The sequence below is a fragment of the Streptomyces sp. GS7 genome, from assembly GCF_009834125.1.
Lineage (GTDB): Bacteria > Actinomycetota > Actinomycetes > Streptomycetales > Streptomycetaceae > Streptomyces.
Genome location: NZ_CP047146.1, coordinates 4,351,008 through 4,462,359, shown reverse-complemented (window position 1 = coordinate 4,462,359; position 111,352 = coordinate 4,351,008). Strand labels below are relative to the sequence as shown.

The 111,352-nt window shown below is 68.6% G+C and carries 120 protein-coding genes and 8 pseudogenes (2 of these 128 only partly in view); 71 read left to right on the top strand and 57 right to left on the bottom strand.

Features of this window, described 5'->3' with window-relative positions; all coding sequences use genetic code 11:
• Positions 1–1,348: the 3' portion of an acetolactate synthase large subunit gene (locus tag GR130_RS19790; protein WP_159505956.1), read on the top strand. The gene continues 344 nt to the left of window position 1, outside the view; only the last 1,348 of its 1,692 coding nucleotides appear in the window; its start codon lies off the left edge, out of view; its stop codon occupies positions 1,346–1,348.
• A gap of 808 nt (positions 1,349–2,156) precedes the next feature.
• On the opposite strand, the gene GR130_RS19785 is transcribed toward GR130_RS19790, so the two are convergent.
• Entirely contained in the window at positions 2,157–2,522 is a 366-nt protein-coding gene (locus GR130_RS19785) for a darcynin family protein (protein WP_159505955.1), read from the bottom strand.
• A gap of 74 nt (positions 2,523–2,596) precedes the next feature.
• Positions 2,597–3,490 carry an NAD(P)H-binding protein gene (locus tag GR130_RS19780; protein WP_159505954.1) on the bottom strand — a complete coding sequence of 298 codons (894 nt, stop codon included), beginning with the start codon at positions 3,488–3,490 and terminating at the stop codon, positions 2,597–2,599.
• 104 nt (positions 3,491–3,594) lie between these two features.
• Between GR130_RS19780 and GR130_RS19775 the strand changes: the two genes are divergently transcribed.
• Both GR130_RS19775 and GR130_RS19770 read left to right on the top strand, forming a co-directional pair.
• Positions 3,595–4,548 (top strand): LysR family transcriptional regulator, encoded by a 954-nt coding sequence (locus GR130_RS19775; RefSeq protein WP_443043769.1) that lies wholly within the window; start codon positions 3,595–3,597, stop codon positions 4,546–4,548.
• 226 nt (positions 4,549–4,774) lie between these two features.
• Positions 4,775–5,182, top strand: coding sequence for a hypothetical protein (locus GR130_RS19770; RefSeq protein ID WP_159505952.1), 408 nt, complete (start codon positions 4,775–4,777; stop codon positions 5,180–5,182).
• A 12-nt stretch (positions 5,183–5,194) separates the two neighbouring features.
• Here the strand turns inward: GR130_RS19770 and GR130_RS19765 are convergent, their stop codons facing one another.
• The 3 genes from GR130_RS19765 to GR130_RS19755 all read right to left on the bottom strand — a co-directional run bounded on the left by GR130_RS19765 (position 5,195) and on the right by GR130_RS19755 (position 7,874).
• The gene (locus GR130_RS19765) at positions 5,195–5,464 is read right to left on the bottom strand and encodes a hypothetical protein (RefSeq protein ID WP_159505951.1); all 270 of its coding nucleotides are present in this window, start codon (positions 5,462–5,464) and stop codon (positions 5,195–5,197) included.
• Complete coding sequence (locus GR130_RS19760; protein ID WP_159505950.1) at positions 5,461–6,276, bottom strand: hypothetical protein; 816 nt, start codon at positions 6,274–6,276, stop codon at positions 5,461–5,463. The genes GR130_RS19765 and GR130_RS19760 overlap by 4 nt, the downstream gene beginning before the upstream one ends.
• A gap of 695 nt (positions 6,277–6,971) precedes the next feature.
• Positions 6,972–7,874: a LysR family transcriptional regulator gene (locus tag GR130_RS19755; RefSeq protein WP_159505949.1), complete on the bottom strand. Its 903-nt coding sequence runs from the start codon at positions 7,872–7,874 to the stop codon at positions 6,972–6,974.
• Positions 7,875–8,062: 188 nt separating this feature from the next.
• On the opposite strand from GR130_RS19755, the gene GR130_RS19750 reads away from it, so the two are divergent.
• Positions 8,063–8,356 carry a DUF1330 domain-containing protein gene (locus tag GR130_RS19750; protein ID WP_159505948.1) on the top strand — a complete coding sequence of 98 codons (294 nt, stop codon included), beginning with the start codon at positions 8,063–8,065 and terminating at the stop codon, positions 8,354–8,356.
• Here GR130_RS19750 and GR130_RS19745 read toward each other — a convergent pair.
• Both GR130_RS19745 and GR130_RS19740 read right to left on the bottom strand, forming a co-directional pair.
• Positions 8,337–9,155 carry an RES family NAD+ phosphorylase gene (locus GR130_RS19745; protein WP_236573228.1) on the bottom strand — a complete coding sequence of 273 codons (819 nt, stop codon included), beginning with the start codon at positions 9,153–9,155 and terminating at the stop codon, positions 8,337–8,339. The two genes, GR130_RS19750 and GR130_RS19745, sit on opposite strands and share 20 nt — an antisense overlap.
• A complete protein-coding gene (locus GR130_RS19740) occupies positions 9,155–9,502 on the bottom strand; it encodes a hypothetical protein (protein ID WP_443043630.1) in 348 nt (115 codons plus the stop codon). The genes GR130_RS19745 and GR130_RS19740 overlap by 1 nt, the downstream gene beginning before the upstream one ends.
• A gap of 76 nt (positions 9,503–9,578) precedes the next feature.
• Here GR130_RS19740 and GR130_RS19735 point away from each other — a divergent pair.
• A protein-coding gene (locus GR130_RS19735) for an IS3 family transposase (RefSeq protein ID WP_159505947.1) occupies positions 9,579–10,813 on the top strand; the annotation gives its coding sequence in 2 pieces (ribosomal slippage) (positions 9,579–9,858 and positions 9,858–10,813; 1,236 coding nt in all).
• A gap of 83 nt (positions 10,814–10,896) precedes the next feature.
• Here the strand turns inward: GR130_RS19735 and GR130_RS19730 are convergent.
• The gene (locus tag GR130_RS19730; protein ID WP_159505946.1) at positions 10,897–11,856 is read right to left on the bottom strand and encodes a polysaccharide lyase; all 960 of its coding nucleotides are present in this window, start codon (positions 11,854–11,856) and stop codon (positions 10,897–10,899) included.
• A gap of 711 nt (positions 11,857–12,567) precedes the next feature.
• A complete protein-coding gene (locus GR130_RS19725; protein WP_159505945.1) occupies positions 12,568–13,311 on the bottom strand; it encodes an alpha/beta hydrolase in 744 nt (247 codons plus the stop codon).
• Between the two features lie 83 nt (positions 13,312–13,394).
• Here GR130_RS19725 and GR130_RS19720 point away from each other — a divergent pair, with 83 nt between their 5' ends.
• On the top strand, positions 13,395–14,369 hold the full coding sequence (locus GR130_RS19720; protein WP_159505944.1) for a helix-turn-helix transcriptional regulator: 975 nt from the start codon (positions 13,395–13,397) through the stop codon (positions 14,367–14,369).
• Between the two features lie 298 nt (positions 14,370–14,667).
• Here GR130_RS19720 and GR130_RS19715 read toward each other — a convergent pair whose 3' ends face one another.
• Positions 14,668–15,132 carry a MepB family protein gene (locus GR130_RS19715; RefSeq protein ID WP_159505943.1) on the bottom strand — a complete coding sequence of 155 codons (465 nt, stop codon included), beginning with the start codon at positions 15,130–15,132 and terminating at the stop codon, positions 14,668–14,670.
• 73 nt (positions 15,133–15,205) lie between these two features.
• On the opposite strand from GR130_RS19715, the gene GR130_RS19710 reads away from it, so the two are divergent.
• The gene (locus GR130_RS19710; protein WP_159505942.1) at positions 15,206–15,874 is read left to right on the top strand and encodes a response regulator transcription factor; all 669 of its coding nucleotides are present in this window, start codon (positions 15,206–15,208) and stop codon (positions 15,872–15,874) included.
• Entirely contained in the window at positions 15,871–17,208 is a 1,338-nt protein-coding gene (locus GR130_RS19705; protein ID WP_159505941.1) for a sensor histidine kinase, read from the top strand. The genes GR130_RS19710 and GR130_RS19705 overlap by 4 nt, the downstream gene beginning before the upstream one ends.
• A gap of 324 nt (positions 17,209–17,532) precedes the next feature.
• On the opposite strand, the gene GR130_RS19700 is transcribed toward GR130_RS19705, so the two are convergent.
• A complete protein-coding gene (locus GR130_RS19700; protein ID WP_159505940.1) occupies positions 17,533–18,528 on the bottom strand; it encodes an alpha/beta hydrolase in 996 nt (331 codons plus the stop codon).
• A 227-nt stretch (positions 18,529–18,755) separates the two neighbouring features.
• Between GR130_RS19700 and GR130_RS19695 the strand changes: the two genes are divergently transcribed.
• Positions 18,756–19,172: an amidohydrolase family protein gene (locus tag GR130_RS19695; protein ID WP_201304940.1), complete on the top strand. Its 417-nt coding sequence runs from the start codon at positions 18,756–18,758 to the stop codon at positions 19,170–19,172.
• Positions 19,173–19,175: 3 nt separating this feature from the next.
• A pseudogene (locus GR130_RS40700) lies at positions 19,176–19,334 on the top strand (IS701 family transposase); the annotation flags it as partial.
• An 880-nt stretch (positions 19,335–20,214) separates the two neighbouring features.
• Here the strand turns inward: GR130_RS40700 and GR130_RS39880 are convergent.
• From GR130_RS39880 to GR130_RS39870, 3 genes are all read right to left on the bottom strand, one after another.
• On the bottom strand, positions 20,215–20,508 hold the full coding sequence (locus tag GR130_RS39880) for a hypothetical protein (protein WP_201304939.1): 294 nt from the start codon (positions 20,506–20,508) through the stop codon (positions 20,215–20,217).
• Positions 20,505–21,158 (bottom strand): hypothetical protein, encoded by a 654-nt coding sequence (locus GR130_RS39875; RefSeq protein ID WP_201304938.1) that lies wholly within the window; start codon positions 21,156–21,158, stop codon positions 20,505–20,507. The genes GR130_RS39880 and GR130_RS39875 overlap by 4 nt, the downstream gene beginning before the upstream one ends.
• Positions 21,159–21,395: 237 nt before the next feature.
• Positions 21,396–21,797 carry a hypothetical protein gene (locus GR130_RS39870; RefSeq protein WP_201304937.1) on the bottom strand — a complete coding sequence of 134 codons (402 nt, stop codon included), beginning with the start codon at positions 21,795–21,797 and terminating at the stop codon, positions 21,396–21,398.
• A 66-nt stretch (positions 21,798–21,863) separates the two neighbouring features.
• Between GR130_RS39870 and GR130_RS39865 the strand changes: the two genes are divergently transcribed.
• Together GR130_RS39865 and GR130_RS19680 are read left to right on the top strand one after the other, a co-directional pair.
• Positions 21,864–22,091: a hypothetical protein gene (locus tag GR130_RS39865; RefSeq protein ID WP_201304936.1), complete on the top strand. Its 228-nt coding sequence runs from the start codon at positions 21,864–21,866 to the stop codon at positions 22,089–22,091.
• Between the two features lie 515 nt (positions 22,092–22,606).
• Positions 22,607–24,391: a flavin monoamine oxidase family protein gene (locus GR130_RS19680; protein WP_236573226.1), complete on the top strand. Its 1,785-nt coding sequence runs from the start codon at positions 22,607–22,609 to the stop codon at positions 24,389–24,391.
• Between the two features lie 181 nt (positions 24,392–24,572).
• Here GR130_RS19680 and GR130_RS19675 read toward each other — a convergent pair whose 3' ends face one another.
• Positions 24,573–25,580 carry an ArsR/SmtB family transcription factor gene (locus GR130_RS19675; RefSeq protein WP_159505939.1) on the bottom strand — a complete coding sequence of 336 codons (1,008 nt, stop codon included), beginning with the start codon at positions 25,578–25,580 and terminating at the stop codon, positions 24,573–24,575.
• A 302-nt stretch (positions 25,581–25,882) separates the two neighbouring features.
• Here GR130_RS19675 and GR130_RS19670 point away from each other — a divergent pair, with 302 nt between their 5' ends.
• Entirely contained in the window at positions 25,883–26,254 is a 372-nt protein-coding gene (locus tag GR130_RS19670) for a hypothetical protein (RefSeq protein WP_159505938.1), read from the top strand.
• A gap of 300 nt (positions 26,255–26,554) precedes the next feature.
• On the opposite strand, the gene GR130_RS19665 is transcribed toward GR130_RS19670, so the two are convergent.
• From GR130_RS19665 to GR130_RS19645, 5 genes are all read right to left on the bottom strand, one after another.
• The gene (locus GR130_RS19665; RefSeq protein WP_159510094.1) at positions 26,555–27,220 is read right to left on the bottom strand and encodes a nitroreductase; all 666 of its coding nucleotides are present in this window, start codon (positions 27,218–27,220) and stop codon (positions 26,555–26,557) included.
• Between the two features lie 310 nt (positions 27,221–27,530).
• Entirely contained in the window at positions 27,531–28,259 is a 729-nt protein-coding gene (locus tag GR130_RS19660; RefSeq protein WP_159505937.1) for an SDR family oxidoreductase, read from the bottom strand.
• 169 nt (positions 28,260–28,428) lie between these two features.
• Entirely contained in the window at positions 28,429–28,872 is a 444-nt protein-coding gene (locus GR130_RS19655) for a GlcG/HbpS family heme-binding protein (protein WP_159505936.1), read from the bottom strand.
• Between the two features lie 78 nt (positions 28,873–28,950).
• On the bottom strand, positions 28,951–29,271 hold the full coding sequence (locus tag GR130_RS19650; RefSeq protein WP_159505935.1) for an NIPSNAP family protein: 321 nt from the start codon (positions 29,269–29,271) through the stop codon (positions 28,951–28,953).
• 179 nt (positions 29,272–29,450) lie between these two features.
• On the bottom strand, positions 29,451–30,404 hold the full coding sequence (locus tag GR130_RS19645) for an NADP-dependent oxidoreductase (protein WP_443043768.1): 954 nt from the start codon (positions 30,402–30,404) through the stop codon (positions 29,451–29,453).
• A gap of 159 nt (positions 30,405–30,563) precedes the next feature.
• Between GR130_RS19645 and GR130_RS19640 the strand changes: the two genes are divergently transcribed.
• The 5 genes from GR130_RS19640 (at position 30,564) to GR130_RS19620 (ending at position 36,186) form a co-directional block, all read left to right on the top strand.
• Complete coding sequence (locus GR130_RS19640) at positions 30,564–30,962, top strand: winged helix-turn-helix transcriptional regulator (RefSeq protein WP_159505933.1); 399 nt, start codon at positions 30,564–30,566, stop codon at positions 30,960–30,962.
• Between the two features lie 496 nt (positions 30,963–31,458).
• Positions 31,459–32,895: a molybdopterin-dependent oxidoreductase gene (locus GR130_RS19635; protein WP_236573224.1), complete on the top strand. Its 1,437-nt coding sequence runs from the start codon at positions 31,459–31,461 to the stop codon at positions 32,893–32,895.
• A 2-nt stretch (positions 32,896–32,897) separates the two neighbouring features.
• Positions 32,898–33,401 carry a hypothetical protein gene (locus GR130_RS19630; protein ID WP_159505932.1) on the top strand — a complete coding sequence of 168 codons (504 nt, stop codon included), beginning with the start codon at positions 32,898–32,900 and terminating at the stop codon, positions 33,399–33,401.
• Positions 33,398–34,126, top strand: a complete 729-nt coding sequence (locus GR130_RS19625) for a class I SAM-dependent methyltransferase (RefSeq protein ID WP_201304935.1) — start codon at positions 33,398–33,400, stop codon at positions 34,124–34,126. Before GR130_RS19630 ends, GR130_RS19625 begins: the two co-directional genes overlap by 4 nt.
• A 227-nt stretch (positions 34,127–34,353) precedes the next feature.
• Positions 34,354–36,186 carry a glycoside hydrolase family 15 protein gene (locus GR130_RS19620; RefSeq protein WP_159505931.1) on the top strand — a complete coding sequence of 611 codons (1,833 nt, stop codon included), beginning with the start codon at positions 34,354–34,356 and terminating at the stop codon, positions 36,184–36,186.
• 78 nt (positions 36,187–36,264) lie between these two features.
• Here the strand turns inward: GR130_RS19620 and GR130_RS39860 are convergent, their stop codons facing one another.
• On the bottom strand, positions 36,265–36,528 hold the full coding sequence (locus tag GR130_RS39860; protein WP_201304934.1) for a hypothetical protein: 264 nt from the start codon (positions 36,526–36,528) through the stop codon (positions 36,265–36,267).
• 489 nt (positions 36,529–37,017) lie between these two features.
• On the opposite strand from GR130_RS39860, the gene GR130_RS19605 reads away from it, so the two are divergent.
• Positions 37,018–37,461 (top strand): hypothetical protein, encoded by a 444-nt coding sequence (locus GR130_RS19605; RefSeq protein ID WP_201304933.1) that lies wholly within the window; start codon positions 37,018–37,020, stop codon positions 37,459–37,461.
• Positions 37,462–37,759: 298 nt separating this feature from the next.
• Entirely contained in the window at positions 37,760–38,068 is a 309-nt protein-coding gene (locus tag GR130_RS19600; RefSeq protein WP_159505930.1) for a helix-turn-helix domain-containing protein, read from the top strand.
• Positions 38,069–38,129: 61 nt separating this feature from the next.
• On the opposite strand, the gene GR130_RS19595 is transcribed toward GR130_RS19600, so the two are convergent.
• Complete coding sequence (locus GR130_RS19595) at positions 38,130–38,939, bottom strand: SDR family NAD(P)-dependent oxidoreductase (protein WP_159505929.1); 810 nt, start codon at positions 38,937–38,939, stop codon at positions 38,130–38,132.
• Between the two features lie 120 nt (positions 38,940–39,059).
• On the opposite strand from GR130_RS19595, the gene GR130_RS19590 reads away from it, so the two are divergent.
• Positions 39,060–39,662, top strand: coding sequence for a TetR/AcrR family transcriptional regulator (locus GR130_RS19590; protein ID WP_159505928.1), 603 nt, complete (start codon positions 39,060–39,062; stop codon positions 39,660–39,662).
• A gap of 304 nt (positions 39,663–39,966) precedes the next feature.
• On the opposite strand, the gene GR130_RS19585 is transcribed toward GR130_RS19590, so the two are convergent.
• The 4 genes from GR130_RS19585 to GR130_RS19570 form a co-directional block, all read right to left on the bottom strand.
• Positions 39,967–40,869 carry an endo alpha-1,4 polygalactosaminidase gene (locus GR130_RS19585; RefSeq protein ID WP_159505927.1) on the bottom strand — a complete coding sequence of 301 codons (903 nt, stop codon included), beginning with the start codon at positions 40,867–40,869 and terminating at the stop codon, positions 39,967–39,969.
• A gap of 177 nt (positions 40,870–41,046) precedes the next feature.
• The gene (locus GR130_RS19580) at positions 41,047–41,454 is read right to left on the bottom strand and encodes a DUF3592 domain-containing protein (RefSeq protein ID WP_159505926.1); all 408 of its coding nucleotides are present in this window, start codon (positions 41,452–41,454) and stop codon (positions 41,047–41,049) included.
• Between the two features lie 198 nt (positions 41,455–41,652).
• Positions 41,653–42,507, bottom strand: coding sequence for an NAD(P)H-binding protein (locus tag GR130_RS19575; RefSeq protein ID WP_159505925.1), 855 nt, complete (start codon positions 42,505–42,507; stop codon positions 41,653–41,655).
• The gene (locus GR130_RS19570) at positions 42,507–42,929 is read right to left on the bottom strand and encodes a nuclear transport factor 2 family protein (RefSeq protein WP_159505924.1); all 423 of its coding nucleotides are present in this window, start codon (positions 42,927–42,929) and stop codon (positions 42,507–42,509) included. The genes GR130_RS19575 and GR130_RS19570 overlap by 1 nt, the downstream gene beginning before the upstream one ends.
• Positions 42,930–43,021: 92 nt before the next feature.
• Between GR130_RS19570 and GR130_RS19565 the strand changes: the two genes are divergently transcribed.
• On the top strand, positions 43,022–43,615 hold the full coding sequence (locus GR130_RS19565; RefSeq protein WP_159505923.1) for a TetR/AcrR family transcriptional regulator: 594 nt from the start codon (positions 43,022–43,024) through the stop codon (positions 43,613–43,615).
• An 88-nt stretch (positions 43,616–43,703) separates the two neighbouring features.
• On the opposite strand, the gene GR130_RS19560 is transcribed toward GR130_RS19565, so the two are convergent.
• The gene (locus GR130_RS19560; protein ID WP_236573222.1) at positions 43,704–44,801 is read right to left on the bottom strand and encodes an SDR family NAD(P)-dependent oxidoreductase; all 1,098 of its coding nucleotides are present in this window, start codon (positions 44,799–44,801) and stop codon (positions 43,704–43,706) included.
• Between the two features lie 316 nt (positions 44,802–45,117).
• A complete protein-coding gene (locus tag GR130_RS19555) occupies positions 45,118–46,392 on the bottom strand; it encodes a hypothetical protein (protein WP_159505922.1) in 1,275 nt (424 codons plus the stop codon).
• A gap of 190 nt (positions 46,393–46,582) precedes the next feature.
• Between GR130_RS19555 and GR130_RS19550 the strand changes: the two genes are divergently transcribed.
• Positions 46,583–47,800, top strand: coding sequence for a NucA/NucB deoxyribonuclease domain-containing protein (locus GR130_RS19550; RefSeq protein ID WP_159505921.1), 1,218 nt, complete (start codon positions 46,583–46,585; stop codon positions 47,798–47,800).
• Between the two features lie 576 nt (positions 47,801–48,376).
• On the opposite strand, the gene GR130_RS19545 is transcribed toward GR130_RS19550, so the two are convergent.
• Together GR130_RS19545 and GR130_RS19540 are read right to left on the bottom strand one after the other, a co-directional pair.
• Positions 48,377–48,727, bottom strand: coding sequence for a VOC family protein (locus GR130_RS19545; protein WP_201304932.1), 351 nt, complete (start codon positions 48,725–48,727; stop codon positions 48,377–48,379).
• 398 nt (positions 48,728–49,125) lie between these two features.
• On the bottom strand, positions 49,126–49,281 hold the full coding sequence (locus GR130_RS19540) for a hypothetical protein (protein ID WP_159505919.1): 156 nt from the start codon (positions 49,279–49,281) through the stop codon (positions 49,126–49,128).
• Between the two features lie 502 nt (positions 49,282–49,783).
• Here GR130_RS19540 and GR130_RS19535 point away from each other — a divergent pair.
• The 3 genes and pseudogenes from GR130_RS19535 to GR130_RS19525 all read left to right on the top strand — a co-directional run bounded on the left by GR130_RS19535 (position 49,784) and on the right by GR130_RS19525 (position 50,831).
• Positions 49,784–50,150 (top strand): annotated as a pseudogene (locus GR130_RS19535) (PadR family transcriptional regulator).
• Positions 50,147–50,503, top strand: coding sequence for a hypothetical protein (locus GR130_RS19530; protein ID WP_159505918.1), 357 nt, complete (start codon positions 50,147–50,149; stop codon positions 50,501–50,503). Before GR130_RS19535 ends, GR130_RS19530 begins: the two are co-directional and overlap by 4 nt.
• Positions 50,504–50,663: 160 nt before the next feature.
• A complete protein-coding gene (locus tag GR130_RS19525) occupies positions 50,664–50,831 on the top strand; it encodes a hypothetical protein (protein WP_159505917.1) in 168 nt (55 codons plus the stop codon).
• A gap of 1,100 nt (positions 50,832–51,931) precedes the next feature.
• On the opposite strand, the gene GR130_RS19520 is transcribed toward GR130_RS19525, so the two are convergent.
• Positions 51,932–52,725, bottom strand: a protein-coding gene (locus GR130_RS19520; protein WP_236573995.1) for an IS5 family transposase whose coding sequence is annotated in 2 segments (ribosomal slippage) — positions 51,932–52,390 and positions 52,393–52,725 — 792 coding nt in all. Because the reading frame shifts where the segments join, the coding sequence is not laid out codon by codon here.
• A gap of 527 nt (positions 52,726–53,252) precedes the next feature.
• Between GR130_RS19520 and GR130_RS41915 the strand changes: the two genes are divergently transcribed.
• The 3 genes and pseudogenes from GR130_RS41915 (at position 53,253) to GR130_RS41905 (ending at position 54,182) form a co-directional block, all read left to right on the top strand.
• Positions 53,253–53,657: a Scr1 family TA system antitoxin-like transcriptional regulator gene (locus GR130_RS41915; RefSeq protein ID WP_443043767.1), complete on the top strand. Its 405-nt coding sequence runs from the start codon at positions 53,253–53,255 to the stop codon at positions 53,655–53,657.
• Positions 53,570–53,776 (top strand): annotated as a pseudogene (locus GR130_RS41910) (Scr1 family TA system antitoxin-like transcriptional regulator); the annotation flags it as partial. The gene GR130_RS41915 and the pseudogene GR130_RS41910, both read left to right, overlap by 88 nt.
• Positions 53,777–53,855: 79 nt before the next feature.
• Positions 53,856–54,182, top strand: a complete 327-nt coding sequence (locus GR130_RS41905; RefSeq protein ID WP_443043629.1) for a DUF397 domain-containing protein — start codon at positions 53,856–53,858, stop codon at positions 54,180–54,182.
• Between the two features lie 116 nt (positions 54,183–54,298).
• Here GR130_RS41905 and GR130_RS19510 read toward each other — a convergent pair whose 3' ends face one another.
• Together GR130_RS19510 and GR130_RS19505 are read right to left on the bottom strand one after the other, a co-directional pair.
• Positions 54,299–55,267: a hypothetical protein gene (locus GR130_RS19510; protein WP_159505915.1), complete on the bottom strand. Its 969-nt coding sequence runs from the start codon at positions 55,265–55,267 to the stop codon at positions 54,299–54,301.
• A 191-nt stretch (positions 55,268–55,458) separates the two neighbouring features.
• Positions 55,459–56,710 (bottom strand): annotated as a pseudogene (locus GR130_RS19505) (IS256 family transposase).
• A 435-nt stretch (positions 56,711–57,145) separates the two neighbouring features.
• On the opposite strand from GR130_RS19505, the gene GR130_RS19500 reads away from it, so the two are divergent.
• Positions 57,146–58,228: an aminotransferase class I/II-fold pyridoxal phosphate-dependent enzyme gene (locus GR130_RS19500; protein WP_159505914.1), complete on the top strand. Its 1,083-nt coding sequence runs from the start codon at positions 57,146–57,148 to the stop codon at positions 58,226–58,228.
• Here GR130_RS19500 and GR130_RS19495 read toward each other — a convergent pair.
• Positions 58,218–58,922, bottom strand: coding sequence for a serine hydrolase (locus tag GR130_RS19495; protein WP_268977971.1), 705 nt, complete (start codon positions 58,920–58,922; stop codon positions 58,218–58,220). The genes GR130_RS19500 and GR130_RS19495 overlap by 11 nt on opposite strands.
• Before the next feature lie 160 nt (positions 58,923–59,082).
• Here GR130_RS19495 and GR130_RS19490 point away from each other — a divergent pair, with 160 nt between their 5' ends.
• The gene (locus GR130_RS19490; RefSeq protein ID WP_159505912.1) at positions 59,083–59,628 is read left to right on the top strand and encodes a DUF6886 family protein; all 546 of its coding nucleotides are present in this window, start codon (positions 59,083–59,085) and stop codon (positions 59,626–59,628) included.
• 67 nt (positions 59,629–59,695) lie between these two features.
• Here GR130_RS19490 and GR130_RS19485 read toward each other — a convergent pair.
• A pseudogene (locus GR130_RS19485) lies at positions 59,696–60,177 on the bottom strand (IS5/IS1182 family transposase); the annotation flags it as partial.
• Position 60,178: 1 nt separating this feature from the next.
• On the opposite strand from GR130_RS19485, the pseudogene GR130_RS19480 reads away from it, so the two are divergent.
• Positions 60,179–60,346 (top strand): annotated as a pseudogene (locus GR130_RS19480) (IS256 family transposase); the annotation flags it as partial.
• Complete coding sequence (locus tag GR130_RS19475; RefSeq protein WP_159505910.1) at positions 60,343–60,756, top strand: VOC family protein; 414 nt, start codon at positions 60,343–60,345, stop codon at positions 60,754–60,756. The pseudogene GR130_RS19480 and the gene GR130_RS19475, both read left to right, overlap by 4 nt.
• Here the strand turns inward: GR130_RS19475 and GR130_RS19470 are convergent.
• Genes GR130_RS19470 through GR130_RS19460 form a run of 3 tightly spaced genes read right to left on the bottom strand, consistent with a single transcriptional unit; the run spans position 60,681 to position 62,115 of the window.
• Positions 60,681–61,055 (bottom strand): VOC family protein, encoded by a 375-nt coding sequence (locus GR130_RS19470; RefSeq protein WP_159505909.1) that lies wholly within the window; start codon positions 61,053–61,055, stop codon positions 60,681–60,683. The genes GR130_RS19475 and GR130_RS19470 overlap by 76 nt on opposite strands.
• Positions 61,052–61,354 carry a DUF1905 domain-containing protein gene (locus GR130_RS19465; RefSeq protein ID WP_159505908.1) on the bottom strand — a complete coding sequence of 101 codons (303 nt, stop codon included), beginning with the start codon at positions 61,352–61,354 and terminating at the stop codon, positions 61,052–61,054. Before GR130_RS19465 ends, GR130_RS19470 begins: the two co-directional genes overlap by 4 nt.
• Positions 61,351–62,115: an ArsR/SmtB family transcription factor gene (locus GR130_RS19460; protein ID WP_159505907.1), complete on the bottom strand. Its 765-nt coding sequence runs from the start codon at positions 62,113–62,115 to the stop codon at positions 61,351–61,353. Before GR130_RS19460 ends, GR130_RS19465 begins: the two co-directional genes overlap by 4 nt.
• 835 nt (positions 62,116–62,950) lie before the next feature.
• Here GR130_RS19460 and GR130_RS19455 point away from each other — a divergent pair.
• A complete protein-coding gene (locus tag GR130_RS19455) occupies positions 62,951–63,433 on the top strand; it encodes a hypothetical protein (RefSeq protein WP_159505906.1) in 483 nt (160 codons plus the stop codon).
• Here GR130_RS19455 and GR130_RS19450 read toward each other — a convergent pair.
• Complete coding sequence (locus GR130_RS19450) at positions 63,430–63,573, bottom strand: BPL-N domain-containing protein (protein ID WP_159505905.1); 144 nt, start codon at positions 63,571–63,573, stop codon at positions 63,430–63,432. The genes GR130_RS19455 and GR130_RS19450 overlap by 4 nt on opposite strands.
• Before the next feature lie 440 nt (positions 63,574–64,013).
• On the bottom strand, positions 64,014–64,220 hold the full coding sequence (locus GR130_RS19445; RefSeq protein ID WP_159505904.1) for a hypothetical protein: 207 nt from the start codon (positions 64,218–64,220) through the stop codon (positions 64,014–64,016).
• 140 nt (positions 64,221–64,360) lie between these two features.
• Here GR130_RS19445 and GR130_RS19440 point away from each other — a divergent pair, with 140 nt between their 5' ends.
• Positions 64,361–64,912, top strand: a complete 552-nt coding sequence (locus tag GR130_RS19440; protein WP_201304930.1) for a DUF1003 domain-containing protein — start codon at positions 64,361–64,363, stop codon at positions 64,910–64,912.
• A 380-nt stretch (positions 64,913–65,292) separates the two neighbouring features.
• On the opposite strand, the pseudogene GR130_RS40685 reads toward GR130_RS19440, so the two are convergent.
• The 4 genes and pseudogenes from GR130_RS40685 to GR130_RS19420 all read right to left on the bottom strand — a co-directional run.
• A pseudogene (locus tag GR130_RS40685) lies at positions 65,293–65,415 on the bottom strand (site-specific integrase); the annotation flags it as partial.
• Positions 65,416–65,651: 236 nt separating this feature from the next.
• Positions 65,652–66,764 (bottom strand): hypothetical protein, encoded by a 1,113-nt coding sequence (locus tag GR130_RS19430; RefSeq protein ID WP_159505903.1) that lies wholly within the window; start codon positions 66,762–66,764, stop codon positions 65,652–65,654.
• Between the two features lie 256 nt (positions 66,765–67,020).
• A complete protein-coding gene (locus tag GR130_RS19425; protein WP_236573216.1) occupies positions 67,021–67,575 on the bottom strand; it encodes a lytic transglycosylase domain-containing protein in 555 nt (184 codons plus the stop codon).
• A gap of 859 nt (positions 67,576–68,434) precedes the next feature.
• Entirely contained in the window at positions 68,435–69,544 is a 1,110-nt protein-coding gene (locus tag GR130_RS19420) for an FAD-dependent monooxygenase (protein ID WP_159505902.1), read from the bottom strand.
• Positions 69,545–69,899: 355 nt separating this feature from the next.
• Here GR130_RS19420 and GR130_RS19415 point away from each other — a divergent pair, with 355 nt between their 5' ends.
• Both GR130_RS19415 and GR130_RS19410 read left to right on the top strand, forming a co-directional pair.
• Positions 69,900–70,199: a transposase gene (locus GR130_RS19415; protein WP_159505901.1), complete on the top strand. Its 300-nt coding sequence runs from the start codon at positions 69,900–69,902 to the stop codon at positions 70,197–70,199.
• Entirely contained in the window at positions 70,196–71,086 is an 891-nt protein-coding gene (locus tag GR130_RS19410) for an IS3 family transposase (RefSeq protein ID WP_159505900.1), read from the top strand. Before GR130_RS19415 ends, GR130_RS19410 begins: the two co-directional genes overlap by 4 nt.
• A 183-nt stretch (positions 71,087–71,269) precedes the next feature.
• On the opposite strand, the gene GR130_RS19405 is transcribed toward GR130_RS19410, so the two are convergent.
• Positions 71,270–72,724 (bottom strand): serine hydrolase domain-containing protein, encoded by a 1,455-nt coding sequence (locus GR130_RS19405; RefSeq protein WP_159505899.1) that lies wholly within the window; start codon positions 72,722–72,724, stop codon positions 71,270–71,272.
• A gap of 151 nt (positions 72,725–72,875) precedes the next feature.
• Here GR130_RS19405 and GR130_RS19400 point away from each other — a divergent pair, with 151 nt between their 5' ends.
• Entirely contained in the window at positions 72,876–73,601 is a 726-nt protein-coding gene (locus GR130_RS19400) for a TetR/AcrR family transcriptional regulator (protein WP_159505898.1), read from the top strand.
• 381 nt (positions 73,602–73,982) lie between these two features.
• Here GR130_RS19400 and GR130_RS19395 read toward each other — a convergent pair whose 3' ends face one another.
• The 3 genes from GR130_RS19395 to GR130_RS19385 all read right to left on the bottom strand — a co-directional run bounded on the left by GR130_RS19395 (position 73,983) and on the right by GR130_RS19385 (position 76,092).
• The gene (locus GR130_RS19395) at positions 73,983–75,218 is read right to left on the bottom strand and encodes a serine hydrolase domain-containing protein (protein ID WP_159510089.1); all 1,236 of its coding nucleotides are present in this window, start codon (positions 75,216–75,218) and stop codon (positions 73,983–73,985) included.
• Positions 75,219–75,370: 152 nt separating this feature from the next.
• A complete protein-coding gene (locus GR130_RS19390; RefSeq protein WP_159505897.1) occupies positions 75,371–75,760 on the bottom strand; it encodes a DUF1048 domain-containing protein in 390 nt (129 codons plus the stop codon).
• Between the two features lie 2 nt (positions 75,761–75,762).
• Positions 75,763–76,092 carry a PadR family transcriptional regulator gene (locus GR130_RS19385; RefSeq protein ID WP_159505896.1) on the bottom strand — a complete coding sequence of 110 codons (330 nt, stop codon included), beginning with the start codon at positions 76,090–76,092 and terminating at the stop codon, positions 75,763–75,765.
• A gap of 316 nt (positions 76,093–76,408) precedes the next feature.
• Here GR130_RS19385 and GR130_RS19380 point away from each other — a divergent pair, with 316 nt between their 5' ends.
• Both GR130_RS19380 and GR130_RS40680 read left to right on the top strand, forming a co-directional pair.
• Positions 76,409–77,098: a hypothetical protein gene (locus GR130_RS19380; RefSeq protein WP_159505895.1), complete on the top strand. Its 690-nt coding sequence runs from the start codon at positions 76,409–76,411 to the stop codon at positions 77,096–77,098.
• 182 nt (positions 77,099–77,280) lie between these two features.
• Positions 77,281–77,442 (top strand): hypothetical protein, encoded by a 162-nt coding sequence (locus GR130_RS40680; protein WP_236573214.1) that lies wholly within the window; start codon positions 77,281–77,283, stop codon positions 77,440–77,442.
• A gap of 149 nt (positions 77,443–77,591) precedes the next feature.
• Here the strand turns inward: GR130_RS40680 and GR130_RS19370 are convergent, their stop codons facing one another.
• On the bottom strand, positions 77,592–78,248 hold the full coding sequence (locus GR130_RS19370) for a maltokinase N-terminal cap-like domain-containing protein (RefSeq protein ID WP_159505894.1): 657 nt from the start codon (positions 78,246–78,248) through the stop codon (positions 77,592–77,594).
• 334 nt (positions 78,249–78,582) lie between these two features.
• Between GR130_RS19370 and GR130_RS19360 the strand changes: the two genes are divergently transcribed.
• On the top strand, positions 78,583–78,765 hold the full coding sequence (locus GR130_RS19360) for a hypothetical protein (RefSeq protein WP_159505892.1): 183 nt from the start codon (positions 78,583–78,585) through the stop codon (positions 78,763–78,765).
• A 506-nt stretch (positions 78,766–79,271) separates the two neighbouring features.
• Here GR130_RS19360 and GR130_RS19355 read toward each other — a convergent pair.
• Positions 79,272–79,940: a hypothetical protein gene (locus GR130_RS19355; RefSeq protein WP_201305274.1), complete on the bottom strand. Its 669-nt coding sequence runs from the start codon at positions 79,938–79,940 to the stop codon at positions 79,272–79,274.
• On the opposite strand from GR130_RS19355, the gene GR130_RS40675 reads away from it, so the two are divergent.
• The 3 genes from GR130_RS40675 (at position 79,917) to GR130_RS19345 (ending at position 82,002) form a co-directional block, all read left to right on the top strand.
• Entirely contained in the window at positions 79,917–80,441 is a 525-nt protein-coding gene (locus tag GR130_RS40675; protein ID WP_236573212.1) for a hypothetical protein, read from the top strand. The two genes, GR130_RS19355 and GR130_RS40675, sit on opposite strands and share 24 nt — an antisense overlap.
• The gene (locus GR130_RS19350) at positions 80,438–81,733 is read left to right on the top strand and encodes a hypothetical protein (RefSeq protein ID WP_236573210.1); all 1,296 of its coding nucleotides are present in this window, start codon (positions 80,438–80,440) and stop codon (positions 81,731–81,733) included. The genes GR130_RS40675 and GR130_RS19350 overlap by 4 nt, the downstream gene beginning before the upstream one ends.
• An 80-nt stretch (positions 81,734–81,813) precedes the next feature.
• Entirely contained in the window at positions 81,814–82,002 is a 189-nt protein-coding gene (locus tag GR130_RS19345; RefSeq protein ID WP_159505890.1) for a hypothetical protein, read from the top strand.
• A gap of 216 nt (positions 82,003–82,218) precedes the next feature.
• On the opposite strand, the gene GR130_RS19340 is transcribed toward GR130_RS19345, so the two are convergent.
• Complete coding sequence (locus GR130_RS19340; protein WP_159505889.1) at positions 82,219–82,779, bottom strand: hypothetical protein; 561 nt, start codon at positions 82,777–82,779, stop codon at positions 82,219–82,221.
• Between the two features lie 445 nt (positions 82,780–83,224).
• On the opposite strand from GR130_RS19340, the gene GR130_RS19335 reads away from it, so the two are divergent.
• The 3 genes from GR130_RS19335 (at position 83,225) to GR130_RS19325 (ending at position 84,950) form a co-directional block, all read left to right on the top strand.
• Positions 83,225–83,737 (top strand): DUF6197 family protein, encoded by a 513-nt coding sequence (locus GR130_RS19335; RefSeq protein ID WP_159505888.1) that lies wholly within the window; start codon positions 83,225–83,227, stop codon positions 83,735–83,737.
• 314 nt (positions 83,738–84,051) lie between these two features.
• A complete protein-coding gene (locus GR130_RS19330; protein WP_159505887.1) occupies positions 84,052–84,708 on the top strand; it encodes a hypothetical protein in 657 nt (218 codons plus the stop codon).
• 2 nt (positions 84,709–84,710) lie between these two features.
• On the top strand, positions 84,711–84,950 hold the full coding sequence (locus GR130_RS19325) for a hypothetical protein (protein WP_159505886.1): 240 nt from the start codon (positions 84,711–84,713) through the stop codon (positions 84,948–84,950).
• Positions 84,951–85,420: 470 nt separating this feature from the next.
• On the opposite strand, the gene GR130_RS19320 is transcribed toward GR130_RS19325, so the two are convergent.
• A complete protein-coding gene (locus tag GR130_RS19320; protein ID WP_159505885.1) occupies positions 85,421–86,368 on the bottom strand; it encodes a hypothetical protein in 948 nt (315 codons plus the stop codon).
• 163 nt (positions 86,369–86,531) lie between these two features.
• Positions 86,532–86,999, bottom strand: a complete 468-nt coding sequence (locus tag GR130_RS19315) for a hypothetical protein (protein ID WP_159505884.1) — start codon at positions 86,997–86,999, stop codon at positions 86,532–86,534.
• 436 nt (positions 87,000–87,435) lie between these two features.
• Here GR130_RS19315 and GR130_RS19310 point away from each other — a divergent pair, with 436 nt between their 5' ends.
• From GR130_RS19310 to GR130_RS19300, 3 genes are read left to right on the top strand one after another with little or no spacing between them, the layout of a single operon-like run.
• Positions 87,436–87,831 carry an RRQRL motif-containing zinc-binding protein gene (locus GR130_RS19310; RefSeq protein ID WP_236573994.1) on the top strand — a complete coding sequence of 132 codons (396 nt, stop codon included), beginning with the start codon at positions 87,436–87,438 and terminating at the stop codon, positions 87,829–87,831.
• A 29-nt stretch (positions 87,832–87,860) separates the two neighbouring features.
• Complete coding sequence (locus GR130_RS19305; RefSeq protein ID WP_159505883.1) at positions 87,861–88,415, top strand: hypothetical protein; 555 nt, start codon at positions 87,861–87,863, stop codon at positions 88,413–88,415.
• 4 nt (positions 88,416–88,419) lie between these two features.
• Positions 88,420–88,701, top strand: a complete 282-nt coding sequence (locus GR130_RS19300) for a hypothetical protein (protein ID WP_159505882.1) — start codon at positions 88,420–88,422, stop codon at positions 88,699–88,701.
• Between the two features lie 343 nt (positions 88,702–89,044).
• Here the strand turns inward: GR130_RS19300 and GR130_RS19295 are convergent, their stop codons facing one another.
• Positions 89,045–89,638 (bottom strand): hypothetical protein, encoded by a 594-nt coding sequence (locus tag GR130_RS19295; protein WP_159505881.1) that lies wholly within the window; start codon positions 89,636–89,638, stop codon positions 89,045–89,047.
• Between the two features lie 50 nt (positions 89,639–89,688).
• On the opposite strand from GR130_RS19295, the gene GR130_RS39855 reads away from it, so the two are divergent.
• The 16 genes and pseudogenes from GR130_RS39855 (at position 89,689) to GR130_RS19215 (ending at position 104,886) form a co-directional block, all read left to right on the top strand.
• A complete protein-coding gene (locus GR130_RS39855; protein ID WP_201304929.1) occupies positions 89,689–90,522 on the top strand; it encodes a hypothetical protein in 834 nt (277 codons plus the stop codon).
• Positions 90,519–90,746 carry a hypothetical protein gene (locus tag GR130_RS19285; protein WP_159505880.1) on the top strand — a complete coding sequence of 76 codons (228 nt, stop codon included), beginning with the start codon at positions 90,519–90,521 and terminating at the stop codon, positions 90,744–90,746. The genes GR130_RS39855 and GR130_RS19285 overlap by 4 nt, the downstream gene beginning before the upstream one ends.
• A 90-nt stretch (positions 90,747–90,836) precedes the next feature.
• The gene (locus GR130_RS19280; RefSeq protein ID WP_328707563.1) at positions 90,837–91,688 is read left to right on the top strand and encodes an ATP-binding protein; all 852 of its coding nucleotides are present in this window, start codon (positions 90,837–90,839) and stop codon (positions 91,686–91,688) included.
• Between the two features lie 334 nt (positions 91,689–92,022).
• A complete protein-coding gene (locus GR130_RS19275) occupies positions 92,023–92,328 on the top strand; it encodes a hypothetical protein (protein ID WP_159505879.1) in 306 nt (101 codons plus the stop codon).
• A gap of 1,285 nt (positions 92,329–93,613) precedes the next feature.
• Positions 93,614–93,847, top strand: coding sequence for a hypothetical protein (locus GR130_RS19270; RefSeq protein WP_159505878.1), 234 nt, complete (start codon positions 93,614–93,616; stop codon positions 93,845–93,847).
• 116 nt (positions 93,848–93,963) lie between these two features.
• Complete coding sequence (locus GR130_RS19265) at positions 93,964–94,650, top strand: GGDEF domain-containing protein (protein ID WP_159505877.1); 687 nt, start codon at positions 93,964–93,966, stop codon at positions 94,648–94,650.
• Between the two features lie 273 nt (positions 94,651–94,923).
• Entirely contained in the window at positions 94,924–96,015 is a 1,092-nt protein-coding gene (locus GR130_RS19260; protein WP_201304928.1) for a tyrosine-type recombinase/integrase, read from the top strand.
• A gap of 459 nt (positions 96,016–96,474) precedes the next feature.
• Positions 96,475–97,053 (top strand): hypothetical protein, encoded by a 579-nt coding sequence (locus GR130_RS19255; protein WP_159505876.1) that lies wholly within the window; start codon positions 96,475–96,477, stop codon positions 97,051–97,053.
• A gap of 54 nt (positions 97,054–97,107) precedes the next feature.
• Positions 97,108–97,767, top strand: a complete 660-nt coding sequence (locus GR130_RS19250) for a hypothetical protein (protein WP_159505875.1) — start codon at positions 97,108–97,110, stop codon at positions 97,765–97,767.
• A gap of 39 nt (positions 97,768–97,806) precedes the next feature.
• On the top strand, positions 97,807–98,103 hold the full coding sequence (locus GR130_RS19245; RefSeq protein WP_159505874.1) for a tyrosine-type recombinase/integrase: 297 nt from the start codon (positions 97,807–97,809) through the stop codon (positions 98,101–98,103).
• A gap of 65 nt (positions 98,104–98,168) precedes the next feature.
• The gene (locus GR130_RS19240; protein ID WP_159505873.1) at positions 98,169–99,275 is read left to right on the top strand and encodes a tyrosine-type recombinase/integrase; all 1,107 of its coding nucleotides are present in this window, start codon (positions 98,169–98,171) and stop codon (positions 99,273–99,275) included.
• A gap of 11 nt (positions 99,276–99,286) precedes the next feature.
• Positions 99,287–99,637, top strand: a complete 351-nt coding sequence (locus GR130_RS19235) for a helix-turn-helix domain-containing protein (protein ID WP_159505872.1) — start codon at positions 99,287–99,289, stop codon at positions 99,635–99,637.
• On the top strand, positions 99,634–102,039 hold the full coding sequence (locus GR130_RS19230) for a hypothetical protein (RefSeq protein WP_159505871.1): 2,406 nt from the start codon (positions 99,634–99,636) through the stop codon (positions 102,037–102,039). Before GR130_RS19235 ends, GR130_RS19230 begins: the two co-directional genes overlap by 4 nt.
• Positions 102,040–102,080: 41 nt before the next feature.
• Positions 102,081–102,578: pseudogene (locus GR130_RS19225) on the top strand (tyrosine-type recombinase/integrase); the annotation flags it as partial.
• A complete protein-coding gene (locus GR130_RS19220; protein ID WP_236573208.1) occupies positions 102,575–103,186 on the top strand; it encodes a DUF6262 family protein in 612 nt (203 codons plus the stop codon). The pseudogene GR130_RS19225 and the gene GR130_RS19220, both read left to right, overlap by 4 nt.
• Before the next feature lie 65 nt (positions 103,187–103,251).
• On the top strand, positions 103,252–104,886 hold the full coding sequence (locus tag GR130_RS19215) for an ISL3 family transposase (RefSeq protein ID WP_328707562.1): 1,635 nt from the start codon (positions 103,252–103,254) through the stop codon (positions 104,884–104,886).
• Between the two features lie 173 nt (positions 104,887–105,059).
• Here GR130_RS19215 and GR130_RS19210 read toward each other — a convergent pair whose 3' ends face one another.
• Positions 105,060–106,277, bottom strand: a complete 1,218-nt coding sequence (locus tag GR130_RS19210; protein ID WP_159505868.1) for an MFS transporter — start codon at positions 106,275–106,277, stop codon at positions 105,060–105,062.
• Between the two features lie 99 nt (positions 106,278–106,376).
• Here GR130_RS19210 and GR130_RS19205 point away from each other — a divergent pair, with 99 nt between their 5' ends.
• On the top strand, positions 106,377–106,829 hold the full coding sequence (locus GR130_RS19205; protein ID WP_159505867.1) for a MerR family transcriptional regulator: 453 nt from the start codon (positions 106,377–106,379) through the stop codon (positions 106,827–106,829).
• Positions 106,830–107,091: 262 nt separating this feature from the next.
• On the opposite strand, the gene GR130_RS19200 is transcribed toward GR130_RS19205, so the two are convergent.
• Complete coding sequence (locus GR130_RS19200; RefSeq protein ID WP_236573206.1) at positions 107,092–107,586, bottom strand: MarR family winged helix-turn-helix transcriptional regulator; 495 nt, start codon at positions 107,584–107,586, stop codon at positions 107,092–107,094.
• A gap of 151 nt (positions 107,587–107,737) precedes the next feature.
• On the opposite strand from GR130_RS19200, the gene GR130_RS19195 reads away from it, so the two are divergent.
• Positions 107,738–108,781 (top strand): alpha/beta hydrolase, encoded by a 1,044-nt coding sequence (locus GR130_RS19195; protein WP_159505866.1) that lies wholly within the window; start codon positions 107,738–107,740, stop codon positions 108,779–108,781.
• 92 nt (positions 108,782–108,873) lie between these two features.
• On the opposite strand, the gene GR130_RS19190 is transcribed toward GR130_RS19195, so the two are convergent.
• Positions 108,874–109,038 carry a hypothetical protein gene (locus GR130_RS19190; protein WP_159505865.1) on the bottom strand — a complete coding sequence of 55 codons (165 nt, stop codon included), beginning with the start codon at positions 109,036–109,038 and terminating at the stop codon, positions 108,874–108,876.
• Between the two features lie 297 nt (positions 109,039–109,335).
• On the opposite strand from GR130_RS19190, the gene GR130_RS19185 reads away from it, so the two are divergent.
• From GR130_RS19185 to GR130_RS40665, 3 genes are all read left to right on the top strand, one after another.
• Positions 109,336–110,502 carry an IS30 family transposase gene (locus GR130_RS19185; RefSeq protein WP_159510085.1) on the top strand — a complete coding sequence of 389 codons (1,167 nt, stop codon included), beginning with the start codon at positions 109,336–109,338 and terminating at the stop codon, positions 110,500–110,502.
• A 155-nt stretch (positions 110,503–110,657) separates the two neighbouring features.
• Positions 110,658–111,017 carry a recombinase family protein gene (locus GR130_RS40670; RefSeq protein WP_236573202.1) on the top strand — a complete coding sequence of 120 codons (360 nt, stop codon included), beginning with the start codon at positions 110,658–110,660 and terminating at the stop codon, positions 111,015–111,017.
• A gap of 5 nt (positions 111,018–111,022) precedes the next feature.
• On the top strand, positions 111,023–111,352 hold the 5' portion of the coding sequence (locus GR130_RS40665; RefSeq protein WP_236573200.1) for a hypothetical protein. It continues 231 nt past the right edge of the window; only the first 330 of its 561 coding nucleotides appear in the window; its start codon is at positions 111,023–111,025; its stop codon lies beyond the right edge, outside the window.

Genomic DNA, 111,352 nt, shown 5'->3' with positions numbered 1-111,352 from the left:
GCTGCGGCGTATCCACAAAGAGTCGCACCAGGTCATCGACCTGGTGTCGATGTTCGCTCCTGTCACCCAGTGGGCAGCCCGCGTCGAGTGTCCGGACGCGGTGCCGGAGATGACCCGCAAGGCGTTCAAGACCGCGCAGAGCGAACGCCCCGGTGCCGTGTTTCTGGCGGTGCCGGAGGACATCGAGGCCGAACGTCCCGCAGAGCCCCTGGTACCCCTGCAGATCGACGCGGTGCGCGCCGAAGCACCGTCACCCGCCCAGATCGCACGGGCCGCCGAGGCTCTCACCGCCGCCCGCCACCCCGTCGTGCTGGCAGGCCACGGCGCCGCCAGGGCCCGGGCTTCGGCCGCTCTGTTGCGGTTCGCCGAGCGGCTGAACATCTCGGTCGCGACCACCTTCCACGGCAAGGGTGTTTTCCCCGACGACCATCCGAACGCCCTCGGCGCGGTCGGCTTCATGCGCCACGACTACGGCAACTTCGGCTTCGACACTGCCGACGTGCTGATCTGTGTGGGCTACGAGATCCAGGAGTTCGACCCCGCCAAGATCAACCCGGACGGCGACAAGCGAATCGTTCACGTGCACCGTTTCCCCGCCGAGGTCGACGCCCACTACCCGGTCGCCGTGGGCGTCGAAGGAGACCCCTCGCAGGCACTGGACGCACTCGCGTCCGCACTGCCCGAAGGACTCACCTACGACTCCGGAAGCAGCGCGAAGATCCGCACACTGCTTGACGAAGAGCTCCAGTACGGACGCGACAGCGACGCGTTCCCCGTGGTGCCGCAGCGCGTGGTGCACGATGTCCGCACCGCCCTGGACCGCCACGACATCGTCCTCGCCGACACCGGCGCCGGGAAAATGTGGATGTCCCGCCTCTACCCGACCTACGAACCGGACACCTGCCTGGTCTCCAACGGCCTGTCCACCATGGGTTTCGCACTGCCGGGCGCCATCGCCGCCAAGCTCGCCCAGCCGGACCGACGAGTCCTGGCGATGATGGGCGACGGCTCGTTCCTGATGAACTCCCAGGAACTGGAGACCGCCGTCCGCGAACGCGTCCCCCTGGTCGTCCTCGTCCTGGTGGACGAGGAATACGGCCTGATCACCTGGAAGATGGAACTCGAACTCGGCCGCCACAGCCACACCCGGTTCACCAACCCCGACCTGGTCGCCTACGCCGAGAGCTTCGGCGCACGAGGCTACGCCATCGAGACCGCCGACCAACTCCTGCCCGTACTGCGCCGCGCCCTCGACGACGACATGGTCTCCGTGATCGCCTGCCCCGTCGACTACTCTGAGAACCTGCGCCTGACCGACAGACTGGGCGCCCTCCACGGCCCGTTCTGACACCCAGTTGCGCGGACCTGCCCCAGGTCGATCACGCGCACCTGAGCCGACTGGCCGCCCACATCCTCGCCACGGGTACGGCCCCCTGACCGCCTTCGCACCAATGGCTCTGACAGCCCAACTGGCGTCGGCAGCCCGGCTGCAGCGGCAGGATGGATGTCACCACCCACCTCGGGCTGGCCACCACCACCGTCGTGCTTGTCTGCGGTGCTGTTCGCGTCGGACCAGCCGTGGCCGACGCCGCAGCTGCCGTAGTTGACAAGGTGCAGGTTGCCGTCGAGGGGCACGTTGCCGTAGAAGATGCCGCTACCCCAACATTCGTGGCCGCCGGCCGACATGCCGCTTGACCAGCGCGGGTGTGGCTTCCGGCACCCGTGACTCGCTCGGTGATCAGGCAGTCGTCGGGGTCCAAGTGGATGCCCCTCTCACCTGCTTCACAGACTGCGGAGTAGCCCGTCCTGGATCCCCAGCAGCTCGGCCGGAGCTTCGGCGTGACGGCCGCGATGGCGGCCAGACCTCATTGATCCGCTCCGGCAGCGCGAGGACTTGCTGCGGCATGAGCAGTCCGCGTGCGAGGTACCGGCCCGCGTGGGGTGCCGTCTGCTCCAGGCAGCGGAGCCGATACAGGCCACGGGGCAGGGGTCGGATACGTCCGTTCGATCAGACCCGGCGGTCAGCTGCACGGGAGACTTCGGCATCAGAGCCTGCTGGTGCTCATCGGCTTCGCCATGAGCGTGCTCTGGGCCGTTGTCCTCTGGCCGCTTGTGGCCAGAGGACAACGGCCCGGCCGGGCGGGAAGGGCGGTGTGTCAGGTGGTGAGGGTGGCGACGGGGTCGACGCCGTAGGTGCGGGCGTAGCCGTTCTCGGTGCCGACGAGCAGGTCGACGACCTCGAAGTAGCGATCCCAGAAGGGGGTTTCGCGCAGTGCGTCGACCATGGCCTGGTAGGCGTGGTGGTCGTCTGCTTCCCAGACCCAGATGTCGGTGACGCGTGCGGAGTAGAACTCCGTGTCGTAGAAGCGTGACCGGACGCCGGTGGTCTTGGCCTCGATCGCGGGAACGACCTGGGTGGTGAAGGCGTCCACACGTTCCTGGACGGTCAGGGCAAGCCACTCGGGTGTGGTCTTGACGAGCATGAACGCGGTGACCGGCGGTTCGGTTTCCTCAGCGGGCATGACGAGTGTCTCCGGGGTGGCAGGGGATCTCGGTGTGGTGGGCACCAGGTTTTGCGGCAATGGCTGTTGGGCCTTCACGAGAGGACGGCGGGCTTGAGGGTCTGGGTGCACCATCGCTCGAAGGTGGTGGGGGAGGTGGTGTCCGGGGTGCGGGCGACGCCGGCGTCGAGGCCGTCGTCCTTGGCCCTCTTCATGTCGACGATGCCTTGGACGAACGACTCGTTGAGGCCGTAGCCGACGAGGGTGGTGTGCAGATCGTCCAGCGGCCGGCGTTCGTAGCGGACGGGGCGGCCGAGTTGCTCGGTGATGATGCGGGCCAGGTCGTCGGGGGACAGGTCCTGCGGTCCGAGGACCGGGATGCTGTCGGCGCCGGTCCAGGACCGGTCCAGCAGCAGACCGGCGGCCACGGCGGCGATGTCGGCGACGGCCACGAGGGGGGCCTTGCGGTCGGCGTCGACGGCGTCGGCGAAGACGCCCTTCTCGCGAATCGAGTCGGCCTCCTCCAGGAGGTTCTCGAAGAAGGACGGGTTGGCCAGGGCCCGGTAGGCGACGCCGGTGCCCGCGATCAGGTCGTCCATGGCAAGGGAGGCGGTGACGAGCCCGGCGCGGCCGGCGACCGGTGTGCCGCGGCCGAGCGCGGAGACGCCGACCACGTGGCCGACGCCGTGGGCGGCGAGCGCCTTGGCGGCGGGGCGGGTGAAGCCGCAGTAGGCGTCCTGCGGGGTCAAAGAGGCATCCGGGGGGACGAGCCAGAAGACAGCATCCGCGCCCTCGAAGGCCCGGTCGACGACCTGGGCCTCGCAGTGCGAGCCGGTGACCACCTCGACGCGTTCGCGTACCGCGTCGGGGAGCCGGGCGGGGTCACGCACGACCACGCGCAGTTCCTCGCCGGTGGCGCGGGCGGACTCAAGGAGCAACGGCAGCAGGTGGCGGCCGATGTTCCCGGTGGGGCCAGTGATGACGATCATGAAGACCTCGTGGATGGTGTCGGGTCGGTACTCCCCTCATCCTGCGGAGACCAACGGTGTTGCCACAATGGGAAGTTCAGCATGGAATCATTGCCTGAAACGGAATTACGCTGGTGAACAACCCTGACCCGGTCATCGATGCCCAACTCGCCGTCGCGCTGGACGCTTTGCTGTCCGAGCAGAGCGTCACCCGCGCCGCCGCCCGCCTGCACACCTCCCCCGCCGCCATGAGCCGCACCCTGGCCCGCCTCCGCCGCATCCTCCAAGACCCCCTCCTGGTGCGGGCCGGACAGACCATGGTCCCCACCCCGCGCGCCCAGGCCCTGCGCGACGAAGCCGCCACAGTGGTGCGCCGCCTCGGAGCACTGCTCTCCCCCGGCGCCGGCGTCGACCCGGCCGCCCTGCACACCACCTTCACCCTCCAGGCCGCCGACCTGGTAGGCGCGACACTGGCCCCCGGACTGCTGCAACTGGCCCGGCAGCAGGCTCCAGGGGTCTCCCTGCGGTTCCGGGCTGAGGAGTTGGAGGCCGGACCGGCACTCCGCGACGGCCGCATCGACCTGGAGGTCGGGTCCATCGACCACGTCGACCCCGAAACCCAGGTCGAGGAACTGGTCACCCTTCGCATGGTGGCGGCCGTCCGGGCCGGCCACCCCCTCACCGAAGGAACCCTGACCCCGGCCCGGCTCGCCGCAGCCGAACACGTCGTGGTCAGCCGTCGCGGCCGGTTCACCGGCCCCCTCGACGCCGCCTTGGCCAACCACAACCTCAGCCGGCGAGTCAGTACCGTCCTCCCCAGCCACTTGGCCGCGATGACCCTCGCCGCCCGCAGCGATGCCATCTGCCTCGTCCCCGCCGCGCTCCCCGGCGCCGCCCCCTCGCCCCTCACCGACACCGCCACCACCCTCGGCCTGCACCTCCTCAACATCCCCCTGCCACTGCCGCCCCTGACCATCGGCATGGCCTGGCACCCCCGCCATGCCGCCGACGGAGCCCACCACTGGCTGCGCAACGCCGTCCGCCGGACTGTGCACGCACCCGGGAGCTCGCCCCCCTGACACGGCCAAGGTCCCACCGACCACCATGATCGGTACGGAAACGGCCTTTTGTGCTGCGATGACCGTGAAGGTTCACTAGGTCACGGTTCACAAGAGGGCGGGTGCGCGACGAGACGCACGATCCGCCGAGGAGGCCGCTCAACGGTCTATGAACGCTGCGTCACAGGGCCTCGACAATTGCCTCGGAGGCGCCCTTTACGGCTGCCGTTGTCTGCAGGATGGCCCCGTGGTTGAACCCTTGACGCTGCCCGAGGAATTCGCGCTGCTCTCACTCGCCGAGACCGGCAAGGTGATCGACTCCGGCCAGGCCGAGGTCGGCTGCGCGGTGGTCGAACTCGGCGAGCTGGCGCTGCGCGGCAAGCTGGTGATTCGGACACGCCAGTCCACGGTGTTCGGCCTTGACGTGTATCACCCGTACCGAGCCGAGATCGAACTGGTCGACACCGGCTCCACCAGCCTGGCCTGGGCCGATGAACTGCTGGCTGAACTGGCGCACGCGGGCGAGGCGGGTGGTGCCCTACCAAGTGGAGTCCCAGCCCCCGTCGCTGCGAGCCACCAGCGCCGTGCTCGCCGCATTGGTGCCCAAGCGGTCGCGCGACTAAAGCGGGTCATCGCGCGTGGTCACGGTCGGTAATGACTCCACGGGCTACCGGCTGCTATCCATGGGCGGGGGTGCGAGGATCGTCTGCCGGACGATGCGGGCCACCTGACGAGCACCCCCGTGACCGAGTTCCCGCAGGCGGGGCGAGAGGCCGTCCGGCGCGGCGGTGCACGTCGCGAGAGCACGGAACCGCTCCATCAGCACGGACCGCACCGCCAGGTCGCCGGAGTGTTCGGTGATCTGCCGGTAGATGTATCCCAGTACGGCGTCCTCACCAGCTGGCCGCAGTTCGTCGACCAGGGCGCGGTCGATCACCGACCTGGCCAGGCGATGACGCTTCCGCCCGGTACGCCGAAGATTTCGGCGTTGAGGATCTGGCTGAGGTTCTGCGGTGGCAGCAAGGCGGTCGGCAGGTCCACCGAGGCCGCCTGAAGGATCGTTGTGCTGCCGGGTGAGGTGAATAGTGCGTCCGCCTGCAGCAGGGCCGCCTCGAACTCATACGCGGAGGACGGCCCGACGCGAACGGATCCGGGCAGCGTGGCGGCCAGTTCGGTGTGTGCCCACGCTGGCAGGTTGCCGCAGACGGCCGCGATCTGATGCCCGGCACAGATCAGCGCATCGACCAGTGGGATCACGACCGCGCGCAGGTAGGCGTCGGAAGCGCCGCCGACCAGGTGGCTGTGCAGCCCGCCGACGCTGAGCACCACTCCGGCGCCGCCGCGCCTGCGACGGGGCGGTGGCACGATCGGCTCCACCCAGTGCACGTTGGCCCACTGACGCAGAGGGCTGGTCGGCGGCAGCGCACCCGCAGGGCTGTGCTGGGCGCAGTACATCGTTGCCGCAGCCGGTACCTCCAAGTCGGTGGTCCACAGATAGGGCAGGCTGTCGACGTAGACCACCGGCGTGCCGGAGCGGGCGATCCTGTCGGCGGCCACGGGGTCGTTGATAACCAGGGCGGCAGCCGGCGCGCCGGGGCTGTGAGCGAACCGGTGCCGTCCGTCAATGACCTGCGCGGCGAGCTTGGCTGTGTTCGACGCGTTGTCCATCAGGATGTCGAGGCCGTCGAGTTCGTCCAGGATCAGCCGCAACTTCCCGATGCTTCCCCAGCCGAAGTCGGTGGTCGACACCAACAGAGTGCCAGTCGAGTGCACGGTGATGGACCCCGTTCCTGGAAGACGTCGGGTTCAGTTGCTACGCGAAGTCTCTTTCCAGATAGAGACTGGACGGAACCCGCAAGCGAGCGAGGCCAACGCCTGAACGTCATGGCGGCCAAGGAATGGCGCTGCCTGCGTGGCAACGCTGCCTCGTCCTCGTATCTGACGACGCCACTGATAAGGGGGGCGAGACTGGTAGACGCGCATGTTGAGGTGTCGCGTATTCCTGATGGGTGGCGGTGGCGGTGTCACCGGGTGTGGTCGCCGGAGGCGTATCGGCTCCAGGTGCCGCCAGCCTCGGTGACGAGCCGGGTAGCGGTTTTGTCGTGGTTCGGCCTCGGGGAGCAAGGGAACAGTGGTTGGCGTTAAGCATTGACCGACGTCATGGACGCCGTTGACGGCGGGCGTTCCCGCCGGTTACCCGTGCTTGTCCGGTTCGGCGTCGGCGAAGGCGCGGTATCCGCCGAGGTCTCGGGCTGGGCGAGGACGTCGCCGCGGTGTACGACTCGGACCGGACCTGGGGCCATCATCGGATGCTGATCCGCCGGCGTAGCGAGGTCGTGTCGGACATTCAGCAAGACCGCCGTCGTCATCACCGCGAAGTCCGCCGGGCGCAGGGTCTTCGGCCTCGCCACCGCAGGCGTACATCTCGCTTGACCTCTTGCGCGTCAGTCCGGCAGCCAGTGCAGCTCGTGCGCCAGGGTTTTGGCGACGGCACGGATGCGGCGGTGTAGTGGCGACTGCTCGCGTGGGAGGACCAGGTGGATCGTCAGGCTGGGCGCGCCCCGCAGCGGTCGCCAGGTGAGACCGGCGGGTTGTGCCGTGGCCGCGGCTTCTCCGGCCGGGGCGAGGGTGAGCCCGTCGCGCAGGTCGCGCTGAGACATGTCGAAAGAGACTGCGGGCGTGTGGAATCGGGGGTGTGGTCGGGTGTCTCGGAACAGTGCGGACAGCTGATCGTGGATCACGGGGTTGGCCGCACGGTCCGGGAGTCGCAGCGGATACGCGGCCGCGTCGGCGATCTCGATCTCCGGGTGTTCGGCCAGCGGATGGTGCTGCGCCAGCTGGACCCCGATGCGCGCACGCCGCAGCAGGAACCGGCGCACGCCACGGCCCGGTTGTTCACCGCGGGTGATCCCGGCATCGATGCGGCCGTCGGCGACCGCGGGGGAGATCTCCGGTGTCGCCATCGGGACCGCACCGACCTCGAGTCCGCTGTTGCCGCGAATCAGCCTGTCCACCAGGGCCGGTGCCGTCTCGGCCCCGGCGCTGAGGCTGTATCCGATGCGCAGCGTGCCCAGTTCACCGGCCGCCGCGCTCCGGGCGGTGTCCCATGCCCGGTCCAGCGCCGCCAGGGCGGGCGGCGCGGACTCCGCCAAAGCCGCACCGGCCGTGGTCAATACGACGCTACGCGTGTTGCGGACCAGCAGGGCCGTACCGAGTTCCGCCTCCAATCGGCGCATCCGGGCGCTGAGTGCGGGCTGTGCGATACCGACCCGTGCGGCCGCGCGGGTGAAGTTCAACTCCTGCGCCAGCACCAGGAAGTACCGCAGGCTCACCGTATCCGGCGCCACGTGCCCTCCCTGCCGATTGATAACGATCCGTTCTGAGTCTATCCCGTACCGGTCTTTCCCTCGGCCGCACATCAAGCCCTAACCTGCGCATATGGCGATTCAACTGATCGCAGTACCCGTCGCCGGGATCGATCGATCCGAGTGTCAATTCGAAGTCGGACGTGTCCGGCCGAACACAGGGGGTTTCCATGGCTAAGGGCTACTGGGTCAGTGTCTACCCCGCCATTTCCGACCCTGAGAGGCTGACTGCCTACGAGAAGCTGGCCGGTCCGGCTGTCCGGGCTGGGGGCGGGCGCCTCCTGTCCCGTGGCGGTCGAGTCGTCGCCCACGAGGCCGGAATCACGCAACGCGTCGTTCTGATCGAGTTCGACGGCTTTGAACAGGCCGTCGCGGCATACGAGAGCGAGGCATACCAGAAGGCGCTGGTGGCCCTCCCCGACGGCGTCGAGCGCGACTTCCGCATCATCGAAGGCATCGACTGACCGGCGGGCCCAGCCATCGCTGAGCATCCGTCACCTGATACGCACACGGTGCTGAACGACGACTCACGAGACGAGTTCGAAGCCATGCCCCGCGTCCCAGTTCGTCGTCGACGTCCTCGACGGCCTGATCCCAGGGGTTGAGACTGGTAGGCCCGCATGTTGAGGATACTGGTTCGCCCGGTCGATCCCCGCGTCGGAGTCGAGTTCCGCGATCCCCGAGTCGGCCACCACGTCCAGCGGTTTGCCGTCGCAGTGCGGGAACCGGTCGTGGAACAGCACCAGGGCACACTGCGGCCGGTTGTGCCGGGACTGCCAGATCAGCCCCCATGACGTCGGAGGCCTGCGCCCGGATCTCACTCGCCCAGCGCCGGGCGGACACATAGTTGCGCTCGTCCTCCAGGAGCGTCGACTCCTGGCAGACCGCGGCGAGGTCCTTGGCCTCGATCAACGAGACCAGGGTCAGGTCGCACCGGGTGCGCAGCACGCTCAGCGAGCGGCGCACGACCGTGGCGTACGGGATGCGCCGCCGTCCGGCGGGCTGTTCGAAGCGGCGGGAGCGCAGCACGCTCTCCGCGAGGGCCGTGGTCGCGGTGTCCGCCAGGTAGAGGCAGTGGTACGGATCGAGCGGGGTGCCGTCGAAGCGGTTGCCATCCGTGAACTCGAACGGGTCCGCCAGGTTCGGGTTGAACTCGTGCGGCGCGTATCGCGTGTTGTGCACCCGCCACAGCTCCGCACCAGCCGGGATCACGTGTCGGACGGGCCGCAGTTCCAGCGACGTCATGGGAAAGAGGCCGGTCATCAGTCCCCCTCCACCAGTGCGGCGGCCGCTACCACCAGTTCCTGGTCGGGCCGTCGGCCCAGGAGCGCCGCGGGTGTCCCGCCCAGCCAGGTGTTTCCGCTGAGCCACCAGGCCGCGGCTCCCCAGGGGTCAATGTCGACGAGGAGCAGCCGGTTGATCCGCAGCACGATCTCGTACGGGGTTCCGCAGCCGGTGGGGAACTGGAACTCCGGGTAGCGATCGCCGCCTTGAGGGTCGGCAAGTCTGATCAGTTCGGGCGGCGGTGCCGCTCCCCCGCACCGTGCGTGCGCCTCGTCCACGGAGAGGGCCGGTGCCCAGAGGATGTCGTCCGAGGTGCCATCCCACATGCTCGGTGCCGGTGCGGCATCAGGTGAATCGCCCCGGGTTTGATGGAGATCATCAAGACCCGGAAGGATGCCGATCATGGCTGCTCCCCGTAAGTACCCCGACGAACTGCGCGAGCGTGCGACGCGTCTGGCGGTCGAGGCCCGTAAGGACCCGGTCGGCCGGGCCGGTGCGATCAAGCGGATCGCCGATCAGCTGGACGTGCATCCCGAGGCTTTGCGGGGGTGGGTAAAGCGGGCCGAGATCGACGATGGTGTCGTGCCGGGGACGACCAGTGGGGAGGCCGCGCGGATCGCGGAGTTGGAGCGGGAGGTGAAGGAACTGCGGCGGGCGAACGCGATATTGAAGTCCGCCTCGGCTTTCTTCGCCGCGGAGCTGGACCGTCCACTGCGATGAAGGTCACCTGCATCGACCAGTACAAGGAGACGTTCGGCGTCCAGCAGATCTGCGACGTCCTGTCCGAGACGGACGCGCCGATCGCGTCGAGCACCTACTACGCCGCCCACAGCCGTCCGCGCTCGGCCCGCAGCCTGCGCGACGAGCACCTCACCGAGGAGATACGCCGGATCCACGCTGACAACTACGGTGTCTACGGGGCCCGCAAGGTCCATGCCACCCTGGTCCGCGAGTACTTCACGGTGGCCCGCTGCACGGTCGAACGGCTCATGCGTCAGGCCGGACTTCGCGGGGTGATCCGGGCCAAGAGTCCGCGCACCACCCGGCCCGCGCCCGAGACCAGCCGTCCCGCCGACCTGGTCGAGCGCCAGTTCACCGCAACTGCCCCGAACCAGCTGTGGGTTGCTGACATCACCTATATCAGGACCTTCTCCGGCTGGGTCTACGCGGCCTTCGTCATCGACGTGTTCTCGCGCATGGTCGTCGGCTGGCAGGTCGCCACCAGTCTCTACACCGACCTCGCGCTGGACGCGCTGGAGATGGCGATCTGGCGTCGCCGGCACACCGGCGTCGACCTGGCCGGTCTCACGGATCACTCGGACCGCGGCGTTCAATACCGTGCTATTCGCTACACCGAACGCCTCGAACAGGAGGCGGCCGTGGCCTCGGTCGGCTCCAAGGGCGACTCGTATGACAACGCCCTCGCCGAGGCGTTCAACAGCCTGTTCAAGGCCGAGTTGATCCGCCACAAGGGCCCCTGGGCGTCCATCAACGACGTCGAGATCGCCGTCGCCGAGTACGTCGACTGGTTCAACCAGAGACGCCTGCATGGCGAGCTCGGCCACGACACTCCTGCCGAACACGAGGCCGCCTACTACGCGGCCGAACCCCCTGCGTCACTCCAGAAAACCAGCTAACTCACTCTCCACGAAACCCGGGGCTTGACATACCTCTGCTTGATCTACGGCTGGCTGTTGGTCCGATGCACAGGTTCTGGAGGTCAGTGGGGGGCGACGTCCTTGTAGCTCGCCGCGCCTTGCGCGGTGCGGATGGCGTCGTCGTAGACGGTGATCGGCTTGGTAGCGGCGGTGTCCTGGCGGTACTTGGCTGCGTTGAACGACTTCCATTCTGGGTGATAGATGCCGATCTTGAAGTAGGGGCCCTGCTTGTTGTTGTACTCGTCCGGACCGGTGTAGTTGACCTTCTCGTGCCCGTCCTGCCACAGCTGCACCAGCCCGTCACTGTTGTGGGACCACTTGGCGTGCAGCACGAAGTTGACCCACACGCCCTTCTTGATGGACCCCAGGTTGAAGGTCCGTGTGCCCTTACCAGCCCCCTTGAAGTCTGGGCCCTGCGTGTTCCAGTGCATCTTCAGCCGCCACTGGTTTCCTTGGACGGACAAAGCGACAGGTGGCTGGCCCGTTCCGTCACCTGCGGTCCTTGCGGTGTCGACGATGGCGTGCCATTGGGCGAGGATGTTGCCTTGTGGGTCGTTCTGCCAGGTGGGGGGCAGGTAGATGCTGAAGCCGTACCAGTCCTCCGAGCCCATCGGCACGGGCGGTCGGGCGACCTCCGAGCGGAAGCTGCCCAGTTGATGGGGGACCGTGGCCTGCAGTGCGTAGTGGCCGTCCCGGGTCGGCGAGGAGACGCGCTGGAGCAACCCGCCCGGCTGCTGTTCCATCTGCGTCAGGGACAGCTTGCGTCGGCTGTCGGTGCTGTCGTTGACGGCGGTCTTCCAACCGTTGTCAGCTTGCTGCTCGAACCCGTCGTAGAAGACCCCCGAACCTTGCGTCGAGCCCTTCGAACCGCCTTCCGCCGGGGTGCCTGCGGCCGTGGCGGAGGAGGAAGTGTTGGCATGGGCGCCGGAGCCGGCGTCCTTCCCCGTGCACGCCGACGCGGTCAACCCCACGGTCAGGGCCAGGGTCACCGACCAGACGCGGCTCTTCGTCGAGATCATCATTCGCCTTCCTGTCATTGATTTCATTGGGTGCCTCCCATGCGGGCCTGCTGCTTCACGGCGCGTATTCGCGGGGCCGACGCGAGGGCGATCACCGGCGACGCGCACTTGTCAGGTCGGCGGCCATCGCGGCTGAAGGAGACCCAGCTGATGCCTCCGGCACGTCGGCGGGAGGGTGAGACCAGGCTGTGGATTCAAGGCGCCTGGCTGAATGCGGCGCACGGCCATGGTCGCCGACGGCGGTGATAGGCCGGTCGTACACGTCATGGATGCAGTGTTCCGGCGGAAACCTGAACGTACCCTGACCAGCCGACCGGGCCCGCCCCCGCGGGGGCTTGCGGAAAACCTTGGTGAATACTCTGCGTGAGAACTCTCCTGCGCCTAGCAAGGTCGCGGACCGCCGCTGAGGGCGGTCCCCGACAGGGGAGCGGTGGTTCCGTGACGTACTGGGAATCAGGTCGCGTGAAGCACGACCGTGGGATGGAGACGGGAAGCCCGGACCGCCGGATGGACCGCGTCCGCGCGCTCACACGTGCCTGTGTCGCCCGGCTGCGCGTGTGAGGGGCCCGCCCGCACGGTCCCGGTGCGTGCCCACCTCGACGCGCATGCTCCGGCCAGGCGTTGATGGGTTGGATGCATGCCATGGAGATCGCGGCAAGGCGGATGCGGTGCAGAACACCGCGCAGTGCCTGCGCACGAGCGCGAATTTGCCTGTCAGCATGCGGAAGAGACGACTTCGTCGAGGGTGCCGGCGAGTTCGACGGGCCTGGACAACATGGGCCAGTGCCCCGTGGGCAGATGGAAGTGCCGCCACGGTGATTGGTTGAGGAAGGCCAGCGTCGGCACCGCGGCATCCAGCAGAGCCTTGGCATCGTTGCAGGCGACCACCACGCGGTCCAGGTCGGGACCGAACTCAGCAGGATTGGCGAGCCGCTGCTCGAAGGTGCGGAACGGCTGGGGCGTGGCACGGGTGCGCAGGAGGTCGCGCTGAGCCTGGTCGAGCCCTTCGATGCTGCTCAACGCGCCGAGAAGCTCGAACGGCGGCAACGGGAGCCGCCATCCGCCTCCGTGCTCGGCAACCTGCTCGCACAGCTGGTCCACGACATCTTCCGGCATGACATCGAGCAGGCGCATGCCCTCGGCGAAGGGAGCGCTGTCGAGATAGACCAGGCGCTCCAGCCGCGGCCCGAGGCGGCCCGCAGCGCCCGTGACGGGGACCGCCGCGTAGCTGTGCGCCACGAGGGTGACGTCCCACAGGTCCTGTTCCATGACGAACGCGGTGATGTCGTTGATGTGAGTGTCCAGGCTCACCTCCGGGGTGGCGTCGCCGGATCGTTCGCCCAGGCCGGTCAGCGTCACCGGCAGCGCCGCGTGGCCTCGCTCGCTCAGCGCACGAGCGGTTTCCTCCCATGCCCAGGCTCCGAGCCAGGCGCCGGGGACGAGTACGAAGGTAGACATGCGGATTCTCCTTGGATTTCATTGGTTGAGGCGAGGGTAGAGTCCATACAGGACAGTTTCCGCCCTGAAACCATGAGTGATCCATGTCACACCCCTTGACGCGTGTACTGGCCCTGCTGGAGCTCCTCCAGACACATCCAGGACTGACCGGCACGCAACTGGCCGACCGTCTGGGAACCGACGTCCGCACCGTGCGGCGCTACGCGGCGCGCCTGCGCGATCTGGGCATCCCCGTGGAGTCCGTCCGAGGCCGCTTCGGCGGGTACCGACTGGCCCGCGGCTACCGGATGCCACCTTTGATGCTCACCAACGAAGAAGCCCTCGTGGTCATGCTGGGCCTACTGGCCGGCGAGCGTCTGGGCATGAGCACCACCGCCCCAGCCAGCGCCGGCGCCCTCGCCAAGATCGAACGAGTGCTCCCCGACGCCCTGCGCGAACCGCTCGCCGCCATGCGGAACACCGTGGACTTCACCGCCAACACCGTGCTCGCACAGGCCCCTCAGACAGGCATCCTGCTGACCCTGGCGCAGGCATGCCGCTCCGCTCATACCGTCGGCCTGCACTACCGGTCCTGGTACCAGGAACACACAGAGCGCGACGTCGATCCCTACGGCGTGATCTTCCACGCCGGCTGCTGGTACCTCGTCGGTCACGACCACCTCCGTGACAGCCTGCGCACCTTTCGCATGGACCGGATCGAATCCGCCACGCCCAGCGCCAGCACCTTCACCGTCCCCGACGACTTCGACCCGGTTACCTACCTCGCCGCATCCCTGGCCCGGACCCCCTCCCTATGGCAGGTCGAGGTGCTCATCGATGGCCCTATCGATGACATCTCGCGTCGGCTGCCGCGCACGATCGCAACCCTCACCGCCACACCCACCGGGGTACTGCTGCGCGCGCAGGTCGAACGGCTGGAGTCCATGGCCCACCTGCTCGCCTCCATCGAATGGCGCTTCACCGTCCGCCGTCCCGATCAACTGCGCCAGTCCCTCAAAGACTTGGCCCAACAGCTCACGGCCGCCGCCGAACGGCCACCCGAGGACACACCGGAGTAGATTGCGGGTCTACCGCGACACTCCGCCGACCACCCACGCTGACCACCCGTCAATACCAACTACGGCCTGCGGAAGCGTGGACGAGTGTTCCTTCCAGATGCGTCAGCGGTCGCTGACGGGGCCCAGTAGTACTCGCGGAAAGACAACGGATCACCCCTGGCCTTCGGCGATACGAGTCTTGAGGGCGGTGTCGTGTCCGGATCGCGCGAAGATCTCACTGGCCGGTGTGGCGGGTGACGCCATCCAGCTGGGGCCCTGGGCGAGGCGGCAAGCAGCCATTGCGGACCGAAGCGCGGACCTACGAGTGGTAGAGGGCGCGGGCACGCGCCGGATCAACCGGCCCGTCCTCGTCGATGTGCAGGAAGTAGTTCACCTGCCACGCTTGGGTGCTGCGTGCCTGAAGATTGGCCGTGGTCACCCACGGCGGGTAGCCACGGAACCCTCGCTTCCCGGCGGAGCCGTTCCGGGACATGATCCCGCGCTCGCACAGCACCTCGCGCGGGAACACGAACTGTCCGAAGTGGCCGCTGTCGCGACTGCTGATGACGACGAGGTCAACCCCGTCGTCGGCATCGAAGGGCCGGATCGGCCCCTCCGGGGACCGCTGCCACACCGTGACGAACTGGCCGACCTTCGTCGGGGTGGATTTGGCCGCGCGGAATCTGACCGAGCGCCCGTCGAGCGTGAACTCGTCAGCCGCGTACTCGGCGCTCTCCGGTTCGGGCACCGGCTGTGGGCAGGCAAAACCACCCGGGTCGTACACCCATGCCTTCGCTGCCAGGAGATCGCAGTGAAGCGCGTATCGGCTTCACAGGCAGCCGGGTGATACTGCGGGTATGACCGAACCGACGGTGCTGGTCGTCGAGGACGACCATGGGCTGCGCGAGGTGCTGGCCCGGGGGCTGCGCGAGGAGTCCTTCGCGGTGCGTACCGCAGCCAACGGCGCCATGGCGCTGCGCAGCATCGATCCGGGTGTGGACGCGGTGGTGCTGGACGTGGGGCTGCCGGATGCGGATGGCCGCGATGTGTGTCAGGCCATGCGCGCCGCGGGGGTGACCGCTCCTGTGGTATTCCTCACGGCCCACGACGTCATTACCGACCGGCTGGCGGGTTTCTCAGCCGGCGGTGACGACTATCTGGGCAAGCCCTGCCACGTGGCCGAGCTCGCCGCGCGCCTGCGCGCCGCATTGCAGCGCACCGGCCGCGGCGCCCAGCCGCAGACGCCGGCGCTGAAGCTGGACCCGGTCACCCACGCCCTGTGCCCCGCGGAGGGGGCGCAGGTACCGTTGACGCCGACGGAGTTCCGGCTACTGGCCTGCCTGATGTCTGCTCCGGGTGCCGCCGTGCGCAGACGGGTTCTGGTGCGCGCGGGCTGGCCCGAAGGCGCGTACGTGAGCGACAACACGCTCGATCAATACCTGCTGCGGCTGCGCCGCAAGCTGCGCCGGGCGTGCGGCACGCACGGCATCGACACCGTACGCGGTGTGGGCTACCGCTTCACATGAACGCATCCCGCCTTCACCGGCCATCGACGCTGCGCGGCCGTCTTGCGCTGCTCGCACTGGCCATCGCCGCGATCTTGATAGCGGTTCCCATCGCCACCTTCAACCTGGTCCTCCACGGCCAGCTGGGCCACCAGATCGAGCAGCAGCTGCGCACGCGAGCCACCGCCGTTGCCTCGACTGTGACCGCGCATGCAGACGGGACCATCACCGTGCGGCAGACCCCGAACGACGCCGTCGCGGACCGCACCGGGTGGATTTACCAGGGCACCACCAACATCGAACGCCCCCATGCCACCGCGGCGCTCCAACGTGCCGCCGACTCCATGGCCGGTGCCGGCAGACGATACGAGAACGTCGCAGGCTCACGTCTGTTCGCGCTGCCGCTGAATCACGGCGGGCGCCAGGTCGGCACCGTGGTCACCCAAGTGAGCCTGGACTCCTACACCTTCACCACCCGCGCCGTCCTGGCCGGCTCGATATCGCTCGCGCTGCTGCTCCCCGCCTGCGTCTACTGGCTCGCACGCATGATCGTCGGACGAGCTCTGCGCCCGGTCACCGCGATGAGCGCCAGCGCCGCCCGGCACAGCGAAGACGGCATCACAAAACGCTTTGGCACCCACGGCCGCCCGGCAGAACTGGCGGAAGTGGGTGGCCACCTCGACACGCTCCTGGAGAGACAGGCCGCAGTCCTGCGCCACGAGAAGCAACTGACCGCCGAACTCTCCCACGAACTGCGCACCCCCCTCGCGCGCATCTGCGCCGAAGCCGAATGGCTCACCGCCCGCCCCCGCAGCGACGCCGAGCAGCAAGCCTCCCACCAGGCGATCGCCGACGCGGCAGAGCGCATGCGGCAGATCTGCCGAACCCTGCTGACCGAGGCCCGCTCCAGCACCGTAGGGCCCGGCCAGTGCCAAGCCCGGGAAGTCCTCGAAGCCCTCGCACAGCGCGCCCGCAGCGAACACCCCGACGCACCCCCGATCACGGTTCACGGCGCGGCCATGACGGTGGGGGTTCCGGCCCCGCTGCTGGAACGCATCCTGACACCGCTGCTGGACAACGCCCGCCGCTACGCCACGACCCAGGTGACACTCGAATACACGGCTGGGGAGAACGGGGTCGAGATCACGGTCGCCGACGATGGACCCGGCGTCTCCCACGCCGTGTCGTCGCAGGTCTTCGAACCCGGTTACCGCGCCGATCCAGAAGACGGCCACGACGGCGCGGGCCTGGGACTCCCCCTCGCTCGCCGCCTGGCCCGCACCGCCGGCGGCGACCTCACCCTCGACGCCACCACGACCGGCGCGCGCTTCGTGATCCGCCTCCCCGCCAAGTGAATACCAGGCTTCGGGTACACCCGGGCCACATCGGACACGCACCAGACATCACGCCACGACGCCCGCCCGGACTCGCTGCGCGTGGACATATCCGTGGCTCTGGGACGCCTTTCGCTTCCGCCTGGTTCAACGAGGCTGACGCGAAGCGGTAGTACCGCAGATTGGGCTATTTCCATCCTCAACCCACGCCAGGCCCGCTACCTGTGACTCCAGGATGGAAATAGCTCAGTGGTGCTCAGGTGACCGACAAGGCGACCTGCTGCCGCGATCAGCGAGACCGGGCCCGGCTCTCACGAAGCCGGACCCGGGTCGCCGTTCGTCCGATCACCATCGGATCGTGGCAGCTGACCACCCGTGCAACGCGTCGCGCAGGGTGTCACCGGCCAGCTTGAGCGCGACGTTGTTGGCGGCGGTGTCGCGCAGGCTGTCCAGCATCATGAAGTCGTGGACCACGCCCAGCACACGCACCGCCGTGACCGGGATCCCCGCCTCGCGCAGCCTGGCCGCGTACGCCTCGCCCTCGTCGCGCAGCACGTCGGCCTCGTCGGTGATGACCAGGGTCGGGGGCATGCTCCTGAGCTGGTCCAGTGAGGCGCGCAGCGGTGAGGCGTGGGGGTCGGCGCGCTGAGCGGGGTCGGCGGTGTACTGGTCCCAGAACCACTTCATGCCTTCGAGAGTGAGGTAATAGCCCTCGGAGAACTGCTGGTAGGAGGGTGTGTCGAAGTTCGCGTCGGTGACCGGGTACAGCAGCACCTGGCACTTGAGGCTCAGTCCGCCGCGCTCGGCGTTCATCATGGCGAAGACGGTCGACATGTTTCCGCCGACCGAGTCGCCGCACACCGCCACCGTGCCGGGGTCCAGCTTCATCGCGGGACCCTGGTCCTTGAGCCACTGGCCGACCGCGTAGTTCTGCTCGATCTGGGTGGGGTACCTGGCCTCCGGCGCCCGGGTGTAGACGGGGAACAGCACGGCGGCGTTCGCGCGCACCGCCAGCTCGCGCACCAGGCGGTCGTGGGTGTTCTCGTCGCCGAACACCGAGCCGGCGCCATGGATGTACATGATGACCGGCAGCGTGCCGGTAGCGCCCTCGGGACGGACGATGCGCACCCGGAGCCTGCCGTACCGGCCGGCATCGGCCTCGGCCCACTGCCCGTCGATCGCGGGTTTGCCCACCCCCTCACCGGTCTGCAGGCCCGCCAGCGCGTCGCGACCCTCGGGCGGGTCGAGTTCGTAGATCCGCGGATGCGGGTCAGTGGCCCGGGCCAGCTCGCTGGCCGCAGGCTCCAGAACAGGGGCAGGTGAAGGCACGAGCGTGGCCATGAAGGCCCTCCTCGGTCGGCTGGACACGGCGATCCCGTCACGGTCACCACTCACCATCGATATCGCTCGGGTCTGCTGGGACCACCGGGAAAGAGACCGAATAGGTGAACCCGCATGCTCAGCCGCCAGGGGATGGCTGATGCCGTCGCAGCCAGCGTCGACGGCCTCGAGCATGCCTCCTTCTTCACCGAGGACGGTGTCGAGCCCGACTGGAAACCGTTGGGGCCGTGGTGGAGGCAGGCATCTTCATCGGCGCCACCGAAGCATGGCTGCCGACAGGCTCGATGGTCGCACCACACATGGCCGAGCGCGTGGAGCAACGAAGTGCGAATTTCGCACGGATGCACCGCGAAGGAGCGCGGCTGGTCTGCTGCTCCGACGCCGGTGCCAGCCCCCGCAAACCCCACGGCGTGCTCACGTACGGGATCCTCCACTTCGGCTCTCTCGGCCTCACCAACACCGAAGCCTTGGCTTCGGCCACCTCCCTTGCCGCACAGGCATGCGGGCTGGCCGAGCGCAAAGGAAGGATCGCCGTCGGCTACGACGCCGCCCTCATCGCGGTAGTCGGCAATCCGCTGCAGCATCTGGAGACTCTGCTCGACATCCGGGCCGTGATCCGAGCTGGAACGATATTCCAGGGCTGATCCCCGGTCACCTGCAACGAGATCCAGCGCCTGTTCACGATGCTCATCGCCCAGCCCGTGCATGACGTGGCCCACTGGCTCGATGGGTCCGCCTGGCGACGCCGCCACCAAGCCCGCGCCCAGGCCAGCCATTACCGTCGACAAGCCACGGATCAGACATGAAGATCACGATCTATGGTCGAGTACTAAGTGCCCCAGCGGGTGCGACGGAATTTCTCGCCAGCGGCGAAAACGCACGTCCCACATGGCCGGCGTCCACGCCCGCATGACCGCGCACGGGCATTCCGTGTCGGCCACGAATGAACCGTAGGGCCGACCACTGGCAACGGGGGTCGATACGGCGGGCCACCGGACTGCCCAAGGCAGCGTCAAGGAAGGAATTCGGCAGGTGAGGCTGCAGATGCATCTGGATTCTGCGATGGTGCCGGCTCCTGTCCAGCAGCCTCTTCCGAACGAAATTCCCAGTCTGCTCCGGAACCGTTGACGTGCCCATTGATATTCGACAGCTGCGACACCGCATGGCTGTCATCCCAGTCACGTCATTGAACGTCGGCGTTTATGCCGAGGCTCGGTGCGACGGAGCGCGCTCCGTGGCCTCGGGGACATCCGAGCCCGTGAAGGCCACGGCCTTCGTCTGCTGCGTAACGTCCCCCGCCCTCTGCTGCACTTCGGTCACCGCACCCGCATCCTCACCGCCGCCCTCCCTACGCCGTCGAGAACGGCGAGCCGGAGCACAGCAAGACCGCGTCGAACACCACGCACCAGGGCCATCCCCGAACGCAGAAACCCCCGCCGGAGCCAGCCGACGGGGGTCCCTCACCTCTCACCTGCTATCACACGCGTCTCACCAACAGCGTCGACGCACCTGGACCACAAGGACCTGACCTGCGAAAACGCTCCTGATCTAGATCACCTGGACGGCACAAGACGCTTCCGGCAACCTGTGCCATGTAGTACCGCGGGAAGCTCCCTGCTGGCATCACATACCAAGATCCGGACCAGGTGCGGACCAACTCGGCTTCGCATCGGGCGATTCCGCCCGTTACCGCAGGCCAGAAGCGGGTGAGGACGAGCTGCGGCAGCGGGGCAGGCGCCGGCGCACCGGCCGCCGGGGAACGGTGAAGCCACCGCTGCCGTCGTGGGATCCGGCGACCGGGCCCTTGGCATCACCGGCGCCGAAGAACACGCCGTCGTTGATCCACTGGGACTGGACGAACTCGAACTGCCGCCCCAGGTGGGCTCCGACGAAGGCAATCATCAGGCCGCGGTCGGCTCCGTCGTCCTCCAGAACACCGTCGGACAGCGGCGGGCCGTAGACGGCGCCGCGTCTGATCATGCGGTGCAGACGCACCGCCCCCGCCACCGAGGCGTCCCGGGGGGGGTTGGTCCGGCGGATGTGGCAACCACCGGGGGGAAGAATCCGGTCGCGTCCTCCCGCGCGTACAGGAAGGTGTTGCGCCGGTCAAGGTCCGCGCCGAGGGCGGGGTCGTCGTGCTGCGGGCCGAGGGCGAGCGGAGCTCCGCTGCGCCAGCGGCCCATGATCTTGGCGGCCAGCAGTTCCTCGTCCTGCGGGCCGGTCGCGGCCTGGCGCAGGTAGCGGCGGAACGCGGCGACGTCCTGGTGGAGTTTGCGGAAGACCGCGTAGCTGCCGTTGCGTCCCAGTGCCTCCGGCTGCGGCATCTGGAGGCCGCCGATCCCGTCCCGGTAACCGAGCGCGAACTCGCCTGCCTGCAACGGCGTTTCCAGCCGGTTGGGCCCTGAGATGCCGCTGCCTTCGACGGCCGGGTGGCTGACGCCGTCGCGGTAGCCGAAGTGCTCGGTCTCGGTGGGCAGCGCGTGACAGTCCTGCCGCCAGGTCGCGGTCACCCCGGTGAGCTGGTCGTAGGCGGGACGGGCCCGGTCGATGGCCGCCGCCAACTGCCCGACGTCGGGGGCGACCGCCGTGAGCACCACATGGTCGTCCGGCGTGCCCAGCGGCGCACCCACGACTCCCCCAGCGGGCTGACCGGGTCGGCGACCGACGTCACCACCGCGCTCGCGCGCCGCATCAACTCCCGTCCGTGCGCTCGGTCATCGACGCGGAAGGCCAGGCAGGTCGCCGCGTAAGGGGTCGGCCGGGGACTGAGCACGCCGCGCTGAATGTCGTCGAGTTCCAGTGGTGCGACCGGCGTTTCGCTCACGGACATCACCTCCTTGCCCCGCACTCCGAGCCGGCCTGCGGCGCTACTTGGTGACGAGGTTCCGCCAGAAGTTGCGCAGGCTCTCGTCGCCGCCGAACAGGGAGCTGAAGATCGTGGAGTCCGCGAGCAGGATGTCGCCGGCCCGCTCGCCGTCGGGAGGCATCCACAGGAACATGTTGAACGCCGTGTTGCCGGCTTCGGTGAACGGATGCGGTCTGGAGGTGTCGATCGGCTGCCTGGCCAGGACGCGCACCGTGTCCGGCTCGTCCGTCGTCACGGCGTAGTGCAGCAGGTGCAGGTGGAAGTTGAAGTTGGTCACCCTTTCCAGCCATCCCTTGGCATCCAGGTCCCTGAACGCCACGAACGGGGCGATCTTGTCCTGCTCCCGCACGGCGGGCCGCAGCCCGTAGCGGTTCTCCACCGGGACGCCGAGCGCGCGCATCACGCCCCGGAGGTAGCCGGCGAAGCGCTGCTGCCGGGACCCAGGGGATCGCCGTGATGGTGGTACTCGATGTCCCGCACCGCCAACTCGTCCGACGCCCCCCACGCCGTGGTGGGGACCGAGAACCACGCAGGCGTCCGGTCTGCCGAGGAACGCCCGCAGCGCCTCGACCTCACCCGGCTCCGCCTCCTGGCCGGTGACCATGTGGTCCAGCCCGAAGAGGAACAGGGTGTCGGTGTCGGCCAGGACGCGTTCGTCGAGCGGGGTGCGGAAACCGGCCTGGTCGATGTCCGGTGAGCCGGGGCAGCATTCCCGCCGAGGTGGATCGTGGAGCCACTGGGCGACGACGTCTCCACGCTCACCCGAACCGGCACCTACCAGAAGCGCCTCATGTGGCAGACGGCAGCACGGCCACCGGCGCCAACGTCATCCCACGCCGGTCACCAACAGCGACGACCGCCCCGCGGGCACCCTTGGCCGCGGCGCCGGCGGCTGGACGCGCCGCGCGCCCAGCTGTGTACCCGCCACCGGTCGAGCTATCGGCCGGATCTCGATGTTTGGACTCGGTGCCGAATGTTCCGGCTACCGGCGCCCGTTGGCGACTCAATCGTCAACGCGGTTCCGGCGCCCGCAATAAGGGGGCAATTCGCTTCTTCGGATCCAGGTGCGAAGGCCGCCCGGGCAGCGATGCGGCACTGGTGAGCGAACGAGATGCAGAGTAGCGAAATCGACTCGGTAGTGGGCCAGTTGAGTTCTTGCCGTTGTTCTCGATCGCGCTGACAACCGTGTTGCCGCCCTCGTAACTTCGCCGCGTGACTATTTCTCCGCGCCCCATGGGGCGCCGTGGATTCCTGGGTTCCGCCGCCGCGCTCGGCGGCGGAACGCTGACCGCGGGGGCAGGTTCCACCGCCGTCGCCGGACCCAGGACGGCCGGTCCGGCCGATGCCGTCAGCCATGACCTTGCCCGCAAGGTGCTGCTGGTGGGCGATGACGGTGCAGACCTCAAGCTGCGCTATCTGAACATTCTCATCGACCACGGACTTCCCAAGGCCACCAAGTCCGCGAAGCCCAAGCACATTCTCGTCGTCGGCGCCGGAATCGCCGGAATGGTGTCCGCCCTGCTGCTGAAGGAGGCCGGGCACCGGGTCACCATTGTGGAGGCCAACGGCAATCGGGCCGGCGGCCGCATCAAGACCTTCAAGGGAGTGTTCTCCGACAGGTCGCTGCACGCCGAGGCGGGTGCCATGCGGCTGCCGGACTTCCACCCCATGGTGCTGGCGCTGGCCGACAAACTGCGGCTGAAGCGGCGCCTGTTCTACTACGCCGATGTGGCGCCCGGCGCCCGGCCCAGCGGCAAGGTACCGCCGGTGGTCTACAAGTCGTTCAACGGCCAGACCTGGACCAATGGCGAACCGACCTCCTTCCGTCCGCCGGAAGGCACTTCGCGCACCCTCATCCACGTCAACGGCACCCGGGTCACCCGCGGCGCCTACGCCACATCGCCCGGCACGATCAACCGAACCTTCGGCGCCTCGGCCACCAGCACCATGTCCGCCGCGCTGGACAAGGCGCTGGATGTGGTGACGGTCACCCAACAGGGCTCCATCCAGGCCCAGATCGATGCCTGGGCCAAGGTCATCCATGAATTCGACGACTACTCCACGCACCGGTACCTGGTGGAACGCGCCGGATGGAACCTGGCGGACATCCAGGCGGCAGGCACCCTGGAGAACGTCACCTCGCGGCTGCACTACTCGCTGATTCCCACGCTGATCGACCGGTCGATCATCACGCCGTCCACCAGGTTCTGGGAGCTGGAGGGCGGCACGGCGATGCTGACGGAGGCACTGGCCGCCCGGCTGAAAGGCGTCATCCACTTCAACCGGCGGATGACCAGGCTCACTCAGACCGCGGACGGGGTGCGGATCGAGACCACGGCGGAGTCGGGAACGGAGGAATCCTGCGACGGCGCGCCCGTCCAGCCCCAACAGGTCTTCGAGGGTGACTACGCCCTCGTCACCGCGCCGTTCTCGGCGGTGCGGTTCTGCGAATTCGAGCCCGCGCTCTCGTACCCCAAGCGGCGGGCCATCGCCGAACTCCACTACGACTCGGCCACCAAGGTGCTGCTGGAGTTCAAGAACCGCTTCTGGGAACAGGGCGAGCAGGGGTTCACCGGCGGGGGCTGCGTATCGGACACCCCCAACCGCTTCACCTATTTCCCGTCCGTGGTCGAGGGGAGCCGCGGCGGTGTCGTCCTGGCCTCCTACACCTGGTCCGACGAGGCGATGCGCTGGGATTCGCTGACCGACGGGGAGCGTTACGCCTTCGCCCTGGACAACCTTGCCCGGATGTTCGGGCCCCAGGTCCACAAGGAGTTCACCGGCGTGGGCGCCACCCAGTCCTGGGCACGGGCCCGCTACGCACTCGGCGAAGCGGTCATCTTCACCCCGGGCCAACTGCATGAGCACCACCCGGCCACTCGCACCGTGGAGGGGCGCGTGCACTTCGCCGGGGAGCACACCAGCCTCAAACCAGCCTGGATCGAGGGCGCACTGGAGAGCGCGGTGCGGGCCGGCCTGGAGATCCACCAGCGCTGAACCACGCAACGCGCCTCGGGTAAGGGGCGCGCCACCAGGGACTCGAACCCCGGCCCCGCTGATCAACCCCGCACTTCCGTGACGGCCTGTCGGTTTCGCCGGCAGGCCGTTTCGGCTGTCCAGGCTGGTGATGAGCGCAGCAGCGGCCCCACTGTCGCGTCGGGTGGGCACCGCTGTGGCGTCATGGGGCAGCTCCGCCTCTCACGGGAGGAGGTTGTGGACCAATCCGGCCCCGCGCGGCCGACCGATGGCCATGGGCCTCGGTGGGACCGCCGTTGGCTGCAAGCAGGCCGAGACCGAGGGGCGTGCACCAGTGCCACACGGCTTTCCCGTCGCGTTCGGAAACGATCAGGCCGGCCTGCCGGAGCGTCTTGGTTTGCATGGACGCGGCCGCGGGGGTGACGGACAGTTCGCGGGCGAGGTCGGTGGTGGTGTGTTGTCGGACGAGCAGCCGCAGGGCCCGTGCCCGGGTCGCGCCAACGAGCGGGGTGAGCGGATCGTCACTCGCCCCCGGACCCCTCAGGGGCAGCGGGGTGAGGGCGGGGTAGATCAGCACAAAACGTCCGTCGGGGTACGCCGCGGCCAGCAGGTGGTCGGCCCACAGCAGCGAGGGCTGAAGGATGATGCCCTGTCCGTGCAGGGTGAACTCTTGGTCGCGGGGAGATCGGGCTTCCAGGGTCAGACCGCGCCACCGCAGGGACGGACACAGGCCCGACAGGGTCGCGTGCAGGCCCTGCTGGGCCAGTACCCGGGCACGCCAGGCGATTTCGCTCTGGAAGCCGGCCCGGATGTCGGGCCAGTTCTCGGCGAGGACGCTGGCATGGGCTGAGCGGATCGCCTGGTCGAGGGTCTGCCAGGCATCTCGCTCGCCGGCGGCCAGATTGCGCATCCACGGCGAGAGCGAGCGGTCGATGCCGCACATCCGGTCAAGTTCCGTGCGGGCTGCGGCCCGTGGTGTCGACAGCACCCGCTCCAGCCCCTCGTCGAAAGCGGGACTGGGCGGATCCAGAAAGAAGGGACCGGCGCCCAGCGGGGAGACCAGTTCCAACAGGGCCCTTGCCTGGCATGGCATGCCGCGAGCCGTCCGCCGGCGCCAGGGGCCGAAGACCGGGTGCGCGTCACGGCGCTGCAACATCGAGAACGCCAAGCTGAGTTCCAGCAGGGGTGCCGGCTCTTCGGCGAACGTCACTCGTAACAGATCCTCTGCGGTGCAGTGCACGCGTAACACGTTCTCCCCCTCGGCACCTGACACTTCAGCTGTCGCTGAAAGCATCGCACCGGCCCGGCGCCACCGCGAGCATGGGAGCGCCGAACACACCGCCGCGCACACCGCGGTGGCACGGCGCACCCCGTGCCGGGTACTCCACGCCACGGGGCGGACAGGCGGCCCCACCGCACCCGGGACCGGGCGCCAGGCACTCGACGGGGGAGAGCCTGGCGCCCGGCCCGGCGCCGGAGGGCGCCACGATCCCGCGACCGCCAGGAGGCGACATGATCTCCCGCCCGTACATGCGCACCGCGACATCAGCTGCGACAGGACTGCTTCTCCTCACCGGTCTGGCAGGCACCGCCCAGGCGGACGCCGCGAGCCACGCATCCGTTCGCACGACACCGGCGGCGCTCACCTCCGCCGCGCGAGGCATCAGCTGTCATGTCAACTGGAAGACGTCCACATCCGCCAATGTGTGGTGCGACGGCCACGGGCCTGCGCGGTACGGGGCGAGCATCCTGTGCCGGAAGGGGTCCTTGGACCGCCAGCTGAACTACAACAACGGGCCGTGGCTGGGCGACCGCCGCGGCATCAGCATGTACTGCCCCGGTGGCGGCTTCCGCCGGGTCAACCAGTGGGGCTGGTACGCCTGACGTCCGCCCCCCGGGCGGCGCCGACAGACGCACCCGGGCATTCAGGTAGCCGACGCCGAGATCCGGACCATGCACGGACCAGCTCCCCGCCGACGGCCGTCACGGTCGCCGTATCGGCACGTCAGCGCCGCTACCAGTGCTGTACCACCAGCAGACCAAGAATCTGCTGGTGGTCCTCTGTCTGGCCCACGGCACTCACGAAACGTAGCTGATAGCACCTCAGACGATCTTGTTTTCGAAGGCGCCCTCGTCCCGCTGTACAGACCTTCCCTGGGGAGTGATCGTCACGCAGTCGCAGATCTACCCATCGACGAACGTGACGGTCTCGCCAAGCGGCGCCCGGGCCGTACGGGCGTAACCCGCTGTGACGTCCTCGAATCCGATCGACATGCCGCAGAAGAGGATGAGATCGTCCGGGGGTGACAGGACCTCTGCGACCGTCCTGCGATACACCGACCACGCCATCTGCGGGCAGCTGTGCAGCCCTTCGGCGCGTAGCAGCAGCATGATGGTCTGCAGGTACATGCCGATGTCGGACCATTGAGGTCGGCCCATGTCTCGGTCGATGTAGCAGAACAGGGCGGCGGGCGCGCCGAAACAGTCCCAGTTCGCGGCGGCGGCCCGCTGGCGCGCCTCCCAGTCGTCGCGCGCAATACCAAGTGCACTGTAGCGCTCATGGCCGAAGGCGGAGCGGCGCTCATGGTACGGAGACTTCAGTGAGGGCGGGTACATCTCGTACTCCCGCTCGTCCCAGGGGTCGCCTGCGGCCACGCGCTCGCCGGCGCGCCTCTTGAGCTCGGCCAGCGGCCCACCGGTCACCACGTAGGCGCGCCACGGCTGGAGGTTCGATCCGGACGGCGCCCAAGCTGCGGCGGACAGCGCCCGCTCCAGCACCTGCCTCGGGACGGGCCGGTCGGTGAACGCGCGCACCGCTCGTCGGCTAGTGACCGCCTCATAGACATCCAAGATCATGTACCTCCCTCACTGCCCCACCTGTCCACTCATTGACGATCCGGGACCGCTAGGCCACCGGCACCGGCGCAGACGGCGCCATGCCAGCGGTCGACCGTCGCGACGTCCGCGGGCCCTTCCCACCCCGAGAGCCGTGGGCCGTCTATCCCGGCGGTACCGAATGGGTGCATGCGGGTCCCCTGCCCTCAACCTGACCGGGGATCGGAGGACCGCAGCCGGACCCGGTCCGGCTCAGGCCGCCGCATCCGGCGGGCGCAACGAATGGACTACCGGGCTGGGACAGGTCACGCAGGAGGCGGGGATGTCAGGAGAGCCAGTCGGTGTAGCGGGTAGCGGCGAGGTGGGCGTCCTTGTCGGTGAGGACGTCGCCCTTGACGACGGCGAACATGCCAGCGGTGGGGTCGGTCACGACGGTGCGGTTGTCGCCCTTGTGGGACAGGGTGATCCGGCCCAGCTCGTCCAGGGTGAAGACCTCGGGGCCGGCGATGTTGCGGATGCCGTTCAGCGGGGCGCCGGCGGCGATCTCCGAGACCGCGGCGGCCACGTCCTTGGAGGCGATGGGCTGGATGGGCGTGGCGGGCAGCCGGACGGTGTCGGCGTCGGCGGTCCAGGACAGGACCGCGTCCATGAAGTCCATGAACTGCGTGGCCCGCACGATCGAGTAGGGGATCGGCCCGGCCGCGAGGATCTTCTCCTGGAGCGCCTTGGCACGGTAGTAGTCCAGTTCCGGCACCTGGTCCGTGCCGACGATCGAGAGGATGACGAAGTGGCCGACGCCGCCCTTGCGGGCCGCAGCCAGGAGGTTGTCCATCGAGGTCCGGAAGAAGGCAAGGGAGGCTTCGTCGAAGGTCGGGGAGTTCGTCAGGTTGACGACGACGTCGGCTCCCGCCACCGCCTCGCCCAGTCCCTGTCCGCTGATGATGTCGACTCCGGTGGACTTCGAGTGCGGTACCGCCTCGTGTCCGGCGGCATTCAGGTTCTTGACGACCTGCGACCCGATCAGTCCGGTTCCACCGATGACTGCGATCTTCATGACATGCCTTTCGTCAGGATTACGTGCGCAATATGGCATATGAACCGCTGAGTGGGTGCAGCATGAAACGGGTCGTTGATCGACCAAGGGGGATGGCGTCAGAGACCGTCGACGAACGTGATCGTCTCGTCGAGCGGCGCCCGGCCCCGCGCCGCACGAGATGACTGTTTCAGGCCGGGATTGCGAATCCCAGCAAGCTGAGTGCGGTTTCTGCGGCCTGCTGGTCCTGCTCGTAGCTGCCGCCTGAGATGCCGAGACCGCCGATGACCTTGCCGTCCTCGATCACCGGGTAGCCGCCGCCGACGGCCATCAGCCTGGGGTGGTGGGCGAGAGGGGCTACCTGGGGGTTGGCCATGTAGGAGTTCCAGACGTGGGTGGCGATGCCGTAGGAGGCTGCCGTCCACGCCTTGTCGACGGCCACCTCGGCAGCCAGGAACGGTGCGTGGTCGGCGCGCTCGAACGCCTTCAGGTGGCCGCCGGCGTCCGTGACCGCGACGGCCACCTCGAATCCGATCTCCTCGGCGGCCGTGCGCACCGCTTCGATGAGCGCGGTGGCGGCGGAGCGCGTGATCGATGGTGCGGGCAGGGATTTCGCTTGCGTTGCGGTATTCATCAGAGCCTTCTCTGGTGAGGGGGATGCTTGTTGGGATGAGTGCCGGATCTGCGGTGGGGTGCGGGGTGGGTTCTGGTGTCAGCGGAGCGCGGAGAGTGCTGTCGGGACGGCGCGGGTGATCACGGACTTCTCCGGGATCAGCAGCTCCTGGACGACCGGGCGGATCTCGTCTCGCCAGCGGTCGCTCTCGTAGACGGCGGCATACAGTTCCTCGCGTCGCGCCTCGTCGTCGAACCGGCGGATCCAGAGGTAACCGTCCGGGTCCTCCTCGTCGATGAAGGACGCGGTGACCGTCATCCCCTTCGCCGCCTGGAACGGGATGACGACTTCCTCCATGTAGCGGACCCATTCGTCCCGCTGCCCGGGCCGGGTCTGGTAGCGCCGAAGCTCGTAGAACATGGCGAACTTCCTCACATCGTGGGATCGGTGGTGCTCGGTGGCCGGTCTTTGCGGCTGCGTGTGGTGCACCCTGACTGTGTCTGTCCTGCGACCAGGTCGGTGCGGTGGTCAGGGAGCCGTGCCGGAGGTGTACCGGTCGCCAGCTGCGGCCAAGTGGCGTGGGCGGCGGATGAACCGGGTCAGGAGGCGACGCGCAGCACGAGCTTGCCGCGGGTGCGGTCGCTCTCACCGCGGCTGTGGGCCCGGGCGACCTGCTCCAGCGGATAGACCTCCTCGACCTCCACGCGCACCTCGCCGGCGTCGACGAGTTGGGCGATGCGGGTCAGGGCCGGGCTGTCGGGTTCGACCAGGAAGGGGCTGGTGCGCAGCCCGCGGGACTGGGCCGCGTGGAGGAGTTCGGGCGAGACGCCTGCGGGGATCGCGACGATCAGTCCGCCAGGGCGCAGCACGTCGAGCGAGCGGATGCTGGTGTTGTCGTGTGCGTCGCCGACGAGGTCGAGGACCACGTCGATGTCCTTGACGGCGTTCTCGAAGCGGACGGTGGTGTAGTCGACGAGTTCATCGGCGCCCAGTGCGGTGAGCCGGTCGTGGCGGGGGCTGCTGGCGGTGCCGGTGACATGGGCGCCCAAGTGCTTGGCGAACTGGACGGCGAAGTGTCCGACGCCTCCGGCGGCGGCGTGGATCAGCACGCGCTGGCCCGGCCGAACGTCAGCGGTGTCCACCAGGGCCTGCCAGGCGGTGAGCGCTGCCAGCGGTACGGCAGCGGCCTGCTCGTGACTGATGCTCGCCGGCTTGCGGGCGAACTGGCGGGTGGGGGCGGTGACGTACTCGGCGTAGCCGCCGGCCGCGCGGGGGAACCACGGCATCCCGTAGACCTCGTCGCCTGCCTTGAGGGTGGTCACGCCGAAGCCGACCTCCTCCACGACGCCGGAGACGTCCCATCCCAGAGTAAACGGCGGCTCGCCGAGCACCCCGGCCATGGCGCCGCCGCCCCGGGTCTTCCAGTCGACCGGGTTGATCCCGGCGGCGTGCACCCGCACCAGGACCTCGGTCGGAAGCGGCACGGGCCGGGGCACCTCCTCCACCCGCAGGACGTCCGGGCCGCCGAAGGCATGCTGCACCACCGCGCGCATCGAGGACATGAGTCAACTCCCTTGAGCATGAGCCAAATACGCCGGAAGGCCACTTATCGGCCCCCGGTTCAGTGGAATTGACCGTAGCCCCAGGGAGGTAGTTACCATCAAGGGAACCTACTTCCCAATGGGAAGCATGCTGTTGAGGAGCGTTCCCACGTGACCACCGACTGCCACACCGGGCAGCACGCCCACCACGACGTCTACGCGGCCCAGTGCCCCTGCCGCTCCATGCTGGACCTGCTGGCCAACAAGTGGTCAGCCCTGGCCATCGGAGCCCTGGAAGACGGCCCACAGCGTTTTGGCGCTCTGCAACGCCTCCTGCAAGGGGTAAGTCCCAAGGTGCTCACCCAGACCCTGCGACGCCTGGAAGACGCCGGGCTCGTCGACCGCACCGTCTATCCCGCCGTCCCCCTGCACGTGGAGTACTCCCTGACAGCGCTCGGCCACAGCGCAGCCGTGCCGCTGGGGCTCCTGCGGACCTGGGTCGAGGAGAACATCGACAACGCCACAAGCGTGCCGGGACACCAGGAAACGGGACCGGCGCCGGCGAAGTAGCCATCGGACGGGCCGCCGGGGTCAGTCAGGTGTCGGTGGCCCAGTGGAGCCCGAACACCGTGCCGCGCTGCTCGTTCGCGATGCCATCGAACAGCAGGGCGTTGCGAGGTGCGCAGCACAGGCCCGTGCCGAGGGGCGGAGGAGATACGCGCGAAAGGGACCACACTTCGTGACGCTCGGGTGAGAAGGGCACATCTCATTGACATCGCGCCGTCGACGTCCACAAGCAAGTAGGGCACCCTCTGCGGACGGTGACGGAGTACGAAATCGCGAACAGTGCGTACCGCTTATCGCGCCTGGGGAGACGGTCAGGTTGCACCGTTCGGCTGGTGGTGTGCGCCCACAGGAGTGTGAGCGTGGGCCGTGATCACGATAGGCGCGTGTAATCGACTGCGGCAGTGACATTTTTTGGTTGTTCCACCGGATCTGCATGGGCAGTTGCTGTGCGGCTGATCACTCCTCTTGGGGAGTGCGCCTGAGAGGGAGGAGACGGTTGATGGACAGTGGCGGACGGCCGTCAGCTTCCGGCTTCTCCGGGGGACCGGAGCGCCCCGAGCAGGATGAGGGGCACGCGCGGCGGCGTATGGGGCGGATCGGCGCTGCTGCGGCGGCCCGTGCCGCAACGGCCGCCGCTCATGGCCGGGCCGTCGCGCGGCGGATCAGACAGACGCCCCCGCCGCCGGGGCCCTTCCGCCCCGAGTTCTGGCGCAGTCCCCTCCGCGGTCCCTGGCTGACGTCGGTGTTCGGCCTGATGCTGCTGATCGGCATCCCGCTGTTGTTCGTGACCGGACTTCTGTCCTACGCCTCCTACAACCCGGGACTGAGCCCCCTCAACGACAAGACCCCCGACAAGGGCGTGCTGGGTTTCTACCTCTTCTCCTGGCCCACGCACCCCTACTGGCTGTACCGGCTGACCCAGGGTGTCCACGTCACGCTGGGTGTGGTCCTTGTGCCGGTGCTGCTGGCCAAGTTGTGGTCGGTGATCCCCAAGCTGTTCGAGTGGCTGCCAGTGCGCTCCGTCGCCCACGGGCTGGAGCGGCTGTCTTTGCTGATGCTGGTCGGCGGGGTCATCTTCGAGTTCGTCACCGGCATCCTCAACATCCAGCTCTACTACGTCTTTCCTGGCTCGTTCTATCGTCTGCACTTCTATGGCGCCTGGGTGTTCATCGCCGCCTTCGTCGTTCACGTATGCCTCAAACTCGGCCGGATGACGAGTGCCCTGCGCTCTCGCAGCCTGAGTGCCGAACTGCGCACCGACCTGGCCCACACCCGGCCGGAGCCCCCGGACCGCGACGGCTTCGTGGCGGCCGCGCCCGCCCCGGCGACGATGACCCGCCGCGGCGCGGTGGGCATGGTGGGTGCGGGGTCGCTGCTTCTCCTCGTCGTGACGGCCGGACAGAGCATCGGCGGCTGGCTGCGCGGCACCGCGCTCCTCGCACCGCACAACCGTGACCCGGGCAGCGGCCCGAACAGCTTCCAGGTCAACAAGACGGCGGCGGCCGTCGGTGTCACCCCCGCAGCCGTTGGCCCCTCCTGGCGGCTGGAGATCCGCGGCCACGGACCGGCACGGGTCTTCACCCGCGAGCAGCTTCTGACGATGCCCCAGCACGCCGCCGCACTGCCGATCGCCTGCGTGGAGGGGTGGTCCACCGATGACCAGCACTGGAGCGGCCTGCGGCTGGCCGACCTCGCCGCCCTGGCCGGCATGCCCGACGCCGGAAGCGTCCTGGTCGAATCCCTCCAGCCCGCCGGCTCGTTCATCAAGGTGGTGCTGCGGGGCAACCAGATCCACGACCCCCGAGCCCTGCTCGCGCTGCGCGTCAACGGGGCGCCCCTCTCCCTCGACCACGGCTATCCGGCCCGCGTCATCGTCCCGGCCAACCCGGGTGTGAACAACACCAAGTGGGTGCACCGGCTCACCTTCAGGACGTGACCATGGCACGCTTCGTCCGCTGGTACGGCTCCGGGCCCCTGCACCTTCTCGTCCTGATCTGCTCTTTCGCCCTCACCGGCTACGCCCTGGTGCGTCTGTTCGCTGTGGGGCCGCTCGGGGTGGCGATCTGGTTCGTGGGCGCGGCGATCCTCCACGACCTGATCCTGCTGCCGCTGTACTCGCTCGCCGACCTGACGGCCCACTCCGTACTGCGGCACCGCCCTGCTCGCGTACCGCAGGTGCTGTGGATCAACTACCTGCGCGTACCCACGTTCTTTTCCGGTGTGCTGCTGCTCGTGTGGTTCCCCCTCATCCTCGATCTGGCGGTCCCCTACCAAGGCGCCGCCCGGTTGCCCGAGGGCGTCTACCTCGGCCGATGGTTGGCGATCACAGGTGTGCTGTTCGGCGCGTCCGCGCTGGCCCTCGCCGTCAAACTGGGCCGCATCCGGCGAGCCGCCCGCGCCGACGAGGAACGGCCCCCACCCGGCCACGGCGCCAAGCCGTGACGACCGAGGAGAACCCGCCGGCCTCCAGACACGAGGACCCCTACGCACTGGCCCTGCAAAGCGATCGCGCGCCGGTCTATCTGCGGTTGGCGGACGGGCGCCGGACCCGGCTGCCGGTGCACCGCTGGTGCGCGCAGCCCACCAGGGCCGACCGGACCCTGATGGAGCGCTGTGTCGGCCCCGTGCTCGACGTCGGCTGCGGACCGGGCCGACTGTGCAGGGCACTCCTGCGCCAAGGCGTCTTCGCCTTCGGTATCGACGTCGCACCCCACGCGGTCGCCCGGACCATCGCCCTCGGCGGGACCGCACAGTGCCGGTCGGTCTTCGACCCGCTTCCCGGCGAGGGAGACTGGCAGACCCTCCTGCTCGCCGACGGGAACATCGGCATCGGCGGCGACCCGCATGCCCTGGTACGCCGCTGCGCCCACCTCATCTCCCCGATGGGTGTCCTGCTCGTCGAGGTCGATGACAACGACGTAGAGGAACGCTGCACGGCCTGGTTCGAAGACACCCACGGCCACCGCGGCCCGCCATTCCCTTGGGCGCGGCTGGGAGCGCCGGCGCTCCGCCGCATCACCGTCGACCTCGGCCTCAGCGTCACCGACCAGTGGAAGAGCGGCCCCCGCAGCTTCCTCGCCCTCGGCCACCCGGGCTCATCCCCGGGCGGGCGCGCCCGACGCGGGCAGAGCGATGCCGTGACGAGGACACCAACCGCGTGGCGGTGACGAGGCGAGCCGGTGGCAGGGCCGGGCCGCGCCACCCTGCCAGGGCAACCGCCGGCGGCGGGACATGCGCTCCGCAGACCGTGCTGCTTGAGTGAGGTGAACCCGACGCGCAGGGAGGCTGTGATGGACGACCCACCGGTTCCCGCAGCGACCCGCGTCGAGGGCGCCTACCCCGGTCGTCCAGGCCCGGCCGCGTCGCCAGGCCGGAACTGGATGGGCCGTGGCCGGTGAGCACGCGACCGATCGGTGACCACGCCCTGCTGTCCGACTGCCGCTCGGCAGCCTTGGTCACCTCCGACGGCTCGGTGGACTGGCTGTGCCTTCCCCGCTTCGACAGCCCGGCGATCTTCGCCCGCCTCCTCGACGAGAACGCCGGCCACTGGTCCATCCGCCCCGCCGGACCCGCCGACGTCAGCCGCCGCTACACCGAGCAGACCCTTGTACTGGAGACGACCTTCCGCACGACCGGAGGAACAGCCGTCCTGCGCGACGCGCTCGCCCTGGGACGGCGTGAACGCGGACACGCACTCGGCACGGCCTCCCCCGGAACCCTCCTACGGCAGATCACCTGCACCGAAGGACAGGTGCCCGTCGAGATCGCCTATGCGCCGCGCCCGGAGTTCGGACTCGTCCACCCGCTCCTGGCACCCGTCCGGGGCGGGCTCGCCGCCTACGGGGGCGCCCACGTACTACTGCTGTCGAGCCCCGTCGACCTTGCGGTGAGCGGTTCCACCGCGCACGGCCGGATCACGCTGCGGGCACCGGACCGCCTCGGATTCGCCCTGCACATCGGGCCTGCCTGGGGAAGCGAGCCCGCGCCCTGGGGGCCGCGACGCATCCGCCGACGTCTCAACGACACCGCCGAGGGCTGGCGTTCGTGGTCCCGGCTCCACCGCGGCTACGTCGGGCCCTGGCAGGACGAGGTGAGCCACAGCGGACGCGTGCTCCGCGCCCTGACCTTCGCTCCTACAGGAGCCATCATCGCCGCGGCCACCACCTCCTTGCCCGAACGCCCGGGCGGGACACGCAACTGGGACTACCGCTACACCTGGGTCCGCGACGCCAGCTTCACCCTGCAGGCACTGGCCACCGCCGCCTGCGAGAAGGAGAAGGACAAGTTCTTCGACTTCCTCGCCCGGGCGGCGGCAACCCAGCTCCAACGGGGCGTAGACCTGCAGATCATGTACGGCATCGGCGGCGAACGCGACCTGAGCGAGCGAGTCCTGCCTCACCTGGCCGGCTGGCGCAACAGCACCCCCGTGCGCACCGGCAACGACGCATGGCGCCAACGCCAACTCGACGTCTACGGCGAACTCCTCGACGCGGCCCACCAGACCCTCCCGCCCGGCGGGAGCCTCGACCCGCCCACCCGGGACTTCCTGCTCCAAGCGGCCGAGACGGCCGCGAGCCGCTGGACCGAACCCGACCAGGGCATCTGGGAGAGACGCGGGCCGAGCAGGCACTTCCTGCACTCGAAACTGATGTGCTGGGTAGCCCTGGACCGCGCGATCGCCATGGCCCCCGCCCTTCGGGCCGACGCACACGTACCCCACTGGCGCAGCGAGCGTGACCGGATCCGCCAAGCCATCGAACAACGAGGATGGAACCCCCGGCTGAGCGCCTTCACCCAGGCATTCGAAAGCGACGACCTGGATGCCTCCTCACTCATGCTCCCCATCGTCGGCTTCCTGCCCCCGCACGACCCCCGCGTCCAGTCCACCGTGCTGGCGATCGCCACTCACCTCACCGACCCGGGCGGCCTGGTCCGCCGCTACCGCGGCGACGAGATCGAGGAAGAGGAGGGAACCTTCCTGCTGTGCACCTTCTGGCTCGCCCACGCCCTCGCCCTGACCGGCCACACCACCCGCGCACGGCAAGTGCTCCAAACCGCCGTCGCGCACGCCAACGATGTCGGCCTGCTGGCCGAGGAGACCGACTCCAGCACAGGAGAGGCCCTCGGCAACTTCCCCCAAGCCTTCAGCCACATCGGGCTCATCAACGCCGCCCGAGCCATCCGCGACGCCGAGCGCGAACCCGCAACACGAGGAACCGGACACTAACCCCAGCACGAAGCAGCGCATGGTGGACGGGTGAGTGCGGGAGCGGCTGGGGCTGGTGCGTGCTCCGAACCGGGCTCGTCACGGACACGGCGCACGGGTCAACCGGGCGATGACCTGCTCGGTCTTCGCCCGGCCGGTGAAGGCGGTGTAGGCGGGTATCTCCGCGACCTCCGCGTCAGACATCAGCTCGCCGGTATGGGGATCGACGATCGCCCTGGGATAGCGAATCCACTGCCATGCGCCCTCCGGGATGGTTGCGATGGCCCATTCGATCGAGGGGTTCATGCCGCAGGTAAGAGAAGTGAGCTCCGGCCCGGTCATTCGCTCCTCCATCACCCGCACGGCCGCAGCCTCCGCTCGCGCCATCCGCGCACTGGCCGAGAACGAGAGGGCGCACCCCCCGAGATCCGGCGGGTTCTCGTAGCGCGCCTCCCCAGCCGCCCCACCCCGGCAATCACTGCCGTCACCCGGGCGATTACTTCGACCGCCTGACCCGTCGCCGAAGCCCGCCGGCGGCCTACACCCTCATGTGTTCCGCGGCACGACCAGGAGCCCTACCCGGAAACACCTCGATGCTGCCCTGACAAGTCCCCCGGTGACTTCACTGTTCGTGGATGCAGCCAGCTCGACCTCCGACAACGGTTGATCGAGCCAACCGGGTGGGTGTGGCAGGGCCACCTTCTCTGCGGTGCCTGCCCCTACGTTGGTAGGCATGCACACGAAACGGCTGAGTGAGTTCCTGCGGGCCCGGCGCGCACTGGTGCGCCCCGAGGACCACGGGATGCCTGCGGGGACGCGCCGTACTCCCGGTCTGCGTACTCCCGGGCGGGCTTGGAGCGCCCACTCCCACCGACGGTGCACGGTGACGGCGACCACGGCTTCGTCGCCCGCCTGGTCGGCATGGCTCGCAAGCACGGCGCCTCCGGCTACATCCGCGACGGCGCCAACCGCTGGCCCGCCGTGCACCGGCTCGACGCCGCGCGCCTCTTCCGACTCGCGGTAGAGGGCGCCCCGACGGGATCGGTCCTGCACGGCGTCGCGGAGGAAGGCGTGCCGACCCGCGCCATCGCCGAGGCGATCGGCCGGGGCCTCGGCCAGCCGGCCGTGTCCATGGCTCCCGCCCCGGCCGAGGAGCACTTCGGGTGGCTCGCCCTCCTCTTCGGCCTCGACATGCAGGCGTCCAGCACCCGTACTCAGGAGCTGCTCGGGTGGCAGCCGACGCACCAGGGCCTCATCGCGGACCTGGACGAGGGCCACTACTTCAGCAGAAGCTGATCGGGCCCGAATCGCAGACCTGTGGTGCGCAATCGCCCGCCCCGCCCCAGTCGTACGACCGCCACTCCTCAGCCTGCGCCCTCGCCTGCTCAACTACGTACGACACACCACCGGGGCCGGAATCTCCCCGGCATTCTCCGGAATAACGAGCCTCCAACTCGAAGAACAGCAGCCGAGATCAGAGCCCAACGGGCGAGCCGCCGCCCCCTCTCACCGAGCCTCGGCTGGGCCTCACCGAGTTCAGGCGGCGAAAGACCTCGCGGACAGCCGACTCGCCGATCCGGATCTCGCCCTGTCAATGCCGGCCCGTGAACTCAGCGCCTCTGTATGGACGTTGCAGCGGGCGTTCGCGTCCGTCCAGGAGACCGTCGTCGGGTACGTCCGCCGCCGCAGGTTCGAGCGGGCTCGGTTCGAACCCCTCGCATCGACGGGCCGGCTGAGCATCTGTGAACTCGCCGCCCACTGGCAGTACGCCGACAGCAGCCACTTCGCCCGGACCTTCAAGAGCCAGTACGGCCAAACCCCTGCCGAGTTCGCGCCTACGTCCGACGGCCCGGAGCCAGGGACCGGAGATGATCCCGACGGGACCATGCCCTGGGTGTATTGATCACGCGCATTGCTGCCCGACAGGGTGACGTCGCAGGGCGGAAGCCCGTCGGCGTGCGCAGTCACCGCACCGGTCGGCGGGCGGAGGTCGTGGATCCCATGAACTGAACTGTGCGGCGTCGGCTGGCGGTGCGGCCCAGGGTCGCCATCGCGCGGTTGAGGCGGCCGGAGATGACGCTCGGCGGTGGTGTGCGGCGGTCGAGCGTCCGCAGCGCGGTGGCCACGACCTCCTGGGGCGACTGGCGCTTGCTGCCGCCGTCCGCTGCATCCGTGCCGATGACGTCGAAGAACTCGGTGCTGGTCGCACCGGGTGAGAGCGCGAGCACGCGCAGCCCGGTGCCGCGGGATTCGTGCCACAGGGCCTCGGTGAAGCTCAGCACGAACGCCTTGGCCGCCGCGTAAACGGCCATGTTCGGTATGGGGAAGTAGGCGGCCATGCTTGCGACGTTGACCAGCACTCCGGTGCCGGCGGTCCGCAACGGCCCGATGAACGCCCGGCTGATGTCGACGACGGCCGCGATGTCGACGCTGATCTCCTGGCCGAGCCGCTGCGGGTCCTCAGTGTGGAACGGGCCGAAGGTGCCGAATCCGGCGTTGTTCACCACGCTGGTCACCTCCAGGCCACGGCGCGCCACCTCCTCGGCGAGGCTCCGCCCCGCGGCGGGCAGGCTCAGGTCGAGCGGGATGACGACGGCCCGTACGCCGTGAGCCGCGGTGAGTTCGGCGGCCAGCGTCTCCAGCCGTTCCGCGCGGCGGGCAACGAGGATGACGTCCGATCCGCGCGCGGCCATCTGCCGGGCGAACTCGGCGCCGATGCCGGCGCTGGCGCCGGTGATGAGGGTGGTCTGGCCGTGGTAGTCGACGGTGCTCATGGGCTGCTCCCGGGAAGCTGTGGACGCTCTCGGCGGTGACACTGCACTGGCACTGTACGCCGAATCTGTCACACAGTGCCAGACTGGTACTGAGTGCAGAACGCGGTAGGCTACGGAGCCATGGACCATCGCGCGGGTAATCCGACGGGGCTGCGGGAGCGCACCCGGCGAGCTGTGCAGGCCGAGATCGTCGCCACGGCGATGCGGCTGTTCCTTGAGCGTGGATTCGAAGGCACCACCATGGAGCAGATCGCGGGCGAGATCGGCATGTCGCGACGCTCTCTGTTCCGCTACTTCGGCACCAAGGAGGACATCGTGCTCGGCGATCACGCCGAGCACGGCGAGGCCCTGCGGGCCGCGCTGGAAGCGCGTCCAGCCGGCGAACGGCCCTGGGAAGCACTTCGGGCGGCCCTCAAGGCGCTCTTCGACTCGCTCCCCTACTCACCGGAGGACTTCCTCAAGATCACCAGCATGCTGCACGCCTCGCCCTCCCTCCGGGCGCGCCAGCTGGAGAAGCGCCAGAAGTGGACGGATCTCCTCGTCCCGGACATCGTGCGACGACTGGGGGCGACCGCGGACCCGATGACCGAGGTGCGGGCCCGCGCGCTCGCCGCCTGCGCCCTGGCCTGCTCGGAGGCCGCAACGGACGCCTGGGTACGCAGTGGCGGCACCATCGACATGGAGCGGGCCTTCGACGAGGCCGTCGCCGCAGTCCGCGGCTGAGGGGCCGTCCGGCTCAGTCGCGGGAGGCGGCCGTCGCGATCCGGACGAACGACCCGATCGGCGGGTTCGTGGGGCCCTCGTTCGCCGCGACCACCACGCGGCCCGGCACCGTGTCCGTCGGCGAGGGCGGCCAGGTGGTCGAAGTACCGGACGCCAGAGTGCTGTTCTCCTAGGCAGTTCGCCGTCCTCCCCCGGTTCCTGCCGCAGGGCCGATCGTTGCCGCAGTGCGGGCGCTGCTGATCGAGCGGCGCCGGAGTGGACCGGGAGAGAGAGTGGATCGAGCCGGGCGTCGGATGCCTGCGCATCAGGACGTGCCGCAGGTTCCGCGGTCGTAGTCCTTGTCACCGGCGGGCTCGAGGTGCAGGTCCCGCCGGACGATGCTGATCTTGTCGCCCCAGCCCCGGCAAGCCTTCGTCATGCCCTGCTCGGTGTACTCGATCACCAGCATGTGGTTGCCGAACGCGGCGGCGTAGTCTCCGCATTCGTCGTACTGACCGCACTCCTCCACCACGGCGAAGTCGACGCCGACCTGCTTGCGGGCCGGAGCGAGCGCGGCCGTGTTCTTCTGACCGATGGCCAGGCCCTGCGCGTGGGCGTGGGCGGCGAGCAGGGAGAGAAACAGCTTCGCGTCGTTCGCGGTGAGCAGCCCGTGGGGCACGCGCGTGTAACTGTCGTAGTTGTCCGGCTCGATGGCCGTGTAGCCCTTGGCCGCGCATGCGTCGATCCAGGCGTTCACCTTCCGCGCGATCCGCTTGCGCTTGGCGTCGGTGTGAACGTCCAGCATCGCCTCGCCCCAGTCCTTGTCCATGACGACCGCGCCGGCCTTGTCACGGAGCAGGAGGTCGGCATCCCACTCCTTCTCCGCGCCCGGCTGGGCCTGGAAGGCGTTGACGTAGCAGATGTTGTAGTGCCCTGGCGCGGGCGGCGCCGTGTAGTCACGGACGACGACGGCTACCCCGGCCGGCGGGGTGTAGGGACCGCCGAGCTGATAGTCGAAGTCCGCGTGCACAGGCGGAAGCGTCACCTTGGACGATCTCGCGACCGGTTTCCCCGGCGCCGCGTCAATCCCAGTCGACGCGGTCGCGGACGAGGACGGTGCCTGCGCCGTATCCCCGCCGCGCGAACAAGCAGTGGCGAGAAGCGAGGCGACGGCGGCCGACGCCACCAACGCCGCCGCGGACCGATGGGGAAAGACCCGGTTACGCATGGTCGACAAGCTCCCGATAGAAGGAGGGCATGTTCTCGCCCCGGACACCGACAGCGATCCCGGCGACTTGACTGCCCTGGTGTGACATGGCCATTCACGGTCGGAGAGGAAGGACGTCACCCGAAGATGCCGGGGTCGCTCGCGGCACCGCCATGGGCCGCTGCCCGGCTGATGTGGTCAGTTCTTCAGGACGATCAGCATGCCGGCGCCGAGGAAGGCCATCCCGCCGAGCAGCAGCGACACCGCCGGCCCCATCGTGTGCCGCCACATCTGCACCCGTGCCGTCTGGGGGTTCCGACCGTCATACAGCACCGGAACCTCCCGCCCGGTCGCCAGGCCCATCCCGGTTCCACGCATCCGGGGTGAGAACTCCACGCGGTGTCCCTGCTGGTCGTGGAAGGCAATGACCGGCACCCAGATGTGCCCGTCGTCCTCGGCGAGCTGCGTGTTGTCGACCACGACACCCCGCGTGGGAATGCCGTCCCGCCGCAGCCGACGCACCAAAACTGCCTCCCGCCACGCGAAGCCGAAAAGCAGCACGGCCACCGCAGCGCACAGCACCATCCACGTAGTTCCGATCGACATCGACTGCCCTTTCCGTTTCGTCCGGCACGCCGAGTCCTCGCAGTCGAGGAGACGCAGCCCCTCGAGGGCCGGTTGCAACGCCAGGTGACCGGACCCCCTGAATGCTCGGGCCCGGCCAGTTGAGCATCGGTGATCCCCCTGGTGCTGAGCCCGGACGCGTTAGTTGGAACTTGGTCACAGATGAAGGAATCGGGGATGTCAGCTCGGGAGGCCGTCCGTTTCCCGTTCCGCGACAGCGCGGAAGGTGCGCGGTGGGCGGCCGGTGAGGCGTTGGACGGTGTCGGTGGTGCGGTTCTCGGCGCCTTCGGCGATGGCGTGGTCCATGCCGGCGAGCATCGCGGCGAACTCGGCGGGTACGTCGGCGGCAAGGCGGTCGCGCATCTGCTCGTAGGTCAGCTGGCAGTGGGTGATGGTCCGGCCGGTGACCTGGGTGAGGATGGTGGCGACATCGCCGTAGCTCAGCGCCTGCGGCCCAGTAATGATCAGGTCGGTGTTCGGGGCCTGCGCCTTGGTCAGTGCGTGCACGGCGACGGCGGCGATGTCGTCGGCGTCGACGAACCCGACGCGGCCCTCGCCGGTTGCCGTGTGAATGGTCCTGTCGGCTCTGATGGTTCGGGCGTGCGTGTGGTTGCCGGTGAAGTTCTGCATGAACCACGAGGGCCGCAGGACCGCCCACTGGGAGAACAGACCAGGCAGGGCCTGGTGAACCTGGCCCACGGCAGGGCCACCGGCGGGGATCGCCGACGAGCTGAGCAGGACCGCGCGGCGGACCCCTGCGGCGCGGGCCTGCTGGAGGAAGGGCAGCATGACCGTTGCCGGGTCCGGAGCGCCGAGCGGCGGGTTGAGATAGACCCGGTCCGCGCCTTCGAGGGCGCCTGCGAAGGACGTAGGGTCGTCCCAGTCGAACCGCACGGGACAGGATCCGTCCACCGGGATGGCGCGTCGGCTGGCTGCTTTAACTCGCCGTCCCCTGGCGGCCAGTTGGGCGGCGACGCGGCTTCCGGTGGTGCCGGTGGCTCCGATGACCAGGGTGAACTCCCCAGGCCTGTTCATCAGTTGCTCCCGGTGAAGTTGGCGGCGGGATTCAGGACGGCGAGTGGGTTCCAGTAGTCGCGGTAGCGGGTGATGAGGCCGTTCTCGACGGTGACAACGGCGATGTAGGACATGTCGAAGGGACTTCTGGTGCCTACCAGGCGGCCCACACCACGCATCTCGACCACGATGGTCTGCGGGGCGACGGTCTGGTGAATCTCGACGTAGGGGAAGTCGTGAAGGTCTATGCGGTCGGGGTAGCCGCGCATGTACTCCGCGACATCTGCCTTGCCCTGCAGCCGCTTCGGCCAGCCTTCCGGCGCAAAGGGGAACTCGAAGATCCCGTTCTCGTCCCACAAGTCGACCCACGCGGGGATGTCCTTGTCCAGCAGGAGTTGCAGGCCGTGGCGGTACAGGTCCACCGGTGCGGTGCTCGCGGTCATGGGTTGCTCCATCCCGTAAGATGCGGACCCCGGGTCCGTTTCACGTGCCAACGATACGGACCGAGGGTCCGCTTTGTAAACAGAGGAACCTCATGCCCGAACGCAAACCACGCGCGGACGCCACCCGCAACCGGGAGGCCGTCCTTGCGGCCGCCGACACACTCTTCGCCCACTGTGCGAGCCCTGAGGACGTCACCATGGCCGACATCGCGGCGGCGGCCGGCGTCGGCAAGGCCACGCTCTTCCGCGGCTTCGGTGACCGCACCGGCCTGATCCGCGCGCTGTACGAGATGCGGCTCGCACCGATCAGGCTCGCCGTCGAAGAGGGGGCACCGCCCCTGGGGCCCGCCACCCCGCCACTCCAGCGCGTGCCCGCCCTCCTCGACGCTGTCCTGTGCTTCAAGATCGACAACCGCCACCTCGCCCTTGCACTGGAGGGAACCGGCGGCGACAGCCCTTATGCGGCAGACCACTACGCACGGTGGCACAGCACACTCCAGGCCGCGCTGGAGCAGATTCCCGGATTCACTGACAGCAGTTTCGCCGCGCACGCTCTACTCGCTGCCACCCGCGCCGACCTCGTCGAACACCTCGTCGGTCAACAGCGGATGCCCCGCGAGCAGATGCGGACTCACCTGGCGGCCTTCACTGCCAGGGTCCTGGAACCATGTCCACCACGGGAATGAACAGCCCGGGGCGACGTCGAACGGGTGCGGCTCTTCCGCAGTGACGTCGTTCAGGGCAATCCCTGGTGGTTGCGAGCCGCAAGTTGTGTCAGATGAGGGGTTGTCCGTCGCGGAAGAGCCCTCCGGTGGGGCCGTCGGCGGCCAGGGTGGCGGCCCAGACGACGCCGCGTGCGCTTTCCGCGGCCGGGCGGTCCTTGCCGTCGTCACCGCGTTCGGGGTGGGTGGCGGTATCGCCGGGGTCGACGCCGTTGACGAGGATCGGGGTGTCGGTGAAGGCGCGGGCGAGGACGGTAGTCAGGGCGTTGAGCATGTACTTGGCCATCGAGTGCGCCGGGGCGCGCAGGCTCGCGCCGAGATCGAGCCCGGTGGCGATCTGGAGTGCGGACAGGCTCGAGACGTTCACGATCCGCGCGGCGGGCGCGGCGGTCAGCAGCGGCAGCATCGACTGGACCAGCCCCCACGGGCCGATCACGTCGACTTCCATCGCCGAGCGCACCGCGTCCAGGTCGGCGTCGAGCGCGGAAAGGATCCTGAAGTCGGGCATGTCACTCGCGTTGTTGATCAGAGCGTCCAAGTGGCCGAAGCGCCGGTCGAGGTAGTCGGCCGCCTCGCGCATGCCAGCCCGGTCGGTCAGGTCCAGGCGCAGGGCGGTTGCCGCATACCCGTCCTGGCGCAGCTGCTCGGCCAGCGGTTCCGCGCGAGAGACGTCGCGCGCGGTGAGGATGACGTGGTAGTCGAGTTCGGCGAGTTGGCGGGCTACAGCGAAGCCGAGTCCGACCGAGCGGCTGGTCCCGGTGATCAACGCGGTCTTGGTGGTCATAGTCGTGTGCTCCTGTCGAGCGGGCAGAGGTGAACTCTGTTCAGCGACCACGAACTTAGTTGGGTGCGTCCAAGAGTCGCACCCAACGCAGCCGGCACTCGTCCAGGCCCGCACGTCGCCGCGCAGCCGGATACGGCCGGGGCTCCCGCAGGTCTCGCAGGTGTGCTCGGAGGCGGTCTCGGCCGTGTCGGACAGGGCGGTGGCCCCGTCGGCGAACTCGTCGCCGAACTCGCCGCGTTCGCCAAAACGGTCAACGATGGTGATGCGCAGGCCGCCGAACTTCGAGGTAAAGGACTCGATGCGGTACTCAGCATCGAGCACGAGCAGATCACGGTCGAGCTGTTCTTCGCGCTCAGCGTGTCTCATGAGACATCCAGTGGGAAGCGAACGATGCGTCTGGCCTGGGGCCTAGGTGTATTGCCCTGTGAGGTCGGTGACGAACCGAGACGAGAACTCGTTGGCCACCGTCAACAGGTCTCGTATGCGCATGCGTTGACCTCGTATCTGTAGACGGGTTGAAGCGAGAACCACCCTGGAAGGGGTTTGCCGCATGCAACAGGGGACGTTCGGCCACGGGCACCGGTCCCCAAGGCTGGGCTCGGGGTAGAGACGCGGAAGGCCCCGCACGGAACCGGGAGGCCGGGGGTTCACGTGCGGGGCCGCGCTCACGGGGTGGGGGCCGTCAGACTCCGGTCAGAGTGTACGTACCCGTACCGTCCTGCCTGCCGCTGGAGTACTGGCGGATCAACTCCCCGTCCGCGTACCGGTCGTGGCCCATCATGGAGCCGGTGTACTTGTTCTGCACACCGATCTTCGAGCTGCCGGGTACGTCGCGGTAGATGTAGAACCGCTGGAGGTCGTCCTCCCCGCAGGTGGCCGTCGTCAGGTAGGCCTGCTCCTGGTTGGCGATGTTCGCCGGGATGGTCGCGCATCCGCCGTTGCCCCAGTTCCACAGGGACGCCTCGATGACCCCGTTGCGCTCCGTCACGTTGCACAGCCGCCAGTTGTCCAGGTGGGCGCTGAAGAAGGTGGATTCGCGCAGGCGGATGCCGTCGTTGGCCAGGAGCGGTGCGCTCCAGTTCAGGGGCTTGCCGGGGACGTCGATCTTGTAGACGGCGGGTTGGCAGTTCAGGGCGGCCCGCGTGACGGGAGCCGGGCTCCCGGTGGCCTTCACGCTCTTCTCAGCCTTGGCGGCTTTCTCGGCTTCGTGCCTGGCCTTGGCGGCCTTCGCCGAGGGGACCGGCCCGGCCGGGTGCTTCGCGGTGGCGGTGGCGGAGCCGCAGTCGAGGAGGTCCTGCGCCTTGCGCATGATGCTGTTGGCGGGGACCTTGTCCTCGCAGCGCACCGCGCCTTCTTCGAGGGTGGTGTAGGTGGTGTAGCTGCCGGTGTCGGCCCCTTCGACCCACTTCAGCGCCCAACTGCCGTCGTCCTGTTGGACGCGGTTGCAGTTGAGGCTGCCGTACGTACCGGTGACCTTCTTGGTGCCCTTGTAGAGGCCGTAATAGCCGGGATTGCGGAAGTTCCACGTGACGGACGTCGACGTGCTGCTGGTGGAGGTGTAGTTCACCTGCACGTTCAGGCCCAGGCTCGCGCCGACTTTGCCGAGGGTCTCGACGGCGAAGCTACCTTCGACATTGCCGGTGAGGCCGACGGACACCGAGATTGTCGTCTGGACGCTGGTGTTGACGGACTGGGTACCGGTCGAGCCGTCGGTGACGTACCAGCCTTTGAAGTGGGTGATCGTCGGGGTCACTTCGGAGGTCTTGATGTACGGGTGCCGTGTGCCGAGGTCGGCCGCCGTACAGGCGCCGCCGGGCTCGGCCTGCGTGGTGGTGGCGGGCTCGGCGCTTGCGGCGGCGGCCGGTGAGACGGCAAGTCCCACGGTGGCTACAGCGGCCGAGGCGGCACAGGCCATGAGTGTTCTGCCTATGCGGCTGACGGGTCTTGTGGGGCGCATCGTTGCCCTTTCCCCCTGGTTGTGTGTGTTCGGTCAAGGGGTGAACGTAGCGACCACTGGGGTGGTGGTGTGAGCCCGCAACAGGCCAAAAATGATCATAGAGGGGCTTATTCCGCCCCTGTGCGCGGGGGCGCCGGGCCGGTTCGATCCCTGGTGGACCTGTACACCACCGATTGAGGGGAACCAGCCTTTGAGACGCGTCAGACACCTGCTCGCGGCCGTAGCCGCACTCGCCCTCACCGCGACCCTCCTCGCCCTGGGCACCTCACCGGCCGCCGCCGCACCCGCCAAGGCCGCCCCCAAGGGCTACGGCACATGCAAGGCCACAGCACCGGGCTCCCAGGCGCGCCGCCAGGGCACCGGCTGGACCTGTGCCAAGGCGGTGCCCGTCGCCGCCCCTGTCACTGTCACCGAACGCATCGTGCGCGGCGTCTCGGATGGTGCGTGCGCCAACGGCCGAAACTCCGACCGGCACAACTACTGCTGGGGCGAGAAGTTCACGAACTGGGCCTTCGACACCAACGGCAAGGAGATAGGCCGCTCCGTCGTCGAGGCCGTGAGCTTCGCTCGCCTGAGCTCCTCCAGCGGGAAGTGGACGGAGAACATCGCCGTCAAGGCCACCGAGATGGGGGGCAACGCGAAGACCGTGTCGATGGACCTGTCCGCCACCTGCAGCGGCCTGTGCACCGTGGACGCACCGGCCTGGGGCGGCGCGCCCGTCGAGCTGGCGCTGGGCGATGAGAAGACCGGGAACCTGTCCTTCACCTCCACTGTCACCAAGGGCAATTACTCGTTCATCTCCCCCACCTATACATCGTTCGGGGAGATCCTTGACGCGGGCGGCGGCCCTGCGAACCCGGTGACCTGGAACGGCCACGATCTGCGCTGTGATGCGCAGGTCGGCCAGTACCCCGGCTGCATCGTGATGGGACACATGCCCAACGTGACCATCCGCGAATCCGCCTACGGGGCCGCCGCCGTCGCCTACGGGTGGGCGCAGAGCAACCTCAAGGGCGGCAACTTCGGCACCGAGACGAAGCCGCTGCAGCGTAACTCCGGTGGGAAGACGGAGGCGGCCAAGAAGCGCAGGCAGTCGTGCACGGCGGCCCCGGACCCGTTCAAGAAGGACCCCAGCGTCACGGACGACTCCTGCGACGAGTTTCCCTTCGCCAGCTCCGTGCAGGGTGGCACGAACGGCTCCGAGTGCACGGAGATCATCCCCAGGAAGACCGCCGGGGTGTGGCACGTCGATGTCGTACGGGACAGCCCCCACGGTAATAACGCGCCCTGTATCCGGGCTCATGTGCCCCTGCCCGAGAACACGGGGGCGGGGGGTGAACTCGGCCGAGCCGTCGTCGCGGACCGCATCCTCGAGATGGAGTGGTACGAGGTGATCATCGCTCCCTAGACGGCGGGAATCCCTCCCCGGGCACCCGGGGAGGGAGGCCCGGAGCCAACTAGCGTTGTTGGCGGGGGGGCCGACGCGAGGACTACGCAGAGGCCCATCGTGCGATCGCTTCATTGGTCTCGGACCGCTCCGCACGTCGGCCGACCAGCCGCAAGTCGAGCGCCGAACTGGTGCTCGCCAGGCAGGCAGCCGGCTGATCATCCACCAGCCGACCCGCCAGCCCAGCACGTCCGGATCTCAATCGCGGACCGAGTCGTAAGCCGCACCCGACCGGCCCACAAGGACCGTGCTCGAAGATGCCGAACGCCTCAGATACCGCAAGGCTGGCCAGTGCGCACAACTTCTCCGGCGAGTCTGCGCGGGCTCGCTGCCGGGCCGTGTACACACCCCATCTCATCGCCCTGGTCCGGGCCGCAGTCCACTTCGAACGCGGCGAGCTCGTTGAACGCCCAGAAGCCCTCGCAGCATGACCGCAAATTCCGCAGAGCTGAGGGCCCACCCCGGTCTGTTGTGTGACCGGGGTGGGGCGCCGTCGGCGTCGACTGCCAGCCATCGAGACGAGTAGAAGTGACGGACTCAGCGTTGCCATAGACCGACGCGGTTACCGTCGGGATCGTGGAACACCGCCATCTTCCCGAGTCCGGGAATTTCCCAGGGCGGCACAACACAGATGCCACCGAGCCCTTCGGCCCGCTCAATGGCTGCTTCGAGGTCGGCCACCGGGAAGTACATCACGAGACCCGCGACGTGGGGGTTGTCCCCCGTTGCCTGCCCAATGCCACCGGGTACCCCCTCAGCGGTGACCGTCAAACCGTAGTTCATCGACTCATCGACCTTGATCTCCCAGCCGAAGAGCTCCCCGTAGAACGCGCGAGACCTCGCGGCATCCGTCGCCGTGATGTCGAACCATGCGGGCGGCTGACTCATCATCGTCCTCCTGTGCTGTGACGGGCGTGAGCTGTCAGCTCTTGGACTGCCGAGCGAGCTGAAACTCATCGGTCCACCGGGGGAAGACGATCAACCGATGCACAGATATCGACAATTGCTCGTGAAGGCGCACCGGTCGGGTCTGCCGCACCCCGGGCGCCCCACACAGTTCCTGTACTCGTCATAGGCAACCTGGCAGGAAGCGTCTCGAACTCCCAGCACTGTCCTCCGGGGCAGAGTAGCTGTCCTTGACGCCCCGGTCGTGACGGTGGCCAGCCGCCCGTCGAGCTCGCGTAGCATCCGCATGAATGTCGCAGGTGAGGGATGCTTTCCATTCTTCACGGCTACGGCCCCCACGCCGCCCGATCTCGCCACCTGACCGGCTACCACCTCGCCGGTCAACGCACCTCAAGCCGTCCGGTCGCGGTGAGCGTCACCGGGGTCTGCCACCAGCCGACCCGGCCGCACGGCCCGTCCTCCGTGTGATGGACCGGCTGCACCTTTCCCGTCACTCCGAGCACCTGCCTGCCACCCTCGTCCCCGAAGACGGTCACGGTGACGGTGTGTCCGGCGTGCGACCCGCCCAAAGTCGGCAGGAACAACGAGTGCGCGTAGGGCGAGTGGCCCGATGTCACTTGGCAGCGGCCGTCGATGCAGGCCCGGACTGTGGCCCGGGGATGCGACGCCGTCCAGTGTGCGACGTCCAACAGCACGTCGGGAGAGGGGATCATCGGCCCGTTGCACACCCGTGGCGGCGCACACCCCGCGAGCGCGCCCACTCCCAGGGCGAGGACACACAACACCCGGCTCACGCCAAGCCGCCCGGTCCATTCCTCACTCCCGCCCCGCACGCGTATAACCCCCATCAATCGAGAACGTCGCAGCGTAGTTGCAACGGGATACGGAGATCCAGTTAAAGGCCGCACGCATTGGCATGTGGTCATGGTCGGCGGTTCGGGCGTTCGTCCCAGCGGTGAGCTGTCCATGCCCGCCGGATCAGCCTGCCGAGCGGTAGAACTGACGAACCGCTCGACAGGATATGCCGGTCGCCGATATATAGGCGGCAAGAGTGATCGACCGCTTCAGGAGCCGACGCTCCTCCTGCTCACCGCCCTGGCCGACGAGCCCAGGCAACGGCTACGGACTGATCCAGGAGATCGACGCGATCTCCCAGGGCCGCGCGCGGATGCGCACCGGCACCCTCTACGGCGCGTTGGACCGGCTGCTCCAGCAGGGCCTGGTCCGGGTCGAGCGAGAGGAGGTCGTGGACGGCCGGGCTCGCAAGGTCTACGCCCTCGCCGAGGCCGGCCGCTCGGTGCTGGCCGCCGAGACGGAGCGGCTGCGTGCCGTCGTCGCCGAGGCGGAGCGCCGCATAGCCGCCCGTCGCACCCCCGCCGTCCGCCCGAAGGGAGCTTTGGCATGACGCAGCAGGACAGCTCACGCGCCGTGCGCTGGGCTCTGCGCCTTCATCCGGCCGCCTACCAGGCCGAGCACGAAGCCGAGTTCACCGCGATCTATGCCGAGGCGACGCAGGGCGCCGGCTCGATCGGTCGGCTGCGTGAGGTGCTCGACGTCGCCGGGCACGGTCTGCGGCTGCGCACCGGTCTGGGCTCCGACCGGATGGCCGGTCAGGTCCTGGCGCAGACGGACCCGCTGGCTGTCGCGGTCGCGACGGGTAACGGTGTGGCGAGCCTGTTGTGGCTGGTTGCCCCGGCATCAAAACCGTCGGGCCGCCCGGGCTCCCGAACGTGCTCCTCCTCGCCAACCAGGGCCTAGGAACACTGGTTTGGCTGGCGGTGCTCGCGGCCGTGTGGAGTGGGCGCTGGACCATGGCCTGGGCACTGGTCGTGCCGGCGACGGTGCTGCCACTGGCCATCCTCCCCCTGCTCCTGCTCGCCCACTTCTCCCCCACGGCCCCGGTGCCTCCACGAGTGCGGTGCTGAGCCTGATCGTGCCACTGCTCACCGGCGCCATCATTCTCGCCGCGCCCAGGGCCCTGCTCGGGCCCTCCTCGACGCAGCGCGGCGCGATCGCGGGCGCCACCGCCCTGCCCGTGCTGCTGTTAGGGGCGCAGCGGGTAAGGAGACAAGCCCATGACCTCTGATCCAAGCGGACCTGACGCCCAGTCAGTCATGCGTCCATGCGCTCTCGCTGCTTGGGGTGACTGGTTCGATGGGTTGCCTGGGGTTGGTTGGGATTTCATGGGGGGTGTCTGTGGTCTTTTGTGTTTGATTGAGCTGTTCTTCGCGTGTGGTTGGTTGTGGTGGTCCTTTGTTGTTTGTTCTGGCGGGTTCGTGGGTGTGTGGTGTGTGCCGGGCGGGGGCGGATCACGGCCGTGGAGCCACACCGGGCGTCCCGTGCCGGTACCGCCCGGCGGGTGGATGCCTCGGTGAAGGGTGCTGTCCGGCCTGTGGGACGCGCACACCCAGGGTTGGACAAGCCGGAGCAACGGGTTCGCGGTCCTACCCCTTGGCCTGTGGGAAGTTCGCTAGAGTCCCGCCTCACTCGGCGGAGAGAACGCAAAAACCCCGCCTGAATGACTTCCAGGCGGGGTCAGCTACTACTCCCCTATTGAAGGGACTTGCCGGGGCATGAGCCGTTCTGGCAGTGGCTCGTAACGATCACCATGGATGGGGTCCCACCGCGTTCCTGCCCGGTGAACATCAGCGGTTCGCCACATCGGTCACACGCAACGGGCTCGCCGGTGTCCCAGCTCCTGGTTGCAGACTTGAGGATGCGATGGATGTGATCACCGTCGTGACTGCTCATGCACTCACCGTAGCTGAATCTGGAGGGCGGTTGAATCGAACAGCCCGAATCCGCGCCGTTGCGCCACGGGGGCAGGGCACGGACTGGGCTGCGCGGGCGGGTCAGCAGGAGCGCGCTCCGCAACTGGGTTCCTGGCAAACTGTCCAGGTGACCATGTTGTCGTCGGTTTCGGTGTAGGTGTTACCCGAGCCGCACACCGGACATGCCGGGCCAGATGTCGAAATCAGAAGCGGGTCCAGCTCGGCGAGCGGGGCAACCTCGGTCGTGTGGCCGTCGGGCCGGGGTGGTGCACACTGCATCTCGTCTCCTCCTTGCTTCTAGGTGGGCTTTGGTGCCCGGCCATGAGGTGGCCGGGGTTCTTGCCCGCCCCCGCCGAGACTCACGACTCGGAGGAATTCGATTGTTCTCGACTGGGGCGGAGATTTAGAGGACGTCTCATTTGGTGAGTCTGCGGTAGCAGATGAGGGTGCAGGCGATGCTGGTGAAGGCGAGGAAGTGGTCGGCTTTGCGCTCGTAGCGACGGTGGAGTCGTCGGCAGCCGGCGAGCCAGGCCATGGTGCGTTCGATGGTCCAGCGGTGGCGGCCCAGTCGCGTGGAGGACTCGATGCCCTTGCGCGCGATGCGGTGGGTGATTCCGCGTAAACGGAGCCATCGCCGCAGGTGGTCGTAGTCGTAGCCCTTGTCGGCGTGCAGCTTTGCGGGACGTCGCCTGCGCGGGCCACGGCGGGAACGGATCGGCGGGATGCCGCGGACGAGCGGTTCGAGGGCCTGACTGTCGTGCAGGTTCGCGCCGGAGATGCCGATCGAGATGGGCAGACCGATCCGCTCGGTAATCAAGTGGATCTTCGAGCCTTTCTTGCCTCGATCGACAGGATTCGGACCAGTCAGGTCCCCCCTTTCAGGGCCCGCATGTTCACCGAGTCGATCGCGCAGCGACTCCAGTCCAGGTCGCCGCGCGAACCCAGTTCATCCAGCACCAGGCGGTGCAGCTTCGCCCACACCCTGGCCTTGGTCCACTCGGTGAAGCGCCGGTGGGCCGTCGGCCCTGACGGCCCGAAAGACGGAGGCAACTGCCTCCAGGTACAGCCTGACGTGGCGACAAAGATGATCGCCGCCAGCACTTCACGATCCCCATACATCCGTCGGCCGCCACCCTGCCGCCGACTCGGAGCCGGCGGCACCACCCGCTCGAACAACGACCACAGCTCATCCGGCACCAAACGTTCCACGATCCCCACGACCGCAGACTACCGAGTGCACCAAATGAGACGACGTCTTAAGGGGCGTTATTCGCCACCTCCGCCGACGGGGCGCAGCTGCACGTACCCGCCGACGTATCCCATGTACTGACCGACCCTTCCGCGCTGCGTGTCCACCAGCCACGCACCACGCCGGTAGGTGTTTGCCGTCATCGTCATTCCTCCGTGTGTCCCATCTGCTCTGGTCGGGTATCTGTCCTAGTACTAGCTTTCACCGTGCCTACGCGTCGACCAGCGCGTTTGGCATTCCAAATCGCTTTGGAATGAGGCGAGTTGCACACGTGAGCGACATACCTGAGATCAAGTCACCTGCCGAATCGATCGGGCTAGAGATCAAGTACGCCCGTGAAACCCGTGACTGGTGCAAACTCAGCTAGCCGAAGCTGTGCTGCCAACAGTCATACGTGAGCAAGGTGGAGCGGGGGCAGCAGCTAGCGAGCGCGCAGTTCGCAGAGCAGTGCGACAGGGTGTTTGGCACCCCAGGCGTGTACGCGCGGATGCGTCAGCAGGAGGCCGACCCGGGCAACTCGGTGTGGTTCATTCCGTACCTTGAGCTGGAGCGCGAAGCACGGGCCATCTGCGACTACTCCCCTGCCCTAATCATGGGCATACTGCAAACCCAGGCGTACGCCGAAGCGGTCTACCACACTGGGCACCCGCATCACTCAACCTCCAAGATCAAAAGTGAAGTTGAGAAGCGAATACGCCAACGGGAGATCCTCGACAGGCCTACGCCCCCATCATGCCCGCGGGCGGCCGGTGGGTCATCCCGCATGAGGCAGCACTACGGACCAACGTCGGCGGACCGGCAGTCATGCGGGAACAGCTTCAGCACCTTACAGACGTGGCGGAACAACCATGTATCACCTTTCAGGTGTTCCCGTTCATCGCTTCTCCCGTGAGGGCAACGCCCTTTACCTTGATCACGCGGCAGGATCGAACCGAGGTCCTGTACGAGGAGACCTACGAGCGGGGGCAATTGGACGACTCAGCGGCTGCAGTTGCCACAGCTCGTGCGGCATTCGAGCGGCTGTGCGCGGATGCCCTGTCCCATGACGATTCCCGCCCCCTCATTCAGCACGCTATGAAGGAGTACAACGATGAGCACCGCCCCCGACCTCTCCGACGCGGATTGGGTGAAGTCGAGCTACAGCCAGGCCAACGGCGGCAACTGCATCGAGGTGGCCCCGGTATCCCCGGCGTCGTCCCCGTCCGGGACAGTAAAGACCCCCGTGGCCCTCCCTGGTCTTCCCGGCGTCGTCCTGGTCGGCGTTCATCACCAGCGTCCAGGAAGACGTGTAACCTCATGCCGGAGCCCCGAGGCGTTCACCAGCGGGCCGGGGCTCTTTGCGACCGTCTACGCAGCTGCGCTGTACTTCCCTGGCGACGATTCTGCAGCGAGCCAACTGAATCCCGACAGGGTGTAGGTGGTCCGCACCTCAACTGCCCGCTCGTCCCACAGATTCCACGGTGAGTAATTGTCAATTCCTGTGGATCGGTTGGTGCGACCGAACGCCTCCATTGGTGGGTTTGGCCATCTGTATCAACCCAGCTCTTGTGTGTGCAGGGGTGTCGGGTTGGTGCCAGCAGGGCCGCGTGGGCGTGAGCCGACAAGTGATCTCAGCATGCCGACCCCCGCCACGACGGCGGCGAGGTGCAGCACCGCAGCGACGGCGAGGTTTTCCGGCAAGGTGACGTCGCTGGGGTGAGCCAGTGCGACGAATAGCGTGAGGGGCAGTTTCCAGCCGCTCCACGCGAAGAGCGAGCCCGACCCCAGCCAGCCGATCGTCAGCAGGAGGTGGTGGGGCACCCGGGCAGAACGTTGTCGGGCGAGCATCCAGACGGCGGCGGATCCGGCGAGCGCCCACAGCGCACCCACGCCCGTCAGCAGGTATCCATTGGTGTCCCGCTCGGCCGGGTGTGCGACTCCGAGGGTGCCGCCAACTGCCCAGTACAGCCAGGCAAGACCGACGACGGCTGCGACAGCAGCGGCCCATGGCACAGCAGTACGGGTACTCTCCCCGACGCGCGCGGTGAAAGCTTCCGGCCAGCGTCGCCGCAGGTAGGCGGGGAGCGCGAGGGCCAGCCCCAGCCCCATCCCGATGAAGCTGAACTGGATCAGCGCGCCTTCCCAGCCAGGCATGGCAGAGTCGTCGCCCGCGCTGTTCGCCGCGCCGCCGCGCGCAGCATCCAGCACCGTACTGAGCACGGCGTACGGCAGGATCGACACAAGGAACCCTGCCCCCGTCCAGGCGCAGAAGGCCACCAGCCACCCTGGTATCCGCATGCCCCAGGGCCGCACCAGGGCGAGCGCCAGGGCGATCCCGATCCCCGCCATGCCGATGGTCACGGTGTTGAGGAGGACCCAACCGGCCAGGTTGAAGCCCTCCCCGATCGGCGCCAGTCCCAGCAGCGAGCCGACGACCCACGACACCTTGATCAACAGATAGGGCGACACGGCCAGTGCCGCCCCGTATCCCGCGCACCGTCCGACCCGGTCCCAGCGTTCCACCTGGATATCCCTTCCTCAGCAGGAACTCCAGCCTTGGACATCCCCCTGCCCGTGTACGTCCGCCACAGGGAGTGTTCGCCTCCGTCGGGCGGCGGAGCCCGATCTCGTCATCCAGGCTGACCGTGCGCGTGAGCTGCCCAGGCGAACGCTCACTCGCAAACCGCAGACTCAGTGGCATCGGGGGGGGGCACTCATGCCACGACAACGGCGGTGCGTTCGACGAGTTGTCCTCGTTCGAAGCGGGCTCCGGCGCGGACGAGGGCGAGGAGGTGGGGTGCGTTCACCGCCCGCCACCGCTGCTGGGCGGACTCGACGAGCTTGAAGACCATGGCGAGCGCGGCGGCCGCGCTGCCGGCGCCCCGGGTGACCTTGGTGCGCAGGCGGACGGTGGCGAACGTCGACTCGATCGGGTTGGTGGTGCGCAGGTGGATCCAGTGCTCGGCGGGGAAGTCGTAAAACGCCAGCAGCTCGTCCGTGTCGTCGGTGATCTTCTTGACGGCCTTGGGGAACTTCAGGCCGTAGGTCTTGGCGAACGTGGCGACGGCCTTGAGCACATGGTCGCGGTCTTCGGCGTTGTAGATCTTCTGCAGGGCCTTCTTCGCGCCGGGCTGGGCGGAATTCGGCGGGGCGTTCGCAACGTTGGCGATCCTGTGAACCCAGCACCTCTGATGGCGGGTCTAGGGGAATACCTCGGCCAGGGCCTTCCAGAAGCCGAGTGCGCCGTCGCCGACGGCGAGGATGGGAGCGCGCCTACCACGCCGAGCGCAGTCGCGCAGGAGATCCGCCCGGGAGTCGGCTGATTCGCGGTAGCCGTCGCTCGTGGTGATCAGCTCCTTGGTGCCGTCCGCGCGCGCCCATCAGTACGAGTACGCACGACTTCGCCTCGCGCAGTCGTATGCGCAGGTGGATGCCGTCGGCCCAGACATACACGTAGTCGCTGGCGGAGAGGTCGCGTTCGCCGAACGCGGCGTGGTCGGCCTGCCACTGCTGGGTGAGACGGGTGACCGTCGCCGGTGAGAGGCCGGCGGTGGAGCCGAGGAACTGCTCCAGCGCGGGCACGAAGTCACCGGAGGACAGGCCATGCAGATAGAGCAGAGGCAGCACTTCGCTGATCTTCGGGGACTTGCGGCACCACGGCGGCAGGATCGCCGAGGAGAACCGCTTGCGCTCGCCGGTGGCCTCGTCGACCCGCTTGTCGTTCACCCGCGGGGCCCTCACCTCGACCGCCCCGGCCGCGGTCGTGACCTTCCTTGGCCGGTGATAGCCGTTGCGGACCGCCCGGCGACGCCCGGACTCGTCACGCTGATCGGCCAACTCGGCTACATTTGCGTTGACTTCGCCCTCCAGGGCGGCGGCCGGCATTCGCCTCGCACCCTCACGGACGAAGTCGTCGATCAGGAAGCCGGTCTCGGTCGTTCCATCGGCATTCACTACTCTCAGCACGGGCGTGCCTTCCCGACCGACGGTGCAACGTCGGCCTACTCGGTGACCAGAAGTCGATCAACTCGGGAAGGTACGCCCTTCGCGCCCAACCCAAGGCCGATCCACAGGTCATGAGCATTGCTCGCGGTACCGGGGCTTGGGGTTGTCCCGAGCGTTGCAACACGGGGCGTTGCGGCGCTGCCATGCCCTCGGCGTTCGCGTGGTGGTCAGTACCACCCGCAATCCGCGGGTCCTCGGCGCACTCCGCCCCAGCCTCCGCATGTCCATCCACCGGGGGTGATGCAGTACTGAAGTTCCTCCTCGGAGACTCTGCTTACCTTGTGCGTGCGTGGCGCCGGCCTTGTCCCGTTGTCAGTGCCACCGCGGCACCTGACACTGAAGTCGACCTGGCTGTCGAGGACCTTAGGGGTGTAGATGAGGCCGCGGCTGTTTCGCATGCTGGAGTGGCACGAGCGCATCGAGGCGGAACGGCAGCAGCCCGGAGCCCGGGTCTTCGTTTCCGACTACAACGGCGGGCATCCGTTCGTCGAGGAGTATCTCGGCGAGCTCGCCGACACCGCACCGCACCGCCTCGCGGACGTCACCCGCTACTCCGGCCTGGACGAGGACACCACGCTGCGGTCCAAGATCGCCGCGATGCACGAGCGGTACGACGGTGTCCCCTACACCCTGCGGAACGTCGCCCCGGGCGGCGGGTCCAGCAGCCTCCTGGGGACATTCACCACGTGGCTGGCCCTGACCGGTCGCCGGAGAGTCCACTACGTCCCACCCGTCTACTACAAACTCGCCTATCTCTTCCAGCGGATGGGGATCGAGCCCGTCCCGGTCACCCACCGCCACGCCTTCGAGCCCGACTTCGAGCTCCGTCTGCCCGACGAGCGGACCGTACTGGTACTGACCGACCCCGTCTGGTACGCCGGGCGGCGGGTGCCCTCAAAGGTCTGGGAGACCATCGCCGCCTGGCAACGGGCCACCGGATCACTCGTGTTCGTCGACGGCACCTTCCAGTACATGCCGTGGGACGGCGAGCCGGCTGAGGCGAGCGCCCGCCTACCGGTGGAGCAGACGCTGCGCATGATCTGCCCCACCAAGTACCTGTCGATCCACGGCTACCGTTGCGCTCACCTCCTCGCTCCGCAGCACCTGCGCGACGAGCTGGCCGAACTCCACGTCAACCTGCACGGCGACGTCGCGGTTTCCGACCGGCTCTTCGCCCATCGCGCCGCCGATGTCATGCTCGGCAAGGGCAACGGCGCACTGCTCCAGCACATACGGGCCAACCACACTGCGCTCTCGGCCAGCGGCGCCCTGACCGCTCAGATGCCGATCGAGGCCGGCTTCTTCCTCTTCGCCCGTACGCGGGTGCCGCACCAGCGGTTCCTGGCCCTCGACGCGAAGTTCTTCGAATTGGACGGCTATCGGGGCTACATCCGCATCAACCTGCTCAACACCCCTGGTGTCGAAGCTCTGATGGCCAGTGTCGCTCCGACGGAACGGCCAGACGGCATCAGTGGGTGAGCAGGTGCCGGCGGTGCCAGACACCGGCGGAGATGCGGGCCAGCAGCCGGGCAGCAGGATCGTCGGCTTCGGCCCCGGACGCGAGCGGTCCGGTGTAGCAGACGGCGAGCGTGTAGGGGGCGGCGTCCGGCGGGTGAACGACGCCGACGCTGTGCCGTAAGCCGGGGAACCATCCGTTCTTGCCCGATAGCCGGGTACCCGGTGGCAGCCCGGCGGCGAGGTCCACTCGATGGACGTTGCCCTCCAGCAGCCTCAGCAGCTCCGGCTCCAGCGATTCCAGCAACCGCACCAGGTCAAGGGCAGTTACCCGGTTGTGGACGCCTGCCGTGCGGCCGGCGTAGTCCTCGATACCACGCGGACTCGCGCTGCCCGTGACGCCGGCCTGCCGCCACACCCGGGCCACGGCCTCGTGCCCCACCCGCTCCAGGCACAGATTCGTGGCCAGGTTCGACGAGTGGGTGACCATGCGCCCGGCGAGCCAGCGCACCGTTGCCGCGCTGCCCAGTCGGTCCCAGGGCAGCGGATCACTGTCCGCGGCACGGCTGTTGCCGTACGTCGCGCCCGTGACCGACCTGAAGCGGTTCACCACCGGCACGCTCACGTCCAGATCCATGCCGCTGCGGTACAGCGCCGCCAGCACGGCCACCTTCATGGTGCTGGCCGCATCATGCGCAATCTCCGCATTCCGCAGCACCACCGGAGCGCGCCGCCAGGGCGCTACAACCACCGAGAGCACGCTGCATCGTAAGCCGGGGCCAGCCCCATTCCACCCCTCTCCTGAGGCTCAATCTGCGTGAGCGACCGCTCCACCGGACAGATACCGCCGGGCGACGGCTCTGCGATAGAACCAGGGCATGCGCCCACGACCTGGAGAAGTGCTGCACTTCTCGGAAGATCCCGCAATCACGGTATTCCGTCCACACGTCGCTGCCACCGCCCAACAAGCAGAGGCGTACGTGTGGGCCGTCGACCATGCCAGGACCCCGGACTACCGGTTCCCCCGCCAGTGCCCACGAGCCATGGCTTGGACCGTGCCGAGCACCTCTGCGTCAGACCACGAACGCATCCTCGGCCCAGGCGGCGGCGAACGCGTGCATGCGATCGAGTACGACTGGCTGAAGCAATTCTTGAGCGTCAAACTGTTCGCGTACCGACTCCCCGCTGCTCCCTTCCGGCCCTTCGGCGACCCGGTGCCGCACGCTCTCGTGGCGACCCACCCCGTCGAACCGCTCGGACCCGCGCAGCCTGTCGGCGATCTCCTCCAGCTCCACCGGGACGCCGGGATCCAATTGCGTGTGCTCGGCAACCTCTGGGGGTTCTGGGACACGGTGGTCACCAGCACGCTGGGATTCACCGGTATCCGTCTGCGGAACGCGAAGGCCAAACCTCAACAGGGCTGAGACGGCGTCAACCTGACGGCCTGCCCGTTTCGCAGCCACGTCAAGATCCTGGTCGCCCCGTGGGCCACCATGAGTTCGTGCGCTCGCAGACCCAGCGGCCGCCGGTCTGGGTCGGCGTCTTCATGCCGCGTGGGCTGATGCGGCCGGTGATACCGCGCCCGGCGAGGTCGGTGCAGACCGGCTGGTAGTCGTAGTCGGCGTCCAGGCTCGGTTTCGGGTCTTCGGGGACTTGCTCCAGTTCGCGGGTCAGAGCGGCGAACTCGTCGAGGGTCTCGGGCAGCAGGGCGTGATCGCGTGTATCGGCTCCGGCGGGGACGGTAACCACCGGTATTCCGTAGCCGTCGGTCAGCTGGGACCGCTTGAGTCCCTGCCTGCCCCGGTCTACCGGGGACTTTCCGGAACGCTCGCCGCCGGAGGGGGATTTGGTGATGCAGCTGTCTGCGGACAGCTCCTGCAACTCCAGACCCAGCATCCGGTCATGCGCCCGCAGCACCGCCAGGTCAGGTGAGCGGCGGCTCCGGCCTCGATCCACTCGTCCCGTCTGCGCCGGGGCGCCGGCTCCCGCGCCGCGGCCCTCGCCATGGTGTTCAAGCTCGTCGAGTCGGCCCAGGCCCGCTGGCGCTCGGTCAACGGCGCCCACCTCGTTCCGCTCGTCCGCGCCGGCGACCGCTTCGAGCGCGGCCAACTCGTCGAGCGCCCCGAGGCGGTGGCTGCATGAACCGGCCGACGCGCGGGGCACTGCACCACTTCGAGATCTGGGTGCCCGATCTCGATCGCGCCCTCGCCTCACTCGGCTGGCTGCTGGAAACGCTGCGTTACGCCGTCTGTCAGAGCTGGGAGACCGGCCGCAGCTGGCTGCTCGCGCCGACCTACGTCGTCCTGGAACAGTCCCCGGCCCTCACCGCCGACCGGAACGACCGCCGCCGACCCGGGCTCAACCATCTGGCATTCCACGTCGAGGACGACGACGCCGTCGAGAAGCTGGTCATCGAGGCGACCCAGCACGGCTGGAGCCTGATGTTCCCCGACCTGCGCCCGTATGCCGGCGGCTGTCACGTCTCGGTGATGGAGAAGGCGTTGCCGTCGGGGTCGCGGAAGGCGAACATCGGTGGTACGCCGGGCCATTGAAGGATCTCATCGGTATCAACGCCGGCGGCATTGAGGGCCGCGTACGCGGCCGATGCGTCGTCGGTGGTGAACCGGATAGTGATGGGGCCGCGAGTGACGTCTGCGGTGGCCTGCTCCAGCGTCACGACGACGTTGTCGCCGCCGGGTGCCAGCTCGATCCACCGTCCGGTCGGGATCGACTCGTCGCGCAGTACCGTGAAGCCGAGCGTGTCGACGTAGAACCGCAGCGCCTGTTCCTGGTCGTCGACCGGCACGCTGACGGTTCTAACACCCGTGACGACCGGCTTCGGCGCGGTCATCGTGCGATCCGCTCATCGAGGGTGACGGTGACGGTGTCGCCGGCCTGCTTGCCGATGCGGGCGCGGATTTCGGCGGTGAATGCGAGCTTGTGCGTGCCGTCGCCGAGCGCCATGAACGAGCCCTCGAACGGCTCGCCGTCGACGTGGCCGCGCACCTTCACCAGGCCACGGGTGCCGAAGAACTCGGCCGACCCCGGCATCACGACGTAGGTCCAGCCGCCCTTGCTGGGGCTCTTTTGCAGCTCCGCGGTGAACGTCTTGTCGAGCTTCGTGTCGGACGTGGCTTGCTGTGCGGTCATGATGTTTCGCCTCCGTACATGAGCGACCCTGGCGTGGTGAGTTCCCGGCCCGTCTCCATCCAGGTCTTGAGCCCGGAGAGGATCATCGGCCAGCCGCCGTAGAGATGCGCGTCGGCGTCGGCGTCGAGTTGGTCGTGCCGGACGACGAGCCTGCAGCTGTCGCCGACCTGCTCGATCTCCCAGGTCACCCGGCTGGTGCCCTGGCGGGCGATGTCGTCGTCCCAGATGGCGTGGTATGTCTGCACGAGCCGCCGGGGCGGGTCGACCTCGAGGTTCTCCCCTTCGATCAATCCGCCAGGCACGCCGTCGTGCGTGACCCTGTAGGCGGATCCCGTGGCCCAGTCGGATTCCACGCGGGCACCGAACTGGAACCGCGCCCGCGTCTCGGGATCGGTGATCGCCTGCCACAGCCGCTGCGGCGTGGTGCGGATGTAGATCTCGAACACCTTCTCCACGCTTGTCTCCAGATCTCGTTTGAGGTCGACGAGGCCGGCGGCCCACGTCTCGGTGTACTTGCTGACCCAGCGGTCGTGGATGAGGCGGATCGGCACGGGGTTCAGGAAGTGCAGCTTCTCCCTGCCCCGCCGGTCCGACACGACCACGCCGGCCTCCTCAAGCAGACGAAGGTGCTTCGCCACGGCGACCCTCGTCATCGCGAACCTGCTCGCCAGCGCGTTCAGCGACTGCCCGTCCTGCCGGAACAGCTCGTCGAGCAGCTCCCGCCGCGTCGGATCCGCCAGCGCCCTGAACACCTCTTCCACACATCCGACAATAGGAAACCAAATGGTTTCACGTCAAGGCCGACGAGGCCCGCCGACAGGTTGAGAAGCAACGGAACGGCCCACGACCCCGGGCTGCCGGACCTGTTCCGTCGGTGCTTCCATCTGGCACAGATGGACCACAGGCGCCCGCGTCAAGCGATCCCTGATCGCCTGCGACGACCAGAGACATCACTACGCGCCCTACCTGGAGAACGACAACGACTTCGAGGCCGAGTTCGTCGCAATCAACTCATTCCAGGAAAGGTGAACTCAACTGATCCACAGGTATTGACAATTACTCCGGTCAGCCAGCGAATCGGAGAGTGAACTGATGGACTGCTTCCCTTGTGGTGACAGGTGTACGCCGCCCCGGGGCGTCCGCGGTCCCCAGCTCTCCCCCACAGTGCCCGGCGGCCAGGAAGTGGAGGGCCCCATATGGGTCCCAGACCGCAACAAGATCCTCCTTCTCCTTGCGCTGCCGCTCCGCCTCTCGGGTAGCTACTTCACGCTCTCCTCGGGCCTGTCCCCCACGCACGCCCCACGCGGATTCACACCGCACCCTGCACTACCTCGATCCAGGCGCCGTGCCCACCAGCCGTGCCATCGCCATCTCATCGCCATTTCATCGGCCGTGATTAGCGTCGGCACCGTCCGATGGAGGCACTGACCAGCACCGGTCGTCCAGTGGAGGTGCATGAGATCGCCGAGATCCCCAGGGCTGCGGCGCTTCCTACGGTCGACTCCACCGTCCGCACAGCACCCGGGGAGAGGCCTCGGCGGCCGCGTCACCACCGCACTGCAATCAGCATGGTTCACAGCAAACGAGGGGGAAACGATGAAGAGCATCGCCCGTGTCGTATCCATCGCCTGCACCGCTCTGGCTCTCGGTGCCGGGGCTACCGGCGTCGCCAGCGCCGACGGCACTCCGCAAGGCCACATCACCGCGGCCAATGGCTTGGCGCAGCGTCACATCGCCCCGGCGGACAACAACGATTGCAAGAACGGCTGGACGAACGACAGCGGCATCCGGAACGCGGTGTGGGTCTGCGGGACGGGCTTGGGGGTGCACCGTGTTACGGGTGCGTCCGTCCTGGCGCCGGTGGGCACCAACCCGGTTACCGGGCATGTCCATGTGTGGGACAAAACCGGGTCGATCTTCTTCGACGGGCCGCAGGTGACCCTGCACTCCGGCGACGTAGCCGGCAATTACGACTGGAACGGCAACTGGACGCTACCGGACGGCGACTCGGTGTGCTCGGCCTGGATCTACGCCGACGGCACTACCACCGCGGCCGCATGCATGGACATCCACAGCTAGAGTCGGCGTTGTTCGGACGGATGCGGCGCAAGCAGGTCGAAACCCTGGCCGCGCCCGGCCAGGTAGCCGCCGAGGCAGGTGCCGAGGTAGCTGCCGCCACCCGAGACGTAGTCGCGGATGTCGGCAGCGTGGCGCCGCATGGCCTGCCACCCCTCGTCCAGGCCCCGCCGCCTGGCTGGACGTAGAGCGTCGCGTCGGCGAGGGCCTGACGGGCGAGGGGCACCTTCTCCTCCGGGCCGCAGAACACCGCCCGGAACGGCCGTGGCGCGCTCCCCACCAGCCACACCGCCGACTCGGGGCAGCCGGGAACGAATCCGGTCCCCCGTAGACCAGGGCCACCGGCCGCCTCCCCTTCGCCTCCGGAAATACCGGTACGCCCCGGCCGGCAGGCGCGCAGCCGGAGACCGGGAGCAGCGCCGCCGCCACGGTTGGCGCCGCGGTCGTGAGCAGCCTCCGCCTGTTCGCCGTTGTGGGTTCCTCTCCCGGACTGCGTGCATGTCGGGAGCGCGGCGGCACTGTAACCCGGGCGGGTGTGCGCATGCCGAGAATGTGACGGGCGGCACATCGGCGGCGTATCAGCTCAGCTGCCGAACGGGCGCCTGTCCAGGGTCCAGTGCAGGTCGATCGTGCAGCCGAGCGAGGCGTGGACCTGGGCAACGATGTCCGGGTGGCGGATGGTCCCGACCGGCTGTCTCGGTGAGAGCTTCGGACCGGCCCAGGCGAGCCACGGCGTTGTGGAGAGGCAGCCCGGATTCCCGCCGCCACGAAGCGCGCCAGCGAATGCCACGCCGCCTCCGCGCGGGCAACGCGGCCCGGAGGCATAGCCGAGAGCAGCGGCAGCCTGGCCAGTGCCAGCACCGCGGTGATCAGACCCAGCCGCGCGCCGGGGATCAGCCCGGGGGCGGCGACGACCAGCACCATCCCGCCATGCAGAACGCCCTGGCCTCGCCGAAGACCATCTGGCACACCACCGCGAGCTCCCGTGTGCCCGGTCTGGCACAATCCCCGCCCATGACCTCTCAGCAGATGACCGGCATACCGTCCGTCGCCAGCAAGCCCAAGCAGCGATGGCACCGCCACCCAGGCGTGCGCAGTAAGGGTGAGTTGACGCTCGGTGAGCGCGCCGCGGATAAAATGCGCAATGGGATGGGGTCGTGGGCCTTCGTTTTCGGCTCGCTGATCTTTTTGGGCGCGTGGATGATCCTCAACGGCAACCACGGCTTCGACAAGTACCCGTTCATCCTCCTCAACCTGGTGCTTTCCTGCCTTGCTGCCATGCAAGGTGCGATTCTGTTGATCGCTGCGAAGCGCAGCGATCAGATCTCCAGCGAACTCGCCGAACACGACTTCGAAACTGATGTGAGGGCCAAGGAGCTACTGGAACAGCTCACGGCCAACTTCGAAGCGCTCAGTGCACAGCACGCGGAACTCCACGAGGAACTGCGGAACGTGCGAGCGCAGCTGGCCGCGAAGGAGTAGCGCGGCGGCTACGCCGAATTCGTGGGCACTGGACCGTTCCGGGTTTGATCGAGACTCTAGGTTGTGACTGTGACCTGGGGTTTCGCGGTTGCTCGGTAGTAGTTGGTCTCGTATTCAGCGGGCGGGGCGTGCCCGATCTCGCCGTGCAGTCGGCGGTGGCAGTACCAGCCGATCCACTCGGCGGTGGCCAGCTCGATCTCGGAGAATGTCTTCCAGGGCCGACGGAGCTGATCAACTCGGTCTTGAACAGGCCGATCGTGGACTCCATCAGGGAATTGTCCTAGGCGTCGTCGACCGATCCGATTGACGCGGCGACGCCTGCCCGGTCGAGGTGCACGGCGAGCGCGAACGATGTGTACTGCGACCTGGCAACGCTCTCCTGACAGCCGCGACCCGGGGCCCGGGCGGCGGCAGGTGACGAACGCCGGCCCGCGCGTCCGGCTCTTGAGCAGGCGGGGAAGCAGGCGCGCGGTGCCGGCGTCCCAGTAGACCGTCTCCTGCACGCGACTACGCGGTGGGAGGTTGTCATCGTCTGTCGACCCTGGTTGGCGTCGGTCGGCCCAGCGACGGCCCCGGTGGAAGTTGAGGCGTATCCAGCTGCACCGACGCTGTCCTGCGAGAATCGTTCCGGGTAACCGAGTTTCCCGTTCCCCAGGTATGACGATGGCCCCTGGTGAAGGTGGCAGCAGGTCCGGTCTGCCGCTTCACCGGGGCCGTTTCCCCCTCGCGTCGCATGGCGTCAGTTGGTCGCGGGGACGAAGAGCAGGCCGTGGGGGCTCTTGAAGCCCTTGCCGAACGGCTTCACCGAGCCGGTCCGCAGGTCGAGGCTGCCGAGCGCACCGGCCAGTACCTTGGAGTCGTCCGGTACGGCGGCGAACGTCTGCCCGGCGGTGAAGGAGCCGCGGACGGCGACGACCTGGTTGGTGCCCGGGTCGGTGACGTACAGCGTGCCCCTGGTGCTGGTGGCGATCGCGGTGTCGTCCACCTGGGTGTTGAGTTTGAGGACCTGGGCGCTCTGCCGGCTGGTACCCGCGTTCACGAGGTAGATCTGCTCGCCGTCGCCCTGGCTGTCCAGCATCAGGTTTCCGCCGAACCGCGGTGCCAGGGTCGGGACGAGGGTGTTGGAGTCCGGGTCGGACAGGTTGAGGGTGACCTGCTTGCCGGACTGGGCGTCCACGGCGGTCGAGTTGTCCTTCAAGACCGGCTTGGCGGTCGCGGTGGTGCCGGCCAGGGTCACCTTGTAGAGAGCCGGACCGCTGAAGGTCTTGCCATCGGTGTTCGGCGACGGGTTGGACGCCGCGATGTACAGGGCGCCGCCCACAACGGAGATGCTGTCGGTGCCGCCGCCGTGCGGGAGCGGACTGGGGCTGAACTGGTAGTGCGCGAGCTGTGCACCCAAGGCCGCGCCCGGGGTGAGCGTGAACAGGCTGCTGTTGCCGTCCTCGTTCACTGTGGCGATGACGCGCTGCGCCGACGGGTCGGCGGTCATGCCGTCGATCTTGCCCGTCAGGTTCCATAGCGCCACCTTGCGGCCCTGCTGGGTGTACTCGACCACGGTGCTCGCCGTCCGGCCCGAGGACGACGGCTCGCCCTTGGCGCCCACACCGTTTTGATAGGCGACGAAGACGTTCCCGCCCAGCAGGGCGATGTCGTCGGGGGAGCTCAACGACCCGCCAGAGGCGAAGACCTGGGTCGAGTAGCCGGACGGCACGTCGATTCCGGTGCTGGAGGTCGCGGGCGCACCGAATGCGTTCGGGGCGATCAGCGCCGCACCAGCCGCGGTGGCGGCTATACCGACGCCGGCGACCGAGGCGCGGGCCAGGCGGCTGAACCCGGGCAACTTTCGTGTCATGGGGACCCTTCCCTTGAGAGGCACGCGCAACGCGGCGAACCACACCACCCGCACACCCCTTGAACAGATACAGCTGCTCTTCTCGCAGGCACAGGTGACCAAAGCGTTGCCGCGAGTGAACGAAGGGGCGAGCAGCGGGGGCAGGGCGGCTACCCGCCCACGGCACAACTGCAACGGGCCGTGGGAGCGTGGTCAAGACCAGCAAGCGAGGCCGGTGGTCAACGGACGGCACCCGCGATCTCGACGATCGTGGTCGTCAGTTGCCCGGAGGGCTGGGCGACGCGCTGATCTGCTTGGCATAGGTCTGGGTGTACTTCGGGATCAGCGCCTCGATCCGGTTGACGTAGTTCTGCGTCTCGGGGATCCGTGGGATGCCCCGGGCCTTGAGCACCGCGCCGGGGCCCGCGTTGTACGCGGCGAGCGCGAGCTGGGTGGGGTCGCCGGGGATGCCCTTGACCTCCTTGAACAGGTGGCACATGTAGGCGCCCTGGGCCGGGATGGCGTCGGCCGGGTTCCACACGTCGGCTTTGCCGTCGCCGGTGTAGTCCTTGCCCCACTCCGCCCAGGTCGACGGGTGGAACTGCGCGATGCCCTGGGCCTGGCCAGAGTCCGCCTGCGGGTTCCAGTGGCTTTCCGCGTCGAGTTGCGCGGCCAGCATCGGAACGGTCAGCTCCGGGCAGGTCTTGGTGGCCGACTGCACGGTCGCCAGATACTGACGGGGAATAGTGGGCAGGGCGGGCGGCCGGGTCAGCCACCAGACGACGCCGAGGGCTGCGGCGACTACGAGTACGGCTCCGAGAGTCAGGCCCACCAGACGCCCTCGGCGGCCGGAGCGCCTGGTTCCTATCGCCGTCGGAGAAGCACGGTACGTCGTGGCGGGCGACGACACCTCCCAGGAGGGGCGTGCGGGCTCCTGCCCATCTCGCCATACCTGGCCGCTGCCCGTCGCTCCGGCTTGCTGCTCTTGCATGTGCCCAGTCCGTCCAGTCGGTTCATCCGGTGACCTGTCGATGACGAATGGGACGCATTGGGCTCCACGTCAGTTGCAAGATCATGCAATCGAGCGAGCGTCTATGGGGATGGCCACATGAGGGAACCGGCCTCGGCTGCCCGCCGCGATACCGCCACCAACGCCCCAGGTGCGAGGGTTCCTGCCCGGGTGGCCTCGAGAGAGCCCTTCGGCGGATGTGTCCGGATTACCTGTGTGACGGGAGGCTACGGAGAGGTGCCTGACAGCTACGCCGGGCCAGGGCGCTGCCGGGCCGGACCGCAGCAACGGGGTACACACGCTGTAGGACAGCATCGGCACCCAGCGGCGGCCGAAGGCCGGCGGCCTCGAAGTACCCGGCGCGCATCTGCGGATCTTCGGCCTCTGCACCGTACGGCCGCGCCGGCTCGCACACCACGTCTGTCACCAGGCTGCCGACGAGTGGATCGACGCCCACGCCGACGGCGACTTGCCCGGTGGCGGTCACTGGTGATTCCCAAACGCCTCCGAAGCCGGTTCGGCAGACGCCATCCGCTGGAGCCCCGGTGCAGTTCGCCGAGGGTTTTATGAGGTGCGTCGGGGTGGCCGCCGCGCAATTGGGTCGATTTGGTGGGCGCGCCGTCGTCGGGCTACGGGCGACGCGACGTGGCCGTCGGTTCCGTGGTCGAGAGCGTGGCCTCCGTCATAGGGGCGACATCGGCGGATACGGTGCGGGCGCATGCCAGCGGAACAGCCAGGACATGGGGGCGAGAGCCACACCCTCCGGCACCGCGCGGGTACCGACGTCGCGCACGGCCGCGCGCCACCGGGAGTTGGGCATGTTGTTGTGGGTCATCTGGCGCGATATCCACGACACCGCCCGCACCCGTCGCCGCCGCGCCTTCGAATAGGCACGCAGATCGGGTGCATGGCCCGCGAGCGTCACCGCGTCCTCGAGGGCCATGGCGGCCCCCTGCCCGAGTTCTGGGCGCATCGCGTGCGCCGAGTCGCCCACCAACGCGACCTTCCCGAGAGCAAGCGTTCTCGGCACCAGCACCTCGAGGAACTCGTCGCGCAGAATCCGTGCCGGATCGGCCGCCGCGAGGACCTCGGGCACCGGCGACGCCCACTCGGCAAAATGGTCGAGACTGTCGAAGCCGGGGTGGGCGGCCGCGAAGAAGTAGGTGCGCCCACCCGGCATCGGCAGCACGCCGAATTCCGCATGCACCCCGAAGATGCCACCGGCGAACTCGGGCACAGGGGTGTCGAGCACACCACGCCAGGCTGTGATCCCGGTGCGACGCACGGCGGTGTCGCCCGGCCACAGGCGCTGCCGGATCGCGCTGCGCACTCCGTCGGCACCCACGATCAGATCGTGGCGCATCGTCTCGCCGCCGACGCGCAGGGTGCCGTCGAGGGTGACCTCGTCGACCGAACTGCCCGGCCGCAGGCAGTCGCTCGGAAGTGCTTGTACGAGAAGGGAGATGAGGTCCGCGCGGTGCAGCACCGTGAATCCGCCCGCGAGCGGTTTCGCCCAGCGTGTGAACAGGACCCGCCCGGCGGCGTTGCGGACCTCACCGGGACCCTCGCCGACCCCCGCGGCTTGAATAGCGGCACCCACGCCGAGCGCGTCCAACGCAGTGATCGCGTTGGGGAACAGGGAGATTCCCGCGCCCACTTCGGTGAATTCCGGTGCCCGCTCGTAGACGGTCACCTGCCATCCGGCATTGCGCAGCGCGATCGCTGAAGCGAGGCCGCCGATCCCGCCGCCCACGATCCCGACACTACGTCCCGGCGACAGTGAACGCGACATGTTCTGCCCCCATTGGCATCTCGGCTCAAGGCGATGTTACCCGACAGTAACGACGCTCGGTGGGGTTGTCCAGAGCCGACATCGACCGCTGAGCGAGCAAGACATCTCGGGGAGCAGGTCACGGCGGCGATGAGGCGCAGCCACCGCACGAACACGTCCCTACCGGCAACCACGAGCGCCGGTTTGCATCAGGCTCTACCGGTGATCACGTCGCGCAGAACCGGGCGCAGCGGCCCGTTGACCGGTGACTGCTCAAGTTGCCTCCGGCGTGCTCGAACAGTGCCCGCCTGAGCCTTCCCCTTGATCGTGGACACCTGGAGACTGGGACCTGAGGTTCCAGAGGAAGTAGCACCAGGTGGGAAGCAAGTACACGAAGCGGTACACCGAGGAGTTCAAGCGGGACGCGATCGCGCTCGTGGACTCCACGGGCAAGACGGTCACCGCGGTGGCCCGGGATCTGGGCATCAGCTCGGAGTCCCTGCGCGGCTGGTACCGCCAGGCCAAGACAGACCGGGGCGAGGGACGGCCCGGTGAGCTCACCACGGCCGAGCGTGAGGAGCTCAAGCGGCTGCGCCGACAGAACGCCGAACAGGCCAAGACGATCGAGGTGCTGCGAAAAGCCGCGGTCTTCTTCGCGAAGGAGAGCGATCGATGAACGACACGTACGCGTTCATCGAGGCGGAGAAGACCACCCACGGCGTTGCTTTCCTCTGCAGGCTGCTGAAGGTGGCCCGTTCCTCCTTCTACGCCTGGCTCGACGCCTCGAAGACCCCGGCCGCACGGCAGGCCGCCGACGAGGTGCTGGTGCACGAGATCACCGTCATCCACATCGCCTCCCGCCAGACCTACGGCGTCCCGCGCATCCATGCCGAACTGCGGCGCCTGGGGCGGAGCGTGAACCGCAAACGCGTCGCCCGCCTGATGCGCGAGCACGGTATCCAGGGAGACCGCCGCCGCCGACGGCGGCGGTCGCTGACCCGGCCGGACAAGAAGGCGAAGCCGGCACCGGATCTGATCGGCCGCGACTTCCACGCCGAGACCCCCGGCACGAAGCTGGTCGGCGACATCACCGCCCTGCCCACCGGCCAGGGCTGGCTCTACCTCGCCTGCTGGCTGGACCTGGCCACCCGCGAAGTCGTCGGCTACCCGATGGCCGACCACCACCGCGCCACGCTCGTCGTCGACGCGCTGAAGATGGCCGCCGGCCGCGGCCGCCTCCGGCCCGGCTGCATAGCGCATTCGGACCGCGGCAGCGAACACACGAGCAGCCAATTCCAGTTCGAAATACGCGAGTTGGAACTCCGGCAAAGCTGCGGACGAACCGGATCTTGCTTCGACAACGCCGCCACGGAGAGCTTCTGGGCCCTACTCAAAGAAGAGATCGGCACCCGAATCTGGCCCGACCGAGCCACCGCCCGCGCCGAGGTATTCGACTTCATCGAGACGTTTTACAACCGCCGCCGACTGCGCAAGCACAAAGTCTTCGGCTACCTCACCCCAGCCGAGACACGGCAGCGGCACCAACACGACCTCACGGCATAGAGATCGAGTGTCCAAGATCACGGGGAAGCTTCACGCGTCGTCAAACGCAAGATGAGCAACTGGCACCTCAAACACCCCCACCACCACAACCCATCACCCCCGCCCACCCCAACCATCAGGTTGGTCCCCCCACCAAACCCACCAGCAAACACCGCGAAGGACCCTAAATCACCGGTATTGCCCCTAGGCGACCTTGGGGCCGCAGCGCATGCCGATGTAGACGCAGGCCGTGCCGTCCTCCAGCGTGGAGAAGACCACGGGCATGTAGTCCTCGCTGAACGCCGCGCCCACCCCGGTCCCCGCGAAGACCGTCTCCGTCACCGGTACCAGGTCTATTTCCAGGGGCTCGGAGAAGTCCTTCATGCCGTCGACGAACTCGTACACCGCGTGGCCCGCACCGTCCCGCTCGGTCACGGTGATGACCACGCCCTCGCGCCGGTACGTGCCCACGAACGGCGCGAAGTCGACCACGGGCGGCTGGGCCGGCGGAGCGAAGGGCTCCGGCATCGTCACCCCGGCCAACTCGGCGAGGAGTTCCCGGTAGAGCGCCGCGTACAGTTCGCGCGCACCGCCGCCGTTGGTGAGCAGCGCGACCGCGACGCCCGCCGAGGGCATCACGCGCAGATAGCCGTACTGCCCGATCGAGGCGCCGTCGTGCCCGTATCCCTGGACGCCGTTCCAGTCGTACAGGGTCCAGCCCAGGCCCCAACCGTCCGCGCTGACGGTCCACTTGTCGGGTGAGTCGACCACGCGCCGCTGCATCAGCGCGACCGTCTCCTCAGAGAGCACGCGCGTGCCGTCCTGCGCCACACCGCCGTTGAGGTGCATCTGCGCGAGCCGCGCGACGTCCCCGGCCGTGGCGATGACCCTGCCGTAGGGGCCGGCCGAGCGCGGCATCAGGTCCCAGGACGGTGCCGGGTCCGGGTCCTGGCCCGCTTCGCCCAGGTGCCCCATCGCCGCGCGGAACCGCAGCGCCTCCTCGGGAAGCGTCATCGTGTGCGTGAGGCCGAGCGGGGTGAGGAGCAGGTCCTTGAGGGCCTCGTCCCAGACCTGGCCCGTCACCACCTCGATGATTCGGCCGAGCACGTTGTACCCGATGCCGCTGTAGGAAATCGCGGTGCCGGGCGGGCAGTCGAGCGCCACGTCCTTCGCGGCCTCGACGTACTTGGCGAGGCAGTCGTCGCCGCGCCCGCTGTCGTAGGTGAAGTCGCAGGTGAGACCGCTTGTGTGGCTGAGCAGTTGGCGCGTGGTGATCGCCCTGGTGGCCTCGGGGTCGGCGACCGAGAACTCCGGCAGCACGTCCACGACCGGCGCGTCCAGGTCCAGTCGGCCCGATTCGACGAGCCGCATGATCAGGGTGGCGGTGTAGATCTTGGCGATCGAGCCCATCTGGTAGACCGAGTCGGTCGTCGCCGTCACGCCCGTGCCGCGGTGGAGCACACCACTGGCCAGCTCGTGGACGGTCCCGTCCACGAGGACCGCGAGGGATGCGGCCGGGACGTGGTGCTTGGCGCGCAGTGCGTCCAGGCGGTGCTGCCAGTGGACGAGGTCCAGCTTCTTGCCCGCCGAGTCCCTGGTCCCCCAGTCGCCCTTGGCTTCCCAGTTGCCCTGCGCGTCCCAGCTCACGTTCTTCGACATGTCAGCCCCATCTGTTGCGTACGGCGAGTGCGTACGGCGTTCTCTCGATGCGAACACTGTACGCATGTAGTAACGCTGTACGCAAGGCGCGTACAGCGTGCGCTAACGTGGTGGGGACGATGGACGTGGGACGAGCAGAGACGAGGGCCGCATGCCAGCCGACGAGAAGCCGACCGCCTCGGTGTGGACCCGGTCGCGCCCCCGGCAGCGGGAACACCTGACCCGCGAGCAGATCGTCGCCGAAGCGATCCGCCTGCTGGACGCGGAGGGCGTCGAGGAACTCAGCATGCGCAAGCTCGGCACCCGCCTGGGCACGGCGGCCACCTCCCTGTACCGGCACGTGGCCAACAAGGACGAACTGATCGAGCTGGTCGTGGACGACGTCTACGGCGAACCGGACGTACCGACCGCCGTCGACGGGGCCCGGTGGCGGGCGGCCGTCACCCGCACCGCCACCGAGCTGCGGGCGATGACCCTGCGCCACCCGTGGATCGCCCCCGAACTGGGCCAAGTTGGCCTCGTCCACATCGGCCCGAACGCCATGCGGATGTCGTCGGCGCTGCTCGCGCAGTTCGAGGCGGCGGGCTTCCCCGCGGACGAGATGGACCAGGCCATGGGCACACTCATGGCGTACGTCATCGGGATCGCGACCGCCGAGGCCGCGTACCTTTCACAGATCGCCCGCAGCGGCAAGACCGAGCAGGAGTGGGTGGCGGGCCTGCGGCCGGCCTTCGACGAGGCCACGCGGGAGCACCCGCGGCTGCGCGCGGGAAGCTCCGCCCAGAAGGCCGTGCACCCGCAGCGGATCCGCGACGACAACTTCGCGTACGGGCTCGACCGGGTCCTCGATGGGCTGGCGGCCCGGCTCACGCCCTAGTTGCGGTTGCAGTATTAGCCGTGCCTTGTCAGTGCGACCAGGACGGTTCGAGCTCTGGACTCCGGATATGTGAGCCCGGCGCCCAGCTGACGGGCGCGGTGGCCGCTCCTCTACCTGGTCCTCGGCGGCACGGGCGGGCGGCCCGATGGCGGCCCGCCCGGCAGCCGTCCGGCCGCACTCGCGGCTGTCGCCAATTGGCGACACTGACGTCGGGCTACGCAGGCCCTTGACGACGTTGTCACGGGCCGCCTGCTCGCCGAGCGCTCCGCCATGCCCATCCCACACAGCAGCCCTCTGCCGGGCGCGGGCCGAGCGAACCGCCCGCGCCATCGCGCGGCTGGCCGAGGAATCCGGCGCCGGCCGACGCGACAGGTAGGCAGGTCAGTCGTTGATTGCCTGGTAGAGGGTGGTCCAGAAGTCCTGCATGGCCCGTGCCGAGTCCGGGGTGGACATCCCGGTCTGGGTGAGCAGGATGCCGACGAGCTGGTTTTCCGGGTCGGCGTATGTGGTGGTGCCGGCTCCGCCGTCCCAGCCGAACTGGCCGATGGGTGCGTAGTCGCCGCGGTAGGTGCGCACCGTCATCCCGAAGCCCCAGCCGCCGTGCTGCCCCGTGCCGTGTGCCAGATGGACGACGTTGCGGGCCCACGTTTCTCGGGCGGCCACCTGCTCGGGCGTGAGGCGGTTGGTGGTCATCAGCTCGACGGCGGGCCGGGACAGGATCTGTTCGGTGCCGTGCATTCCGTGGTTGAGCAGCATCTGGAAGTAAGCGTGGTAGTCGTCGACGGTTGAGTCGAGTCCGCCGCCGCCGGACTGGAACGCCGGAGGTCGGCTGTGGTGTCCCCCTTCGGCCTCGTCCTCCACGGTGAATTCTCCGGTCTGCGGATCGGGGGCGTACAGGGGCGGCAGTCGGTCGATCTTGTCGGCGGGCACGTGGAAGCCGGTGTCCTTCATGCCCAGCGGATCGAAGATGCGTTCGCGCAGGAACGTCTCGAACGACCGGCCGGTGACCCTGGCCACCAGCACGCCGAGCACGTCGTCGCTGACGTGGTACAGCCACCGCTCTCCGGGCTGGTACATCAGCGGAAGCGTGCCCAGGCGGCGCATCCACTCATCCGGCTCCACTGCCGGCAGCATCCATCCGTTCTCGCCGTAGACCCTCTGGTCGAGGTACGCGCTCATCATCGGGGAGCCCATCGCCGTCGTGTCCAGGCCGAGCCCGCAGGTGGAGGTGAGCAGGTCCCGCACGGTGATCGGACGCCGCGCCGGCACGGTGTCGTCCAGCGGGCTGTCGGGCCGCTTGAGCACCCGCCGGTCGGCCAGTTCCGGCAGCCACTGATCTATCGGGTCGTCAAGTCGCAGTCGGCACTCGTCCAGCAGGACCATCGTCGCGGCGACCGCGACCGGCTTGGTCGTCGAGGCCATCCGGAAGATGGTGTCCCGGCGCATCGGCGCGCCACCGTCATGGCGCATCGTCCCGATCGCCTCGACATGGGTCTCGTCGCCCCGGCCGACCAGGGCGACGAGTCCGGGGATCTTCTTGGACTCAACATGCGCTTCCAGTACCTCGCGCAGTCGGCGCAGCCCTGCTTCGGATAAGCCGTTGTTGCCGTTTCCCATCATGAATCTCCTTGCACGCAGTGGTCGGTCTCGACGGCGCCGCGGGCATGCGGCGCGAGGCGGCCGACCGGGCATGGCCCGGCGGCCGCGCCGTGCAGAAAGGCGATGAAAGTGGTGCTCGGCCCCTGGAGGGGCGATGTGCTGAGGCGCGATCAGACCGTCTTGTCTTCTGTTCCGGTCTCTTTACCGGCGGCGCGCGCGATGTCGTCGGTCAGCTGCTTCCGAGCGCGGGCGGGTACGTAGCCGCCCTCGGTGTAGTTCTGGACGAACGCCTCGGCGAACTCCACCGGGTCCTCCCCGACGATCTCGCGGATCGGAGTTCCGTTCACCGCCGCCTGCTCGAACAGGTCGGCGAGATCTTCGAACATCGACGCATTGCTCTCGCCGTCGGTCGGCACGAAGTACATCAAGTACCGCTCGATCGCCTCGACCGCCGTGCGGTGGTTCTCGGGCAGCTCCCTGACGCGCGCCTTGTACGCCCTCCAGCGCTTCTTGGGCCCGATCACCTTCGAGAGGAAGCCGCTCTTTTCGACATCGGACATGGTCACTTGCCCCCTTCCCGGAGCTGTTCCAGTCGTTCCGTGAGGAAGCTCCACGTCCTCCAGAACTCTTCGAGGTACTCCCGTCCCCGCGCGTTGAGGGAGTGCACCTTGCGTGGCGGCCCCTTCTCGGAGGGGACCTTCTCCACGTCGACGAGGCCACGCTTCTCCATCCTGAGGAGCAGCGCGTAGACGGTCCCCTCGGCGATGTCGGAGAAACCCTGCTCCCGCAGCCGCGCCGTGATCTCGTAGCCGTAGGCGGGCCGGCCGGACAGGGACGCGAGGATGATGCCCTCCAGCGTGCCCTTGAGCATCTCCGTCTCCAGCTTGGTCATGGAACACCTCCTCCCTGCGCTAGTCAGCGCTATTGAGTACCGCTACACAGTAACGCTGACTACCGGTACTTAGCAAGACGGAATAGTGGACGGGCAAGCCAGCGCCGCAAGCGCCCAGTTCAGCAGCATCACCGGCGGGACCACGAGCGGCCCGCACAGCTCACGGGGATCGACGGGCACCTATACGTGCGCCGCGTCGCTTTCCGCCAACTTCCCCGTCTATCGCCCGCCGCCCGCCACGTCTTCGACGCTCCGAGTTGAGAAACACGCTCTCAGCTTGTCGTTTAACCTTGACTGATCACAGAACGCCACATACATGATCGAAGTGTCGAAGGATTTCGCGTTGGAGCTTGTGCCGGATGAGGACTCGCTGGGCGGTATGCGTCCGATCCTGGAAGGGGAGGAGGCCGTCTTGGGGTACGAGCCCCAGGAGGGTTTCCTGGACCGCTGCTGGGTTCTGCACTCCGTCACAGTGAGAGGGGAACGGGTCCGGTGGGATGACGTGCTGGCGCACGCCGGCAAGCGTCTGGAGGACTGGCAGCACACCCCTTCGTTCAGGGTCTTCGAGGGGCTGGACCTGCCCGAGGACCTTGAAAAGCCGGAGCTGGGCGAAATCGACCGCGACAGTCTGGCCCGCCTGGTAGGGGTTCTCGCCCGGCACAGCCCTGATGGGCTGCGTACGGAGTGCTGCTGGACCCAGGCCGCGATCGAGGACATCGGCCGTCCGATTCCGGCCCGCCGGGGCCGGCTGGATGCGGCACTTGGCCACCACGATGCCTGCGCATGGCCCCACCGCACCACAGGGAGCCAGTTCCCCGCGCACTGGTGGCCCCTGGAGGGTTCCTGGTTCGTCCTGACCGACTGGGACCTCAGCGCGACCGAGGTCTTCGGCCCCCCGGCCCTGATCGCCGACCTTCTCGCTGATGACGGACTGGATGCTGTGCGTCACCCGAGCATCGCCGAAGTTCAGGGCAACCCCGCGCAATGGCGCGAGCGGGCCAACTGAGCCGAGCATTCCACCAGCCTCGCGCTCTCGAACGGCGAGTCATACAGGCTCACCCACCCGGGGATTCGCCAGACAGGCGGACGGTCCCCGCATGCGCCACCACGCGGCTCCTGGCCCTGTACACCGCCGCCCACACCCGCCCCGACGGCCACCTCGGACGCCCCGAGGACGGCGGGTTGCCCTTGGACCAGGTCGCTGCGTTCTGCACCCTGCCACCCGAGCAGGTCGCCGAGCACGCCGAACTGCTCATCGCTGCCGACTGGCTCGCCGAAGCCGACACCACCGGAGACAGGCTCCGCGGGCAGCTCACCGAGCGCATCCTGCCCCTGTCAGGGCTGCTGTAACACGCCGCCGTGTCAGCGCTGTTCTCGCTCCGCCCTCAGCCGGGCCGGTAGGAGGCGACTGCGGTCGGACGGGTGCGCAAACCCGTCCCGCGTCCGTGGATCTCCCTGCCGCAAGGCGGCCGACCGCCGGTCGGCGGTCGGCACCCGGGTCAGGCGTCGAGCAGCGTCATCAGGACGGCCCCTGGGCGCGTGCCGTTCGGTCCCTGCCAGCCGGTCGTGACATGGCCAAGGGCTCCTTGGCGCGGCAGTGGCGGATGCTCGTCGACGGGGGCGAGGACGCGGTGGACGTGCAGGATCGCGCCGCCGGGTACAGGAAGGCGGGTACCGTCCCGGTCGTCGGTGGGCTCGGGCGTGAAGCCGTCCAGGTCGAACGGGGCGCCGATGTGGGAGCGGGTCACCTCGTGGTCGGGGGCGTCCGTGATGCTCTGCGCCATCGCCGGTGCGGTGCCCTCGATCAGCGACAGCAACTCGGTGACGAGCACCGGGTCATGGCAGCCGTCGTACGCCCAGCGCTTGCCCAGCACCCCGTGCTCCATCGTGCCGATATGGGCGTGTTCGGCCCCATCCAATGGTGCCGCGCGGTAGGTGAGCGGTACCAGGTAGGCCGTCCGCTCAAGGCCGCTCATGTCGGTGGCCACCATGAACTCGATGCCGACCTCGCCCTTCGGATCGTCCAACCGGAAGCCACCCGACTTCTCCAGCGCGGGGACATCCGGTCCGCCCTGGTACCAGGCTCGGGTGGGCAGCCAGTCGGTGAGCAGTTCGAGCTTGGTCGGCCTCAGGGTGGTGTGGTGGATCAGGGCCATGCCGGTGGTCGCCTCCTGTCGCGGATCTGGATCTTCCTCAGCCTTCCACACAGCAGTGCTCCAGCGGTCACCGCTGGCGCAGCAGGCCGCGCCCAGAGCTAGGCGCGCGCCAAGGCCCGGTTGATGCGACTCGTCGGCAACACCAACGGAACGTCTACGGCGCGTTGGTCGTGGCCGCCAACTCCTACAGCGGCCAGAACAGACCCCCTGCACTCGACGGTCCTCCGGGTGGGGCCTCCTGTCGGACGCATGTCCCCCAGCCGGGGTTCGGCGGGCGGGTGCTGCGGCTGGCAGATCTGATCGATCTCGCACACCACCTTGGGGCTGGCCTGGATTGACGCCGTCGGAGGTTGAGCTGTGCCATCAGCTCACGGTTTGCGGCGCGTGCCGTGGCAAGGTCCTCATCCTGATCCGCCAACTCCAGGGCTACACCCGTGCCGACGGCCCCCACCCGTACGGCGACATCCTCCGCATCCCCGCCCCGTTCGACATCGACCTCGACACCAGCACACTTTGATCCACCGGCCTGTACCAGCAGCCTCGCCGACGAGATTTCGGCTGGGCGCGCGGGTGACGCTACCTCCATGCGCGTACCGAGGACGGGCGTACTTGCCTCGCGACAGGCCCCGCCGCCCCCTATCTTCGGAGCCAAGTCCGCCTGAACAGGACGGACGGGACGAGGCTGGCGCACTGTCCCTTCGCACGTCGGTGCGCCTAGCCGTCCTACCCGCCGACCGTGCCACAGCGGCAGTCGTGCGCCAGGAGATGCCCCGGACACGGCGCCGGTGAGCACGACCGCCCCGACACCGCCGCGCCTCCTCCGCCGCTGCGGCGCGCTCCGCAGCGCCCGCAACAGCCGATCCTGCTGCCCCGCAGCGGTGCCCACCAACCCGGGCACCACGACCGTGGCCACGGCGAGACCGCAGGTCAGCAAGTGCCGTCCCCGCACCCGCGGGGGTAGTTCCAGGGTTGGGACCATCGTGGGCGGCCCGTACTTGCCGTCCCCGCACTTGCGGGGGTAATTCATGCCTGCCTCCAGGTGGTGTAGCCGAGGTCCAGGTGCCTGAGCCGGGACAGGCGCTGTACCTGCGCGACGAACGCCCGTGTGAACAGGCGCTGTGCCGAGTGCTCGCCGTACCGGTCAATGTGGTCGAACACCAGCTGGTGGTCGGCGGCGGCGTGGTTGCGCCACTCCAGGACCTGCTCCCGGGTGAGGTCCTCAAGGAGCAACTCCTGGTCGACTTCGGCGGGCTCCGGCGCCGGAGCCGGGGCGACGGCCGGCGGGCGGGGCGCGGGCAGCACGTCCGGAGCCACCGCCGCGGCCGGGGCGCCGTCCTTGGGCCGCGTGGACGCGGCCTCGGCGCGAGCCTCGGCAGCGGCCTGCCTGGCGCGGACCTGCTCCCACTCGCGTTCGCGGGCCCACGCCCTGGCCGTCACGTCGTGGTGCAACTGCCGCTCGGTGGCCACCCGCCGCTCCGCATCGGAGGCCCCCGGCATCGCGGCGTCGACGGCGGCCGCGACCGCGCGGCGCTGTGCACGGCGGTCGGCCTGCCGGTCCTCGCAGCGCGGGCAGTCCTGGTCGGAGTCGAGCAGCGCCCGGTCGTCACACCGCGCGTCGCCGCACTCCTGGCGTTGCGGCAGGCCCCGGGCGATCAGGCGGCCGGCTGCATGGTGCTGCCGTTCTCCCGGCACGCCCGCCGACGCCACCGCCCCGCCCTCGCGACCCCCGTCCCGCAGCTCCAGCCTGCACCGGCCCCGGAGCCGCCCCCGGTGCAGCCGGACGACGGCGCCGACCAGCTCGCCCGCCAGGCGCGGATGCTGTGGGAGCGCGCCGGATCACCTGCCCGCACCCACATCGTCAGCGCCACCCGGCACCCCGCGATGCGCAACGACCTCACCGTCCTGCTGCGCGCCTCGGAGACCGGACGGCCGATCACCGGCCTGTCGGAGGCCATCGTCGCCGCCGCGTTCGGTGTTCACGCCAGCGACGTCGCTCTCGCGGACGTGGCGATCCAGCCTGGCCGGCAGGGCGGGCCCGGCTGGCTGGAGGCCCGCATCACCCCCGACGCCAACCGGCGGCTCCGCGAGGCTCCCACCGATCAGGAGCGCTGGACGGACCGGTCGGCGGATCCAAGGGCGGCGCCCCCGGCTCCGTCCTGGTACACCGGACCCGCGACGGCGAACGCGGGGTGACGTTCTACCGGGCGAAGATGGCCGACTCCACCGAGACGCCGCGCATCGACCTGGCCAAGGTCTGCCGCGGCCTGAGCCTGCCCGAGGACGACTCCTGCGTGTTCGTCCTCATCGACGGCTCCGAGTTCCTGATCAGCGCGTTCGACACCCCGCCGCTGTCGCAGATCTTCCCCGCCACCCGCGAACTGCTCACACCCGACGCGAAGGGCATGTTCGTGTGCGGGTTCACCATCACCGGGCAGCCGGTGAAGAACATGGTCTGGCAGCACGACAAGAACGCCGCCTGCCACGGCCTGATCCTCAGTGTGTCCCGGTCGGGCAAGACCCAGTTCTTCGCGATCAGCATGGCGGCGGAGTCCCTGGCCGGGGCGGTGGTGTGGCTGTCGACCGTCCGCAAGGACGAGAAGACGACCAGGCTCGGGCAGTACATCGACCGGCAGGGCTCCACGGCACTGTGGATGGCCCGGCAGCTGCGCGCGGCGAAGGCGCTGTGTGAGATCAGGGCGGAGATGCCCTGGCCGCACGACGGTAAGCCGCACGACTACAAGCCGGGCGATTCGCGCCGCCCGTACCGGCCACTGTCGGTGTACGCGGATGAGTTCATGACCGCCGCGCAGGACGGCCTGTTCGGCGAGGACATCCGGACCAACGGCGACGACCTCACGGTCACCGGCCTGAAGTACGGCATCGGCTTCAAGCCCGCCGGGCAGAGACCGTTTGCGCACAACGGGTTCTCCACGGAGATGAAGGACAACCTGCGGCAGAACTCAAGGCCCGTGATCTTCAACATGGGTGCGCCCGGCGCCACCCGCAAGGCTGCGGAGGGCACCATGGAGAACGCCTACGACGTGCCGACCATCCCGGCTCGCTACTCCCGCCAGGAAGGCTCCGCGATCGAGCGGGCCATGCGCGGCGAGGCCGACCCGGAAAACGGCGTCTCCACCGGCGGCGTCGCCGTCATCGTCCTCGACAACGGCCGCGCCGTGCTCATGCGGTCGCCGTACGCCGACTTCGACACCGACCTGTCCGGCACCTTCCCCGACGAGGTCAACCGGCTCACGGACTACGAGATCGCGGAGCTGGAGAAGCGCGGCCTGTGGGGCGACTGGAACCGCGACCCCGAGCCCGGCGAGTTCTGGCCCGAGCCCGAAGAGGACGACGGCGACGGCGACGGCCGTTCCCGCCGCCGCGGCGGCAATGGCGGCGGCAACCGTGGATCCGGCAGCCGCTCCGAGAACGTCACCTCACCTCGCCAGGCGCTGGAGGCGATCAAGAGCCTCAACAACGCCTGACCCTCCCCCGCCCATCCATCCCGGGGCCAGCCTGCCCGAGCACGGCCGACCCACCCGACCCGCGAAGGAGCACCACCGCCGTGGCCTTCCCCATCTCCGCCGCCGTACTGCTGGGCATCATCGTCTTCGTCCTGATCAAAGCCGGATACGTCCGCGTCGGCTCCGCATTCGCCTGCGCCCTGTTCGGCTACACCGTAGCCTTCACCGGCCTCGCCCCGGCCATCAACAGCGGCATCGCCTCGCTCGCCAGGCTCATCTCCACCCTCTGAACGGGAAGTTCAGCCAATCTTCCAGCATCACCCAGTAGAAGGCCCGCTCCTGGCCATGCTCGTGTCCGGCTCCACACACGCACCGCACTAGGGCTGCTGGAACTGCGGCGAGGACAACCTGATCTACGGCGAGTCCTGCAACTGCTGCGACCTCATCGACGTCCCGGCCGAACGGGACTGCTGGAACTGCGGAGCCACCAACTCCACCCCCGACGACTAATGGACCATGTTCCACATCTGATACCGGTTGATGTGGTTGTAGCAGGTGGTCTTGGCGACCGGGGCGCCCTGCGGGTAGCCCTGGTCCCACAGCAGCTGATTCCGGTGTCCGTCCTGCCCGCGATCAAGGCAGAGCACCTCGCTGAAGTCCGGCTGGTAGTTGGCGAACTGCCAACTGTTGCGAGGGTTGCCGGGGCTGTTACCGACCCAGGTCATGTTCCACTGGTCGTGGTAGTCGCTCGAATTGCACCCGGCCGCGCGGGTTGCGAACCAGCCATCGGCTTCCGGTATGCCCCGCGACCACTGAACTCGCAGGCAGTTGCCCTCCTTGCGATGGACGATCTGCACCCGGTCGTAGTAGCCACCGACGTTGCTGTCGTAGGACACGACGTTCCACCGCTGCCACGGATTACCGGGCTGACACGGATTGGTGTAGACATCGCCGCCGTTGGAGTCCAGGCAGTAGCCGGTGGCGTAGTCCTGGAGCATCACGTTGTACTGGTAGGTGTTCGCTTGGGCGGTGCCCGCTGTTCCCGCCACTGCCGCAGCTGCCAGCATGCCGGCCACCAGTGCCGATCTCACCTTTAAGTTCACCGAGAGTCCTCTCTCCCCGTACCTCAGTGGTTTGCACGAGAACCCTGGCAGGCGAGCGAACATGCGAATAGGGGACGGGAGGTCAAGAAACGGTTCATTCCGCTCTCGGCACCCGCGCGCTCAACCCGCCGGGAGCTCCGGTCTTCACCGCGTGCGATGAAGACCCGATGTAGGGCCTGCCCCACCTCGTTCAGGGGCCCGCCGGAGTGTCTGGGATCGGCGCCGCGTGATCCCACGAAGCTTGGACCACATCGGTATTGCGCTCATCCCATCGGACACGCCCTAGCGTCGCCCGCCTCCCCGCTGCACCATGCCGAAGGGCGCTGCCGGTGAGTCCGGCAGCGCCCTTCGGCGCTCTCTGTAGGAGCACCGATGCCCCCTCTCGCCCTCTCCCCCCGCCACATGGAACATGACCGACACCACGGCACCACCAAGGGCGGAGCTGTCCTTCGAGGACCGCCTTATGCTCATCGACGCGGCGATGACCGTAGCCCTGGACCAGGCCGCCGTCGCCTATGGCGTCAACACCGCCTACAACGACACCGAACCCGTCGACCTGACCGACGTCGTCAACGTGACCACCCCCGACCCCGTGCCGCAGCCACTGCCGGACCGGTACCTGACACCGGTCGCCGCACTGCTCCAGCGCGCCCACTACCGGCTGCTCACCGGCGGCTGGTGCTCCGGCGCCCTGGTCGCCCCCGAGGGCGCCCGCTGCCTGCTCGGCGCGATCCACGCAGAAGCCCGCGGCGACCACAGCCTGGAAGACAGCGCCATCAACGTTCTCCTGGACGCCATCCGGCGCCAGTTCGGCGACGACGCCGACTCCGTACCAGCCTTCAACGACGCCTGGGGACACGGCCGCGTCCCGATGCGGATGCTCGACCAAGCCGCCGGCCTCGCCGACGCCCGCGGCCTGTGAACCACCCCGGACCACCCGCCCCGTGCCCGAACCACCCGCGTTCGGGCCCGGGGCAGGCCGCCCGGCCTGCGCTCACCACACACGGACACCTCAGGAGTTGCCACCATGCAGTCCGACGACAACGACCGCGCCACACAGCACTCCCCGCAGCAAGGCGAACCCCTCAACTCCCCTCCCCCGCGCAAGCCCGAAACCCGAAGGAACCCCGCATCTCGGCGCTGCGCACGTGGTGGCAGTCCGCCTGGCCCCCAGGCGGCGTCCTGCATCAGCGGTGGGAGGACCTGCGTCAGGCCCCCAAGGCCGACTGGCACGACATGGCCACCTGGCTCAAGACCACGCTCGGCCTGGCTGGCCTCGCCGCGCTCCTCGTGCTGCTGAACGCCGCCGCCGGTGTCATCACCGCAGCCGTAAACCAGTTGTTCACCGCCATCCCACGCGTGCAGATTGGCACTGAAAGCACCACGGGCCTCTGGGCCGTCATCGACCAGCCGATCCGTACCTACCTCGCAACCCACACTCAACACCTGGCCGTCAGCGCCTCCACCGCCTACACCCTCTGGCAGATCACCGGACTGGTCGGCCTCGTCGGCGGCTTCGCCGGCAGCACCGGCGCCCGCATCACCTGGACCACATGGGGCGCCGCCACCACCGCCATGGTGTGGACCACCGCCCCGGCCGACGGCCGCATCGTCGCCACCGGCATCACCACCCTCGCCTGGACCCTCGCCTCCGTCCTCGCCCTGCGCGGCCTGAGCCTGCGCCCCCTCGTGCACAACCACATCCACAACGCCGCCCCGCAGATCCGGCCCGAGATCCACATCCCGACCCAACCCGAGCCCGACACCCTCCGAAAAACGTCCGCCCGCTGCGGCACTGACCTCCCTGGTCGCCCCGGCCGGTCCTCGGCACCACCTGGTTCCGAGGACCGGACAGGCCGCCCGGCCACCACCCACCCACCCGACAGGAGATGACCTTGAAGGCCGCCCCGACCGTCATAGGCGTGCTCACCGAGCCCACCCCGCCCAGCTGGTGGAAGGCCAACCGACACAAGGTCTTCGGCATCGCCGGGCTGCTGATCGGCTACTGGATCGGCACCCACCTCCACGGCACCCCCGACCCGCAGCCGCCACACCCGCGCCCCACACACAGCACCCCAGCAGCCACCGCCCACAACCCGCACCACACGGCCCCGGCCCTCAGCCACCCCGCCTGACCCGACACAGCGCCGCGCCCCTTCGACGAACACCGTCGCCGGGGCGCGGCGCTGTGTTTGAACGTCTGGAGGACATGCTCGTGCTCCTCCCTCACCCGCGCCGCTGGATCGGCCGGCCCCGCCCACTGCTGGCACCGGTCACCGCTTCACCAACGAGCCCTGCCAGCAGGGCAGTAGGGACACAGCCCATGTCACAAAACCTCTGGAAGCAGGCGCGCACTTTCGCTGACCTCGGCGAGGCCACAGCGAGCTGACCCGAAGGGCACATCCTCACGTGCCCTGGCTACCTCGACACCCGACCGGAAGACGAAACCCGGCACTTGATCCCCACCCTCGCCGCCGCCAACGCGCGGGCTACGTCACCACCAGCTCCCAGCCGGCGCACCCACCAGGCACGTATGGGACATCTGGTGGGACTAGGGGCTACGAACGCACGTGCCGCGTCCGCGTGAAGGGCGAGTCTGGCCTGGTCAGCCGTCCTCCGGCGCAAGGCCCTCGTAACCATGGAAAGGCACAAACCAGTGGACGTCGAAGTAGGCGGCCGTCGAGATGGGGTGTTCCGGATCCGTGAGCATGCGGTAGATGAACTCGGCGGTTGAGCCCTCGAATGGCTCCTTCCAGGCGCAGGGGTCGTGCTCCATCGACATGATCGGCCACTTGTCGGGGTCAGTTCCCTCGGTGAGCCAGTAGAACTCGTGGGCCTGCTCGGTGTCCGCCCACCGCAGCAGGCCGCCCGGAGTCGGGAACAGCTCGTATGGCTCCCACTGGCGGCTGCCGTGCTCCCGCGCCCACTGGGCCAGCCACTCGGTGTGTCTGACCATGTCGGAACTTCGGGCCCGAGCACTGGGGTTGGGGACAGACAGCCGGAGGAAGCTGTCGAAGGCGCCATACCCGAAAAGCTCGGTTAGCTGCTTGTAGTCGCTCGGCAGTGCGGTTCCCAGCCGATTCTCGACCGCCGCCCAGTCGACCGCATGCGACGGATCCGCATCCCAACCCGTAACAGCGACAACCCGGTCCACCCAGGAAGCGCCCTCCGGCAGCCCGCCCGCCGCCGGGTCGGCGCGCTCGGCGACGAGCAGCACGTGGCGTATGCCCTTGCCGGTACGGGTCGTACCGCAGCCAATCCACCGGCTGCGGCAGGCCCACGCGTGGATCTCGACCAGCTCTTTGCCGAAAGGATCAAGAAGGGGCAACCCGTTTCGTTCGTTGACCGCCGGGTCGGTATGCCCGTCCACGACGAGAGCGCGTGGCTGCCCATACCATTTGCTCAATGTCTCCAGCAGCGCGGACAGGCTGGTCCCTTCGGAAACCGCAAGGCACGTATGCCCGGCCGCATGTCCGGCCTCCCCGCACTGCAACTCGCCAGTTTCGATCCAGGCCAACGGATGGACGGCCGCGAGAAGCTCTTCTGCGTTCATGCCACGAGTAAAGCGTGGACCGCTGACAACCGGCCGTGCGGCACCTGGCCGCTCTCGCGAGTAGACCTTGGTCAAGCACACCCGCTCGCGGCATGTCGTCGACGGATTTGAGAGTCCTCGGCGCGGGACCCCGGCATCGCGGCCGCCGTGGCGACCGGCGCACTCACGCGCAAGTCATTGTTGCGGGATTGGGGTCGATATGGCAGGTCAAGGTCACGATCTCGGTGTCTACGGCGGGCAATCCACCAGCGACGGTTTCGGTGTCCGTGGCGGAGACTTGGACCGGCTCGCCGTCAACGAGCTCGCCTACTTGCGTCAGGTCGATGACGAAGGTGTCATCGCCGCCGGTTCCGGTCCCTGTCGTTTCGCCCTCGGCTACATCCTGGCCACTGGCGACGGCGTCTACCTGGATATCCTCCCGCGCCGCCTGACGGGTCTTATACGTCATATATGCCTTGTGGGCAGCGTATCCGACGCCGGCCCCGGCTACGGCACCAATGATCGCGCGATTAAACGTTGCCGCGTGGGCCGGGCCGGCGAGCCCCAGGTTCAGGGACAGCGCCAGGACGGTGGCCGTACCAGACATGGCCACCTTTCGAAGTATGGAGCGGGAGGGGCGGAGTTCGGCCATGGCGGATCCTCCTCGGCAGGAGCGGATGCCAACTGACCCCTACGGCCAAGCTCGACCGATCACGGCGAGCCGGGGCCGGGGTATGCGCCCACGGTGACAGTTTCCGGCCATGTTGCCTACGGCGAGGACAGGAACCGTGTGGGGCGCACGGGGTGCGGCAGACCCAGCCGGTGCGCCTTCACGCCTCCTTCTCCCAACAGCGCTGGCCCGAGCCTGTACCAGGTCGTCCGCGAGCTCCAGCTACTCCTCGTGGTCTGGAATGGGTTTTGCTCCAACCTGTCACCACGACTCGCCAGCACCCATACGAACCTGACCAATCCCTACCAATACCCCGGCATATCGGGCTAAACCGCCCGAACCTTCGTGACTCCGCCACCCTGAACCCCTAACCACCAACAGGTTCCCTCCGCGGCAGCCTCCAGATTCAGCGAACCCGCTGGTTTCCGAGTTCGACCGGCACAACGCCCCGAAGGACCTGCTCACCCGTCGACAGTTACGGGCCGCCGGCCTCTCCCCCTGCGGCCACGACCCGGTCGCGCAACTGCGCTGCCACCGCTGCTCGTACCGGCCGCGCATCGAGTGCACGCACCTTGCCTGGCTCTACCGCGCCGACCTCGCCAAGCCGAAGCGTGTGCCGACGCTCGCGCAGGAAGGGGCGCTGGACCGCGCGATGGCAGCTCGGCAGACCTGCCCCAAGTGCAAACGCCGGTACTACTTCTACCTCCCGCTGCGCACCCAAGGCTGCTGCGACCCCTGCCATCAGGGCTTCGAGCCCGCCCCCGACACCTACACGACATCCCCGGCCCCGGCCCTCCACCGGCTGGCCGCCTGATCAACGAGTCTCCCGAAGGAGAAGCACCGATGCCCAGCGGCTTGTTCGCCCGCCGCCCCGAGGTTCAGGACCCGGCCCTGTGGACGCCGCCGGGTACCACCGTCGCCCAGCGCTACCGCAACACGCTCGGGGCGCAGGAGGGCGCGGTCGTCCTCGTCTACACCGCCGACGGCGACCGCGGCACCGCGTACTTCGCCGTCGCCTGCCTCGGCTGTACCTACCGCGACGGCGCCAACCACAACAGCTGGCTGTCCGAGAGCGACGCCGCCGACCTCGCCAACACCCACGCCGCCAACTGCCGCGCGATGAACCGCGGCATCCCTGCAGCGCCCGACGACACCGAGGCCGCGAAGATCGTGCGCTCCCGACTCTGGAGCCTGCACAAGTACGGAACCCGCAATGCCCACTACGTCAGCTTGAGCGACTTCCACGCAGACCGCGTCGACCTCCAACGCCCGGCCGACTTCATCAAGCACACGATGCTCCAGCTCGCCCAGAGCGAGCCGGCCTTCCTCACCCCCGAGCCCTACTCCAGCGACACCGGCACCCGCTTCCGGGTCCAGCCGCACCCGCCCCGGAACTGACCCGGTGCGCGCCCAAACCGCCGCGTTCGCGGCCACCGTCCCGGCCGTGGCCGGTACCGCCGCCGTCGTCCTCAAGGCCGGCCACCGGCAACTGCACGCCGACCGGCACCGCATCGAACTGCTCCCCCAGCCCCACCGCCGCTTCCGCCAGTGCCGCGGCGAGAGCGGCTGGTGGACAGCCAGACCATTCCCGGAGATGGAAGCGTGCGGCTGCTGGTCCGACTGGCGCCAGCTGTATATACAGCTCCTGCCGCTCCCGGCCTGGCCGGACGAGCCGCCGTTCTGAACGACACGGCCCCCGGCCATCGCGGCCGGGGGCGACACATCGCTACACCGCCGTGCAGCTCGGGGCGACCGTCGCAATCACCTGTGCGTTCGGCTACCGCGTCACACCGACCGCGTTGCTCGCCGACGCGGCGAGCAACGCCGGGACACACGCCGCGATCGACCGCGGAGCCCTGCTGCTCTGGCTGGCGAAGAAGACCGACAAGACCGGCTACATCGAGCACTGCAAGGCCGCCCGCGTCGACGACGACGGCAAGGCCACCTCGGAGCTCACCGGGCCGGGCAGCGCATGGATGGAACTGGACGTTCTCTGCGCCAACGGCAGGACCGGCGGCCGGCAGGTTCTATGCGGTGGGCGTGGCCGTAAGACCGTGGACTTCCAGGACGACAGCCGTTCCTGCGACGGTCTGGTCTTCGTGCATGGCGATCGTTTGGCCGGGCTGAAGGTGCCGCCACTGCGAGGGGTCGAGGGGTGCGAGTCGCACCGAGGATCGGTCGCCGGGTCCGAGGAAGGGTGTGGATTCGACCCAGAGGCCGGCGATGTTGAGGGTCGGTTCGCCGGTTGGGGTTCGGTTTCCGATGTTCCACATCGGCCGGAGAACGCCTGCACTGGAGAAGGGAGTCTGCCGTCGGCTCTCGCTGGCCGGTCGGAGGGTGAGGTCAGCTCGGATGATCCCGTTGCGGGTTTCGTAGCAGCGCCAGTGGCACCAGGCCGCGCTGTTCTTCAGCTGCATCTGTTCGGCAGCCGTGGCGAGGGTCTCCCAGAAACTGAGCGGAAGCGGGTGGCCGTCGCCGAGTTCCTCCAGCAGCCCGAGGGCCACCTCCCGCTCATCGTGGGTGAGGTAGTCCCAGACATCGTTGATCGTAATGTCGTTCTCGGTGGCGATCTCTTCGGGGACCAGCAGGGACGCGGCTTCCAGCAGCTTGGGGACATCCATGCCCTGATTCTGGACCACGGCGTCCTGGCTGCGGCTGGGGGTGTCCGGTGATGACGATCGAGCAGCTCGCGACGCTCGCGACGTTCGGCTCGACCTGGGCCGTGCTGGCGGTCGGTCACAACGTCGCGGACCACGTGTTCGGTCAGAGCGACCATCAGGCGGCGAACAAAGGGGCCCCGACGGCGGAGGACGTCGCTGCCGGGGCGAGCCCGCGGCGGGGCCGGGCCGCCTGCCTGGCCCACGTGGGCCAGTACCACCTGGTCATGGGCGCGCTTTTCGCCCTGGTGTGGTTGCTCATCCCGCTGCCGCTGTCCGTGACTGGGGGTGGCCGCCGGGTTCGCGTGGTCGGCGGCCACCCATGCCGTGCTGGACCGGCGTTGGCCGGTGCGTTGGCTGTTGCAGCGCACCGGCTCGCCGGACTTCGCCGAGCTGCGGACGTCCGGACTCAACGGGATGTATTCGGTGGCTTGCTCCCAACCGACGTCCACCGTCCACAGCACCCGGAACCAGCGCAACAGATCGAAGGCGTAGCTCCGGCACGTCAGCGGACTCACGTCCCCCAGCAACCGATCCCGCAGGTAGGCGCTGACCGGCTCGACCTCCCGGCCCGCCACGTCCATCACCAGCCACGGCAACACGGCCGAGGAACCGGCGACCACCGCCCCGGCACCCGTCAGCCGTACCCGACCCTCCATCAGATCCCGATGAACACGGGAGACCTCATGCGACAACGACATGCCCAAAGCCTCCAGAACGGCAGCCCCCGAGTCGAGCCGATCAACGAGTTGGTGCAGTCAACTGACCCGGCCCTGCACCGCGCCATCGGAATCGGCGCAGCCGCCGTCACCACCTGGCTCACCACCCGCCCCGGCGGCCGCCGGTGACCGCGCAGACCCGTACGCGTATCGACCGCGTCCGCGCCTCGGCCGGGATCGCCCAGCTCGCCGTCCGGCAGATCGAGGACGAACTCACCGGCGAGATCGGCGCCGAGGAAGTCGCGGAGATCCTGCGCGAGCTCCACCACGAAGACCACCGGCAGGGCGGCGTCTTCGGCCCCCGCGCGCAGCTGCTCACCGTCGCCGGGGCAACGCATCGAACCGGACTGTGACGGCGAGATGCCGTGCCCGCTGCACGAAGCCGCCGCGCTCATCACCGAGAACGCCGGTCTTCAGACCTACTACCTGCAGGGAGAAGCCACATGAAGCCGTTCTGCCTGGAAAACGCGCTGCCCATCGACACGACGATCCCGGACGACTCATTGGTCTGCCTGATCGGCGCGGCTGGGTCGGGCAAGAGCACCGGGGCCAGCGCCTGGCCGGACACGCAGGTCCTTGAACTCGACAGGTTCCGGGCCCTGGTCAGCGACGAGGCGGGCTCCCAGGAATCGACCAGCGACGCCGTGTTCGCGCTCCACGCCGTCCTGGAGGCCCGCCTCGCGCGCCGCCGGCTGACCGTCGTCGACGCGACGAACAGCGAGAAGGCTGTGCGCGCCAACCTCATCGCCACCGCGCGCCGTCACGGCGTGCCCACGGTGGCGCTGATCATCCCCACCCCGGCCGCCGTGTGCATCGCCCGGCAGGAAGGCCGGCCCGCGAACCGGAGCGTGCCCGAGCCGGTCGTCCGCGCCCAGCACGCCGCCATCGTCGACGCGTTCCCCGGCCTGCCCGGCGAAGGCTTCGACCACGTCGTCATCACGGAGAACATCCAACGCCTGGAGCCGCTGCCGCAACGCGTCAGCGATGCCCGCCGCGCCGACCTCGGCTGGGACGGCGGCGAGGGCCTGGGCGACCTGCTCCTGGTGCGCCGAATCTTCGGCCCCGAGGTCCTGCCGATGTTCCGGTGGCGCGACAACTCGCCGATCGCGGGCGGAGACCGCGTCGCGGAGATCCGGCTCGGGGCGGACCGCATGGTCCTCGCCCTGCCGACCGACGTCGATGGCGCGGGCGACGTCGGGTTCGAGGTCCTGGTGGGCTGCAGGTTCGGCGACGCATGCGAGGGCGCGCGGCGTGGGCGCCGGTCTACAACGCGACCGACCTCCTGCTGGCCCTGACTAGCGACCTGATGCGCGACCCGGACGTGCGCTGCACCATCCACGGCCCGCATGAGGACGAGGACCAGGAGGACGACCCCGAGGGCCGCGCCGACCTGGAGCAGCAGTATGCCGACGCGGTCCGTCCGTGAGTCGTGCTGCCCCCGACCCGCACCCGCTCACCCCGGCTGAACTCCCAGCCGGTGACAACTGGTTCCGCGGCTGCCCGGACTGCCATCTGCCCATCCCGGGCGGGACGCCGGTCTCGCCGCCCACAGCCGCAGCATCCCCACCAACGCCGGTGACCCGCGCATCCCGATCACCATCCGGCTCGACAACTGACAAGGAGGCCCCCATGGCCGGCCAGACCAAGGCCGACACCTTCGCCGCGCTCAGCGACTGCTTCGCCGCGGACCTCGCCGCCCTCATCGGAGACCGGGCGCCGCGCGACACCACCCCGAACAGGTTCATCGACCTCGTCGAACACGTCCGCGACGTCCTCGGCATGGCCAGCGTCGGCAACCTGGAGGACGCCAGCGACGACCTGGACTCCGCCATCACCTACCTCACCGACGCGCTGACCAGCCCGGACGGCGACCAGCCCTCTCTTCTGGCCTGGGCGCGTACGCACCTGCGAGACGCCATCGAGACAGCCAGCTGACCCGTGAGTTGAGCGCACTCTGTGCCGCCCCGACCCCGCACCCGCCGGAGGTCGGGGCGGTCGCGGTGGCGCCCCTCAACCACGAACAGCACGAAGGGAGACGGACGTCATGACTCAGAGCCCTACCCGCACCGACTTCGACGAGAAGATGCGGCGGCTCAACGCCGCAGCGGAAGCCGCCGCCTGCACCCCCGTCCAGCACACGGCCGCCTACATCATCTGGCGGAACAAGCACGTCCAGGACGAGCGCCTACGCGAGGTCGTGAAGAGGGCGAACGTCGCCAGATACGGCACTAGGAGCACCAGAAGAGGAAGCAGGTCGGCGACCGTGTGGGGCGTGGTGCGGGCGTCGGGTTCGACCCCCCGTTGGTGGGTGATGGCTTTGGCCGGGGCGGCTCCTTGGCAGTGGGCCGGGTGGCGACGGGCGGTGCCGCGGTCGCGGATAGGGGAACCGCCGAGTGGGAGAGGGCGACGTCCGTTGCCGATGCCGACGGCTTCGCGGCGTGTGACGGACGAGCCGACTCTCCCGCGGTCCGGCTTGGTGAGGGTTGCGCGGTGGCGGACGGACCGACGGGCGTGGCCGACGCCTGTGACTCCGTGTCCTTGCCGTGTGTTGGGCCGGTGGGCAGCAGTTCCCCCGATATGCCTGTTGCGACGACGCCGACCAATACGATCCCACCCGCGACGCTGAGGGCTAGCTTGGTCGTGCCGCCCTTGTGGCGTCGCGCTCGGCGCGGGCCCTTGCCGCGGCGGCGCGTTGCCGACGTTCGGTGGGAGGCGTACGCCTCGTTGCCGTCACTGGGACCGGCAGCCGCAGTCGCGTCAAAGCCGGTGGCCATGTCGGGGTCGAGGTCTCCATCGGTCGGGCCGGGTCCGTCGGGCTCGCCGCCCTGTTCGGGAAGGGGCACTGTCTCGTAAGAAAGGGGCTCGTACGCCTGAGTCTGCTCGTAGGCGTGCGTGGCCTCGGGGCCCCCGTCGTACCCGTGCGTTCCGGTGTGCTCGTAGACCGGCGGCTTGGGCATCGGCGCGTCGCCGTTCCGGTAGAGGGGGTGCGGCAGTGGCGGGGGGTAACCGGTGGCTGCACCAACGTGTGCATGGGCACACGTCGGGCACACCTCGGCTCCGCGGAGATAGCTCCTGCATCCAACGCAATAGTCCATGCGGTTGTCCGTTCCTCCGGCGTCGCCGCCTCCACCCCGCTAGATGGCGGCACCCTACTGATGCGGCGATGTCCGGCTCACCCTGCCCCCTCGTCAGGCCCGAGCTATACCGATGCACCCCCGGTGTGGCACTTCGCCCTGGCGACTCCCGGCTTGCCCGGTTGGTCTGCTGGGAGCGCGCCCCTTCGTGGCGGCGGACCGGTGCCCACTCCCACGTACGGCGATGGTTACGCAAGCGCGAGGACCGCCCGTGCTCACGCCCCGCCCGCGCCGCCGACCTGCTGGCCGTCTACAACGGCCAGCCGCCCGAAGAGCTGTTCTGCGACCGGTGCGACGTCCCCGACTGGTACGCCGGCTGACCGCTGACCGCTGACCGACACCCCGTACACGACGAAGCGGCGCACCCCAGTGCCGTGGAAAGCCGGGTGCGCCCCTTCTTGATGCCCGCCCCGAAGGGCGAGATCGGAGCTCCATCATGCCTGCCCTGACTGTGTTACGGCAGTGCCCCCGCACATTTCTCCTCACCGCGGCCGCCGTGCCGCTCGCCCTGGCCGCCGTCGTCGACGACGTCCGCGTGCGCCGCCAGTTGGAGGCCGCACGCCGCGACCAGCTCACCGGCCTGCCCTGCCGCGACGGCCTCACCGCCCACGGCAAAAGGCAGTTCACCGCCCGGCGCCGCGCAGGCGACCTCCTGGTCTTGGTCCTCGATGGCAACGGCTTCAAGGCGATCAACGACTCCTTCGGCCACGCCGCCGGCGACAAGGTCGTCGTCACCCTCGCCCAGCGGCTGCGCCAGTGGAGCGCCGCCCGCCAGGGCCTGGCCGCGCGCCTGGGCGGGGACGAGTTCGGCGCAGCCGTCTGTGTGCCGCGCGAGCACTTTGCCCAGGAGCTCGCCGGCCTGCGCTTCCACATGGACCGGCCCGTGCCGTACGAGGGCCTGCTGCTGCCGTTCACCGTGTCGATCGGTGCCGCCCACACCGTCGACCTACCCGGTCGGCCCTTCGGCGACGTCCTGCGCTCCGCCGACGTGTCCATGTACAAGGTGAAGGCCGGCGAAGAGCCCTTCCCGTACCTGGGCACCGAGGCCGACGCCGAGGTCAAGGCGGTCAACGGCCGCCGACCCGGACGCCCCGGCACCGCCCTGCCGGAGCGTGCCGCATGACCGCCGCACTCGAAGGCGGCGACTGGATCCGCGGCATGACGATCCGCCAGCCCTGGGCCACTTGCATCCTCGCGGGGAAGACCCCTGAGAACAGGCCCAGGCCCTGGCCGTGGCGCGGTTATCTCTAGGTCGAAGTCGGGGGCTGGCACGTGGGTTTGGGCCGTAGCCCTCAGGTGTGCCTCGTTGGTATCCACTAGCTCCTTGCTGCGTTGGGTACATGTGATTTACAGGGCGGAGAGGGCGATCTCTCCTGCGGACGGCAGCGTCCAGCGGGTGATCGTCGGCGAGACGTACACCATCCACACCGAAGGCTCGGCCTACCTTGCTGGGTTGCGAGCGGTGGACCGGTCGCCGAACACCGAGCGCGTCTATGCCGGCCGTGTCGCGCTGTACCTGACGTACTGCATGTCGGCCGGCATCGACTGGTGCCGACCGACGTTCCTGGCGTTGGCGCGCTTCGCCCAGTGGCTGATCGCCGAACCGCTGCCGCCGCGTGAGCCACGGTCCATCACCGTGCGGTTCCGGACCAAGAAGTCCGCGAACGCTGTGCTGACCACGGTGTTCGAGTTCCTGCGGTTCGGCACCACGCATGGCTGGGTGCCGGCCGACGTGGTCGATCGACTGTCTGATCAGAAGTACCTTTCCTTTCTGCCGCCGGGCTACGACGCGGGTGAGGACGCGCAGTACCGCACGGTCAACGGCCGGACGATCAAGTTTGTGGTGGCTGACGACAGCGTCGAGTGGCTGGCCGACGCGCAGGTCGAGCGATTGTTGGAGCTCACGCCGCGGGCCCGTGACCGCTTCCTCGTGGCCCTGCTGCGGTGCACGGGGATCCGCATCGGTGAGGGCTTGGGGCTGCGCCGGGAGGACATGCACTTCCTGGCCCGGTCGGAGATCTTCGGTTGCCAGGTCACTGGCCCGCACGTGCACGTGCGGCGGCGGCTGAACCCCAACGGGGCATTGGCGAAGTCTGTGTACTCTCGCTGGATCCCGGTCACTGAGCAGGTGGTCGGCCTCTACGCGGACTACCAGTACGAACGCGGCCAGGTCGCGGCGGCCGAGATGACCGACATGGTGTTCGTGAACCTGTTCCGGGCACCACTGGGCCGGCCGATGACTTACCACAACGCCAAGGACCTGTTCGACCGGCTCGCCCGCCGGGCCGGGTTCGCCGCCCGCCCGCACATGCTGCGGCACTCTGCCGCCACGAGCTGGATCCGCTCCGGGGTGCCCGAGGACGTGGCCCAGCACCTGATGGGTCACGCCTCGCGCTCGTCGATGCAGCCCTACCTGCACCCCACCGAACGCGATATGCGTGAGGCGGTCGAATCCACCGCCCGGCGAACCAGGGAGGCACGACGATGACGAGGTCAACAGCACTCGCACCGCCGGCGCCCAGCCTCCCGCCGCCCGACCTGAACGGCTGGGTGGAGTGGCTGAAGGGCCAGGTCGCCCCCGCCTGGCGGCCGGGTGAGTGGGACGCTGCTTCCTGGTTCTTCAATGGCGATCCGGACAACGAACGCACCGGCGGCTGGCGGTGCGCGACCCGGTCCTGTCCCTCGATCAGCAACAGCCGCGGGATGTGCAAGTCCTGTATCCGCGAGCACCGCGTCAGCGGCCTGGACCGCGAGACGTTCCTGGACACCCACGTCCCCGAGGAGCGGAAGTACGCACCGGGACGCCACCAGGCGCGCTGTCTGGTCGAGCGCGACGGCCGACGCTGCACGCACGGCAAGTACTGCCGGCGGTTATGCCTCACCCACTATCGCGCCTGGTGCACCAGCGGCAGCCCGGAGGTCGAGGTCTGGGCCCGCACTGTTGCCAGTGCCGCTCACCGATACCTTGCCGACCTGTGCAATCGCCCGATGCGAGCAAGAGCGGTCGGGACTAAAGACGCTGTGTTCGTACCACGTCGCCAAGCACCGGCGAGACGCACCGAACGAACCCGTCGAGGAGTGGGCTCCGCGGCAGACACCGTTCCTGCGCGCCCACCAGTTCTCGCTGATCCCGTTCCAGCCGGTGATGCGCTGGGAGATGCTCTACGCCCTTCAGCAGCGCGATGCCCGCGGCGGAAAGATCGACCCAACCCTGGTCCGGATGCTCGCCGGCCTGCTGGGCGACCGACCGCACCTGCTGGGCGCTGATCGCAGCGAGCTCATGGCGCTCGCGCACACGAAGACCTGCACCGGCGCTTCGGCGCACATCAACGAGACCTACCGCGCGGTGCATATCGGCCACGAGGAGATGTGCGGCATCAAGCCCACCGACAAGCTCGTCTGGCACCTGCCCTCCATCAAGGCACCGTCCCGGAAGTCCAAGACAGGACGGGCCCGGTCCACGCACGGCGAGCTGGACTTCACCGCCATCGCCCAGCCATGGCTGCGGGATCTCACGCTGGAATGAGCCCGCCACATCGACCCCTCGCTGGAGGTCCTGCGCGACACCTTCAGGGTCGCCGTGCTCGTCTCCGGCGCCTTGAACCAGCGGTCTGGCGGCGTCATGGACCCGGCTCGGCTCACCGCCGCCGACATGGACGCCGCGGTGGACGCCATCCGCAGTGCCCGCCGCAAGGACGGCGAACTCTTCACGCGCAACAGCGCCCGCAGCATGGCGCACAAGTTGTTCGCCCTACTCGACTTCGGCCGCCGGACGGGCTTGATGGCCGATGCCCCTATCGCCTTCGCTCGCCACCGCCGGCGGCGGCATAGCATCGGACACGACGACGAGGATGAGAGCGGCAAGGCCATCCCGGAGCCGGTCATCGCCCAGCTCGATGCCCACCTGGAGACTTTCGGCGCCGGCATTCCCTACGGGCGCCTCACCGACGACGAGGTCCGGCACGTGCTCCGCACCGCCTATGTGCTGCTTCGCGACACCGGCCGGCGCCCACGCGAGATCTGCAGCCTGCGTTCCAACTGCCTGGAGCACTCCGGCGGCGACTACGAGCTGATCTGGGACAACTACAAGAGCAAGCGTCACCGGCGCCGCCTGCCGATTACCAGGGAGACCGCCCAAGCCGTGCAGGAATGGTTGCCGGTTCGCAGCCGGCTGCGGACGCCGTCGGTTAGCGAGGGTCATCTCTTCCCGACGATCACCGGGGACCACATCGACCCCTAACTCAACCCCAGTTACCTGTCGCGGTATCTGCGGCGCTGGGTGGACGCCATCCCGAAGCTCGACTCCAGCACCACCGGCCCGGACGGCAGCCCGCTGCCCTTCGACCGGACGCTCATCTACCCCTACGCGTTCCGGCACTCCTACGCCCAACGTCACGCCGACGCCGGCGTCCCGATCGACGTGCTCAGAGAGCTCATGGACCACCGGCAAATCAGCACGACCATGGGCTACTACAAGAACCCTCGGGAATTGCATCTGATGGGCGAGAATCCGCAGGTCGCCAGTTCACGGCAGGAGGCTGAGGTACTCCAACGCTACTACGAACTAACCGCCTGAACAGGGAAGTTGCCCACACCATCCCGTCTGATGCATGATCTGCCCTCCAGAAGGGAGGGGCTGGAGTGGTGCATCAGCGCAAGGTGGCTCTGGCTGGGTCGGCTCATCTGGAGCTCGTTTCCGGGGTCGTCCAGCTGCGTCCGGAGGACGCGATGTTCGACGCGATGCTGCGGGGTTGGCGGGCTCAGCAGAAGTCGCGAGGGTTGCAGGACGAGACGGTCGACGACCGGGAACGGCTGGTCCGCCGGTTCTTCGAGTTCACGAACGACTACCCGTGGCAGTGGGCACCGGGCCACATGGACGAGTGGTCGGCCTCATTGACGGGCGAGAAGCATCTGGCGCCGTCCACGATCCGCAGCTACCAGGGCGATGTTCGCCTGTTCACCGAGTTCCTCATCGACGCCCGCTACGGATGGGGGCCGGCCTGCGAGGAAGCTTTCGGCACCCACCCGGTGGCGATCGCCCACGAGTGGAACACCCTTCCCCATCTGCAGGACTATGAGGGCGACCCGGAAGCGAGGCCGTTCACCCGCGAAGAGCTGCAGCGGTTCCTCGACTACGCCGACGACCAGGTCGGCCGCGCTGTGAAGTCCAAGCGCAAGGGCGCCCTTGCCGCCTACCGCGACGCCACACTCTTCAAGGTCATCTACGGCTGGGGGCTGCGGCGGACTGAGACGTCCAAGCTGGATGTGGTCGACTTCGGGCGGAACTCGAAGGCTCCGCAGTTCGGCCGGTACGGCACACTCAACGTCCGCTATGGCAAGGCGAAGAAGGGGCAGCCGCCGCGGCGGCGGAACGTGCTGTCGGTGATGGACTGGGCCGTCGAGGCGGTCGCCGACTACGTCGAGAACGTCCGGCCACGGTTCGGGTTCCCCGATCATCCGGCGCTTTGGGTCACCGAACGTGGAGGACGCCTTCAGCCCGGTTCCATCAACGATCGCTTCGAGGCATACCGAGACGCCCTAAAACTCCCAAAAGAGCTAGTTCCACACTCGATCAGACATTCATACGTAACCCATCTCACGGAGGACGGTGTCGACCGTCGGTTCATCCAGCAGCAAGTCGGCCATGACTGCGACCGCTCCACGGCCATCTACACGCACGTCAGCGACGACTTCATGAACACTGCCCTCAACAAGGCACTGGCCCCGGCGTTCGCCGGGGCGGGATGAGGAGGACCGGGATGGACGGCAAACTCGACTACCGCTGGCATCTGCGCAAGGTCATGGCGGACCGCGGGATGTTCTCCACCACCGACATTATCCCGCCGCTGGCCGACCGCGGCATCACGCTGTCCACCAGCCAGGTCTACCGGCTCGTCGTTGAGCGGCCCGAACGGCTGAGCCTGAAGATCCTCATGGCCCTGCTCGACATCCTGGACTGCACGATGGACGACCTCATCGAGCCGATCGCCGCGGCCGGCGCCGTGAAGAAGCCGAAGAAGGCCGCCGCGGGCGGCAGCGGGGCACCCGCAGAGGGGCTCGGTGGCCTGCGCCCAAAGCGAGCCAGGATCAGGGGTGTTGACCTTCCATGACCACCCCAGACCATGACCGTGCTGTCACCGACCCCATCGGCCTGGCCACTGACCTGATCATGCGAGTTGAGAAGGAACTCGGGCCCGAGACGATCCGGGCCGTGGTCACCACGGTCGGCGGCGGACGGGCCAAGTCCCGCATGCTCGCCGCCGCGCTGGCCCGCCGCCCCGCGGTCTTAAACGACGGCCGGTCCCCGGCCCCACGAGCCGTCGGTGACCTACTCATTGCCCTACGCATGGCTGGGGCCCAGGCGACCTCCTCACCGGTCTGCGCCGAGTGCGGCAAACACCTGCGCACGCTCCAACGCCGCGGTCAGGACTGGTACTGCGGAGTCTGCGGGCCCACGGCGTTCGAACCCTGCGCCGGTTGCGGGAATACCCGACGCGTCTCCACACGGGACCGGGCCGGCAGAGCACGTTGTGTGAGGTGTCGGGACATCGACGGACGGGAGCCCGTCGCGGTGATTCACGGCGTGATCGCCGGACTGGATCCGCATGCCGACTTGGACGTGGTCGCCGACGTTGTCCGCCGCTCGGCACAGCGGCCTGCCAACCAGCAGAAGATCGCGTGGGCTCTGGAAGCCGACTCCTCGCTGCTGACCGGCAACGGGCATCTCGCGCCGTTCCCCGTAATCCTGCGGCTGATCGACCGGCTCATCGACGCCGGAGTCGCCGGAATCACTCGTCCTGCCTGCCCCCGCTGTCACAGAACCGTACGCATCAGCAAGCCCCTCGACGGCCAGCGGGTCTGCCGCAACTGCATCGCCAAGTCCCGCATCGAAGAGTGTTCGCGCTGCGGCACCCGACGCGAACCGGCCACCCGCGACGACCACGGTCGGCCGCTGTGTCCGAACTGCCTGGCCAACGACCCCGCCAACCTGGAGACTTGCATCAGCTGCGGCAGGCGAAAGGTCGTGAGCACCCGCACGCCGAACGGACCGCTCTGCCCGAGCTGCCCCTCCCTCCGCACCACGACCTGCAGCATCTGCCGTCAAGAGAAGCCCTGCGGCATCTCCCGCACCACAGGCCGACCGTGGTGTCCGGACTGTCAGCGCCGTTCAGCGCCGTGCTCGGCATGCGGAAATGCCGCGCCAATCGTCTCCGGCACCCTCGACCAGCCCGTCTGCGCGGCCTGCACGCCTTCCGAGATCTGGCACATCTGCCCCACCTGCACTGATCCCGACTACCCGCACCCCGGCCAGTGCGCCCGCTGCCTGATCAACCGACGCCTCAACGAACTGCTCGGCCCGCCGTCCGAGGTCCTTCACCCCGGTCTTGAAGCCCTCCGGAACAACATCGCCACGACCGAGCATCCCATCACGGCCAGGCGCTGGCTGAACAAGCCGTCCGTCTCTCCGGTCCTTGCCGACCTCGCAGCCGGGCGGCGAGCACTGACACACGAGGCCCTCGACGAGCTACCCGACAGCCCACCCCTCGCCCACCTCCGGCAAGTCCTCGTGAGCGTCGGCGCCCTGCCCCAACGGGACGAGTACATGGCCCGCCTCGAACGCCTCCTGACCGGCCTTCTCACATCCCGGCAAGACCCCGAGCACCGCAAAATCCTGCATCGGTACGCGATCTGGCACCTCGTCCGGCGACTCCGACGACGGAACGCGGGCAAGCCCCTCACTCCGCAGCAGTTCATTTCCGCACGTCAGCGGACCAGGGCAGCCATAGCCTTCCTCAGCTGGTTGGCAGCCGCCGAGCTCACATTGGAGACTTGCCAGCAAGCGGACCTTGAGCGGTGGCTCACCGACGACTCGGCAACCCACCGCTACCACGCGGGGCACTTCATCCGCTGGGCCCGCACCAACAAGCTCACCGCAGTCCACGTCCCCGCCATCCGCTGGAACGGCCCCACCCAACCGCTCGATGACGAACATCGCTGGCATATCGCACGCCGTCTCCTCCACGACGACGCCCTCAAACCGGAGGACCGCCTCGCCGGCCTCCTCCTTCTTCTCTACATCCAGGGACCGGCAGCCATCAGCCGCCTCACCACCGAGGACGTCGAAGTCGGCGCCCAGGAAGTACGTCTTCACCTCGGCCAGGCCCCCATCCACCTCCCCGAGCCTGTCGCCGCCCTGGCCCGACACGTCGCCGCGAACCGCAAGGGGCACGCAACCATCGGAGCCCTGGCCCCATCTCCGTGGCTCTTCCCTGGTGGCCAGCCCGGCCGCCCGATCAGCACCACCCAACTGACGAATCGGCTCAATCAGCTCGGGATCCGCCCCAACCAGGACCGCAGCACCGCACTCTTTCAACTCGCCACCGAGCTCCCCGCCGCGCTCCTGGCCCGCACCCTGGGCCTCCACATCGACGTGGCCGTCGCCTGGCAGCGTCTCTCAGCAGGCGACTGGGCCGCCTACGCAGCCGACGTCAGCCAGCGAGGCACCTCATAAGCCGGGCATTCGGAGAGTTTCAATACCCGACTCCACCATCAGTCTCGTTGAAGCGGAAACGCGCCGCGGTCTCCACAATGCGCCTGCACGTCATCGACCGCGCAGGCAATCCCGCCCCGATGAGCTCCAACACCGGATACGAGGCCCGCTCCGTCGCGGTCCCGTTCGGCAACTGCATCGAGCCGTCGAACGTCAAAGCCGGCGGAACCGCCTGCCCGATCCGCTTCCAGTGTTCCGGCTGCGGCTTCTATCGCCCGGACCCGTCCTACCTCCCCGCGATCGAGGAACACATCAACTCCCTTCGCGCCGACCGCGAGACCGCCCAGGCGATGGATGTCGACGGCTTCGTCATCCGCAACCTCACCGACCAGATCGCCGCATTCCAGCAGGTCATCGCCACAATGCAGAATGAGCTGGCTGGCCTGCCCGACGACGAACGGTCCGAGATCGAGGAAGCCAGCGCGGTCCTGCGGAAAGCCCGTGCAACCCACGGCCGCACGACGTTGCCGCTGACCGTCGCCAACCGGAGCCCAGCGTGAACCCTCACCTCACGGCTTGGTCCGCCAGCGGTTCGGCCAGCCGAACACCGGCCCAGGTCCTGCGCGAGGCCCGCCGTCGCGACAGCCGCACGAAACCCGCTCGCGTCCTGGAAGCCGTCCAAGAGATGACGCGCAACGGCGACCGCATCACCTTCGCCGCCGTCGCTCGCGCCGCCAACGTCTCAACGTGGCTCACCTACGCCGACGGAGTGCGCGAACACATCGAGTCCGCCATCCACCAGCAGCGGTCCACGCGACCGCAGATGGCCACGACGGCTCAGGCCAGCCCTGCGGGCCTTCGCGCCGACCTTGCACTCGCCCGCGAAGAGATCCGCCGGCTCCGCGGCGAGCGCGACCAGCTGCAGCAAACCGTCCGCCGCCACCTCGGCCAACAACTCGACCAACTCGGCGCCCGGGACCTTGCCACCCGCGTCCAGGAGCTCACCGAGGCCAACACCCGCCTCGAAGCGAACCTGCACGAAGTGACTGTCGCGAAGTCCCGCCTCGAGCGCCACGTCACCGGTCTGGAAGACGAGCTCGGCGCGGCACGGACCAGCCTCCGCCGAATGATCAAGGCTCAGAGCAAAGGAGAAGCGTCACCAACATGACTCGCATATGACGGCGCTCTTTGAAAATGGCTCTGACCGCGGTTTCGTGAATCCCCAGGTCAGGGGTGGGGACGAGGGATCGTTTCAGCACGGTGTTCCCTGGCGTGGCGAGCAAGACGATCGAGGATGTGCTGTTTGCCGGGATCGATGTGCGAGTGGAGCGCGTCAACGATGTCTCCGGCGGCCTGGTGCTGGAGGCGGTGTCCACGGGTCGTCCGGGCCGGTGCCCGGACTGCCGGAAGCGGGCGGAACGCGTGCACAGTACGCACCAACGCTCCCTGGACGAGAGGCCGTTGGGACCGCGTCGAGTCACAATCCGACTCCGGGTGCGACGGTTCTTCTGCGACCGGCCAAGCTGTTCACGCCGGACGTTCGTCGAGCAAGTCGGCGGGCTGACCGAGCGGTACCGCCGGTCAAGCATCGGGATGACCGGCTGGCTCTGGTCGATCGCGGTGGAGCTGGGCGGCCGTCCGGCCGCGCGGCTATGCCGCAAACTGCGGATGGCCGCGGGCCGGACCCGGCTGCTCAAGTTGCTGACATCGCCACCGGTGCCGGACCGTGCCCCGCGGGTACTGGGCGTGGACGAGTTCGCCTTCCGCAAAGGCTGCACATACGGCACTGTGCTGGTCGATGTCGAGGCCAGCCGGGTCGTGGATGTGCTGCCCGACCGCACGTCGGAGACGTTCGCGGCCTGGCTCAAGGACCATCCCGGTGCGGAGATCATCTGCCGCGACAGGGCTTCCGCCTACACGAAGGCGGTCAAGGAGGCCGCCTCGGACGCCCTGGAAGTCGCTGATCGCTGGCATCTGCTTCAGAACCTGTCCGCCGCAGTGGAGAAGACCTGCCACCAGCACCGCGACTGCCTCCGCAAACATGCAGAGCAGGAGACAGCGACGAACGTGCCGGAGTCGACACCGATGCTATTGCCACCCGCCGAGCTGCCTGGCACCCAGATCGTCGAACGGACCCATCACCGCTACGAGGACATCCACCGCCTGGTGGAGAAAGGCTGGACGATCAGCGCCATCGCCCGGAGGCTGAACCTCGACCGCAAGACCGTGCGCCGCTTCCGCGACACCGACCTCGACCAGCTGCTGGCCTCCGCCCGCGACCGCCGGCCCAACGGCGTGCTGGAACCGTTCAAGGCATACCTCAACGCTCGCTTCACCGAGACACAGGGCCAAGCCAGCGGCACCCGCCTCTTCCTGGAGATCCGTGAGCGTGGTTACCGCGGCAGCCGCCAAGTCGTCCGCAAGCACCTCGCCGCCCTACGCGCGGGCACCGCCGCACCGGTCCGGGCCGACATCCCGAGCCCCCGCAAGATCACCTCCTGGATCATGCGGCCCCGCGACACCCTCACCGACAGCCAGGAGGAACGACTGCTCGGCGTCCGGCTCGCCTGCCCAGACATCACCCGCGCCTGCGACCTGGCCCGGGCCTTCGCCGAACTCGTCCGCCACCAGCGCGGATTCTTGCTGATGCAGTGGATCCGCCAGGCCGAACAGGACGCCCCGAAGCCCATGCAGAGCTTCGCCGGATCCCTCCGCCAGGACCTCGACGCCGTCACCGCCGGCCTCACTCTGCCCTGCAGCTCCAGCGCCGTCGAAGGCCACGTAAACCGGGTGAAAACACTCAAGCGAGCCATGTATGGCCGGGCCTCGTTCGAACTCCTCCGGACCCGCATCCTCACCCAACCATGACCTTCACGAAACTGCGGTCAGAGCCCTGAAAATCCCCACCCCCTGCTCAGAGGGTGGACAAGCCTGCCCGCCTGGATTCCCCACCGCGTAACGTCCTGACCTGCTGCTCGCCGTCGTGGATGACGTGGCCATCGGGCCATCGCACCGGTGAGTGTTGGGGCCGGTTGCGGTGGTCAGCGGGAGTCGTGGCCTGCCCGCATGCTCAGTGCGGCGCCGAGCAACAGGGCTGCGATGACCACCGCGAGCGGGACGGTCCAGGATCCGGTGGTGCTGTGGAGGACGGCGGCGAGGGCGGGGCCGGTGGCGGCGATGAGGTAGCCGCAGGTCTGGGCCATGGTCGACAGGGCGGCGACGTGGTCGTGGTCGGTGCCCCGGCGGGCATAGAGCACTCCCGGGAGAGCCTGTCCGGCGCCCAGGCCGATGCCGAGGATGGCCGCCCACAGTGCCGAGGGTCCGTTCGGGGCGAGCAGCAGTCCGGTGAACCCGGCGGCGCTGATCAGGACGGTGCCCAGGATGTGCGGGCGTTGGTCGTTGCGGGGTGCGGCGAGGACGGGCGCGAGGAAGCCGCCTGCGGCCACGCCGAGGATGAGCACCGCCTGGCAGGTGCCGGCGACCGTCCGGCTGGTGCCGGCGGCGATGAGGATGGAGGGCAGCCAGGCGAGCGCGGTGTAGAACGCGAGGGTCTGGATGCCGAAGAAGGCCGTCAGGCTCCACGCCAGCCCGGTACGGGCGACGTGCCGACGCGGCGCGGCCGCATCGGCGGCCGGGGTGGCGGGCCGGGGCCGGTGGACGCGGGTCTGCGGGGCGATTCCCACCGCGGCGAGCACGGCGGGCACGATGGCAAGGCCGACCGCGAGCTGCCAGGACCCGCCGGACGCCTGGGCGACGGGCGCGACCAGGGCCGCGACGATCGCCGAGCCGACGCCCATCGACAGCGCGTAGACGCCCATCATGGTGCCGACGTGCCGGTGGGAGAAGCGAGCCCGGACCAGGACCGGCACGAGCACGTTGACGACCGCGGTAGCGAGGCTGACGACGATGGTGCCGGCGTACAGGCCCGGCATCCCGAACACGCGCAGGATCGCGCCGGCGACCAGGACGACGCTGGCCCACAGCAGGCCGCGCTCCTCGCCGAGCCGGCGCCGCACCACCGGGGCGAGCGGTGCGAACAGGCCCATGCACAGCGGCGGGAGCAGCCCGAGCACGGTCACCGTGGCGGAGCCGAAGTGGGCGATGGGGGCCAGCGGCCCGATCTGCCCGAACGCGACCCGGGTGTTGAGGCTCAGCAGCACGAAGCCGACGACAAGCAGAGCACCCGCCGTGGGGGCTTGGCGGTCGGTGTCGGCGGATGCGGGCGGGGCGGCTGTTCTGGAGGCGGAGGAGGTAAGCATGGACGGGCTTGCCCTTCAACGTGGACGTTAGGATGTCCTCAGAATTCACGCTCAAGTGCGCTTGAGTGCAAGCCGCCGGAAGATCGGCCCGGAGGGACGATGAAACCGCTGTTCTCGATCAGTGAGGTGGCCAAGGCGTTCGACCTGTCCGTGCCCGCCCTGCGCTACTACGAGGAACGCGGCCTGATCCGCCCCGTCGCCCGGCGCGGGCGCGTGCGCTACTACGACCGCACCGGCCTGGAGCAGCTCGCGTACGCCCAGCTGTGGCACAACGACGGCATGATGCCGCTCGCCGACACCGCCGCCGTGATGGAGAGCAAGCACGTCGAGGACCGGCGCGCCCTGATCGCCGAGCAGCGGGAGGCGATGCTGGCACGCATCCGTAAGCTCACCCGGGCCGCTGCTGTGTTGGAACACCTGCTGGAGTGTCCCAACGACCGCCCGGTGGACTGCCCGGTGACCGGCGCCTACATCCGCGCCCGGGTCGACGCCGCCCTCGCCGGTGAAGAGTTCCTCAACGACTTCCTACCGGACCACCCCGACGAGCCGTAGGTGACGATCCAGCGGTCACGCCAACGTCGTAGGCGGCCATGCCCACCGGCGGGCCTCGCTGAACGCCGGGCGCCCGCAGCCGCTGGTGGTAGGGCCAGCAGCTTTCATCGCGGCGTGTCCCGAGGAGTGGCCGGGTCGTTCACCAGGCAATGAGGTAAGCCGTCGATACGACAGGGGCTGCCGTATGCGACTGCTTGTGGTGGGGGTTCTCGGTGGCGACCTGTGTGTTCGCAGATGACGAGCTGGCGCGGTTGCGCGGCTTTCAGCGGCGGTCCGGACAGGGCAGGTCGGGATCCATCGCGTGCAGGATCTGCTGGGAGATGTGACGTAGTTGTTCGATCTGCTCCGGTTCCAGTGCGTCCACCACCAGTGATCGCACCTGCTCCACGTGGCCGGGTGCGCTGCCGGCCAGCTTCCGGTACCCCTGATCGGTGAGGACGGCGAGGGTGCAGCGGCCGTCGCCGGGTGCGGTCTCCCGGTATACGTAGCCGTGCTTCACCAGCCGTTTGACCACGTGCGACAGGCGGGAGAGCGAGCCGTTGGCGAGGACGGCGAGGGTGCTCATCTGCAGCGCGCGCTGTGGCGCGTCGGAGAGGGCGGCTAGCACGAGGTACTCGAAGTGGCTCAGTCCCGAGTTGTTGCGAAGCTGGGAATCCAGTGCGGCGGGCAGCTTGATGATCAGTGTGTTGAACGCCTTCCAGGCGTTCAGCTCGGCTTCGTTCAGCCAGCGCGGCTCGTCCTTGTCCATCTTGTCCATGCCGGTGACTCTACCCAATCACTTGATCCATCAAGTAATTGGTTGACGCTTCAATAAATCTCCTCTACGTTGATTGAAGCTTCAACGGGCCGTCCGGCCAATCGAGCGCCACCGGCGCACCCCTTCGCCACTCGCAAAGGTGATCTTCACTATGCCCACGAGCAACTCTCGGATATCCGTCGTCCTCCGTACCGCAATCGCAGCGGCCGGCGCGCTGACCGTGACCGCCCTGGCCGTCACCGTGCCCGCCGCGGCCGATGCCCACAACAATGGCCCCGACTTCAGCCGCCACACCCTCACGCAGCAGGTCTCGCTCACCGGCAACGGGCCGGCTGACCAGAGCCTCAGCTCCGTGGTCTACCAGCCGGAGGGCGGACACGCCCGCGGCATCCAGGTGATGGTCCCCGGTGCCACCTACGACCACAGCTACTTCGACCTGAAGACTTCCCAGGGCTGGGTCTCCCAGGCACGCAAGGCAGCCGAGGACGGTTGGATCTCCGTCGCCGTCGACCGCATCGGAACGGGCAAGTCCAGCCACCCGGCCGCCGGAGACGTGAACAACACCGTCGACGCAGCGACCATCCACCAGCTCATCGCCAAGCTCAGGTCCACCTACAAGGGGCTGCCCGTCTCACTGGTCGGCCACTCGCAGGGCAGCTCGGTGGCGCTGCAGGAAGCGGCGACCTACAAGGACGTCAACGCCGTCGTCATTACGGGGCTGCTGCATCACGCGGGCGCCGCCGAGGGCGTCTTCGGTACGCTTGTCCACCCTGCAGCCGAGGACCCGGCCTTCGCGAACCATCCCGCACCGACGGGCTACATCACCACGCGACCCGGCCTGCGGCAATACTTCTACTGGCCCTTCAACGCCGACCTGGCCACCGTCCAGGCCGACGACGCGACGAAGCAGACCATCACCCCGGGTGAATCCGGCGACTTCATGACCGAGCAGAACCAGGGTCGCTTCGCCAAGGGCGTCAATGTGCCCGTCCTTTCGGTCGTCGGCGAGCACGACACCTTCTACTTCGACCCCGCCGACCGCGACAAGACCGTCGCCGCGGAACCGGCCGCCTACCCGGCCAGCCCGCACGTCGATGTGAAGGTCGTCCCGAACGCCGGCCACGACCTCGCACTGCAGCGCAACAGTGACGACACCACGAACTACATCGACACCTGGCTTTCCCGGGAAGCGTGAGAGACACCCGGGCCGTCCCGGTCAGGCGCGACGCCGTCGACTGACCGGGACGGTCACTCTTCCCAAGGGTGACGAGTTGCGACAGCAGTTGTTCAGCAATTCGGTTCGTGGAATTCCTCACCGGCGAGGGTGGCCTCGACACGGGCGCTGATGTAGGCGCCGGTCACGGGACAGCTCGGCGGGTGGTCCGCCGGGCAGTCCAGCCTGTGCCGCAGCACGGCGGCGGCACAGGTGAGCTGGTGGATCCGCTCCTGCATGGCGGCGTGCTAGGCGCCGATCAGGGCATGGCGGTCCTGCGCGTGTTCGCTGGTCATCACGGCGGCGGTGTCGGCGAGGGTCAGCATCCCGTCGTGGTGCCACAGCTGGATGTAGGCGAGCCGTTCTCACCCGGAGTCCTCCCACTGTCCGGCCCGCACCGTGCGACGGGCCCCGGGGACGACAACGAGCGGCTCCGGCCGGGGTGCCGGGCGACCAGCATCTCTGTCGGCAAACGATGGCGCCCTCAAGTGATCAACGCACCACCCGCGGATGATCATGTAATCGTGGAGGCGCAGGTGCGTGACTACGGGTTTTCGCCGGCGCAACAGGATGAGATTTGGAGGCGCTGGCGCGAGGGGCAGTCGTTCAGCTTGATCGGGCGGGTGCTCGGGGCACCGATGCAGCACGCCCGTCGGTTCCTGTACCAGAGTGGCGGCGTCCGCCTCATCCCGCAGACGCGGTCAGAGCGGCATCTGAGCGGCAGCGAGCGCGAGGAGATATCGCGCGGCATCGCCGCCGGAGCATCGGCCCGTCAGTTGGCCAAGCAGCTGGGCAGATCGCCTTCGACCGTCTCCCGCGAGATCGCTCGCAACGGCGGCCGGGACCGCTACCGTGCCGCGTCGGCCGATGCGGCCGCCTACGAGCGCGGGCGCCGGCCCAAGCGGGCCAAGCTCGCTCAACGGCCCGCTCTGCGTGCCCTGGTGGAGGCCAAGCTGGCTCTGTGCTGGTCTCCCGAGCAGATCGCAGGATGGCTGCGACGCCGGTTTCCTGGTGACGCCTCCATGCAGATCTCGCACGAAGCGATCTACCTCTCGCTCTACGACCCTCGCCGGCGCCAGGCGATCGACCGCAGCCTCACCCAGCGGCTGCGGTCAGGCAGACCCATGCGTCGTCCGAAGATCGCCCGCCGGCCCACCGGGCGGGGCATCATCCGCGGCATGGTGTCCATCACCGCCCGCCCCGCCGAGGCCGAGGACCGCAAGGTGCCCGGCCACTGGGAGGAAGATCTCGTGATGGGCACCCGGCCCTCGGCCGTCGCCACGCTCGTCGAGCGCACCAGCCGCTACACGGCCATCGTTGCGCTGCCGGACTGCATCAAGGCTGAGCAGGTCACTCCGCACCTCACCAGGAGTCTCCTCGGCATCCCGCCCCAGCTACGACGAACGCTTACCTGGAACCGGGGCCGGGAGATGGCCGAGCACCAGGCCATCACCGCCGAGACCGGGATGCCGATCTACCTCTGCAAGGCGCGCAGCCCGTGGCAGCGCGGCACCAACGAGAACACCAACCGGCTGCTTCGGCAGTACCTCCCCAAGGGCGCGGATCTCCGCACGTTCAGCCAGGCCGACCTGGGCGCCATCGCCCACGAGCTCAACCATCGTCCGCGCAGGACCCACGGTTATCGCACTCCGGCAGAGGTCTACGCTGGCCTCCTCAACAGCGGTGATGCGCTGACCGCTTGAGCTCGCCATCGAATGACGACAGGCGCGGCTGGCGTCCAATGAACCCGCGTAATCCGGGGGTTCGCGGCGGCTCGAATCAAATCAGATCCGATGGTGATTGCTGACAGGGTTTGACGACAGATAGGGTCCGATCCTCCGTCCGGAAGGGGCCCTCGGTGGCGAACCTGGTCTACAAGCGGGTCTCGACCGACCAGCAGTCCACCGCCCGGCAGGACCTCGTCCTGGAGGAGGTCGGCATCGAGGACCCGGTCGTCTTCGAGGAGGACCCGGCCACCTCCAGCCGCCTCCACCCCCTCCAGCGCCCGAAGTTCCGCGAACTGCTGTCGTACGCGCGGCCGGGCGACACCGTGCACATCACCGAGATGTTCCGCCTCGTACGCGGCACCGGGCACATCCTCGACGTGCTCGACGTCCTCCACCGCGACCGCCTCGCCCTGCACATCCACGACGGCGCGTTCTCCGCGATGGACCTCACTGCCCGCCACCCGCGCACCGCGAGCTGCTGTCCACCGTGAAGTTCATGGTGCAGACCCTCGCCGCCGCCGGCGAACTCCAGCGCGACCTCCAGCGCGAGCTGACCTACGACGGGCTGCGGGCCGCCGCGGCCAAGGGCAACAAGGGCGGACGCCGCCCGGCCGTCACGGCAGCGAAGGCCGCCGCCGTGCGCGCCGCGTACCTGGGCGGCCGGTCCATCGCCCGTCTGGCCCGCGACCACGACGTCAGCCGCGGCGCCATCCGCACCGCCGTTGCCGACCTCCTGCCCGAGCACACCGACGATCACCCGGGCACCCCAGCACCGGAGACCGCGGTCACCCTCGACATGCCGGGCAAGGTCGCCGACTTCCTGCGC

Bases quoted from the DNA above. Each gene is read 5' to 3' on its own strand.
- GR130_RS19555 (WP_159505922.1), bottom strand. From the start codon at position 46,392: ATGCGCCCCACAAGACCCGTCAGCCGCATAGGCAGAACACTCATGGCC.
- GR130_RS19700 (WP_159505940.1), bottom strand. From the start codon at position 18,528: ATGGCCACGCTCGTGCCTTCACCTGCCCCTGTTCTGGAGCCTGCGGCC.
- GR130_RS19195 (WP_159505866.1), top strand. From the start codon at position 107,738: ATGCCCACGAGCAACTCTCGGATATCCGTCGTCCTCCGTACCGCAATC.
- GR130_RS19385 (WP_159505896.1), bottom strand. From the start codon at position 76,092: ATGACCAAGCTGGAGACGGAGATGCTCAAGGGCACGCTGGAGGGCATC.
- GR130_RS19590 (WP_159505928.1), top strand. From the start codon at position 39,060: ATGGACCATCGCGCGGGTAATCCGACGGGGCTGCGGGAGCGCACCCGG.
- GR130_RS19390 (WP_159505897.1), bottom strand. From the start codon at position 75,760: ATGTCCGATGTCGAAAAGAGCGGCTTCCTCTCGAAGGTGATCGGGCCC.
- GR130_RS19405 (WP_159505899.1), bottom strand. From the start codon at position 72,724: ATGTCGAAGAACGTGAGCTGGGACGCGCAGGGCAACTGGGAAGCCAAG.
- GR130_RS39865 (WP_201304936.1), top strand. From the start codon at position 21,864: ATGTCCCGCACCGCCAACTCGTCCGACGCCCCCCACGCCGTGGTGGGG.
- GR130_RS19545 (WP_201304932.1), bottom strand. From the start codon at position 48,727: ATGAGTCAGCCGCCCGCATGGTTCGACATCACGGCGACGGATGCCGCG.
- GR130_RS19710 (WP_159505942.1), top strand. From the start codon at position 15,206: ATGACCGAACCGACGGTGCTGGTCGTCGAGGACGACCATGGGCTGCGC.
- GR130_RS19200 (WP_236573206.1), bottom strand. From the start codon at position 107,586: ATGGACAAGATGGACAAGGACGAGCCGCGCTGGCTGAACGAAGCCGAG.
- GR130_RS19670 (WP_159505938.1), top strand. From the start codon at position 25,883: ATGATCTCCCGCCCGTACATGCGCACCGCGACATCAGCTGCGACAGGA.
- GR130_RS19575 (WP_159505925.1), bottom strand. From the start codon at position 42,507: ATGAACAGGCCTGGGGAGTTCACCCTGGTCATCGGAGCCACCGGCACC.
- GR130_RS19500 (WP_159505914.1), top strand. From the start codon at position 57,146: ATGCTGGAGTGGCACGAGCGCATCGAGGCGGAACGGCAGCAGCCCGGA.
- GR130_RS19320 (WP_159505885.1), bottom strand. From the start codon at position 86,368: ATGAACGCAGAAGAGCTTCTCGCGGCCGTCCATCCGTTGGCCTGGATC.
- GR130_RS19750 (WP_159505948.1), top strand. From the start codon at position 8,063: ATGGCTAAGGGCTACTGGGTCAGTGTCTACCCCGCCATTTCCGACCCT.
- GR130_RS19410 (WP_159505900.1), top strand. From the start codon at position 70,196: ATGAACGACACGTACGCGTTCATCGAGGCGGAGAAGACCACCCACGGC.
- GR130_RS19635 (WP_236573224.1), top strand. From the start codon at position 31,459: ATGGACAGTGGCGGACGGCCGTCAGCTTCCGGCTTCTCCGGGGGACCG.
- GR130_RS19705 (WP_159505941.1), top strand. From the start codon at position 15,871: ATGAACGCATCCCGCCTTCACCGGCCATCGACGCTGCGCGGCCGTCTT.
- GR130_RS19475 (WP_159505910.1), top strand. From the start codon at position 60,343: ATGAACCGGCCGACGCGCGGGGCACTGCACCACTTCGAGATCTGGGTG.
- GR130_RS39855 (WP_201304929.1), top strand. From the start codon at position 89,689: ATGACGATCGAGCAGCTCGCGACGCTCGCGACGTTCGGCTCGACCTGG.
- GR130_RS19205 (WP_159505867.1), top strand. From the start codon at position 106,377: ATGAAACCGCTGTTCTCGATCAGTGAGGTGGCCAAGGCGTTCGACCTG.
- GR130_RS19725 (WP_159505945.1), bottom strand. From the start codon at position 13,311: ATGTCTACCTTCGTACTCGTCCCCGGCGCCTGGCTCGGAGCCTGGGCA.
- GR130_RS19420 (WP_159505902.1), bottom strand. From the start codon at position 69,544: ATGTCGCGTTCACTGTCGCCGGGACGTAGTGTCGGGATCGTGGGCGGC.
- GR130_RS19465 (WP_159505908.1), bottom strand. From the start codon at position 61,354: ATGACCGCACAGCAAGCCACGTCCGACACGAAGCTCGACAAGACGTTC.
- GR130_RS19585 (WP_159505927.1), bottom strand. From the start codon at position 40,869: ATGCGTAACCGGGTCTTTCCCCATCGGTCCGCGGCGGCGTTGGTGGCG.
- GR130_RS19560 (WP_236573222.1), bottom strand. From the start codon at position 44,801: ATGAGACACGCTGAGCGCGAAGAACAGCTCGACCGTGATCTGCTCGTG.
- GR130_RS41915 (WP_443043767.1), top strand. From the start codon at position 53,253: ATGCGTCAGCAGGAGGCCGACCCGGGCAACTCGGTGTGGTTCATTCCG.
- GR130_RS19580 (WP_159505926.1), bottom strand. From the start codon at position 41,454: ATGTCGATCGGAACTACGTGGATGGTGCTGTGCGCTGCGGTGGCCGTG.
- GR130_RS19275 (WP_159505879.1), top strand. From the start codon at position 92,023: ATGGCCGGCCAGACCAAGGCCGACACCTTCGCCGCGCTCAGCGACTGC.
- GR130_RS19230 (WP_159505871.1), top strand. From the start codon at position 99,634: ATGACCACCCCAGACCATGACCGTGCTGTCACCGACCCCATCGGCCTG.
- GR130_RS19280 (WP_328707563.1), top strand. From the start codon at position 90,837: ATGAAGCCGTTCTGCCTGGAAAACGCGCTGCCCATCGACACGACGATC.
- GR130_RS19780 (WP_159505954.1), bottom strand. From the start codon at position 3,490: ATGATCGTCATCACTGGCCCCACCGGGAACATCGGCCGCCACCTGCTG.
- GR130_RS19600 (WP_159505930.1), top strand. From the start codon at position 37,760: ATGCCGGCCCGTGAACTCAGCGCCTCTGTATGGACGTTGCAGCGGGCG.
- GR130_RS19305 (WP_159505883.1), top strand. From the start codon at position 87,861: ATGCCCAGCGGCTTGTTCGCCCGCCGCCCCGAGGTTCAGGACCCGGCC.
- GR130_RS19645 (WP_443043768.1), bottom strand. From the start codon at position 30,404: ATGCGCGCGGTGGTGCAGCATGCCTTCGGCGGCCCGGACGTCCTGCGG.
- GR130_RS19650 (WP_159505935.1), bottom strand. From the start codon at position 29,271: ATGTTCTACGAGCTTCGGCGCTACCAGACCCGGCCCGGGCAGCGGGAC.
- GR130_RS19455 (WP_159505906.1), top strand. From the start codon at position 62,951: ATGAAGAGCATCGCCCGTGTCGTATCCATCGCCTGCACCGCTCTGGCT.
- GR130_RS19430 (WP_159505903.1), bottom strand. From the start codon at position 66,764: ATGACACGAAAGTTGCCCGGGTTCAGCCGCCTGGCCCGCGCCTCGGTC.
- GR130_RS19740 (WP_443043630.1), bottom strand. From the start codon at position 9,502: ATGTGGGATGGCACCTCGGACGACATCCTCTGGGCACCGGCCCTCTCC.
- GR130_RS19380 (WP_159505895.1), top strand. From the start codon at position 76,409: ATGATCGAAGTGTCGAAGGATTTCGCGTTGGAGCTTGTGCCGGATGAG.
- GR130_RS19315 (WP_159505884.1), bottom strand. From the start codon at position 86,999: ATGGCCGAACTCCGCCCCTCCCGCTCCATACTTCGAAAGGTGGCCATG.
- GR130_RS19655 (WP_159505936.1), bottom strand. From the start codon at position 28,872: ATGAATACCGCAACGCAAGCGAAATCCCTGCCCGCACCATCGATCACG.
- GR130_RS40675 (WP_236573212.1), top strand. From the start codon at position 79,917: ATGGTGCTGCCGTTCTCCCGGCACGCCCGCCGACGCCACCGCCCCGCC.
- GR130_RS19595 (WP_159505929.1), bottom strand. From the start codon at position 38,939: ATGAGCACCGTCGACTACCACGGCCAGACCACCCTCATCACCGGCGCC.
- GR130_RS19490 (WP_159505912.1), top strand. From the start codon at position 59,083: ATGCGCCCACGACCTGGAGAAGTGCTGCACTTCTCGGAAGATCCCGCA.
- GR130_RS19265 (WP_159505877.1), top strand. From the start codon at position 93,964: ATGCCTGCCCTGACTGTGTTACGGCAGTGCCCCCGCACATTTCTCCTC.
- GR130_RS19395 (WP_159510089.1), bottom strand. From the start codon at position 75,218: ATGGGAAACGGCAACAACGGCTTATCCGAAGCAGGGCTGCGCCGACTG.
- GR130_RS19440 (WP_201304930.1), top strand. From the start codon at position 64,361: ATGCAGAACGCCCTGGCCTCGCCGAAGACCATCTGGCACACCACCGCG.
- GR130_RS19370 (WP_159505894.1), bottom strand. From the start codon at position 78,248: ATGGCCCTGATCCACCACACCACCCTGAGGCCGACCAAGCTCGAACTG.
- GR130_RS19330 (WP_159505887.1), top strand. From the start codon at position 84,052: ATGGCCACCTGGCTCAAGACCACGCTCGGCCTGGCTGGCCTCGCCGCG.
- GR130_RS19335 (WP_159505888.1), top strand. From the start codon at position 83,225: ATGACCGACACCACGGCACCACCAAGGGCGGAGCTGTCCTTCGAGGAC.
- GR130_RS19470 (WP_159505909.1), bottom strand. From the start codon at position 61,055: ATGACCGCGCCGAAGCCGGTCGTCACGGGTGTTAGAACCGTCAGCGTG.
- GR130_RS19190 (WP_159505865.1), bottom strand. From the start codon at position 109,038: ATGCAGGAGCGGATCCACCAGCTCACCTGTGCCGCCGCCGTGCTGCGG.
- GR130_RS19340 (WP_159505889.1), bottom strand. From the start codon at position 82,779: ATGCTGGCAGCTGCGGCAGTGGCGGGAACAGCGGGCACCGCCCAAGCG.
- GR130_RS41905 (WP_443043629.1), top strand. From the start codon at position 53,856: ATGAGCACCGCCCCCGACCTCTCCGACGCGGATTGGGTGAAGTCGAGC.
- GR130_RS39880 (WP_201304939.1), bottom strand. From the start codon at position 20,508: ATGATCAGACGCGGCGCCGTCTACGGCCCGCCGCTGTCCGACGGTGTT.
- GR130_RS19745 (WP_236573228.1), bottom strand. From the start codon at position 9,155: ATGACCGGCCTCTTTCCCATGACGTCGCTGGAACTGCGGCCCGTCCGA.
- GR130_RS19630 (WP_159505932.1), top strand. From the start codon at position 32,898: ATGGCACGCTTCGTCCGCTGGTACGGCTCCGGGCCCCTGCACCTTCTC.
- GR130_RS19450 (WP_159505905.1), bottom strand. From the start codon at position 63,573: ATGCGGCGCCACGCTGCCGACATCCGCGACTACGTCTCGGGTGGCGGC.
- GR130_RS19235 (WP_159505872.1), top strand. From the start codon at position 99,287: ATGGACGGCAAACTCGACTACCGCTGGCATCTGCGCAAGGTCATGGCG.
- GR130_RS19530 (WP_159505918.1), top strand. From the start codon at position 50,147: ATGACGCAGCAGGACAGCTCACGCGCCGTGCGCTGGGCTCTGCGCCTT.
- GR130_RS19730 (WP_159505946.1), bottom strand. From the start codon at position 11,856: ATGATGATCTCGACGAAGAGCCGCGTCTGGTCGGTGACCCTGGCCCTG.
- GR130_RS19400 (WP_159505898.1), top strand. From the start codon at position 72,876: ATGCCAGCCGACGAGAAGCCGACCGCCTCGGTGTGGACCCGGTCGCGC.
- GR130_RS19295 (WP_159505881.1), bottom strand. From the start codon at position 89,638: ATGGATGTCCCCAAGCTGCTGGAAGCCGCGTCCCTGCTGGTCCCCGAA.
- GR130_RS19660 (WP_159505937.1), bottom strand. From the start codon at position 28,259: ATGAAGATCGCAGTCATCGGTGGAACCGGACTGATCGGGTCGCAGGTC.
- GR130_RS19720 (WP_159505944.1), top strand. From the start codon at position 13,395: ATGTCACACCCCTTGACGCGTGTACTGGCCCTGCTGGAGCTCCTCCAG.
- GR130_RS19210 (WP_159505868.1), bottom strand. From the start codon at position 106,277: ATGCTTACCTCCTCCGCCTCCAGAACAGCCGCCCCGCCCGCATCCGCC.
- GR130_RS19570 (WP_159505924.1), bottom strand. From the start codon at position 42,929: ATGACCGCGAGCACCGCACCGGTGGACCTGTACCGCCACGGCCTGCAA.
- GR130_RS19785 (WP_159505955.1), bottom strand. From the start codon at position 2,522: ATGCCCGCTGAGGAAACCGAACCGCCGGTCACCGCGTTCATGCTCGTC.
- GR130_RS19565 (WP_159505923.1), top strand. From the start codon at position 43,022: ATGCCCGAACGCAAACCACGCGCGGACGCCACCCGCAACCGGGAGGCC.